Source organism: Thioclava sediminum, from assembly GCF_002020355.1.
Classification (GTDB): domain Bacteria; phylum Pseudomonadota; class Alphaproteobacteria; order Rhodobacterales; family Rhodobacteraceae; genus Thioclava; species Thioclava sediminum.
Genome location: NZ_MPZV01000003.1, coordinates 395574 through 508419 on the forward strand (window position 1 = coordinate 395574; position 112846 = coordinate 508419).

A 112846-nucleotide genomic window follows, 5' to 3' on the forward strand; every position below is an offset into this window, starting at 1 on the left:
CCGCTGCCGCGCTGGTTTCCGCGGTTTCATGCGCGCGAGACGAAGCGCACCGCGGCCCATATCCGCGCGCTGATCGAGCGGCTGACGACAGAGCGCGCCTCCCGGATCGCTGCCGGCACCGCGCCCGACGATCTGGCGACCAAGATCATGACCACCGCCGATCCCGAGACCGGCGAGACCTTCGACACCGCCGAGATGGTCGATCAGGTCGCGATCTTCTTTCTCGCGGGCCACGAGACCTCCGCCTCGGCGTTGGCATGGGCGCTCTATCTGCTGGCGACGCATCCCGAATGGCAGGATCGGCTGGCCGACGAAGCCGAGACCGCGCTGTCGGAAAACCTAGACTTTTCCGTGCTTTCCAAGCTGAAGCTAAACCGCGCGACCTTCCGCGAGGCGATGCGGCTTTACCCGCCCGTGCCGATGTTCGTGCGCGAGACGACCTGCCCTGAGACGTTCCGCAAGCGCGACGTCAAACCGGGCAGTCAGGTGGTGATCTCACCTTGGCACCTGCATCGCCACGAGCGGTTCTGGGACAATCCCGACGGGTTCGACCCGAGCCGCTGGGAGACCGAGAACGGCAAGGCCTGCCAGCGCCGCGCCTATATCCCGTTCTCCTCCGGCGCGCGGGTCTGCCCCGGCGCAGGCTTCGCGATGGCGGAAGGGCCGCTTGTGCTGGCAATGCTGCTACGGGCGTTTCGGTTCGAGGCTGTCGAGGGCCGCGAACCGGTCCCCGTCGCGCATCTGACGGTGCGCGGAAAGGACGGGATTTACCTCAGAATTTCCGTACGTTGAGGCACGAAGCTCAGTCGCGCACGACCAGATCGGCGGCGCGGCTCTCGCGCGTGATGGTGCGGCCATTGGGCAGGTCGTTTTCCTCGACGCGGCGGCGCGTCTCGGCCAGATCGCAGCCCTGATCGCGCCAGCGTTGGGTCAGCCGCTCGCGCAGCACCTCTTCTGGCAGGTCGATGCGGATCGTGAGATCGAAGAGCGGGTAGAGATCGCTCCAACCGGGCCGCGTCAGCAGCAGGTAATTGCCTTCGACGATCAGATATTTCGCCGATCCCGGCACGCTTGCGCCGCCCGGGACGGTGGCGTCCAGATCACGGTCGAAGGTCGGCACCGGCTCGTCCTGACGGCTCGATTTCAGTCGTGCGAGAAGCTGCGAAAACCCTTCTGTGTCAAAGGTTTCCGGCGCGCCCTTCACGTTACGCAGGCCGCGCGCGTCGAGCCAGTCGTTGTCGCGGTGAAAGCCGTCCATCGCGACGATGGCCGATTGCTCTCCGAGCGCCTCGGCCAGCTCATGCGCAAGATGCGACTTGCCCGCGCCGGGGCCGCCGACCAGCCCAATCAGCAGCCGCTCGCCCGGAAGCTGGCGGATATGGGAGGCTAGATCGGCGCGCGGCACCTGCAGCTCACTGTCCATGAAGGCCCCATGATCGCCCATCGGGCCATCGCTATCGCCGAGCCAATCGGGCATCACGACATCGCCTTGATGAACCGTCCCAGAGCTGCGGCCGGGTCGTCCTCGCGCCAGACCTCGTCTCCGAAGGCGAACCAGTCGGTGACGGGGGCGAATTTCGTGACCAATTCTTCGGTCAGCGCACCCTCGGCCACCACCGGCACTTCGATCACTTCCGACCACCATGCGAACAGCTCATGTTCGGCGGGTTCGGCGGTGCCGAGATTGGTCTCGCCGATCGGACCGAAGCAGACATAGTCGGCCCCAGCCTCGCCCGCGTTCATCCCCTCATGGCGGGAATTGCCACAGTAGCTTCCGACGATCGCATCGTCACCCAGCTCCTTGCGGCCGTAGCGGATCTGCTTCGCGCCATCGGTGAAATGCACCCCGTCGAGCCCGTGGCGTTCGACGAGGGCCACATGGGATTCGATGACCAGCGCCACGTCGCGGGCATGGGCCACTTCGCGCATCGCATCGGCGATCCGACCGATCTCGTATTCGTCGCGACTGGCCAGCGACAGGCGGATGCAGGCGATGTCATGCGCATCGAGCACCGAGGCCAGTTTCGGCGCGAATTCCTCGGCGTCGAAAGCGGGCGGCGTGATCAGGTAAATCTGCGGGCGGTCTTCGGCCATGGGCAGGCTCCTTTGCGGGTCTTGGCCGCCTATTAACGCAAGCGGCGCGGCCTTGCCAGTGCCAGCTTGCGCGACTAGGAGAGGCGCGAAAGGACCGCCCATGCCCAACACGCCCGAAATTCCCAATCCCGCCCAGCCCGCCTTCATCCTCGTGCGTCCGCAGATGGGCGAGAATATCGGGGCGGCAGCGCGCGCGATGCTGAACTTCTCGCTGCGCAAGATGCGGCTGGTGGAACCGCGCGACGGCTGGCCCAACCCCAAAGCGGTGGCGATGGCCTCGGGCGCGGCCGGTCAGGTGCTCGATTTCGCGGGTGTCTATGACAGCGTGGCCGAGGCGGTGGCCGATTGCGATTACGTCTTCGCGACCACCGCGCGGGGCCGCGAGCTGCCCAAACCGATCTACACGCCCGAGGCGGCGATGGAGGAGGCGCGCAAACGCATCGTTGCAGGTCAGAAGGTCGGTGTGCTGTTCGGGCCCGAGCGCACCGGGCTGGAAAATGACGACATCCTGCGCGCCAATGCGATCATCACCGTGCCGGTGAACCCGGAATTCTTCTCGCTCAACCTCGCGCAGGCGGTTCTGCTGTCGGCCTATGAATATTCGCGCCACACGCTCGACTCGGTGCCGGTCGATCCGGGGCTTGCGGGCCATGATCCGGCGAGCGCGGTCGAGGTCGAGAAGCTGGGCGATCACTTCGAGCAGCGGCTCGAGGAGGCAGGCTTCTTCCACCCGCCCGCGAAGGCGCCGATGATGAAGCGCAACCTGCGCAACATGTGGACACGTTTCGCGATGACGCGCTCGGAGGTGCAGACGCTGCACGGCGCTCTGCGACAAATTCTCCGCCCGCGCGACTGACGCTTGGTCAAAGACGCCGCTTGCGCCATCTTGAGAGCATGTGGCGCGTCATCCGGGTCTCAGTGTTGGCACTTCTGGCGGGTGGGCTTTTGGGTCTGCTCGCGCTGTTGTGGTTCTACCCGGTGCTGGCGGCGGGGCTGTGCCCGCGCTGTTTCGGGATGGACCGGGCCGCGCCGGGTATTTTCGTCGAACATGAGATGAGCCGCGCAGAGCGGCGCGTTCTGGTCGAGACGGTCGATGCGGCGCGCGACACCGTCGGCCAATTCTATCCGACGCGCGAAGCCCATACCCGTATTCTCGCCTGCACGAGCGATGCCTGCGACCGCCGCCTTGGCGGACGGGGTGCGGCGGCAGTGACCTATTCGCTCGGGGCTTGGGCCGTCGTGCGCGTGGCCCCGCGCGGACTGACCGAGACGATCCTCGCTCATGAGCTGACCCATACCGAGACCCATGCCCGGCTGGGCGTGTTGGGTCAGGTGCGCGGTCGGATGCCCGCGTGGTTCGACGAGGGGCTCTCGGTGCTGGTCTCGAACGATCCTCGCTATCTCGGGCCGGGCTCGGGCATCGAGCGCTGTCAGGCGCTGCCGCGCGCCGACCTGCCCAGCTCGCCTTTCGACTGGGCGCCGCAGGCCGGGCGCGACAACGGGCTTTACGCCGAGGCCGCCTGCGCGGTGCTGATCTGGGAGGCGCATCAGGGCGGGCCGGAGGCCATCCTTGCGCGGCTGGAAGACGGGCGCAGCTTTCCCTGAAACGCAGCCATGCGCGCGCCTTGCGCGGATTGCCCTTGACCTGAGGCCGTGTGCGCAGAAAAAGGGGCCATGGCACAGGCAAATCTTCATATCGACCTCGACGCAGTGGTCAGCAATTGGCGCGCTCTCGATGCGCAATCGGGCGCGGCGACGCGCACCGCGGCGGTGGTGAAAGCCGACAGCTACGGCTTGGGCGCTGAGCGCGTGGCCCCGGCTTTGTATCAGGCGGGTGCGCGGGACTTCTTCGTCGCGCTGGCCGAGGAAGGCGCAAGGCTGCGCCCGCATCTGGGCGAGGACGCGCGGATCTTTATCCTCGGCGGTCATATGGCGGGCGATGCGGGCTTCCTGCGCGACGCACGGCTGATCCCGATGCTGAACTCCGCCGAACAGGCGCAGCGGCATCTGCAAGCGATCCCCGACAGCCCCGTGGGCGTGCAGCTCGATACCGGGATGAACCGGCTCGGGATGGAGGCGGCCGAGTGGCAGGCCACCGCCCCGCAGCTGATGGAGCGCGGTATCGAGCTGGTGATGAGCCACCTCGCCTGTTCCGACGAGCCCGATCACGAGATGAACGCCAAGCAGCTGGCCGAGTTCAAACGGATGACCGACGGGATGGGGCTGAGCCGCTCGCTCGCGGCGACGGGCGGCATTCTGCTAGGCCCGGACTATCATTTCGACGTGACGCGGCCCGGCATTGGCCTCTACGGCGGGCGCCCCTTCGAGGCCGCGCGCCACGTGGCGACCCTGTCGCTGCCGGTGATCCAGACCCGCGTTGTCCAACCCGGCGAGACCGTGGGCTACGGCAACACCTGGACCGCCGAACGCGAGACGAAGATCGCGACGCTCTCGGCGGGCTATGCCGACGGTATCCACCGCGTGCTATCGAACATCACCGCGCTTTACGCAGGCGACACGCCCTGTCCGCTGCGGGGCCGCGTCTCGATGGACTTACTGACGGTGGATGTGACCGATCTCGATACGGTGCCCGAGACGCTCGATCTGCTTGGCGCGCATCAGGGCGTCGATACGCTGGCCGATCTGGCAGGCACGATCGGCTATGAGATCCTGACCTCGCTCGGTCCCCGCTACGCCCGGAATTACGCGGAGCCCACCGCATGAATGCAGCGGCGCTCAGCCGACCGCTGGCCGCGCTCGGGCGGGCCACGCTCGCGCTGATGGCGGCGACGGGGCGTCTGTCGCTCTTTGTCGGCGAGACGCTGAGCCACCTGCTCCGCCCGCCCTTCTACCTGCGGGAATTCTGGCTTGCATGCCTCAATATCGGCTGGCTGTCGCTGCCGGTCGTGGGAATGACCGCGCTGTTCACCGGGGCGGCGCTGGCGCTGCAGATCTACGCGGGCGGCGCGCGCTTCTCGGCCGAACAGGTCGTGCCCTCGATCACCGCAATCGGCATGGTGCGCGAGCTGGGCCCGGTTCTGGGCGGGTTGATGGTGGCGGCACGCGTCGCGTCGAGTATCGCCGCCGAGATCGGCACGATGAAAGTGACCGAGCAGATCGACGCGCTCACCACGCTCTCGACCAATCCGATGAAATATCTCACCGTGCCGCGCGTGCTGGCCGCGACGCTTTGCGTGCCGATGCTGGTCGGCGTGGGCGACGTGATCGGGATCATGGGCGGCTGGATGGTCGGCGTGAACCGCCTCGGCTTCAACTCGGCCACCTATCTCAAGAACACATGGGATTTCCTCGAGTTCTGGGACGTGGGATCGGGCCTCGTGAAGGGCGCGGCCTTCGGCTTCATCGTGGCGACGATGGGCTGCTATCACGGGATGAATTCGGGCCGCGGCGCGCAAGGCGTGGGCCGGGCCACGAAATCGGCGGTGGTCGCCGCCTCGGTCGCGATCCTCGCGGCGAATTACGTGCTGACGGAGGCCTTCTTCTCGGCATGATCACCCTCGACGCCATAACCCGGAGTTTCGGATCGAAACACGTCCTGCGCGGCGTCGATCTGGTGGTGCCGACGGGGCAATCCACCGTCATCATCGGCGGCTCGGGCACCGGCAAATCGGTGCTGCTGAAATGCATCCTCGGGCTGATCGAGCCCGATGGCGGCAAGATTACCCTCGACGGGATCGATGTCCACGAGGGCGAGCGCGACGCGTTCCTCGCCCGCTTCGGGATGCTGTTTCAGGGCGGCGCGCTGTTCGACAGCTTCTCGGTCTGGGAGAACGTGGCGTTCCGCCTGCTGCGCGGCGCGCTGAAACGACCCAAGGCGGAGGCGCGCGAGATCGCGGTGGAGAAGCTGCGCCGGGTGGGTCTGTCGCCCGATGTGGCGGACCTGTATCCGGCGGAACTGTCTGGCGGGATGCAGAAACGCGTGGGGCTTGCCCGCGCCATTGCCGCAGAGCCCGAGATCATCTTCTTCGACGAACCCACGACCGGGCTCGACCCGATCATGGCGGGCGTCATCAACGAGCTGATCCGCGAGATCGTGACCGAGATGGGCGCGACCGCGATGACGATCACCCATGACATGTCCTCGGTCCGGGCGATTGCCGACCGCGTTGCGATGCTTCATGCGGGCAAAATTCGCTGGGAAGGCCCGATCGCGGAAATGGACGAAACTTCAGACCCTTACGTCCAGCAATTCATCCACGGACGCGCCGAAGGGCCGATCGAAACGCTTCGTTAACACACAGGCTGCGGAACCAAGCGAATTTCCGCGCATTCTCCCCAAGTGCTTGATCCGCCAACGAGACTCAATCTCGGACCGGAACTGGCCGCTATCTTCAATATGGGAACCGCGGGGAGGTCACATCATGCAAACCGAACAGGTAGGAAGCGCCAATCTAGACCGTTTCAACGCGGCAATTGGCCAAACACTCACCGTCACTGTCGCAGTCACCGCACTCGCCGCCATCGGCGCGGTCGCAGCCGCCTCGCTCGGCTTGATGCCGTGGCTCAGCCTAGAGGCGCAATTCGGCGAAACCGCCCTGCCCGATTTCGGTGTCTGGCTGCAGGTGGGCGCGGCCTTGCTGGCGCTGATCCTGTTGCTCTATCTGCCCTCCTGTTCGCGCGTGTCCAAGCTCGAAGGCAGCCACCGCCGCTTTCATGTCGGCATGGATGACGTGGCCCGCGCCTATCGCAGCGCCCACGACTCCGACCGAGCGGGCGTCTTCGCGCTCTCGGGCGAATTCGACGCCGTTCGCGAGCGGATCACCCATCTGCGCCAGCATCCCGATCTGGGCGGGCTGGAGCCCGAACTTCTGGAACTGGCCGCACAGATGAGCCTGCAATCTCGCGATCTCGCTGAGGTCTATTCCGCCGAGAAAGTCAAACGCGCCCGCGCCTTCCTCGAACAGCGCCAGCAAGAGGCCGAGACCCTGAGCGATCAGATTTCTGTCGCCCGCCGGACCTGCTCGGAGCTGCGCGAATGGCTGACCGATGTCGAGACCGAAGAGCGCGAGGTCAGTGCCGAGTTCAGCCTGCTGGAGCGCGACCTGCGTGACATCCTGCCCCTGCTGGGCTACGAAATCGAAGACGGCCCGCAGCCCAATGTGGTGCCGATCGCGAAGAAAGAATCCAAGTCGTAACGGGGTCTGAGCGCCCCTAGGGGTGAGCGCCGGCCGATGCTGAAATACGCCAATCTGGCGCTCTTGCTTCTCTTCCCCCTCGCCTGGGCCGCGCCGCTTCTGCGCGCGGGGCTGTTGCCCTTCTTCGGGCTGGAGGAAATCTCGGTGCTCAGTGGGTTGCAGACGTTGTGGCGGACGGATGTGTTCCTCGCCCTGCTCGTCAGCTTCCTCGCCCTCTTTGCCCCCTATCTGAAGGTGATCGGCGTCGCGCTGATTCAGTTCGATCTCGCCTCCGCGCGCCTGCTGCCCGCGCTGAACGTCTTAGGTAAGCTGGCGATGGCCGATATCTTCCTGATCGCGATCTATATCGTGGTGGCGAAGGGCGTGGGCGTCGGGCGGCTCGAGACGGCTTGGGGGCTGTACCTGTTCACCGGATGCGTCGCCGCCTCTTTCGCGATCTCGCATCTGGAAATGAAAAAGGCGCCGCGAGGGTAATCCCCGGGCGCCTTTCGCGTCCTTTCAGCCGATCAATGGACCGAGACCGGGTCCAGATCGTTCTGCCGTGCGAGCGAGAAGGCCAGCTTGCGGTCCTTCACCAGCGCGAGCCGCTCGCCATCGCTGTCATGCACCGCATAGAGGTGTTCGACATCGTCCAGCTCGGCCCGGATTTCCTCGGGCAGATCGACGACCGCGACTTCGCGGACATAGACGATGGGATGCTCGGCATTATCGCCGAAATCATATTCCGTATTCATTGCGCGTTTCCTTTCCTGCCTGTTCATTTCCGCTCGATCGGGATGGTCTGCACGATCGTCTCGGGCGGGGCCCGGTTCAGATCGACATGTAGTAGACCGTTCTCGATCGTGGCGGCTGCGACCTCGACCCCTTCGGCGAGCACGAAGCTGCGCTGAAAGGCCCGTGCGGCGATCCCGCGATGTAGGAACAGGCGTTCGCTGTCCTCTTCGCTCTGACGGCCGCGGATCACGAGTGCCCGGTCTTCGAGCGTGATCGCGAGGTCTTCCTCGCGGAAGCCTGCCACTGCGAGCGTGATGCGGAACGCATCCTCGCCGCGTTGTTCGATATTATATGGCGGATAGGCATCCGATCCCTTGGCGGTGCGTTCCACCAGCCGTTCCAGCTGGTCGAAGCCCAGCAGGTAGGGATGTGCGCCAAAACTCAGTTTCGTCATTCGGCAAGCCCTTGATCAAGCGACGTTGCAAGTTCGGGCCCCGATCTTCGGCAGCCCACTGGTCAAATATGGGCGGCGTGGAAGCCCCCTGCAAGACCCCGCCGACCATTTACGCTGACGGCAAATTTTCTCCTAACCCGTTCGAAACCTGTTATATTGACCCTCCCACCTGACGGCCGAGGCCGAGTCGGGCGGATGATATTTTGCGCAACCAGAACCGGACGATACGGATATGAACGCCCATCTCGAGATGGATCATGAAGAAGTGCTGCGGGTAAAACTGGAAGTGCTGCGCCGCGAACACCGCGATCTGGACGAGGCGATCCTGGCGCTCACGCAGGCCGTACATTCCGATCAGCTGCGCCTTGTGCGGCTGAAAAAGCAAAAGCTGGCCCTGAAAGACGAGATCGCGCGGATCGAAGACCAGCTTACCCCCGACATCATCGCCTGAACCCACCTCCGACCAATCCGATCGGCGCCTGCGCGCCTCCGGGGCTTGCCGCGACGGCACAGATTCCTATAGTGCGCGCTCCATCTGAAAAGGGGGCGTCATGAGCGTGAAAGTGGGAATCATCATGGGCAGCCAGTCCGACTGGTCCACGATGAAAGAGGCGGCGGAAATTCTCGACGAACTCGGTGTGGAATACGAGGCGAAGATCGTCTCGGCCCATCGCACTCCCGACAGGCTCTGGTCCTATGGCAAGACGGCTGTGGAGCGTGGGCTGCACGTCATCATCGCAGGCGCTGGCGGCGCCGCGCACCTGCCGGGCATGATGGCATCAAAAACCCGCGTGCCGGTGATCGGCGTGCCGGTGCAAACCCGCGCACTCTCGGGCGTCGACAGCCTCTATTCCATCGTGCAGATGCCCAAGGGCTTCCCGGTCGCGACCATGGCGATCGGCGCGGCTGGGGCTGCCAATGCCGGTCTGATGGCGGCGGGGATCTTGGCCGTGGCGGATGCGGATCTGGCGAAGCGGCTCGACGACTGGCGCGAGAAGCTCTCGGCCTCGATCAAGGAGGAGCCGGAAGATGAGTGAGCCCCTGCCCTATGGATCGGTGATCGGCATCCTCGGCGGCGGTCAGTTGGGCCGGATGCTCTCGGTCGCGGCCTCGCGTCTGGGCTACAAGACCCATATCTTTGAGCCGGGCGCGAACCCGCCCGCGGGCGACGTGGCCCATGCGGTGACCACCGCGCCTTACGAGGACGAGGCCGCGCTGCGCGCCTTCGCCGAGGCCGTGGACGTCATCACCTATGAATTCGAGAACGTGCCGACCTCGGCGCTCGATCTTCTGGAAAGCCTCAAGCCGATCCGCCCGAACCGCAAGGCGCTGGCCGTCAGTCAGGACCGTCTGGTCGAGAAAGCCTTCCTAAACGATCTGGGCCTCGCCACCGCGCCTTTCGCCGCCGTGGACGATCTCGAGGACCTCAAGGAGGCGATCGCCGAGATCGGCTGCCCCGCTATCCTGAAGACCCGCCGTTTCGGCTATGACGGCAAGGGTCAGGTTGTGATCAACGCGCCCGAAGAGGCCGCCGCCGCGCTGGAGGATATGAAGGGCGCGCCCGCGATCCTCGAAGGCTTCGTGGAGTTCTTCAAGGAGATCTCCGTGATCGGCGCGCGCGCCGAGGATGGCGCGATCTCCTGCTACGATCCGGGCCAGAACAAGCATGAGGGCGGCATCCTGCGCACCACGCTGGTGCCCGCCGCGATCACCGACAACCAGCGCACCGATGCGGTTCTGCTAGCGGCCAAGATCCTGAACAAGCTCGATTATGTCGGCGTGATGGGGGTTGAGCTTTTCGTCACCCGCGACGCGCTGATCGTGAACGAGATCGCCCCGCGCGTGCATAATTCCGGCCACTGGACGCAGGCAGGCTGCGCAGTCGATCAGTTCGAGCAGCATATCCGCGCCGTGACCGGCTGGCCGCTGGGCGACGGCTCGCGCCATTGCGATGTCGAGATGGAGAACCTGATCGGCGACGACATGGACCGGGTGCCGGGGCTGGCGAAGCTCGCGCGGTATCAGGTGCATCTCTACGGCAAGGCCGAGGTGAAGCCGGGCCGCAAGATGGGCCATGTGAACCACATTCTGTAAGCGAAAAAGGCGCCCATCGCGGGCGCCTTTCTCTTATCTCTCGATCATTTCGCGGACCATGTGAAGCGCGTGCCCCACGGGTCGGCCACGCTGTCGCCATAGGCCTCGCGGAAGGCGGCGAGCGGTTCGGCGTCCGCTTTCAGCCCCACCTCGACCAGACCGGTCGCGGGCTGGTGACGCTCTTTGGCCCCGCGGCTATTCCAGACATTGGTGGCGAGGTGGTGGTGATAGCCGCCCCACCCGTGGAAATTCGCCCCTGGATAGCGGGCCATCACATCCGCGCCGAGCGTCTCGGCATAGAACGGCTCCGCCGGGTCGAGCGCGCCCACCTGAAGGTGAACGTGGCCGATCACCGTGCCTTTCGGCGCACCGCGCCACGGGCCACGGGCCGCTACCATCACGTCGCGCAGGTCGATCGGATCGGTCACCATCGCGATCATCCCGTCCTTGCGCGGCCAGTCCTCGCGGGCGCGGTCACGGTAGATCTCGATACCGTTGCCCTCGGGGTCGTGCAGGTAGACCGCCTCGCTGACGAGGTGATCGGACGCCCCGTCGAGCCGGATGCCGGTCTCTGCGGCGTGGTTCAGCCACGCGCCCAGATCGGCCCGCTCGGGCAGCAGGAAGGCGGTGTGAAACAGCCCCGCTTCCGACCGGCTCGATTTGCGCGCCGATGCGTCGGCCTTGAGGATCACGAGCACCTTGCCGTCGACGCCGTAGCGCGCCTCGGTTGCGTCGCCCGAGATCCGCTCCAGCCCGAGCACGCTCTCGTAGAACGCCCCCACCGCCGGGAGGTCATGGACCACGAGGGTCACATGGCCGATTTCGACATTTGCATCACTGGTAGCCATCGTCTCCTCCTGTCATTTCAGCTTGGTCGGGCGCAGCGCATAGAGGCCGTCACCCAGAGCCGCGAGCGCGAATTGCACGATGGCCCACATCACCGGGTATTCCCAGCCGCCGCCCTGGTTCGAGAAGCTGAAGCCGTTGCCCCAATGCGCCGTGAAGGCCGCGCCGAGCAGGATGAAGCCGAGCCCGAAGGACACGATCCGTGCATAGATGCCGGTGATCAAGGCGATACCGCCGAGGATTTCCGCCGCCATCGTGAGGATGCCAAGCCAGCCGGGCAAACCCAGCGATTCAAAGAAGCCCATCGTGCCGGCCGGGGTGAAGACGAAAAGCTTCGTCAGCCCGTGGACGAGGAACAGAGCGCCGGTCAGAAGGCGCAAAACGAAGATGCCGTAAGGGGCGAGTTTGGTGTCGATCATGGTCTATCTCCTGTAACCGCAAGCTCTGTGCGGTGTGTTCGCGTTACAGCGAGGAAATTAGCCATTCCGTTAGCGAATAAAATGGATATTATCAGGAATGACTTTTACCATTTTGTTCTGAATAGCGATGGATATCACCGAACAACTCCGCGCCTTTGTCGCGACCGCCCGCGCGGGCTCGTTCACCGCGGGGGCAGAGCAGCTGGGCATCTCCAATCGGCTCGCCTCGAAATACGTGGCCGAGCTGGAGGACCGCCTTGGCACGCGCCTTCTGCAACGCACGACGCGGCGGATCGGGCTGACGCCCGCGGGCGAGCGTCTGCTGGCCGAGGCGCCAAGCGTGCTCGACGGGCTCGACGATCTTCTGGGCGCGGTGTCGGAGCAATCGCGCGGATTTTCGGGCGTGCTGCGGATCTCCGCGCCGGTCACTTTCGGCGAGGTCTATCTGGCGGAGATGCTCGCGCGCTTCGCAGCCCCCCACCCCGATCTGGTGATCGACTTGACGCTCTCGGATGCCGCGACCGATCTGGCCGCCGAGGGGATCGACCTCGCCTTCCGGATCGGGCAGCTCCGCGATCAGGCGCTGCGGGCGCGCAAGCTGGGTGAGATCGGGATGCGCGTCGTGGCCTCTCCCGCCTATCTCGAACGTGCGGGCCGCGCGACCCAGATCGCCGATCTGGCCGATCACCGCTGTATCCACGACACCAATCACAGCGCGATCCCGCATTGGCGCTATCGCGAGGGCGGAGAGATCGCCGCCCTGCCCGTTCCCGCGCAGATCCGCGTCAATAGCGGGCGCGCCGCCTGCGAACTGGCGCTGGCGGGGCATGGCATCACCTATGGGCCGGACTTCGTGCTGGAGCCGGAGATCGTGGCGGGGCGGCTGGTCTCGCTGTTTCCGCCGGAGACGCTGCTGCGCATCCCGCTTCATGCGGTCTATCTCGACGGGCCGCGCCTGCCGCGCAAGCTGCGCGCGCTGATCGATTTCGCCTATGAGGATACGCGCGCTCTGCGGGGCTGAGCGCTCAGCCCTTGGCCACCGCCGTCACACCGCGCTTCGTCGCCGTATCTTCGCGCTGCGCCCCCTCGGCGCGCTGGTCCATCATATCCTCGACGAAAAGGCTCAGAAGCGCGCCGCGCCCGTTCACCCCCGCCTTGCGGTAGATCGCGGCGCTTTGCGCCTTGGCGGTGCCTTCGGACGTCTCGCGGAGCGCCGCGATTTCCGCCGTGCTCAGCCCCTTGATCGCAAAAAGCGCGACCTCGCGCTCTGCCGCCGTGAGGCCCCAGTCGGAGAAACGCTCTTCCAGGAGATCCTCAAAAGCCGAGGTCGCCCGGCGCAGACGCGCCTTCGCCCGTGCCCCCTCTCGCAGCGCACCTGCCAAGGCGAACGCGCCAAGCGCGAGCCCCAGAATGAGGCCGAGCGCCGCCCCGAGTTCGAGGATTTCGCGGTTCTGCCAGCTGATCGGCGCGGGATAGAGGCCGAAGACCGACAGCAGGATATCGGAGATGAAGAACAGCGCGCAGACCGCCTGAAACAGCAAGATCGCCCCGACAAGCACCGCACGGCGCAGCCGCGACGTCATTGCGCCGCTCCCGCCGACCGGTCCGAGGCGTCAATCATCGTCGCTTTCTCCGCCGCCATCGTCGCCGCCGCCGCTGTCGCCGCCGCCGCCACCGCTACTGTCGCTGTCGCTGCTGTCATGGCTTCCGCCATCGTCGCTGCCCGATGCGCTACTGCTATCGTCCGAGGAGTCGTCGGAGGAGTCGCTATCGGAGGTCGTCGTTGTGCGGTCGGAGGTGGAGGTCGCGGTATAGCTCCCCGAGGCGGTGCCGCCCAGAGGGCTATTGTTCAAGATCGGCGTGCGGCTGGAGCGGGACAGGTCGCGCAGAATCTCGCCGCTGCGCGGATCGAGGACGATTTCGCGCTCGACGCCCTTGCGGGTGCCGGTGATGCGCACGCGGCCCAGCAAGGTCCGGTGCACATCGATGTTCTGGTAGCCGTAGGATTTGAGCTGCCGGGTGACCGCTTCGCTCGCGGTTTCGGCCCGCGCGAGCCCTGGCACCACGGGCACGCTCAGCGCGCCGATCAACACGGCTATCGCCAGATCTCTGCGCAGTCTCATCGGCAAAACTCCCCCCGCGCGCGAACGCGGCATTTCAGAGGATTATGCCCGGCGCACATGGCACCGGGCAAGTCCGTTCGGATCAGTCGTCGTCGCCACCGTCGTCGCCGCCGCTGTCATGCGACCCGCCGCCGTCGGAGCCACTGTCGTGCGAACCGCCATCGTCAGAGCCGCTCTCATGCGAGCCGCCGTCATCCGAGCTGTGATCGGAATCGGACGTGGTGTGATCGTCGTCGTGGCTGTCATCCATGTGATCGTCGCTGCCCGAATGGCCGTCGCCGTGATCGTCCATATGGTCGTCGTCGCTGCCGTCGTAGAAATCTTCCGACTGCTGACGGACGCTGACGCCCTGCGTCATGTCATAGCCGGCGCGCGTCCGCGACATTTCCTGCTTCTGGATCTTGCCGGTGGCGCGGTCGTAGACCACTTCGATCTTGGTGCCGTTCGGGTTGTAACCCTCGGCCTTCACCTGGGTCGGGCCGACCTTGATCTCGACATTGGTGAAGCCATTGGCCTGCAGATCGGCAGCGATACCGTCCGTGGACACTTCAGCCTGTGCCATATGCGCCGAGACCGCGAGAGCCGCCAGCGCGGCGAGGGTGGATTTCATTTTCATCTTCTATCTCCTCCGGAACAATTGTCCGCCGCGGGCTGCGACGTCGGAGCAAAGGGTCGGCGGACAACGCCCGCCGGTCCATTGCCAATTGGGTTATGGAGGAGCAATAAACCTCAGGTTGTACGCCGTAAACCTGAGTTTATGCGTCCATGTCGAAGCCGAGATGCTTCGCGACCGCGAAAATGTCCTTATCACCGCGGCCACACATGTTCATCACGATGATATGGTCCTTGGGCAGGTCAGGCGCGATCTTCATCACATGGGCCAGAGCGTGCGAGGGCTCGAGCGCGGGGATGATCCCTTCGAGACGGCAGGAGAACTGGAACGCCTCCAGCGCCTCCTTGTCGGTTATGTTCACATATTCCGCGCGGCCGGTGTCGTGCAGCCAGCTATGCTCAGGCCCGATGCCCGGATAGTCGAGCCCGGCCGAGATCGAATGCCCTTCGAGGATCTGCCCGTCCTCGTCCTGCAGCAGATAGGTCCGGTTGCCATGCAGCACGCCCGGACGCCCGCCGGTGAGCGAGGCGCAATGTTCCATCTTCTCGTCGACGCCGTGACCGCCAGCCTCGACGCCGATGATGCGCACGGATTTGTCGTCGAGGAACGGATGGAACAGGCCCATCGCGTTCGAGCCCCCGCCGATCGCCGCGATCACGGTGTCGGGCAGACGGCCCTCGCCTTCCTGCTCTTCAAGCTGCCAGCGCACTTCCTTGCCGATGATCGACTGGAAATCGCGGACCATCGCCGGATACGGGTGCGGCCCGGCCACCGTGCCGATGCAATAGAACGTGTCGCGCACATTGGTCACCCAGTCGCGCAGCGCGTCGTTCATCGCATCCTTCAGCGTGCCGCGACCCGATTTGACCGGGACGACTTCGGCACCCAGCAGGCGCATCCGGAAGACGTTCGGCGCCTGACGCTCGACGTCCGTGGCGCCCATATAGACCACACATTTGAGGCCGAATTTCGCGCAGACAGTCGCGGTGGCCACGCCGTGCTGGCCAGCGCCGGTCTCGGCGATGATCCGGGTCTTGCCCATGCGCCGCGCCAGCAGGATCTGCCCCAGCACGTTGTTGATCTTATGCGCGCCGGTGTGGTTCAGCTCGTCGCGCTTGAGATATATCTTCGCGCCGCCCAGCTCTTCGGTGATGCGGGGCGCGAAATACAGAGGCGACGGACGGCCGACATAGTGCTTCCAGAGGTCGTCCATCTCCGCCCAGAAATCGGGATCGGTCTTGGCCTTCTCGTATTCTTCTTCGAGCGAGAGGATCAGCGGCATCAGCGTCTCGGACACGAAGCGGCCACCGAAAATGCCGAAGCGCCCGTTCTCGTCGGGCACATTCATGAAGGAATTGATCAGATCGTCAGCCATGGCACACCTCGCGCTATTCGTGAGGATCGGTCTAGCGTCAAAGCGGGGCGAGATAAATCCCCGCCCCGGCATCTGGCTAAAAATACTCGATTGCGCGGGGCCCCGCTACGCCCCGTCACTTCCCTGACGGGCTGCATGAACGAAAGCGCGGATTTTCTCGGGGTCTTTGACGCCCGGCGCGCTCTCCACGCCCGAGGAGACATCGACCTGCCGCGCGCCGGTCAGCAGGATCGCTTCGGCCACGTTCTCCGGCGTCAGCCCCCCGGCCAGCATCCACGGCTTTTCCCATGTACGCCCGGCGATCAGCCGCCAGTCGAAGGACAGCCCGTTGCCGCCCGGAAGCTCCGCCTCCTTCGGCGGCTTGGCATCGAGCAGGATTTGGTCGGCCACCGCCTCATACTCCGCGATCTTCGGAAGATCGGCGGCATCGGCCACGCCCACGGCTTTCATCACCGGCAGGCCGAACTTGGCGCGGATCTCCGTCACGCGTTCCGGGCTTTCCGAGCCGTGAAGCTGGAGCATGTCGAGCGGCACGGCATCCGTGATCTCGGTGAGCAGCTCATCCGAGGGGTTCACCACCAGACCGACCTTGGCGATGCCGGGTTCGACATCCTGCGCCAAAGTACGCGCCTCGGCGATCTCCAGATGGCGCGGGGATTTGGGAAAGAATACGAAGCCCACATAGCGCGCGCCCGCCTCGACGGCGGCGGCGATGTCCTCGGCCTTGCGCAGCCCGCAAATCTTCACGCGGGCGAGACCCTGCGCGTTGCGGTCTATGGCGACGGTCGGCATCTCAGCGCGAGGGCTGTTCGAGCAGCGCCAGCACGTCGTCCTTCGGGCCGGTCTTGTCGTGGCGCAGCGTCTGAACTTCAGCTTCGAGCTTGCGCGCCTTGCGGTCCGACTGGCGGGCATTGCGGCGCAGACGCGACTCGCGCGCCCATTCCCAGACGAAGCCGATCAGCAGACCCAGCAGAACGCCCGCGAGGATCACGAGGAACAACGGCACCTGAACCGCCCAGTCCCAGCCAAGGAAGCTGCCCGCCTCGAGCGGCAGCACCCGCAGCGTGACGATTTGACGATTGGCCAGCGCCAGCCCGATCAGGACCACGGCGAGCAGACCGAGAAACAGCAGCCGAAGCGCTCGAATCATTAGCTCTTATTCCTCTTTCCCGTTCAGCCGGTCGCGCAGCAGCTTACCGGTCTTGAAGAAGGGTACGTGTTTTTCCTCGACCTCAACCGCCTCGCCGGTGCGCGGGTTCCGACCGGTGCGCGCGTCGCGCTTCTTGACGGAAAAGGCCCCGAACCCACGAAGCTCGACGCGGTCGCCCGAGGCCAGCGCCTCGGTGATCTCGTCGAAGATCGTATTTACGATTTTTTCGACATCCCGCTGGTAGAGATGCGGATTCTCCTCGGCAATCTTGGTGATCAACTCAGAGCGGATCATCTTGTTATCTCCCCCCACGGGCTTGGCCGGGTGTCCCCCGGCTCTTACATGCGTCATTTCGTAATTATAGGACCAATCGTTGCAACGCGGAACAGCAAAGACCCGGAAAATCCACGTAAAATCGAGCCCCTAGCGGTCTGCCGCCGACGGAAGCGCCTTCGCAAACGCAGAAATTCAGCGCTTCGCCCGCCCAAGCGTCACCCGTTGCGCGAATCGTCGTCGCAGATCGCCAAGGCTTTGCGGAACGAAAAAGGCCCCGCCAATCGGCGGGGCCTTTCGTTGAGCCAAGCGGCTCGATCTCTTATTGGTCGCCCTTGAGCGCGGCACCCAAGATGTCGCCCAGCGACGCACCCGAGTCCGACGAACCGTACTGTTCCACGGCTTCTTTCTCTTCAGCGATCTCACGCGCCTTGATCGACACACCCAGCTTGCGGGTCTTGGAGTCGACGTTGGTCACGCGGACATCGACGTGATCGCCAACCTGGAAGCGCTCGGGGCGCTGGTCGGCACGATCGCGGGCGAGGTCCGAACGGCGGATGAACGACTTCATGCCGTTGTATTCCACCTCGACGCCACCGTCTTCGATCGCGGTCACGGTCACGGTCACGATCGAACCACGCTTCACGCCGTCAACGGCATCGGAGAACGTGTCGGCGTCGAGCGCCTTGATCGAGAGCGAGATACGCTCCTTGTCGGTGTCCACTTCGGTGACAGCGGCCTTGACCATGTCGCCTTTGCGGTAGTCCTGGATCGCATCCTCGCCACGCTGTTCCCAGCTGAGGTCCGAGAGGTGCACCATGCCGTCGATGTCGTTCTCGAGGCCAACGAACAGACCGAATTCGGTGATGTTCTTGACTTCGCCTTCGATGACGGTGCCGACCGGGTGGGTCTCTGCGAAGACTTCCCACGGGTTGCGCATGGTCTGCTTGAGGCCAAGCGAGACGCGGCGCTTCGCGGTGTCGATCTCGAGGACCATGACGTCGACTTCCTGGCTCGTCGAAACGATCTTGCCGGGGTGGACGTTCTTCTTGGTCCAGGACATCTCGGACACGTGCACGAGACCTTCGACACCCGGCTCCAGCTCGACGAACGCGCCGTAGTCGGTGATGTTGGTCACGCGGCCGGTGTGGACCGAACCCAGAGCGAACTTCGACTCGACCGAGTCCCACGGATCCGACTGCAGCTGCTTCATGCCGAGCGAGATGCGGTGGGTTTCCTTGTTGATCTTGACGACCTGGACCTTGACGGTCTCGCCGATCGACAGGATCTCGGACGGGTGGTTCACGCGGCGCCATGCCATGTCGGTGACGTGCAGCAGACCGTCGACGCCGCCCAGATCAACGAACGCACCGTATTCGGTGATGTTCTTGACCACACCATCAACGACCTGACCTTCGGAGAGGTTCGCGATGACTTCGGCGCGCTGTTCGGCGCGGCTCTCTTCGAGGATCGCACGACGCGAGACAACGATGTTGCCACGACGACGGTCCATCTTGAGGATTTGGAACGGCTGCTTGAGACCCATGAGCGGGCCAGCGTCGCGCACCGGGCGCACGTCCACTTGCGAGCCGGGCAGGAACGCGACAGCGCCGCCCAGATCGACGGTGAAGCCGCCTTTGACGCGACCGAAGATAGCGCCTTCGACGCGCTCTTCTTTGGCGTAAGCTGCTTCGAGACGATCCCATGCCTCTTCGCGGCGGGCTTTCTCACGCGAGATAACGGCTTCGCCGCGAGCGTTCTCGACACGGTCGAGATACACTTCGACTTCGTCGCCGACTTCGATCTGCGGAGCCTCGCCGGGGTTGGCGAATTCTTTGAGTTCGACGCGGCCTTCCATTTTGTAGCCGACATCGATGATGGCCTGGCCCGCCTCGATGGCGATGACCTTGCCTTTAACAACCGAACCTTCGTTCGGGGTGTCGATTTCGAGGCTCTCGTTCAGAAGGGCTTCGAATTCGTCCATGGTTGCATTTTGCGACATGCGTTCAGATTTTCCTTTTCATCTTCGGTTTTCTGGCCTTGCGGTTGGCTCCGCCGGTCTTTCGTTGGAATGTCTGTGCTGCAATAGCATACGGGTCGGGTGAGTCCCAACCTGTCTCAGACCGCGCCCATATAGGCGCGATCAGCCAGTATCGCAAGCATTTATTGCGTCATAGACAGGCTGCGCGGCCTCTCGCTCAGCCTCGGCTCGCGGTTGCGAGAGCGGCTTTAACGTCGCCCAGCATCCAGGCCGAAAGGGGCTCTGCGCTGGCGGGATAGGTCGCGATCACCGAGCCGTCGCGGCCCAGTAGCACCTTGTTGAAGTTCCAGCTCGGCTCGAACCCCTCGGTTTCGCGCATCCAGCGATAGAACGGATGCGCCTGCGGCCCCTTCACCTTGGCGAGCTGCGCCATCGGCAATTCGGCCCCGAAGGTCAGCGCGCAATAGCGCTTGGCCTCTTGCGCGGTTGAGAGTTCCTGCCGGAAATCGTTCGACGGCACGGTGAGGATCACCAGACCGTCGCGGCCATAGGTTTCGGACATCTCCTGCAGCTCGGTGAATTGCGGGGCGAAACCGCATTTCGAGGCGGTGTTGACCACGAGGACGACCTTGCCACGGAAATCGGCGAGCGAGACCGTCTCGCCCTCCACCAGATCGAAGGACAAATCCCCCGGCACCGGCATCGCGGACCGGGCTTTCACCGCGATCGGTTCGGGCGTCGCCGCCGGGCCGTCGGCGCGGGCCGGAACGGTCGCAAAGGACACGCAAGTCAGCATGCAGGCCAAAGTCAGGGACAAGCGCATCGGTCCACCCTCGAAATACATCCACCAACACCCAACGCGAGAGTCGGGAAAAAAGTTCACCACTTCGTGAAGATATATTTCACGCGTCCCTTTTTTTCAATCGCAAATGCGGTCGACGCGACGGTATTTCGGCTCCGGGAACTCCGGTATTTCCATTGGGTCACGGGGCTTTACGCCGGGTCGGACCGCCTCCGGCGCGGTGTTCACGCTGTCGAAATCGAGCGCGAGTCGCTGGCAAATTCCGAGGCTTTTCTGGCCGATATCGCCGAGATCGCGCAGATCGATCAGGTGCCCGCCCTTCCGCGCGTAGCCCGTGACCCCGAAATCGAGCGGCGGGTCGAGGCGTAGCCTTTCCGTCTCGGGGCCGAACAGCGCAGCGCCGCCCTCCCAGTCTTCCGCAGGCCCGAGCGCCACCTGCACCTCGAACCGTCCCGGCGGCACCAGCAGGCGAAAGAATTCACCGCCCTGCGCATAGGCGCCCATCACGTCCTGCCCGGTCTTGGCATCGCGCAGCACGATATAGAGATCGCGATCAGGGGCAGATTTGATCTGCAGCGGCAAGGTGCGCGGCAGGTCGGTCTCGCTCCACAGCAGACCCTGCGGGCGCCCCTCGGCTGTGGCCTGCGTTGCAAGAACCAGCGAGAGGAGAACCCAGCGCAGCATCCCCGCCCCCTAGTCCAGATCGCCCGCGCGGCGGGCCTCGATCTGATCGGCGGCGCGGGCGACCGCCTCTTCGATGCTCAGCTCGGAGGTATCGATCACCAGCGCATCCACCGCCGGACGCAACGGGCTGTCGGCGCGGCCCATGTCGCGGGCGTCGCGCTCGCGCACCTGTTCCAGCACTTCGGCCTCATCGCCGCCCAGTTCCAGCCAGCGCCGATGCGCGCGCACCTCCGGTGAGGCGGTCACGAACAGCTTCACCTCCGCCTGCGGGCAGATCACCGTGCCGATATCGCGCCCATCGAGCACCGCACCGCCCTCGCGCGCAGCGAAATCGCGCTGAAACGCCACCAGAGCCGCGCGCACTTCGGGGATCGCGGCGACTATCGAGGCCGCCTGCCCCGCTTCCATCGTGCGCAGATCGTTGCGCTCGAGATCCTCGGGGCACAGCGCCTTGGCCGCCGCGATGGGCTCCAGCCCCTCGGTCTCGGATTTCATGCCAACCGCGCGATAGAGCGCACCCGTATCGAGATGCGCCAGCCCGAACCGCTCGGCCACGGCCCGACTGATCGTCCCTTTGCCCGCAGCGGCGGGGCCATCGATGGCGACTGTGAATTTCATCGTTTCATCCGCAAATAAACTGCCCGCAGGATCAATAGCGCCAGGGCCGTCAGGCTCAAAGTGACTGCGACGCTCTTCAGAAGCGTCCATCTGCTCGCAAAGGCGATCATGTCATCCGTGACCGCGCCGGTCCGCAACAATGCGGCAACGGCATGATTTTCGAGATAGTCAAACACAGCACCAAGAGCCGCCAGGATCGACAACACCACGGCAAGCCAGCCCTTTGCAAGGGTACGGAAGGCGACAATCAGTGTCACCGCCTCCAGGACCGGAAAGACAAGATCGAGCCGCTGCTGAACCGAGAGGTAATACTGTCGCGCCGGAGCATCGAGCGCATCGAGGAGCGCCCGGGCCTGCGCAGCACTGTAGCCACCTGGACGCAAATCGAACGGCGCCAGACCGCCCGCCGCATCCCGAAGATGCGGCAAGGTAACGAGCGTCATCGCAAGATAGACCGCCCCCGTCAGGGACGCGAGCAGGACAAAGGCGACCTGCGCCCGGCTCACCGATCCGCCCGGACGATCTCCGCGCCAAGCCCGGCCATCAGGTCCTCGAAGATCGGGAAGGAGGTTGCAATGGGCGAGCCGTCATCGACCGAGACCGGCTGTTGCGCGGCCATGCCCAGCACCATGAAGCTCATCGCGATCCGGTGGTCGAGATGGGTCACGGCGGTGCCGCCGCCCGGCACGCCCTCGGGGCCGCAGCCATGCACGATCAGCGTGTCCTCGTCTTCCTCGATCTTGATGCCATTGGCCTCCAGCCCGCGTGCCATCGCGTCGATCCGGTCGCTTTCCTTCACGCGCAGTTCATGCACGCCGGGCATCCGGGTCACGCCTTCGGCAAAGGCTGCGACGACCGAGAGCACCGGATATTCGTCGATCTGCGCCGAGGCGCGCTCGGCGGGCACGTCGATCCCGTGCAGCTTGGAATAGCGCACGCGCAGATCGGCCACCGGCTCGCCGCCCTCTTCGCGCTCGTTCTCGAAGGTCAGATCGGCGCCCATCTCGCGCAGCGTGATGAAGATCCCGTTGCGGGTGGGGTTCTGGCTGACGCCCGGCACGACGATCTCGGAGCCCGGCACGATCAGCGCAGCACAGACCGGGAAAGCTGCCGAAGAGGGATCGCGCGGCACGGCGACCTCTTGGGCTTTGAGTTCCGGCTGGCCCTGCAACGTGATGACATGGCCCTGCTCGGTCACCTCGGTGGTGATCTCGGCGCCGAAGCCGCGCAGCATCCGCTCGGTATGATCGCGGGTCGGGGTCTTCTCGATCACGACGGTCTGGCCCGGCGCGTTCAGCCCCGCCAGCAGCACCGCCGATTTCACCTGCGCAGAGGCCATCGGCGTCGCGTAGCGCACAGGCGCGGGGCTCGGCGCGCCGAGGATGGTCATCGGCAGACGCCCGCCATGACGCCCGAAAGCCTGCGCCCCGAACAGCCGGATCGGATCAGTGACGCGGCCCATAGGGCGTTTGCGCAAGCTCCCGTCGCCAGTGAAGGTCGCCACGATCGGCGAGGTCGCCATCGCGCCCATGATCAGACGCACGCCGGTGCCGGAATTGCCGCAATCGATGACGTCTTCGGGCTCGGCGAAACCGCCCACGCCCACGCCATGCACCGACCAGCTGCCCGGACCGTGCTGCGTGACCTCGGCCCCGAAGGCGCGCATCGCCTTGGCCGTGTCGAGCACGTCTTCGCCTTCGAGCAGGCCGGTGATCTTCGTCTCGCCCACCGAGAGCGCGCCAAGGATCAGCGCGCGGTGGCTGATCGACTTGTCGCCGGGAACCTCCGCCGTGCCCTTCAGGGGCCCGCAAGCGCGCGAGGTCATTTTGATCGGAGTGCCGTGGCCGGACATAGTGCCTCCCTTATTTCAACGCGCCCCTGTTAGCGCGATCTGGCGGGAGGCGGAAGGGCTCAGATCCGCCGATAGGTCAGGTAATGCGGCTTGCGGCCTTCGCGCAGCGCTTTCTGTTCATAGCGCGTCGAGAGCCAGTCCTCCCACGGCGTATCCCAATCGCCCGAAACGGGCTGCGGATCGTCGAAATCGAAGGCGGCGGGCACGTCGAACAGAGGCTCGAATCCGGCCTGCGGGACTTCCTCGACGGTCTGGCGGACGTAATCGGGGATGTCGGTCGCCACGCGGAATTCCGATCCCGGTTTGAGCGCGCGGTGCAGCGGCTCGAGATGCTCCTGCGTCACGAAACGCCTGCGGTGGTGCTTCGATTTCGGCCACGGGTCGGGATAGAGGAGAAACGCCTTCGAGATCGAGCCCGCGGGCAGCACATCCATCAGGTCGCGCGCATCGCCGGGATGCACCGCGACGTTCGGGATTTTCTCGCGGCGCAGCTTGCCCAGCAGCATCGCGACGCCGTTCACGAAAGGCTCGCAGCCGATGAACTCCACCTCCGGATAGGTCTGCGCCATATGCGCCAGATGCTCGCCCCCGCCGAAGCCCACTTCGAGCCAGACCGGCTTGCCCTTGAACCGCGTCTCCATGTCGAGCGGCTCACGGTCGGGGTTCACGTCCCAACCAACGGGACCGGGCAGACGGCCCGGCAGGTCCTCGCGCAGGTATTCCTTCTGCGCCTTGTTCAGCGTCTTGCCGTGGCGGCGACCATAGAAGTTGCGCCAGGGCTGTTCGGGGGTGTCATTCTCGCTCATGGGAGGGGCCTCTAGCCGCGTCGCTCGAAAGGTTCAAGCCTTCTGAATGAGGAACAGTCCGAGGCACATGAAGCCGATCCCCGCCCCGCGCATCAAGGTGATGGGCCGCACGAGTGCCCCGAACAGGCCGAATTGGTCGATCGCGGCGGCCGAAATCATCTGTCCCAGCAGCACGAAGAACACCGCATTGCCGACCCCGAAGCGCGGCGCGATAAAGGTAATCGAGAGCACGTAGAAGGCGATCAGCACGCCAGCCAGAAACAGGTATTTCGGCTGATCGGGAATACGCGCGAAGCCCGAGGGCCCTGTCGTGACCGCGACGGCCAGCACCGCCCCCAAGAGCGCCACGGAGAACAGCACCACCGCCGCCACCGCGGGCGAGCCGATGCGGCTGCCAAGCTGGGCATTGAGCGCGGCGAGCACCGGAATGCCGATCCCGGCAGCAAGCATGATCGCGGCATAGCGCAGGGCGTCGGGCATGGTCTTTCTCCTCCGGTTTTCGGCGGAGAGTGGCGCGGAAGGTCTTGGCGTGCAAGGTGGATCGCAAAGCGCTAATTCTGTTCGTTTTTGCGCATATTCTGTAATTTTATCGGTATTCCAAATTTTTACGCACAATGTAGATCCTGTCGCCATCGCCTTCGGGCCCATCAGACGACGACACAAAGGATAGATTCCATGACGAAACTCACCGACCTCGCGGCCCCGCTCGGCCGCCTCCTCCTCGCCCAGATCTTCATCATCGCGGGCTTTCAAAAAATCACCGGCTATGCCGGGACCCAAGGCTACATGGAAGCGATGGGCGTGCCCGGCGCGCTTCTGCCGCTCGTGATCCTGACCGAACTGGGCGGCGGCATCGCATTGCTGCTCGGTTGGAAGACGCGGATCGTAGCCTTCCTGCTCGCGGGCTTCAGCCTCATCTCCGGCTTCCTGTTCCACTACGTCCCGAGCCTCGGCATGACTGGCATGGAAGCGCAGGGCCAGATGATCAACTTCATGAAGAACATCTCGATCGCGGGCGGCATGCTGATGATCGTGGCGCAGGGCGCGGGCAAATGGTCGCTCGATGCCCGTGAAAACACCCAGCACACCGGCCGGGTCACCGCGTAAGCGACAACGCCCGAGGCGACCAGCCAAGGGCAGCGTCCCATCTTTTCCTGAAAACGCGAAAGGCCCCGCCGATGCGGGGCCTTTTTCATTGCAAGATCAGCTCAGCCGCGGCCGCGATAGGGCGGCACGCCCTGATCGGGGATCCACATGTCCCCGGGCTTCGGCGCGCTTTGCCAGAAGACGTCGATCGGGATGCCGCCGCGCGGGTACCAATAGGCGCCGATGCGCAGCCATTCAGGCTCCAGCAGATCGCGCAGACGCTGGCCGATCATCACCGAGCAATCCTCGTGAAACGCCCCGTGATTGCGAAACGCGCCGAGGAACAGCTTCAGCGATTTGCTCTCCACCAGCCAGTCGCGCGGGACGTAATCGATCATGATATGCGCGAAATCGGGCTGGCCGGTGAGCGGGCAGAGCGAGGTGAATTCGGGGGCTGTGAACCGCACGAGATAGCGCTCGCCTTTGCGCGGTTGGGGCACGCGCTCCAGCACGGCCTCGTCGGGCGTTTGCGGCAGGTCGGTCGATTGGCCCAGCTGGGTCAGGCCGGAGGTGTCGGTGCTCATGGGATGGTCTTTCCGTCGAGAAGCGTTCGCGCGGCACTAAGGCCACGCAGGCCCCGACGTCAAATCAAACCTCGCTGCGCCGTTTCGAACGAATGGCCCGGGCGGCTAGCCCGGGCCGCGCCCGACCCTCCCCATGGGAGGGCGCTTTGGCGATGATAGCGCGGGCTCTAACTTCGTTCGGGGCTTCCGAGATAAAGCGCCAAGCCTCAAGCGGAGGAAAGCGCCCACCCAAGGGTCGGACGCGCCCCTCACGCAATAGAAAGCGGGCAGCGGTTTCCCCCTGCCCGTCGCACATTCCAGAAAAGCACGCCTTACACGGACTTCTTCAGCGCCTCGACCAAATCGGTCTTCTCCCACGAGAAGCCGCCATCGGCCTCCGGCGCGCGACCGAAATGGCCGTAAGCCGCGGTGCGTTCGTAGATCGGCTTGCACAGATCGAGCGTGTCGCGGATGCCTTTCGGCGTCAGGTCCATCACCTGCGCCACGGCCTTTTCGATCACCTCGTCGGGCACTTCGCCGGTGCCGAACGTGTCGACATAGATCGACAGCGGCTTCGCCACGCCGATCGCGTAGGACACCTGGATCACGCATTTGCGCGCCATGCCTGCGGCCACCACGTTCTTCGCCAGATAGCGCGCTGCATAGGCCGCCGAGCGGTCCACCTTGGTCGGGTCCTTGCCCGAGAACGCGCCGCCGCCATGCGGGGCCGAGCCGCCATAGGTGTCCACGATAATCTTGCGCCCGGTGAGACCCGCATCGCCATCCGGACCGCCGATCACGAAAGTGCCGGTCGGGTTCACCCACCATTCGGTTTCCGGCGTGATCCAGCCTTCGGGCAGGGTCTCGCGGATATAAGGTTCGACGATGGCGCGGATGTCATCCGAGGTCTGATGCTCATGCGCGTGCTGGGTGGAAAGCACGATCTGGCTCACGCCGACGGGGCGGCCATTCTCGTAGCGCACAGACAGCTGCGATTTCGCATCGGGGCGCAGCTCGGGCTCGGCGCCCGATTTACGCGCCTCGGCCAGACGGCGCAGGATCGCGTGCGAGTAGTGGATCGGTGCGGGCATCAATTCGGGCGTCTCATCCGAAGCGAAGCCGAACATGATCCCCTGATCGCCAGCCCCGTCCTTGTCGACGCCCTGCGAGATATGGGCCGATTGCGGGTGCAGGAAGTTCGCGACTTTCAGCGTCGCCCAGTGAAACTCGTCCTGCTCGTAGCCGATATCCTTGACGCATTCGCGCACGATCTTGTCGATGCCTTCGAGATATTCGGCGAGCTTGGTTTTGTCGGCCAGACCGACCTCGCCGCCGACCACGACCTGATTGGTCGTCGCGAAGGTCTCGCAGGCCACCCGCGCGTTGGGCTCTGCGGCCAGGAAAGTATCGAGAACGGCATCCGAAATCCGGTCACAGACCTTATCGGGATGCCCCTCCGAAACGGATTCGGAGGTGAAGACGTAATTCGCGCGTGCCATGAAGGGGTGCTCCGTTGTTGATATCCCCACCCCGTCAGGAAGCCGTTGGGGTGGTTCGGCCTTCTAGCTAGGAGCGCCTGCCGGTCGGGTCAATCGAAATACGCGCAAAGATTGAAAGAAGCGCTAACGCTGCAACAATCAGCGCGATGAACGGTGCGTCACCCAGCTTGGAATAGAGCGTCGGCGGCAGGCTCGGCGGCAATTCGACGTCCAGCTTGCCCATTTTGTCCAACCCGAGGCTCGCCGTGATCCGCCCCTTCGCGTCGATCATCGCAGTGACCCCGGTATTGGCGTCGCGCGCAAGCGGCAGGCCCTGCTCGATCGCGCGGAGCCGCGCCTGCGCGAAATGCTGATAGGGGCCGCTCAGCGTGCCGAACCACGCGTCGTTGGTGACCTGCAAGATCCAGTCGGGCCGCTGCGAGAAACCGCGCAGGTCCTGCGGGAAGATCGCCTCGTAGCAAATGAGCGGCGCGACATGGCCGAGCTTGCCCAAGTTCAGCAGCTTCTCCCCCGGCCCGGACGAATAGCCGTTGCCGACCTGTGCGGCGAAGGCGGTGATCCCGATTTTCGCCAGCGCATCGCCGAAGGGCATGTATTCGCCGAAGGGCACGAGGTGGGATTTGTCGTAAAGCGCCTCGATCCGGTCATCGGGCGTGATGACGGCCAGCGAATTGAAATAGCGGCTGCCTTCACTGCGCTGCACCCCCATCGCGAGCGGGATCCCACCCGCCGCCTCGGTCGACATCTCCAGCCCGCCCATCGGACGGTCGAGCAGGAAAGGCACCGCAGTTTCAGGCCAGACGATCAGGTCGGGTTTCGGCTGGCCGGGTGCAGGATCGGCTTTCGTCAGGTCCAGCAGCCGCTGGAAGAACTTCATCCGGTATTCCGGCAGCCATTTCAGGTTCTGCGGCGCGTTGGGCTGTACAAGCCGCAGGGTGATCGGCTCAGCCCTCGGCGCCACCGGCGCATTGAGCCGCGCTACCCCGCCAAGCCACAGCCCGACCAGCACGACCAGCGCCGCGCCCACGATCCCGAAGGCGGCAGGCATCTGCATCCCGCGCGTCATCGCGGGTGCGCTTGCGATCAGCATCGTGATCAGGCTCAGCCCCAGCGGGCCAATATAGGCCGCCGCCTGCGCGACGGGCGAGCCGATCCAGATATGGCCGACCAGCACCCACGGAAACCCGGTGAAGACGTAGGAGCGCAACACATCCGAGGCCGCCATGCCGAGCGCGATCCCGAGCGCACGCGAGCGCGGCCCCTGCCCCGCATAGGCCCCGAGCCCGTAGCCGATCGCCCAGAACGCGCCCATGCCCGCAGCCATCAGGACCAGCGCAAACGGCGCCATCCAGCCATAGACATCGGCCTCGACCATGAAAGGCTCGACGATCCAGAACATCGCGGCCAGCGCATAGCCGAAGCCGGTGGCGAACCCGATCCAGATCGTGGAGGCGCGCCAGCGTTCGGCCGATGCGAACCAGATCGAGGCCGCCAAAGCAGGCAACGCGATCCACCAAAGCCCCAAGGGCGCTTGCCCGGCGGCGAACAACACACCGAAAAGCGCTGCCAGAGCCAAGCTCTGCCAGCGCGGGCGCATTGGTGCGCGAAAGCCGTCTCGGATGGTCGCGATCATGGGCGCGTCATAGCCCGCTCACTCGGCGGGCGCCACTCCCGGCAGACGCACGCGCAGACGTTTGATCCGGCGCGGATCGGCATCGACCACCTCGTATTCGACGCCGTTCTCGGTCACCACGACCTCGCCCCGGGCGGGCACCCGGCCAAGCTGCATGAAGACCAGACCGCCCATCGAATCGATCTCGTCATCGGCCTCCTCGTCAGACAGCCGCATCCCGATCTGCGCTTCGAACTCGTTGACCGGCGCGCGGGCCTGCACGACCCATTGGCCGGGCTTTTCCTCGCGCCAATAGGCGTCGTCGGCCTCGTCGTGCTCGTCCTCGATCTCGCCGATCACCTGCTCGATCAGATCCTCGAGCGTGAGCAGACCGTCGACCCCGCCATATTCGTCGATCACCAGCGCCATATGGGTGCGCTGCACCTGCATCTTCTGCAGAAGCACACCGATCGGCATCGACGGCGGCACATAGAGAAGCGGACGGATCAGCTTGCGCAGCGAGAACCGGCCATTGCCCGATCCGAACCCGTATTCCAGCGCCAAGTCCTTAAGGTGAACGAGGCCCAGCGGCGTATCGAGCGTTTCCTTGAAGACCGGCAGGCGCGAATAGCCGTGCTGACGGAACTTCTCCACCAGCTCGTCGCGGGTGATGGAGACCGGAACGGCCTCGATCTCGACTTTGGGAATGGCAACATCGCCCACCCGCATCTTGCGCAGGTTCCCGAGCCCCAGCGGCGCTGGCGCGGGTTTGGGCGGCATTTCTACCTGTGGGGCCTCTTCTTCCATGGGGCGTTGCCCGAAAAAGCGGCTGAGCAACCCGCGCGAAGCGGGCTCCGAAGACTGACCGGGTTCTGCGTTTTCCGAACTACCGGTATTGGCGGAGGTAACTCCGTCGGCGACCTGTCCCATTGTTCCTTTCCGAAAGATGACGCGGAATGCGCCTAGTCTTACACATATGGGTTACGAATTCCTACGCTTTCAAGAAGCCGGATTTCGATTTGTTCCATTACTTGCGCATCTTCGTCGCGAATATGGTCATAACCCAGCAGATGCAGCACCGCGTGGATGAGCAAATGCAGCGTGTGATCTTCGACGGATTTGCCTTGTTCTTCAGCCTCTCGGGCGCAGGTTTCATAGGCAATGGCTAGGTCGCCAAGCTCGATTTCGCCGAAGACATCAGGCGTGGGCGGTTCGGGATGGGCACCGGGGTCTTCCGCGCCGCGCTCTTCGGCGGGCCAGCTGAGCACATTGGTCGGTTTCGCCTTGTCGCGATATTCGCCGTTCAGCTCGGCGATGCGGGCATCATCGCAGGCGAGAACCGATAGGCGGCAGAGCTCCGCCTCGATCCCGCGATCCTCCAGCACCAGCGTTGCCGCACGGGTGATCAGCTCTTCCAGCCCCACAGTCTCCCAGCGGGCGTCTTCGATCTCGAGGTCAATTTCCATTGGAATTCCCGCCCTCTGCGCCAAGCGTCAGGTCGCCCACTTGCTGCCCGGCCTTGTCATAGACCAGCACCTGGCCCGCATCGGTCACCACGACCGTATAGTTGCGCGCAAAGGTCACGGCTTCGGCCTGCGCGCCCTCCGGCAGCGTGATCGCGGCGGGCAGCTGCGGCAACGGATTGGGTTGCTGCAAGCGGATGACAAGCAGCGCCACGATCGCTACAAGCCCGACGATCATCACAGCCGCAAGCGTGGTCACCAATATCTTGAGAAAGCGAAGATCGGGTGGCAGCGTGGTGGCAGGCTCTTCGTCAGGCAGGTCGGACATGAATAAGGAAATCCTCAGCATCGAGATCGGACCCGGCATGGGTCCCCGCCTTGATAAGGCCTTGGCGGCGGCTGTGCCAGAGGAAGCGGCGCTCTCGCGCTCGCGTCTGGCGAAACTGATCGCGGAGGGCTCGGTCAGCCGCGAGGGTGTCGCCGTGACCGATCAGAAGACCAAGGTCGCCGAGGGCGAGGTCTATCAGATCGCGCTGGAGCCTCCGAAAGAAGTCGAGACGGTCGCGCAGGACATCCCCCTCGAAGTGCTGTGGGAGGACGACGACCTGATCGTCGTGAACAAGCCTGCGGGCATGGTCACTCACCCCGCGCCGGGCACGCCCGAAGGCACGCTCGTGAACGCGCTGCTGCACCATTTCGGTGGCAATCTTTCAGGGATCGGCGGCGAGGCGCGCCCCGGCATCGTCCACCGCATCGACAAGGACACGTCCGGGCTGCTGGTCGTCGCGAAATCGGACCGGGCGCATCACGGGCTGGCCGCGCAATTCGAGGCACATACGGTGCATCGCCATTACCGCGCGCTCTGCCACGGCGTGCCGCAGGCCTCTGATCCGCGTCTGCGCGGGCTTAACGGCGTCAGCTTCGAGCAAGGCGGCGTGCTGAAGATCGTCACCCAACTTGCGCGCCACAAGACCGACCGGCAGAAGCAAGCGGTGGTCGCCAATGGCGGCCGTCACGCCGTCACCCGCGCCCGCACGATCGAGGATTTCAACGGCACCGCGGCGCTGATCGATTGCTGGCTGGAGACCGGGCGCACCCATCAGATCCGCGTCCATATGGCCTATGCGGGCCACGGGCTGATCGGCGACCAGACCTATGGCGGCAAGCGCAAGATCTCGGAAAAAGCGGTGGGCGCTGCGGCTGCAGAGGCTGTGCGCGCCTTCCCGCGTCAGGCGCTCCATGCGGCGACGCTGGGCTTCATCCATCCGGTCACCGAGGAGGAGCTGTCCTTCGAGGCGCCCCTGCCCGAGGACATGACCGCGCTGATCGAGACCCTGCGCGCCGCCTCCGCGCCCCCAACTGGCGGCACGGGCCCGTGAACGTCTGGTGGGCCGAGCTTCTGACGCTGCTGATTCACTTCGGCTCTCAGGTGCTCGCGCTGTTGCGGGTGCTCACCCGGCCCGACAAACCGCCTGCGGTGCGCGCAAGCTGGACCGTGCTGATCCTCTCGGTGCCGTTTCTGGGCGTCATCCTCTACATCCTGATCGGCGAGACGCGGCTCAACCAGCGCATCGCGCGCAAGCTGCAGGCGACGGTGGACGCCCTGCCCGCCCCCGATCCGGTCGAGCCTGAAGACCTCGAGGCCGTCACGCCGGAATATCGCGCGGCCTTCGCACGTGCCGCCGCCATCAACGGCTATGCGCCCAGCACCGGCGATGCGATCACGTTCCTGCCCGACCCGTCCGACCAACTCGAACCGCTGATCGCCGATATCGACGCCGCCACCCAGAGCGTGCACCTCATCACCTATATCTGGCTGAGCGATCTGACCGGCATCGCCATGGCCGAGGCGCTGACCCGCGCGGCCACCCGTGGGGTAAAAGTCCGCGTCCTCGTCGACGGGCTGGGCGCGCGCGCCTTCATCAAGTCGCGGCACTGGAAGGCGATGAAAAAGGCTGGCGTGAAGACCGCCATCGCCTTTTCCTTCCGCTGGCCGCTTTTCAAGCTCGCGACGATGCGGATCGACCTGCGCAACCACCGCAAGCTCGCCGTGATCGACGGGCATGTGGCCTATGCCGGCTCGCGCAACATCGCCGACCCGGAATTCCGCATCAAGGCGCGCTTCGCCCCCTGGACGGACGTGATGCTGCGGATCGAAGGGCCGCTCGCCGCCCAGCATCAGCATATCTTCGCGACCGATTGGGTGACCCATAGCCACGAGGAAATCTCGGACCTCGTGCTCCCGACCCCCGCCGCGCCGACCGCGCGGCCCGGAACAGCGGTCGCCTTCGCCACGGGACCGATGCTGGATACGCGCGGGGTGCCGGATGTCTTCCTTGCGGTGATCGGGGCCGCGCGCGAGACGCTGACGCTCTCGACCCCCTATTTCGTGCCAGGCGAGGAGATCGCCTCGGCGCTGCGCGCCGCCAAACGCCGGGGCGTGCGGGTGCAGGTGATCGTGCCAAGGCGCAACGACTCGCGCTTTGTCGCCCATGCCGCGCGCAGCTTCTACCCGGTGCTGGCCGAGGCGGGCGTCGAGATCTGGGAGCATGGGCCGGGCCTGTTGCACGCCAAGACCCTGCTGGCCGATGGCCGCGTGGCGATCCTCGGCTCGGCCAATCTCGACCGTCGCAGCTTCGAGCTGAATTACGAGAACTGCGTGCTGATCGAGGATAACGAACTGGGGCTCGCACTTGGCGAACGCCAGCGCCACTGGATCGCGCAGGCCCGCCGGATCGGCCCTGAACGCATCGCTGAATGGCCCCTGCACTGGAAAATCATCAACAATCTGATGTCGGTCCTCGCCCCGATCTTGTGAGGCGTCAGATGTTTTTTTACACATGCGCGACGGAAATCCCGTTACGATACGTTGATCTTTCTATGCGACTGCGTCAGGGCGGCTTTCGGTGAACCAATCGCCACTGCCCTGCGTTTCTTGAAAGAACGGGGAGATATCCCCATATTGAGCAGCCGCCAAAAGGGAGACATGGGAGACGATGACGAGCTATACAAACCTTCCGGCCCCGAGTCCTGAGCAGGGGCTGAACCGCTATCTTCAGGAAATCCGGAAGTTCCCGCTTCTGGAGCCGGAACAAGAATACATGCTGGCCAAGCGTTGGGCCGATCATCAGGATACCGAGGCCGCGCACCAGATGGTGACCTCGCACCTGCGTCTCGCCGCGAAGATCGCGATGGGCTATCGCGGCTATGGCCTGCCGCAGGCCGAGGTGATCTCGGAGGCCAATGTCGGTCTGATGCAGGCCGTGAAGCGCTTCGATCCCGAGAAGGGGTTCCGCCTCGCGACCTACGCGATGTGGTGGATCCGCGCCGCGATTCAGGAATACATCCTGCGCTCGTGGAGCCTCGTGAAACTGGGCACCACCTCGGCGCAGAAGAAGCTGTTCTTCAACCTGCGCAAGGCGAAGTCCAAGATCGGCGCCTATGAAGACGGCGACATGCGCCCCGAGAACGTCAAGCAGATCGCGACCGATCTGAACGTGACCGAGGAAGAAGTGATCTCGATGAACCGGCGCATGTCGGGCTCGGACGCCTCGCTGAACGCGCAGATCGGCGCCGGTGACGAAGGCGGGGCCGCGCAGTGGCAGGATTGGCTCGAAGACGAGGATGCCGATCAGGCCGAGGCCTACGCCGAGACCGAAGAGATGGAAGCCCGCCGCGAGATGCTGATGGACGCGATGGACGTCCTCAACGATCGCGAGAAGGACATCCTGATGCAGCGCCGCCTGCGCGACGACCCGGTCACGCTGGAGGAGCTTTCGGGCGTCTATGACGTCTCGCGCGAGCGTATCCGCCAGATCGAGGTCCGCGCCTTCGAGAAGCTGCAAAAGCGCATGACCGAATTGGCACGCGAAAAAGGTATGAACGTGCCCGACTGACGCGCGATTTGTAACGAGTATCGAAGTATCTCGCCGTTCCCATCCGGGGGCGGCGATTTTCTTTGCGCCGCATCTCTTTGGACAGCGCCTGCAGCTATCGCCGCGCCCGCGTCATGTGCCGCAATTGGTAAAGGAAAACGACGAAGGCTACGAAGGCGAGCGCCAGCCAGACCGCACCGGATTGCGCATGATAGACCACGCCCTCCTCCGGGTCGAAGCAGCGCCCCATTTCGTTGAAGCAGCTCCGCCAGCGGAAATATTGCGCGTAATAGGCATAGCCGAAGGCAAGCGTCAGCCCGAGGCTGAAAAGCATCCCGATCGCGCGCATCTCTGGCAGCCCCCTCCGTTTCGACCCAGCCTAGCGATGCGCGACACCCGGTCAACGCGCCCCCGTTGCACCCGGTCCTGATTGCGCTACCATCGCCTCGCCAAAAGGAGGGTAGTCTATGGCCGTTTTGAACTGGGGCATTCTGGGAGCAGCGAAATTCGCGCGCGAGCACATGGGCCGGGCGATCCACGCGGCTGAGGGCGCGCGGCTGGCGGCGCTCGCGACGTCGAGCCCCGAAAGAGCCGATCCGTTCAAGGCCTTCGCGCCCGATCTTAAGGTCCATGACAGCTATGACGCGCTGCTCGCCGACCCCGAGATCGACGTGGTCTATATCCCGTTGCCCAACACGCTCCATGTCGAATGGACGAAGAAGGCGCTGGCGGCAGGCAAGCATGTGCTGACGGAGAAGCCGATCGCGATGAAGGCCGAGGAGATCAACGCGCTGATCGAAGCGCGCGACGCGGCCGGAAAATTCGCGACCGAGGCCTATATGATCGTGCATCACCCGCAATGGCAGCAGGTGCGCGACTGGCTCGACGCGGGCGCGATCGGCGAGCTGCGTCACGCCGATGTGGCCTTCACCTTCAACAACCCCGACCCCACCAATATCCGCAACAAGCCGGAGATGGGCGGCGGCTCGATCCCCGATATCGGCGTCTATGCCTATTCCTGCGTGCGCTTCGCAGCCCAGGCCGAACCGGGCGATCTGCGCGCCGTCATCCATCGCGAGAACGATGTCGACACCTTCGCGCAGGTCACCGGCGAGATGATTTCCGACAAGGGTCGTTTCACCTATGCCGCGATGACCTCGACCCGGCTGCACCCGCGTCAGGAAGCGGTGTTCCAAGGCTCCGAAGGTGTGATCCGCCTCACCTGCCCGTTCAACGCGAATGTTTTCGATCAGGCCGAGGTCACCCTGATCCGCAAAGGCAAACCCGACGAGGTTGTCCGCTATCCTGGCGTCAATCAATATGTGATTCAGGTGGAAGCCTTCGTGCGCCACGTCACCGAGGGCGCCCCCTATACGTGGACGCTCGAAGACGCGCGCGGCACGCAGGCAATGATCGACAAGGTGTTCGCCAGCGAACAGGGATGACGCGGTCGCGACTCGGGAACAAAGAACGCCTGGCGGTGTTCTGGATGAATGAAATCACATAGTTCCCAAAGTAACGATCAGAACCAGTCCGACGACGAGAGCGGGAAAGCCTCCAACGCCGTGCGCGAAAGGCATGAAGAGCGCTCGGTGATGCAGGCTTCGCGCCTCTCGGCGCGGCTGATCTACGCCGTGATCCGCCATGACGGCGATGAGGAGCTGAACCGCCCGCTGATCTCGCTCGTGTGGTCGGGTCTCGCCGCTGGCATCCTCATCAGCCTCTCGGTCATCGCGCAGGCAAGCTTGCATGCCCGTTTGCCCGACGAGGATTGGCGGATACTGGTCGAGTCGCTTGGCTATTCGGCCGGGTTCATGGTGGTGATCTTCGGGCGGATGCAGCTGTTTACCGAGAACACGATCACGACCGTGCTGCCCGTGGTGGCCGATCGCTCGCTGACCTGCCTGCTGAAGATGCTGCGGCTCTGGGCGATCGTGCTCGCGTCCAACGTGCTGGGCTGCGCGATCGCCTCGGGCTTCCTGAGCATCCCGCATGTGATCCCCGACGAGATGACCGACAGTCTGCTCGCGGTGGCGCGTCACGCGACCGATGGGGATATGGGGCAGAACTTCTACCGCGCGATGCCTGCGGGGATCATCATCGCCGCCGTGGTGTGGATCATGCCTGCAGCACAAGGCAGCTCTTTCCTCGTGATCCTCGCGATGACATGGCTGCTTGCCGCCTCGGGCTCGGCCCACGTCATCGCGGGCTCGGTCGAGGCGGGGCTGCTGGTCTGGGCCGGCCAGATGAGCCTTGCCGAGGCGTTCAGCCGGTTCTTCCTGCCGGTGCTGGCGGGCAATGTCGCGGGCGGCACGGCGGTCTTCACGCTGCTCACATGGGGGCAGGTGAAGAACGAGGTGACGGGCGAACAGGACGCGGCGGAAACCGCGTCCGACCGATAAGCGAGCGCCGCCGGGCGCCTCAGCGCAGCTTCGGCGGTTTGCTCGGGTCCATGCCGGGGGCGGAACCGGGGACGATCTCCTGCACCTCTTCCTCTTCCGGCTCCGGCACGTGCAGCACGAGGCCCTTCTCCAGCAAAAGCTGCGCGGCCTTCTCCTCGGGCTCGAGGAAGGTCACGTCCAGCTCGCCCGCATCCAGCCCGGAGAAGGTCAGCGCCTCGCCCATCGCCTTGGCGATCCCGGCGCGGAAATGCTCATGCGCGCCGATCACCGCGAGCACATGGCCCCGATGGCCGTCCTCATAGGTCACGCCGCCCAGCACCGCGGCCTGCGCGATGCCAGCGAGCTGATGCAGCTTCGCCTCGAACGCGGGCAGCAGCAGCGCGATCACCGCGGGAGACAGGCCCGGAGCGGTGAATTCCACCGGGCGGCCCTGCGCCTCGGACGGCGTATGCGCGAGCGTCTCGGTCAGCCAATCCAGCGCCTCGGGCGGCAGAAGCATCGCCGAATCCGCCACTGCGAGATTGACGCCGAGCCCGATATTCTCGCCCACCAGATGCTGCGCGATCACCCGGCCCGGCAGCGCGGCATAGGGCTGCGGGCCGTCGGCGAATTCGCCCAGACGATCCTCGGTGTCGAAGACGAGGACGAAATCGCCCTCTTCGGTGGAGAACACCTGCGGCTTGATGTTTTCGTCCTCGGGTTCTTCCTCGAGAAGCAGGAAAAGCTCGGCATCGGCGAGACGGTCGAACACGGCGAGGCGCTTGGCCTCGTTCTCGGGTTCGGCTTCCATCGCGGCATGGGCGCGGTCATAGGGGGTCATGTCAGCTCCTTCACCCGCGCGCGCAGGACCGGCAGCAGGTCGGCCTCGAACCACGGGTTTTTCTTCAGCCATCCCGTATTGCGCCAGGACGGATGAGGCAAGGGGAAGAGGCGCGGCGCGTGGTCTCGCCACCCCATCACGGCCTGCTTCACGTTGCGCGTGCCCAGATGCCAGCGCTGCGCGGCACCACCCACAAGAAGCGTCAGATCGACCGGGCCGATCTCGGCCATGACACGCTCGCGCCACGTCTCGGCGCAGATCAAAGGCGGCGGCAGATCCGAGCCCTTCGCGTCATAGCCCGGAAAGCAGAATGCCATCGGCGCGATCGCGATGCGGGTCGTGTCGTAGAAGGTCTCGCGGTCCACGCCCATCCAGTCGCGCAGCCGGTCCCCCGAGCGGTCATTGAACGGCACACCCGTCTCATGCACCCGAAGCCCCGGCGCCTGCCCCACGATCAGCACGCGCGCCCCCGCCCCGAACCACGCAACGGGTCGCGGAGAATGCCCCGTGGCCGTCGCGCGGAACCGCGCCGCGCAGATGCGACAGGCCCGGATCTCCTCTTGCACGGGTCGGGTCATAGTTTCCTCTCTGGTGTCAATGTGTTCCTCGTTGCATAACCCTCCTCCAAGTGAACATAATCCTGCCCAAATCCAAGGTTAGGTGGGTTCTCAGCCTGCGCCCCCCGTGATTTAGTGGCGAGACGCGTATAATTGGAGACCCGGACCGAGAGCTAATGATCGTATTCGAGAACGTCTCCAAATCCTTCTGGACCGGTAAGCAGCGCAAGGTGATCCTCGAACGCGCCAGCTTCCGTGTGGAATTGGGCCATAGCCTCGGCATTCTCGCGCCCAACGGCACCGGAAAAACTACGATCATCAACATGATGGCGGGACTGGAAAAGCCCGACGAGGGCGACATTCGCCGCTCGAGCCGCGTGTCCTTCCCGCTGGGCTTCATGGGCGGCGTCGTCTCGAAACACTCGGCGCGCGAAAACGCCCGGTTCATCGCGCGGCTCTACGGGCTCGATCCCGATTACGTCGAAGCCTTCTCGCGCTGGCTGACCGGCATCGCGGAATATTTCGACCAGCCCGTGGGCACTTACAGTTCGGGGATGCGCGCGCGGTTCACGTTTTCCCTGCTTCTGGCGCTGGAATTCGACATTTACCTGATCGACGAGGGGATGCCCTCGACCACCGATGTGGAGTTCAACCGCAAGGCAGGTTCGATCCTGCGCGACCGGCTTCGCGATTCCACCGTGGTCGTAGTCTCGCACCAGCCCGCCACGATCGAGAAATTCTGCAATCGCGCTGCGGTGCTGCGCGACGGCCAACTTTATCAGTTCGACACTCTGGAAGAAGCGAAGCGGTTGTATGACTACCAGTCCTAAGGCTCCGAAATTCCGTATCCGCCGCGATGGTCCGGTGATCACGGGGAGCGATGGCTCGCTGCAACTGGGCGCCATGCCGCTGCAATCGGGTGCGGGCTACGCCGCCTCCGAGCCTGCCACACCGCGCGCTTCCAACGCCTCCGCCGCCTCTGCTGCGCAAAGCGCGCCCTCCGCGGAGGCGCCGCAGCCGCAACGACAGCGCAAGCCGCACCCGCAACGCCAGCCGGACGATCCGTCCAACCTGTTCGAGCCGCAGGATGACGGGTTCGGCGATCAGAAATTCCCGACCGCAGGCCAGACCGACTCCGAGGTAATCGACGCGGGCCAGCGCACCCCCGAGGAAGAAATCGACGCGATCCGCGCCGAGGGGCTGACCGGCCGCCAGTTGCGCCTCGCGCGCCGTATGGCCCAGAAGCACGGCGTTCAGGCCAGTTCCGATTTCGAGGCCGTGCTGCTTCTGCGCCGCCGCGGGATCGACCCGTTCGACCGCTCGAATATCGTGGCGCTGGTGAAACCCGGCGAGGCGGAAGCGACCTCGCGGGCGCTGGCGCGCACCGATGGGCCGGGCGCCGATACCCGCGTGAACCTGCCGCAGACGATCAAGCAGGGTCAGGTCCCCTCCACCGAGGTAATGAACGCGGACCGCCGCGCCGCCGAGATTCTGCGCATCCAGCGCGACATCGCCAAACGCCGCCGCCGCAAGCTGATGCTGCTGGGCGCGCGGCTGGGCTTCTTCGTGGTGCTGCCGACGCTGATGGCCGCCTATTACTACTTCGCGATGGCCACGCCGATGTATGCGACGAAATCGGCCTTCGTGATCCAGAAAGCCGAAGGGATGGGCAATTCCGGGCTGGGCTCGCTGTTCTCGGGCACGCAGCTCGCCACCAATCAGGACTCGGTCACGGTGCAGTCCTATCTGCAATCGCGCGATGCGATGAAGCGGCTCGACCGCGATCAGGGGTTCAAGAAGATCTTCGAGGACCAGAGCATTGACCCGTTGCAGCGGCTGCCGGAAAACGCGACCGACGAGCAGGCCTACCGCCTCTATTCCAAGATGGTGCAGATCGGCTACGACCCCTCCGAGGGCATCGTGAAGATGGAAGTGGTCGCCCCCGATCCGGCGAAATCGCAGAAATTCTCCGAGTCGCTGATCTCCTATGCCGAACAGCAGGTGGACCAGTTGACTTCGCGGCTGCGCGACGACCAGATGAAGGGCGCGCGCGAAAGCTATGAGGATGCCGAGGCCAAGGTCTTCGCGGCGCAATCCAAGGTGCAGCAGCTGCAGGAAAAGGTCGGCGTGCTCGATCCCGTCAGCGAAAATTCGATGGTGATGGGTCAGGTCGCCAATCTGGAAAACCAGTTGCAGCAGAAGCGTCTCGAACTGGGGCAGCTGCTCGACAATCCGCGGCCCAATCAGGCGCGGGTCGCGGGCGTGCAGGGCGACATCAAGCGCATTCAGGCGCTTCTCGACACCACGCGCAGCCAGCTGACGACCGCACGGCAATCCACGGGGGGCGAGTCGCTCGCCGCCGTCACCGGCCAACTGCAGATCGCTCAGGGCGAGTTGCAGACCCGGCAGATGCTGCTGTCGGCGGCGGCCCAGCAGATGGAAACCGCCCGCATCGAGGCGAACAAGCAGGTGCGCTATCTGGAGATGGGCGTGCGCCCCGTCGCCCCGGACGAGCCCACCTATCCGCGCGCTTTCGAGAACACGCTGTTGGCTTTCCTGATCTTCTCGGGCATCTATCTGATGCTGTCGCTCACAGCTTCGGTCCTGCGCGAGCAGGTCTCGAGCTGACCCCTGAGCGGCCCGTCACGAGGCTGCGGAGAGAGATATGAAAGACGTGAAAATCGGCGGGCTGACCGTCTCGAACGACCGCCCGCTGACGGTGATCGCGGGGCCCTGCCAGCTGGAAAGCCGCGACCATGCGATGATGATCGCGAAGGAAATGGCCCGCGCCTGCGATCAGGCGGGCGCGCAATTCATCTTCAAGGCGAGCTACGACAAGGCCAACCGCACCAGCCTCAAGGGCAAGCGCGGCCTCGGAATCGACGCGGGTCTGAAGATCCTCGAAGAGGTGCGCGCCGAGATCGGCTGCCCGGTGCTGACCGACATCCACGATGCTGAACAGGCCCGCATCGCGGGCGCCGTGGTCGACGTGATCCAGATCCCGGCCTTCCTGTGTCGCCAGACCGATCTGCTGCTGGCCGCGGGCGAGACCGGCTGCGTCGTGAACATCAAGAAGGGCCAGTTCCTCGCGCCGTGGGACATGCCGAACGTGGCCGACAAGGTCGCCTCCACGGGCAACGAGAAGATCCTGCTGACTGAGCGCGGCACGTCGTTTGGCTACAACACGCTGGTCGCCGATATGCGCGGCCTGCCCGAGATGGCGAAGACCGGCTATCCGGTGATCATGGACGCGACCCATTCGGTGCAGCAGCCCGGTGGTCAGGGCGGCTCCTCGGGCGGTCAACGCGAATTCGCGCCGGTGATGGCGCGCGCTGCCGTCAGCCTCGGGATTGCGGGGGTGTTCATCGAAACCCACGAAGCGCCCGATACCGCGCCCTCGGACGGGCCGAACATGATCCCGCTGAACCAGATGCCGAAGCTGGTGCAGACTCTGATGGAGTTCGACCGGATCGCCAAGGACGACCCGATCCGGTTGTAATCGCGCATAAGAGAGGGCGCGCGAGAGATCCGCGCGCCCTGCCCTGTTCTTTGAGGTCGGATCAGGCGTCAGCCACGACCTCGGCGCGCTGCTTGCCCAGACCTTCGATCTCCAGTTCCACCACGTCGCCCGGACGCAGGAAGCGCGGCGTCTCCATCCCCATCGCGACGCCCGGCGGGGTGCCGGTCGAGATCACGTCGCCCGGATGCAGCGTCATGAACTGGCTGAGGTAGCTCACCAGCGTCTTCACCCCGAAGACCATCGTCTCGGTCGAGCCGTTCTGCATCACCTCGCCATTCACGCTCAGCTTCATCGCCAGCTTCTGCGGATCGGCCACGGAGTCGCGGGTCACCAGATACGGACCGAGCGGGCCGAAGCTGTCGCAGCTCTTGCCCTTGGTCCACTGGCCCGCGCGATCCTTCTGATAGCTGCGCTCGGAGACGTCATTGGCGAGCACGAACCCCGCGACGTAATCCATCGCATCCTCTTCCGAGACGTATTTCGCGGGCTTGCCGATCACGATGCCCAGCTCGACCTCCCAGTCGGTCTGCTCGGAGCCGCGCGGCAGCACGATCGGGTCGTTCGGGCCCTGGATCGCGGAAGTGGCCTTCATGAAGATCAGCGGCTCGGGCGGCACTTGCGCCCCGGATTCCGCGGCGTGATCGGCATAGTTCAGCCCGATGCAGATCATCTTGCCGATCCCGGCCACCGGCGCGCCCAGACGCGTGCCCTCGGGCACGACGGGCAGCTCCGACGCATCGAGCGAGCCGATTGCGGCCAGCCCGTCATCCGAGAGCACCGCGCCCCCGATATCGGCCACCTGCCCCGACAGGTCGCGGATCACGCCCTGATCGTCCATCAGCCCTGGTTTCTCGGCCCCGATCAGCCCATGACGCAGAAGTTTCATGTGATGTCCTCCTTCATTTTGGCGGCATCAAGCCCGTGCCGCGGCGAAGATGCAAGGGCGTCAGCGGACATGCAGGATGAAAATCCCGAGCAGGACCATGAGCGCGATCACCAGCGCGAAGAGCAGCAGATCGGGCCAGTTGGTGCCTTTTTCGTCCGGCGCTTCCTCGGCGTCGATCAGGGCGCGCAGCATGCGCATCCGCACGAAGGCGAGGATCACCACCACCCCGCCGCTCAGCACCATCGCGAGATCGGACCAGCCGGGAATGTCCGCCCGGGTCAGCTTGGCAGCGGTCAGCCCGACGCCGACGATCGCGATGGCCGTGCGCAGCCAGGCCAGAAAGGTCCGCTCATTCGCGGCGTGGTTCTTGAAATTCTTCTGCGCAGCCACTGCCGAACCTGCCTTTCCATCGCACCTGTCGCGGCGCGTCGCGGGCATGCTCGAGAGGCTACCCGCCGCGCCGTTCCTGCACCAGAATCGCGCTGAGGCCCCGCCCGGTTCCCCGCTCGGGTCCTCGGCTCCGAAATCGGTGTGCCGCCCGCCCTCCTTGGAACTTTGGCCCACGCTTCAACCCGTCTCACGGCAAACGTGAGGTGCGGATCACGCATTCGTTGCCCCGATCAGCACCGCGGGAGCACATTGAGAGCGCCCCAACGACGGCTTTGCGCGTGAAAAATAAGGCGCACCCGGACCCGTGCGCTTCCCGCGCAGGAAAGCATGCCGCAGGGTCCGTTCAACCAAATTCATCATCGCGTGAGGTGAGGTGGTCGCGCCCCCGTGACTGCACCATCCTTAGCGTTCGCGAACATAAGGCCCCGCGCCACATGGTCGTGATCGTCCCTGCGCGGGCGTCGGTGCGTCCGACATCTGCAAACATCTGCATGTTTGGAACTGATCACGCTGCCGTGCATTGCTCGTGAAAGAGACATGAAAACAAACCGACCAACCGGGCTAAAGGGAGAATGGAACAGTGACGAGCATCCACGCGTCGCACCGGCTCGGCCCGGGTCAAGTCTGACACCGGAGCCAGCCTATGCAAATCACCGAAACGCTCGGCCTGCTGCTCGCGCTCAGCTTCGTCATCTCGCTTCTGGCGTTGACGATCCTGATCTGGGCGATCGCGAACAAGCAGGTCCATACGCCAGACGCCGATGACGCGCGGACCATTTTCGAGCCCGGCGAGGGCGCGGATATCGACTATCCCGACAAACCCCACCATTTCGACACCGCCCGCAGCGGCATCGACGCGAACTCGTCCAGCGTCGTTATGTGGCTCATCGCGGCGGCGGTGTTCTGGCTGATCTACGGCTCGCTGCACGGGCTGGCCGCCTCCCTCGAACTCCACCTGCCCGATCTGATGTCGGGGACCGCGCAGATGACCTTCGGGCGGATGCGCACCGTTCACCTGAACTCGGTCGCCTATGGCTGGGCGAGCCAAGGCGGGCTTGCGGCGGTGTGCTGGATCATCCCGCGCATCTTCCGCACCAACCTGCGCATGACGGGCCTTCTGAAGGTCGGGATCGTGCTGTGGAATATCGGCCTCGCCGCGGGCGTTCTGGCCATCGCGAACGGCTGGACCGATGGTCTGGAATGGCTCGAGATTCCGTGGCAGATCGACATCATCCTCGCCGCCGGCGCGGCGTGCTTCGTGGCCCCGCTGATCGCGACCGCGAAGAACCGCAACGTCCATCACATCTATGTCTCGGGCTGGTACTTCCTCGCGGGCGTGCTGTGGTTCCCGGTGCTGTTCATCGTCGCCAACATCCCCGGCGTCCATCACGGCGTCGAGCAGGCCACGATGAACTGGTGGTATGCCCACAACGTGCTGGGCCTGTGGCTGACGCCGCTGGGCGTGGGCACGGCTTATTACTTCATCCCGAAAATCATCGGTAAACCGGTTTATTCCTACGCGCTGTCGCTGGTGGGCTTCTGGGCGCTGGCGCTGTTCTACAGCCAGGTCGGCATCCACCACCTGATCGGGGGCCCCGTCCCCACATGGCTCGTGACGCTCTCGGTCGTGCATTCGGTGATGATGTTCGTTCCCGTCATCGCGGTGGCGATCAACCAGCACGTCACGGTGGCGAGCAACCTCTGGGCGCTCAAGGAGTCGATGCCGCTGCGCTTCATCTCCTTCGGGGCGGTGATGTATACGCTGGCCTCGTTCCAGGGCTCGATCGAGGCGCTGCGCTCGGTCAACACGATCACCCACTTCACCCATTACACGGTGGCACACGCGCATTTGGGCGCCTATGCCTTCGTGTCGCTGGTGCTGATGGGCGCGATCTACCAGATCGTGCCGCGCGCAACGGGCAAATACTGGCCCTTCCCGCGCATGATCGCGTGGCATTTCTGGCTGAACGTGATCGGCTTTGCCGTCTACTTCTTCTCGCTGACCATCGGCGGCATCCTGCAGGGCCTCGCGCAGCTCGATGCGACCAAGCCCTTCGCCGACAGCGTGATCCTGCTCAAGCCCTATCTCGAAGGCCGCTCGCTCGGCGGCGGGCTGATGACGCTGGGCCACGTGCTGCTGGCGATCAACCTCATCGCGATCGGCTTCGCCAAGAAGACCCGTGAGACCGAAACCGAAAACATGGTGGCTGCAGAATGAACCGCTATCTTCCTCTCGCAATCACGGCGCTGGCGATCCTTGCGCTCGCGACCCTGTTCCTGGTGATCGCGCCGGGCATGCAGATCAGCGCGCAAGGCCCGTCGCAGGGGCTCAAACCCTACACCGAGGCCGAGGCTCGCGGACGTGCCGTCTATGTCTCGATGGGCTGCCTCTACTGCCACTCGCAGCAGCCGCGCTCGCTGGCGCAGGCCCCCGATGCCGAACGCGGCTGGGGCCGCGCCTCGGTCGCGGGCGATTATGCCTATGACGACCCCCACCAGCTGGGCACGATGCGCACCGGGCCGGACCTGATGGATATCGGCGACCGCCTGCCCTCGCAGGCCTGGCAGCTGACCCACCTCTACCAGCCCCGCGCCATCGCGAGCTGGTCGATCATGCCCGCCTATCCCTACCTCTTCGAGCATAAGGACAAGGCCGGGCCCGACGATGTGGTGGTCAAGCTGCCCGCGCAATACGCGCCGAAATCCGGTGTGATCGTGGCCAAGCAGGATGCGCTCGACCTCGTGACCTATCTGCAGGGCATGAAGCGCCAATACGCCCCGCCGAAGGACGGCCTGCGCGACAACGGCTACGCGCTGATCGCCGAAAAGCAACGCGACGCGACCGATGCCACCACGGCCTCGAACTGAGACCAGGGAGACAAGAATGACCGATAAGAAACCCGATCCCCGGCGTCCCGACGAAACCTTCGAGCCGTTCGAGGAAACCCGCCGCATCCCGTGGCCCGTCTATTCGATCGCGATCGCGCTCGCTATCTGGGGGGTGATCATGCTGGTCCAGACCAGCACCGCCGTCGAGGTTGCCGACAAGACGCAAAAAGAGGTGGCCAAGGAGGATAGCACCAAACTCGCTCAGGCCGCGGCCCCCGATCTGGACGCAGGCAAGACGCTGTTTGCCGACAATTGCGCCACCTGCCACGGCGATGCGGGCGAAGGCGTGGCCGGCGCCTTCCCTCCGCTGCACGGCTCGGATGTCGTGAAGCTGGGTGGCGCGAAAGCCGTGACCCATATCGTGATGCGCGGCATCGGCGGCAAGCTCAACGTCAATGGCGACGGCTATGAAGGCCAGATGCCCGCCTTCGGCTCGGTTCTCAGCGACACCGAGATTTCCGAAATCGCGTCCTATGTCGCGACCGGGCTCAACGACGACGCCAAGACGATCAGCGCCCCCGAGGTGGCCGATATCCGCAAGGTCGCAGGCGACAAGGACCCGTTCGATGGCGGAGCCGGGCTTGCCGGGTTGATCAACGACCTGCCCGCGCAGCCGAACTCCGAAGCGGCCGATCAGGGCGCCGATTCCGAGCGTGTCGCCCGGCTTGTGGGTCAGGGCACCGACACCGTCTGGGCCTGCGCAAGCTGCCACGGCGACAAGGGCGAAGGCATCGAGACCGTGCCGCGTCTGGCGGGCCTTCCGGCGCCCTATCTCGCCAAGCAGCTGCATGACTTCCAGAGAGGCACCCGGTTCAACGACTCGATGGCCTATGTCGCCAAGGGTCTCAGCGATCGCGAGATCGGCGAGCTGGCCAATTACTACGCGAGCATGAGCAGCCCTTCGGGCGCGAAACCTGCACTGCAGGGCGATCTCAAGCGCGGCGCGCAGCTCGCCAAACAGGGCGACTGGTCGATCGGCGTTCCGGCCTGCTTCACCTGTCACGGGCCCTCGGGCGTCGGCGTTGCGCCGAACTTCCCCGGGATCGCCGCGCAACAGCCCAGCTATGTCGCGCATCAGCTCGCGATGTGGGCGGGCGGTTCGCGCCATAACTCGCCGCTCGGCCTGATGGCGGGGATCGGCAAGGCCCTGAACGATTCCGATCGCCGCGCCGTGGCCGACTATCTCGCCTCGCTCGCCCCGATGCCTGCGATGGACAAAACCGAACTGGCCGCGATGGAGAGCAACATCCCGGTCCGTGAAGGAGTGGATCAATGAGTAACAAGCACCCGTCCGATATCCCTCCGCGCGGGGAGACCAAATCCTCCCGCGGGCAAACCGTGCTGCGGGCGATCCTCGCAGTGGGCGGCGGCCTCGTGCTGGTCGTGCTGGGCTCGCTCCTCGTCGATTTCGGCCTCGCCCCCAGCTGGCTGACCGGCGCCACCCGCGACCAGAGCGAAGCCGAGACCGCCGCAGCGCAAAGCGGCGGCGACGGCAAGCAGGCCGCGCTGTTCCAGCCGCCTGCGGAAAGCACCATCCCCGATGACGACTTCGGCAAATCGGTGCGCCGCGGCATGGCGATCTTCAACGACACGGGCACCAACGCGCATGATTTCGTGGGCAACGACCTGTCCTGTTCGAACTGCCACCTCGATGCGGGCCGTCAGGCCTATTCCGCGCCGATGTGGGCCGCCTACCCGGTCTATCCGAAATATCGCGGCAAGAACAAAATGGTGAACACCATGGAGGACCGCATCAAGGGCTGCTTCACCTATTCGATGAACGCGCAAGGCTCGCCCTCGGGTGGCCCGCCGCCCTATGGCTCGGATGTCTATCGCGACCTGCAGGCCTATTTCTTCTGGATGTCCAAGGGCCTGCCCACGGGCGAGAAGCCGGAAGGCGCAGGCTTCGGCAAGATCGACAAACCCGCGCAAGAGCCCTCGCGCCAGCGCGGCGAAGAGGTCTTCGCCCAAAACTGCGCGGTCTGCCACGGCGCCGACGGTCAGGGCCAGAAGGACATCAACGGCAAGGTCGTCTTCCCGCCGCTCTGGGGGCCGCACAGCTTCAACTGGGGGGCTGGCATGCACAAGGTCGACGCCGCCGCCGCCTTCATCAAGCACAACATGCCGCTGTCGGAGCCGAACAAGCTCAGCGTTCAGGAAGCCTGGGACGTAGCCGCCTTCGTAGACAGCCATCCGCGCCCGAACGACCCGCGCCAGATCGGCGACGTGACGGTGAAGGACGCCTTCGACAAATGGCACCACAAGCACCAGGGCTTCTACGGCAAGGAAGTCGATGGGGAGCTGATGGGTCCGGGCTACCCGTCCGGCGACCAGGCCTCCGTACCCGCGCAAAACGAAAACTCGGGCGGCTAAGCCTTTCCCTTAGACGACCCGAACGGGCCGGCGCAGCGATGCGCCGGCCCATTTTTTGCGCCTCTTTGAACCCTCCGCGCGCTTGCCTTTGGCGGCCTGCGCTGCAATATGTCTGATGGAACATATCGAAGGAGGCCCCATGTCCCTGCCCCGCATCCTCGCCCTTGCGCTGATCCCGGCGAGCCTCGCGCTGCCCGCCAGCGCCGAGGACGTCACGATCTTCGCCGCCGCCTCGATGAAGACCGCGCTCGATCAGGTGGCGAAAGGCTGGGAAGCCAAGACCGGCGATGTGGCGCATATCTCCTACGCGGGCTCGGGCGCGCTGGCCCGTCAGATCGCCGCCGGGGCGCCTGCGGACATCTACATCTCCGCCAATCCGGGCTGGATGGAGACGGTCGCGAAGACGGGACGCATCGAGACGCAGGAGGACCTGCTGGCCAACCACCTCGTCCTGATTGCCCATGACCCGAAGGCCGCGCCGGTGACGATCTCTGCGGATCTGGACATCAAAGCGCTCCTGCAGGGCGGCAAGCTCGCGATGTCGCTGGTGAACGCGGTGCCTGCAGGCCAATACGGCAAGGCGGCGCTCGAGCATTACGGGCTTTGGTCCAAGGTCGAACCCGATGTCGCGCAGGCCGACAACGTGCGCGCGACGCTGGCGATGGTGGCCCTTGGCGCAGCACCCTATGGCATCACCTACGCGACCGATGCCGTGGCCGAGCCGCGCGTGCATGTCGTGGCGACCTTCCCCGCGGACAGCCACCCGCCGATCCGCTACCCCGCAGCCCGCCTCACCGAGAGCGACGCGGCCAAAAGCTTCTATGCCGAGCTGAAATCCGATGAAGCCGCGAAAATCTTCCACGATCAAGGCTTCGAGACGCTGAAATGAGCTGGCTGTCGCCCTCCGACTGGCAAGCGGTTGTCCTGTCGCTGAAAGTGGCAGGCTGGGCGACGCTGTTGTCGCTGCCGCCGGGGCTGTTCGTGGCCTATGCGCTGGCGCGTTGGCGCTTCCCCGGGCGCAGCCTCGTCAACGGGCTGGTGCATCTGCCGCTGATCCTGCCGCCCGTCGTCACCGGCTATCTGCTGCTGATCGGCTTCGCGCCGAACGGGATAATCGGGGCGGCGCTGGCGAGGATCGGGATCACGGTCGCCTTCTCGTGGCGCGGCGCGGCGCTGGCCGCCGGGATCATGGCCTTCCCGCTGATGGTGCGAGCGATCCGGCTCGCGATCGAGGCGGTGGACCCGAAGCTGGAACAGGCGGCCTCCACCCTCGGGGCCTCACGCATCGCCAGTTTCGCAACGATCACCCTGCCCCTGATCCTGCCCGGCATCCTTGCCGGCAGCATCACCGCCTTCGCCAAGGCGATGGGCGAATTCGGCGCGACGATCACCTTCGTGTCGAACATCCCCGGCCAGACCCAGACCCTGCCGCTCGCGATCTATTCGCAATTGCAGGTGCCGGGCCGCGAGGCGGAGGCCGCGCGGCTGGTGGTGATCTCGGTCACGCTCGCGCTTGGCGCGCTGTTGGTGTCGGAGTGGCTGGCGCGACGGATCGCGGCGAGGATCGCGGGGCAGAGCTGATGTTGGAAATCTCGCTCAGCCATCGCCTGCCCGCGCTCGATCTGGACGTTGATTTCACCGCGCCCGAAGGCGTGACCGCACTGTTCGGCCCGTCCGGCGCGGGCAAGACGACAGTGGTGAACGCGGTCGCAGGGCTGCTGCGTCCCGACCGGGGGCGGATCGTGGTGAATGGCGAGGTGCTGCTCGACACCGAGGCCGGGATCTGCCTGCCGCCCCACAAACGCCGCATCGGCTATGTCTTTCAGGACGCCCGGCTGTTCCCGCATCTCAGCGTGAAGTCGAACCTGCTCTACGGGCAGCGTTTCAACTCATCCAAGACCGCGCCGGAGTTCGACCGCATTATCGAGATGCTCGGTCTCGGCGCGCTGTTGGACCGCCGACCGGCGGCACTTTCGGGCGGCGAGAAAAGCCGCGTCGCCTTGGGACGCGCGATCCTGTCGAACCCGCGGATGCTTCTGATGGACGAACCTCTGGCCGCGCTGGATGCGGCGCGGAAGGCGGAAATTCTTCCATATATCGAGCGGTTACGCGACGAAGTTAAACTTCCCATTCTCTATGTCAGCCACGCCCCCGCCGAGGTCGCGCGGCTTGCAACCTCCATCGCTCTGATCGAAACCGGACGCCTGCGCGGCTTCGGCCCCGCGCGCGAGATCCTGTCCGATCCGACGCTGGCCCCGGCGCTCGGCCAGCGCGAAGCGGGCGCGGTGATCTCGGGTCGGGTTCAGGAGCAGGAGGACGATGGGCTGACCCGGATCGAGACCGCGGGCGGGCCGGTGCTGCTGCCCTATCCGGCGGGCCAGCCCGGCCAATCGCTGCGGCTGCGCATCCATGCGGGCGACGTCACGCTGGCGGTTGGACGCCCCGAGGGGCTGTCCGCGCTCAACATCCTGCCCGTCACCGTCGCGGAGCTGCGCCCCGCGGGTCCACCAAGCGTCTATGCCCGCCTGAAGATGGGCGACGAGCATCTACTGGCCCGGCTCACCACCCGCTCGGTCGAAGCACTTGGCCTGACCGAGGGGATGGTGTGCCACGCGATCATCAAGGCGATGTCGGTGGCCTCCGAGGATGTGGGCTAGCGGGGCTTACCCCGCCAGCAGCGCCGCGTTGCCGCCCGCCGCGGTGGTGTCGACGCACAGATGCCGCTCGTGGAGGACATCGGCCTTCTGCACCGCGCCGGTGGTCAGCGTCAGGATCGGACCTTCGCGTTTCGCAAGCGCTTTCACAAGGGCGCGGGTATCGTGGCCCCACCAGATGGCACCGGCTATATCCTCAAGCGTCTCAAGCACTTCCGGGGCGATCTTGCCATCGGCCCCGACGGCCACGCCGCCCAGTTTCTCGACCGCCTTGATCTGCGCGACCTGCGCAGCCTCGCCCGGGCCGAGGCACAGGATCGGCCCGCGCGGATAGCGGCGCAGCGTGTTCGCCTCGCCCGTCGGCCCCGGCAGTTCGAGCGCTTCGAGCGGCTCGCTCGCCTCGGCCTTCGCCGCCGCTTTCGCGAGCTTCTTGCGCAGCGCATCGAGATCGGCCTTGTGGCCCCATTCGCCATTCTTCGACGCCGCCTCGGGCGCCATCGCGAAGCGCGTGAGATACAGCGGACCGCCCGCTTTCGGCCCCGTGCCCGACAAACCTTCACCGCCGAAGGGCTGCGAGCCCACGACCGCGCCGATCTGGTTGCGGTTGACGTAGAGGTTGCCGACATGCAGCGCGTCCGAGACCTCCTGCACGCGGTTGTCGATCCGGCTGTGCAGACCGGCGGTCAGCCCGTAGCCGGTGGCGTTGATCGCGGCGAAGACGGTCTCGATATCCTCGGCGCGATAGGTCGCGATATGCAGAACCGGGCCGAAGACCTCACGCTCCAGCGCCTCGATGCCGGAGACTTTCACCAGCGTCGGCGCGATGAAATGCCCTTTGGACGGCACGTCGAGCTTGTGCAGCACGCGGCCCTCTTTCTCGGCAGTCGCGATATAGGCGGCGATGTCTTCCTGCGCCTCGCCGTCGATCACCGGGCCGACATCGGTCGACAGATACCACGGATCGCCCAGCGACAGCTCGTCCATCGCGCCTTTGATCATCGAGATCAGCCCCTCGGCCACGTCTTCCTGCACATAGAGGCAGCGCAGCGCCGAGCAGCGTTGACCCGCCGACTGGAAGGCCGAAGCGATGATGTCGCGCGTGGCCTGTTCGGGCAGAGCGGTCGAGTCCACGATCATCGCGTTCAGACCACCGGTTTCCGCGATCAGCGGCGCGGTCGGATCGAGATTGTCGGCCATCGACCGGCGGATCATCTTCGCCGTCTCGGTCGAGCCGGTGAAGGCGATGCCCGCGATCTTCGGGTTGGACGACAGGGCTGCGCCCACCGTTTCGCCCTGACCGGGCAGCAGTTGCAGCACGTCGCGCGGCACGCCCGCCTCATGCATCAGGCGCACGGCGATGGCCGCGACGAGCGGCGTCTGCTCGGCCGGTTTCGCGATGACGCCATTGCCGGCAGCCAGCGCCGCCGAGATCTGGCCGGTGAAGATCGCCAGCGGGAAGTTCCACGGGCTGATCGCGGCGAAGATCCCGCGTGCGGTCGGGTCGCTCTCTTCGGCCTGCGCCGAATAGTAATGCAGGAAGTCGACCGCCTCGCGCAATTCACCCACGGAGTCGAGCTGGCTCTTGCCCGCCTCTTTCGCGAGCACCGCGAAGAAGGGCCCGAAGTTTTCTTCGTAAAGCTCCGCCACGCGACGCAGCACGGCGGCGCGCTCAGCGACCGGGGCAGTCCAAGGACGCGCAGCGTCGATGGCGGCCGCGACGCAGGCCTCGTCGGCCTCGGTGACCTTGGCCACCTCTTCACCCGTCGACGGATTGATGACGGCCACGGCCTGCCCCGTCGCCTCGCCCGCCACCAGCGGGCCCGCATCCGGGATTGCCACATTGCGGGCGGCATCGATGCGCACCAGCGTGCCCTCGTCGGTCAGATCGAAGCCCGTGGAATTCTCGCGGGACTCGGCGAAGACTTCCGAGGGGAGCTTGAGCATTGCCGAACGCTCGGCATTCGCAAGCTGCACGAACGGGTCTTCCGCGATGGTCTCGGGTGCCACGTCCTCATCGACGATCTGGTGCACGAAGGAGGAGTTCGCACCGTTCTCCAGCAGGCGACGCACCAGATAGGCCAGCAGGTCGCGATGCGCGCCGACGGGGGCGTAGATGCGGCAGCGGGTGCCTTCCTCGCGATGGACGATCTCGTGCAGACGCTCGCCCATGCCATGAAGGCGTTGGAACTCGTAGGGGCGGCCCTCGGCCATCTCGAGGATCGCCGCGACCGAATGGGCGTTATGGGTGGCGAATTGCGGATAGATGCGGTCGGTGTAGCTGAACAGCTTGCGCGCATTGGCAAGGTAGCTGACATCGGTCGCAGCCTTCGTGGTGAACAGCGGGAAGTCCGGCAGGCCTTCGACCTGCGCCAGCTTCATCTCGGTGTCCCAATAGGCGCCCTTCACCAGACGCACCATGATCTTGCGGTCGAGCTTCTCGGCCAAAGCGCCCAGCCAGTCGATCACGAGGCTCGCGCGTTTGCCGTAGGCCTGCACGACGACGCCGAACCCGTCCCAGCCGGCCAGCTCGGGGTCCGACAGAACTTCCTTGATGATCTTGAGCGAGATCACCAGACGGTCCTGCTCCTCGGCGTCGATATTGAGGCCCATGTTCCCGGCCTTGGCGGCCTTCGCGAGATCCTTGAGCACCGGCACGATCTCGGCCATGGCGCGCTCTTCCTTGGCGACCTCGTAGCGCGGATGCAGCGCCGAGAGCTTCACCGAGATGCCGGGGTTTTCGGCCACGGGGCGATCCTTGCAGACCTTGGCGATAGCGGCGATCGCGTCGGCGTAATCCTTCGCGTAGCGCTTGGCGTCGCGCGCGGTGCGAGCGGCCTCACCCAGCATGTCGTAGCTGTAGGTATAGCCGCAATCTTCGAGCTTCTTGGCGCGGCTCAGCGCGTCCTTGATCGTCTCGCCGAGAACGAACTGGCGGCCCATTTCCTTCATCGCGCGGCTGACGGCGGCGCGGATCACCGGCTCGCCCAGACGGCGCACGGCCCCGCGCAACACGCCGGCCATGCCGGGTTTTTCGTCTTCGAGCACGCGCCCCGTCAGCATCAGCGCCCAGGTCGAGGCGTTGACCATCGAGGACGAGGCCGTGCCCATGTGCTTGCCCCAGTCGGACGGTGCGATCTTGTCTTCGATCAGCGCGTCGATCGTTTCGGCATCGGGCACGCGCAGCATCGCTTCGGCCAGACACATCAGCGCCACGCCTTCTTGCGTGGACAGGCCATATTCCGCGAGGAAATGCTCCATCAGCGTCGGTTTGGCTTCGGTCCGGATGCGGCGCACGAGCTTTGCCGCGCGGGCAGAGATCTGCGTGCGATCACTCTCGCTCAGTTCGGCTTGGCCCTTCAGGCGCTCCAGAAGTGCGGCTTCATCGGCGAATTTCGCCTGCGTTGTGAACTGATCGAACGTGTCGCCCATGCGATCCTCCCTTAAATCTGATTGTCCGATATTATGCGATTTCCCCTAGGCGATTGGCTCAAAGATTTGCTAAGCGATGGTCTCTAAGACTTATTTTTGGAGACTCCGCAGCCCATGAGTGAAGAGATCGATGCGATCGACAGGCGAATCCTAAACGAGCTTATCGCCGATGCACGCCTCCCCGTGGCTGAGATAGCGCGCAGGGTCGGCTTGTCGAAGACGCCGGTGGCCGCGCGCATCCGCCAGATGGAGGAAACCGGGCTCATCAAGGGCTACCGCGCGATGATCTCGCCGATCAAGCTGGGGCTGACCCATGTCACCTATATCGAGCTGAAATTGAGCGATACGCGAGAGACCGCACTGAAAGCGTTCAACGCCGCAGTGCGTGCGATCCCCGAGGTCGAAGAGTGCTACATGATCGCCGGCGGTTTCGATTATCTGGTGAAGATCCGCGCCCGCGACATGGCCGATTACCGGCGGATCATGTCGGAGGAGCTGTCCACCCTGCCCCATGTCCATTCGTCCTCGAGCTATGTCGCGATGGAGACCGTGGTGGAGGCGAGCGCGCCGCCCTTGGAGTGAGGGCTAACCTCTCAACTGAACTTGGCACGGGGCGACCAGCCCCGGGCCGCGCCCGTCCGGCCTTCGCGATGCTCAGGCGTTCGCCGGGGCGTCCTTCCACTGGAAGGCCGCTTTCTCCCGGCTCACCCCTCCCCACGGGAGGGCGCATTGCCGATGTCAGCGCGGGCACACGCGTCATCCGGGCTTTCAAGATAAAGCACCCAGCCACCCGCCGATCAATGCGCCCGTCCAAAGCTCGGGCGCGTCCCTCACCGCATTGGGCGCAATAGAAAAAGGCGGCAGATATCCCTGCCGCCTCTCGATCCGATCAGGCCGAACTCACTCGCCCTGTTTCTTGATCCGCCCGTCGAGCTTGGGCGCAACCGTACCCTTGTTCTCGACATAGGTCATCACGTCATTGGCCATCAGATTACCGTTGCCCGCGTTCACGATGACCTTGCCGCCGCCAAGCGCGCCATACCCATCGCCGCCGCCCAGCATGTAATCGTTGGTCGCGACCTTGTAGACCTTGTCCTTGTCCAGCGGCTGACCGCCCACCTCGACCGAGACCACGCGCGACCCGGCCGGCGCGCTCGGATCATAGACCACGCTCATGCCCGAGATCTGCGGGAAGCGACCCGCGCCGTTCTCGACCTGGCTGAAGCCGTTCTCCAGCGCGCTCAGAAGCTGCGAGCCGGGGATCTCGGTCACCACCGTCTTGTTGCCAAAGGGCAGCTCGGTCAGCACGTCCTTGCGGGTGATCTTGTGGCCCGCGTCATAGGTCGTATCGCCCCGGATGCCGCCGCCATTGATCAGCGTGACGTCCGCCTTGGTCGCATCGCGCAGCGCATCGGCGATCAGATCGCCCATCGTGCTCTCCTGCGAGCGCACCACGTTGCGCCGCGAGTCCAGCTCGGTTTCCGACGTGCCGATCTGCTGGCCGAGATTGTCGTCGAGCTGCTGCTTGAAGCCATCGACCAGTTTCATCGATTCCGGGTCCGGCGTGACATTCGCGGTGTCGATCCAGCGGAAATTCGGGGTCCAGCTGATCTTGCGCTTGCCGTCCTTCTCGGAGATGTCGACGGTCAGATCGAGCGGCTGCAGATAGCGCGCGTCGATCGAGGTCTCCACGTAAGCGGTGATCCCGTCATAGAACATCGCGTTGAGGTGGTCGTCGCCCGACATGATGACGTCGAAATCCTGGCTCGCGATCAGCTTGCGGTCGTTCGACTGGTCGGTCTGCACGACGCCGATCACCAGATCCGCACCGTCCTCACGGGCCTTCTTGGCGGCCGCGATTGCCGTGTCGACGGTGGGCTGGAATTTCAGATCGCCCGAATTGGCGACCTCGGGCGTGGTGTCTTGGGCCACCGGCACCAGCGCGACCTTGAGCCCTGCGATCTCCTTCATCATCACGCCGCCAAGCCCCTGAATGGGCGAGCCGTCAGCTTGCGTGATGTTGATCGCGGCCCAAGGGTATTTCGAGCCTTCCATCTTCTTCTCGAAATTCTCGGGCCCGAAATCGAATTCATGGTTGCCCGGCACCGCGATGTCGAAGGGCACGATATTGGTCAGGTCGATCGTGTTCTGGCCTTCGTCGATCCCCGAAAGAAGCGAGGGCGAGAGCATGTCGCCATCGAAGACATAGAGCGTGTTGGGATTGTCCGCGCGCTCCTTCTTGGCGACCGCGTTGAGCCGCGCGAAACCGCCACGCTCGCCATCGCCGTCGAAATTGTAAATATCGCCGACCCCGAGGATCGTGAGCTTCACCGTCTCGGCCTGAATAGGCCCGGCGGCCAGAAGCCCGGTCGAGGCGGCGCCCAGCATGAGGGCAGCCAGACGGCGCTTGAAATCGGACATTTCGGTCTCCCTGCGGAATATACTTTTTTCATAGACCCCGAGCGGCCGCAGTTATCGGCGCGCCGAGGCGTGAGAGAAAGATTAGCCGCACTCTGCCACGGCGCAAACCGATAGTCAGATGACCTTGCGTTCTCGTGAATGACGACGCCTGTTTTCGCGTCACTTCGCGGGCGAAGGAAGATCGCGGAGGCGACCTGCTGCCCCCGTCAGATCGACGTGCCCGCCAAACGTGCGAACAGCGCATGCGCCGATGGCTCGTCGATCAGATCGACCGTGAACTGCGCGAAGGTCAGGCCGGTCTCGGGCGCGCTTGCGAACATGATGCGCACATCGTCGCCGGCTTCCGTGATCGTGTCGAGCTGGCCGCCGAACACGGTGGTGTAGTTCCCGGCGAACCCGGCCATCAGGTTCTCCAGTGCCTTGGCACAGGCCACGATCTCGTCCGACGATCCTTTCACGGGCCGCAGGATTCGGTCGCTCGGGCCGATCCGCCCGGCAAGCTGCAAACCTTCGGGCAGCTCGATGCCCAGCCTGAGCCGCGTCGTGGCCAAGAGCAGCGGGCTGTCCTGCTTGGTCTCCATCTCGGCTTCGGTGTCGGGCATGACGGGCCCGGTAACATTCGGCCCCGACTCGCGAGCGGGCTCGCGCTCGGCGTCACGGCCCGGCTTGGACGAACGCGTGACCCGTCGCGGCGAAACCTCGGGTGTGCGGTCGACGGGATGCGGGTCAGGCCGAAACTCGGGTTCGGCCCCGGGCGGCGCGACGGGCGCGCCGGAATTTGCCGGTTGCGAAGCCCGTTTACCCACGCTGCGCGAGCGGAACGGCAGCACTGCGCCCCCATGTTCGGAGAGCAGCGGCGAGGGCGCGTCATGGGTGCCGATCGCCAGATCCGCCTCGGTCTCGGGATCGAGCGTATCGAGCCCGGCCACCGCGCGCCCCGTCATCGCCCCAAGCGCCGCGATCAGCGCCGCACCACCGCTGCGCTGGAAGGCTTCATCCGAGGTCTCGGCCTCGCGCAGGAGATCGCGCGACCCGTACAGGAAGGCGACCCGCGAGAAATAGGCCGCCGACTCGCGCTGTACCCGGGCTTTCAGCTTCGCCCGGTCGGTATCGTTGCGCAGCTTGTCACCGCGCGAAATCGCAAGCAGGCAATCCGACGGGCGCGCGGGCCCGAGCCGCTCGATCATCGTCTTCTCGGTCAGCCGCCAGGCCTGCGAGGCGATCGTCACCCAGATCATCACGTCGCAGGTCGCGATCAGGCCGATCTGCTCTTCGTTCACGTCTTCGGGGCGGCTCAGCGGCACTTCGACGAATTCGAAGCCCTGCAAATGCGGCTGCGCGGAATAGACGTAAATCTCGGACGGCACCGCCCAGCCTTCTTCGACCTCCGCCGCGTCGATCTCGCGCCCCGTCGCGTCGCGCATCACCACGCCCGGCGTCGCGCGGTACCGCGCGACGACCGTCGGACGCTCGGTCCGGCCCAGATTGTCGCCGATGCTGCGCGCGCGCAAAATCGCGTTGAGTACGGTCGACTTGCCGGAATTGACCTCGCCGCAAATCGCCACCCGAAGGGGCGCGCGATGGGGATCGGGCGGCGCGTCCTCGCGGTTGAGCTCTTGCTTGAAAATCATTGCCCTTTCGCCCTCACGCTGCGCGCGTCGCGGGTTTGCGCCGCGGCATCATGGTGCTGCTGACGGCGCTCTCGATCGCCCCGAGATTGATCAGACGTCGTTCGAGAACTTCCAGCTTGCTCTGGATCCGGGACGCCAGGCGGCTTTGCATCTGCGGATCACGGGCCAGCCGTTCCAACTCGGCCCGCTCCTGCTTGAGCTGCAAGGTCCGCTCGCGCACGATCATCTCCATCATTCGCACCATCACCCGCAGCCGCGAGCCGCCTGCGCTGGCGCGTTCCACCAGCGCCTCGCCATAGGCTTGCAGGATCTTCTCCACCGCCGGGCGCAGCTCTTCCGCCGCCACGATCCGCAACCCGTCGAGGGTCTTGTCGATATTCACGGTCGGACCGCGCCAGAAGGCCCAGCCCCGCTCCAGCGCGAAGTTGATGCGCAGCGCGCGCCGGGTCAGTGTCAGCGTCGAGGTGAAGGTGTCATGCGGCATATCCGACAGGTCGATCTCTTCGCTGGGATCGTCGAACCGGTCCGCGACCGTGGTGCGGCAGGCATGGATCGCATTGTCGAGCAGCACGTCGATGGCCGCACGCGAGCGGGCGTAGCTTTTCGTCACCTCGCGTTCGAGCGCGATCTGCAGCGCGGTCGTGTCGGTCTCGAAGCTGCGCGGCGGACGGCCGTCGCGGATCCGGTTGGTGCGCAGGACATCCTCGAACCGGTCGCGCTGGCTCAGGACGAAATCCTCGATGCTCTTGTTGAGCCGGGTCTCCAGCGCCGACCAGCCGCGGTTGAGCACCGCCTCGATCTGATGCTCGGCGCTCTCGACATGGTTTTCGAGCGCGCCGCGCAGCGCTTCCGTCGCCGCGATCTCGCTGCTCATTTCCTCGATCGCAGCCTCCGCCACGTCCGAGCGGATGCTCTCGATCTGCATCTGCAGCGTGTCGCGTTCGCGGCGAGCGACGAATTGCATCCCCGACAGCTCCGCGCGCAGATCGCCGCGCAGCTGGGCGAGCTGCTGACGCCCCACCCCACCGTCGATCACGGCAGAGAGCACATGCTTGACCTCTTCGACGCCCGAGGCCAGCAGCAGCCGGTCGATCGGGTCTTCGGGCACGCGGCCAAAGCGCGAATACAGGTACTGCGCCAGCTCCATCGAATCCATCTCGGCGCGCGCCCAGGCGGCTTCCTCGTCGGAGCGCTGGGTCAGATCGGCGAGATAGGCGCTGCCCGCGACGATCTTGAAGTCGATTTCCGGGATCGCCGCGCGCAGACGGCGCGACACATCGGCGATCACGCGGGGTACTTCGACCGCGTAATCGTCCAGCTCGTCGATCCGGTTGAGGAAGATCAGCACATCCTTGTCGTCCTGCTTGGCGAGGATGCGGATCAGGGCGAGGTCGACATCGGTCAGCGGCTGATGCGCCGAGAGCACCATGATGAACACGTCCGAGCGGTCGAGCGAGCGACAGGTGAACTCGTCGCGCACGAGGAACGGGTCGTTCACGCCGGGCGTATCGGTGATGATCGTCGGCACCTGGAATTCGGGCAAGCGCATGTAGATATTGGCGCTTTTCGTGAGCGCCGCATAGCGGCCAAGCGCCTCGCGCTCCAGCCCGTCATCCGCCCCGGGCCCTGCGCAGACATAGCGTTGCAGCAGATCGGGGGCGAGGAAGTCGTAATCGTGATGCTGACCCAGCAGCATCTGGTAATGCTTGCCGAGACGTCTTTGCGCGCGGCGGCGCATCTGCTCGGACTGCTCGCGCAGGATGTCGGTGTCGAACCCCGGCAGCAGCTCTTCGGTCAGCTTGCGGATGCGGGTGCCGCCATTGATGATCTCGTCCCAATCTGCCTCCGAGAAGAACTCGAACCGCGCACCCGTCACCGGGTCTTCGGGCAGGTTGATGCGCATATTCGTCACGACCGAGGTCCACGGATTCACGTCCGAGGGCAGGAAGTCATGCTGATGCAGGAAGGCGTTGAGGAAGGTCGATTTGCCCGCCTTCACCTGCCCGATCACCGCCACGCGCGCGGCCCAGTCATGCAGCCGCAAGCGCAGATCGCGGATGCGCGGACGGGCGCTTCGTTCGACGGAGGCCTCGATCCGGTCGAGCGCGCCGTTGAGAAAGTCGAGTTCCTTACGCAGTTGCGGGGCAATCTTCATGGCTTGGTCCTCTTGCTCGCGTAGGCTGGCTCGGATTCGGTCGGGGTTTCGGCATCCAGCCGATCAAGCAGATGCTCGACATGGTCGAGGACATCCGCGGCATCCGTGAAGGCGTGGCCCGCCGTGAGTTCCTCCCACAGCGCGCGAGCCGAACCCGACGCCGGGGTGCGCTCCAGGGGCGGGTATTCGGGCAGCGGCGAGTCGAGGATCAACGGCTCGGCATCCGTCACCTCCGGCAGTTCCGCGCTTTCCGCCTTGACCAGACGCGCCGAGCGCAGACGGCGCGGCTTGACCGGCGTGCGCGGTTTCGGGAAGGCGATCACGTCGCGCTCGCCCACGAATTTCGCGACCGTCTCATTCGCGGCTCCCGAAGGCTTGTCGATCTGCCCGACCAGCCGCTCGATCTCGCGCGCGATCTGCGCCACGTCCGAAGGCTCGGTCAGCGCGGCCAGACGGATCGTCGGGAAGACCTCCCCCGCCTCGCGCTCGACCCGGCGCATCAGTCGCGCGCGGGTGCGTTCGTCGGGCAGACGGTCGCCATGGGTCACGACCAGCATCGGCTGCGCCAGAAGCGCCTCGGGCATCTCGTCCCAAACCGCCTTCTCGCTTTGCCGCCACGCCTGCGTCGCGTTGGTGCACCAGATCACCAGATCGGCATAGCGCAGCATCCGCTGCCAGCTTTCCATCGGCATGTTCGGGTCCGACGAACCGGGCGTGTCGATGATGTCGATCCGATCGAGGATCGGCGCGTTATGGGCGATCACGCAATAGCGCGCCTTCTCCAGATTGAGCTGCGCCAGATCGGCGAGCGGGCGCGCGACCTCTTCCTTGTCGATCCAAAGCTGCGCCCGGTCCCCGCCGCGCACCAGCCAGATCGGCGGCAGCGCGGTCGCGGTGACATGCGAGGGCAGCACTTTCTCGCCCAGCAACCCGTTGATGAGACTGGTCTTCCCGGCCGAAAACTCGCCCGCGACCAGAACCCGCAGCTTGCGCGGTTTCGGTGCGGCCTGCGGGGCTTGCGCTTTCGACAGGTTCGGCAAGTCGGGGCGTTCGCGTTTGCGCATCGAGTTCATGCCGAGAGCCTTTCCTTATCGTGACCGGACGCGCCCGACAGGCAGCGCTCGCGCACCGCCTTGCAGAACTGACCCTGATCGAAGGCGAAGCGCTCCACGATCTCGCGGCTGCGCGCGATGGCGGGGTCGAAATACTCGGTCATCAGATCCTCGATCAGAGGCGTGGTTTCCGCGATGATCACCTCGCGATAGCGCGCCTGCGCCGCCCCCTTGCGGTTGAAGCGCCAATAGCGCCGCCACCACGCGCCCTGCATATCCAGCGTGATCATCCGCGCCAGCACGGTCGGCGCGCGATGTTGCGGCTGTTCGGGGAAGCGGCTGACATCGGCCTCGCGGATCACGCCGAACTCGGCGGCGAGGAAGCTGTCGATCCCGTCGCTGACCATATCGAGCGCCGATTCCCCCTTGCGCCGCAGCCGCGCGCAATTCGACGCGAAAGCCGTCTTCATCGCCATGCGCAGCGCGGTCGGGTCGTGGGTCCATGCGCCGATCTCGCCATAAGTGTCGATATGCGATTGCAGCGCCTCCAGCGCCGAAGCCACGAATTGCTCCTGCGCCCGGTCGAGCCGCTCGCGCAGTTCGGCCCGCAGCCCCGCCGCCTCGTTATTGAAGGCAGAGACCGCCTCTTCCTCGATCTCGGCGAGGCGGAGCATCAATTTCGACTCGCTGAGAATGGTGGACGGATCGGCCACGCGCGCGACGCTATCGACGGTCTCGGCGCGCTCGATGATGCGCTCCAGTTCGTCCTGCACATCGCCCAGCACGGCCTGCCCCGGCCCGTCGACGATGCGGGTGACGACGGCCTGCATCAGCGCACCGATCCCGGAGGCTTCCATCGCGCGCTGGCGTAGCTCGGTCTCGCTGCTGGGCGTGGTGCCGGTCATCTTCTCCAGCGCGGCGCGGCTGGCGGGCGCCATCTCGTTCACATCGCCCATCGCGCAATTGGCCCAGTAGCCCGAGCCGAACAGGATCTCGATTTCCTCGCCCAACCCCATGCGCCCCAACGTCTTGCGGATCGAGTTGCGGATCGCGGTCTGCGCCCCGCGCGGGTCCTCCAGCTCGTCGATGCGGTTGACGAAGATCACCACTTCCCGCGCGTCAATCGCGCAGATGATACGCAGAAGTGCCAGATCCATCGTCGTCAGCGCCTGATGGGCCGAGAGCACGACGATACAGGCGCGGCTGTCGCCGATCGCGTTCAGCGTGATCTGCTCGCGCATCATGAACGTGTCGTTCACACCCGGCGTGTCGCGCAGGCACAGGCCCCGCGGCAGATGCGGCAGATCGAGATAGAGATCGGCGGATTTCGTCAGATCGGCATAGGTGCCCTCACTGGCGCCCTCGGCCAGATCGTCGGGATCGCCGTAGCAGATATATTGATCGAGCACCGCCTTATCGAGCGTCGGGAACGCGCGGCTGGTGCCCAGAAGGTCCTCGAATTGCTCGCCCAAGCGCGCCTCGGTCGCGTCGCGCATCGCGGTGACCTGTTTGCGCACGCTCTCGGCTTCGGTCTCGAAGCCTGCGCGGTTGGCCATCTCGCCCAGACGCCCGCCGGTCGCCACAAGCCGATCCCATTCGTGGCGATCGAAGAAGCGAAACAGCGCGCGCGTGTCCATCGGGCGGTGGCGCGCGTTCAGATGCAGCGCCGTGATGACCGAGGTCCACGGGTTCACATCCGAGGGCAGCATTCCCGGCTTGCCGATCAACGCATTGAGAAGGGTGCTTTTTCCCGCTTTGACCTGGCCGATGACGCTGACGGTCGGCTCGAACGCGTCGATCATCTCGAGAACGGTGTCGAGCTGGTCTTCGACGAATCCGAGATCGGCGTCCGAGACGTCTTTTACGGCCTGTTCAAGCTGGTCGAGCGTCTCCCAGTAAGAATTGAGCGCCTCGAAACCACGGCGATGCCAATCAAAGATGGAATTCGCTTCATACACGAGGGAGCTCTCCTTTTCCGCAGGGGCGATGCGGATTTTTGGGTGACACACGGTCCGGCACGCCCATGCCGACCGCGACCACCAATGTTACAGGGACGGCGCGCGCCCCCTTCTTGGCGACGCACCGGCTGGGTCGGTTCGTGCTTAAAGTTCTCTTGCCCAGTCATGTCCGAAATGCGGCAGAAATTATGGCAGACCGACCATAATTGCCGTTTTCGGTGCAGTTTGCCCTCCCGGTTGCGATGCGAAAATGCGTTTGTTCTCTTTGCTTTGCTGGGGATTCTGCAATTGCATGACGCAGGGGAAGTCTCGTTTCAGCCCTATTTCCTTGGCTCTTCACGAATTTGTGAGTGTTTCCGGCTGCGTTTATATCACGGGCGTTTTGATGGGATTGTTCACAACTCACGCGTGTAAGGCGCCCTGTCATCAAAGCTTCACTTGATCCGACTCTCTTATTTCGTAAAACCTCGAAATATGGATCAGATGACACCTCAGCGGCTCACCGTGCTGGGCCATGCGCAACGCCTAGCGATCTTCCGGCTCTTGATGCGCCGGTATCCCGACCGGCTGCCCGCCGGGGAGATCGGCGCGGCGCTGGAGCTGAAACCCTCGACGCTGTCGGCCTATCTCGCAGCGCTGAGCGAGGTCGGGCTGATCGGTCAGACGCGGGCGGGCACCTCGCTGCGCTACGGGATCGAGATGGAGACCGTGCGCAGCCTCTTCGACGCGCTGCTGATCGACTGCTGTCAGGGCCGCCCCGATATCTGCTCCCCTCTCGCGCAGCCCGATCCCAGCGGAGACTCTGCGATGACCCGATCTGCGGCGGGCCGGAAATTCAACGTGCTGTTCATCTGCACCGGTAATTCGGCGCGCTCCATCCTCGCCGAGACGATCCTGCGAGACCGCGCGGGTGACCGGTTCAACGCCTATTCCGCGGGAACCAAGCCCTCTTCCGAACTGAACCCTTTCGCGGTGCAGGTGCTGCGCGACAAGGGCCATGACGTGACGCCGCTGCGGGCGAAGACCATCTCGGAGTTTCAGGGCGAGGACGCGCCCCCGCTCGATTTCGTCTTCACCGTCTGCGATCTCGCCGCCAACGAGGAATGCCCGCCCTGGCCGGGCCAGCCGATCAGCGGTCACTGGGGGATGGCGGACCCGGTAAAGGCGACCGGCACCGAGGCCGAGCGCGCGCTGGCCTTCCAGCAGGCCTATGGCGCGCTTCACCGCCGGATCGAGGCCTTCGCCGCCCTGCCGCTGACAACGCTCGACCGCATCGCGCTGCAATCCGCCGTCGATGACATCGGCCGCAACTGAAGGAACGACCATGACCACCTACGCCCTCAATGGCCTCGGCCGCATCGGGAAACTCGCCTTGAAGCCGCTGCTGGAACGCGGCGCGAAGATCGCATGGATCAACGACGCGGTGGGCGATGCGGCGATGCAGGCGCATCTGCTGGAATTCGATAGCGTGCATGGCCGCTGGGACGCGGAGTTCGCGAGCGACGCGGAGAGCGTCACCATCGACGGCACCCGCCTGCCCTTCATCGGCACGCGCAAGATCGAAGACCTGCCGCTCGACGGGGTCGACGTGGTGATCGACTGCACCGGCGTGTTCAAATCCGAAGCCGCGCTCGCCCCCTATTTCGCCGCTGGCGTGCAGAAAGTCGTGGTCTCGGCCCCGGTGAAGGACGGCCCGACCGCGAATATCGTCTATGGCGTGAACAATGACGCCTACGATCCGACTGCGCATAGCATCGTGACGGCCGCCAGCTGCACCACGAACTGCCTCGCCCCGGTGGTTAAGGTGATCCACGAAAACCTGCGGATCAAGCACGGCGCGATCACCACGATCCATGACGTGACCAACACTCAGACCATCGTGGACCGCCCCGCGAAAGACCTGCGTCGCGCGCGCTCGGCGCTCAATTCGCTGATCCCGACGACGACCGGCTCGGCCACCGCGATCACGCTGATCTATCCCGAACTGAAGGGGCGGCTGAACGGCCATGCCGTGCGGGTGCCGCTGCTGAACGCCTCGCTCACCGATTGCGTCTTCGAGGTGGAGCGCGAAACGACCGCCGAAGAGGTCAACGCGCTGTTCAAATCCGCCTCGGAAGGTCCGCTGAAAGGCATCCTCGGCTACGAGACGCGCCCTCTCGTATCCTCGGATTACACCAACGACATCCGCTCCTCGATCATCGACGCGCCCTCGACGATGGTGGTGAACGGCACGCAGGTGAAGGTCTATGCGTGGTATGACAACGAGATGGGCTATGCCCACCGACTGGCCGATGTCGCGCTGATGGTGGGGGCGTCCCTGTGACCGACAACCCCGCCAGCCGCCCCGAGGGCTTCTCCGCCTATATCGCGGTGACGGCGGCCTATTGGTCCTTCATGCTCACCGATGGCGCGCTGCGGATGCTGGTGCTGCTGCATTTCCACACGCTCGGGTTTTCGCCGGTGCAGCTGGCTTACCTGTTCATCCTGTACGAAGTGGCGGGGATGGTCACGAACCTCTCGGCGGGCTGGATCGCGGCGCGGTTCGGGCTGGTCTCGACGCTTTATGCGGGGCTGTCGCTGCAGGTCGTGGCGCTGATCGCGCTGGCGCAACTGAACCCGTCCTGGGCGATCGGGGCCTCCGTCGCCTATGTGATGGTGGTGCAAGGCCTCAGCGGGGTCGCGAAAGACCTTGCGAAAATGTCGTCGAAATCGGCGGTGAAGCTGCTGGCGCCCACCGGCAAGGGCGGGCTTTTCAAATGGGTCGCGGTGCTGACCGGATCGAAGAATGCGGTGAAGGGCGTGGGTTTCCTGCTCGGCGCGGTGCTGCTGGCCGCGCTCGGCTTCGATTACGCGGTGGTCGCGATGGCGGTGGTGCTGGCGCTGATCCTCGCCGCGATCGTGGTGGCGATGCCGCCGGGCCTGCCGCGCGGGCGCAAGGGCGCGAAATTCTCGGAAGTCTTCTCGAAATCGGCCAATGTGAACTGGCTGTCGGCGGCGCGGGTCTTCCTGTTCGGCGCGCGCGACGTCTGGTTCGTCGTTGGTATCCCGATCTATTTCTACGCGGTCCTGTCGGACGGCACACATGCAGGCGACCGCGCGGCCTTCTTCCTCGTAGGCACCTTCATGGCGCTCTGGATCATCCTTTATGGCGCGGTGCAGGCCGCCGCCCCGCGCATCCTGAAGGCCCAATCCCGCCCCGAGGGCGCGCTGATCGGGGCCGCGCGGCACTGGGCGCTGGCGCTGCTCGCGGTGCCTGCGCTCCTCAGCGCCGCCGTGCTGATCGACCCGACGCCGTCGCTGTGGCTCAGCACCGTGCTGGTCGTGGGCCTGCTGGCCTTCGGCGCGATCTTCGCGGTGAATTCGTCGCTCCACTCCTATCTCATCCTCGCCTTCACGCAGGCCGAGCGGGTGACGATGGATGTGGGCTTCTACTACATGGCCAATGCGGGCGGGCGGCTGATCGGCACGCTGCTGTCGGGCCTGAGCTACCAGATGGGCGGGCTGGGTGCCGTGATGATCACCGCGACGGTGATGGTGGGTTTGAGCGCGCTGGCGGCGGGGCGGCTTGCGCCCGAGGCGCCCCTCACGAGCCCGTGAGCAGAGATGGACATTCCCGGCTCTGCGCGCTTTGGTAGCGCGCGGAGGAGAGCGGCCCCCGCGCCGCTTGCAAATTGGGAGGAAAGCCGGTGCTGTCACGCGGCAAGGATTACGCGGCCACGCGGGCTGCGTTTCGATGGGACATACCCGAGCGCTACAATATCGGCGTCGACACCTGCGACAAATGGGCCGCGCGCGAGCCTGACCGCGTCGCGCTGATCGAGGTCGACGACGATGGCTACGGCGCGGTGCGCGAGACCAGTTTCGGCGCGTTGCGCGCGGCGTCGAACCGCTTCGCCAATGTGCTGGCCGGGCTGGGCGTGGGCGGCGATGGTCGTGAGACCGGCGACCGGGTGGCGATCTTGCTGCCGCAACGCCGCGAGACCGCCATCGCCCATATCGCGGCCTTCAAGGCGGGCTGCGTCTCGCTGCCGCTGTTCACCCTATTCGGCCCCGAGGCCCTGCTGCACCGGCTGCGCGACAGCGGCGCGCGGGTGCTGGTGACGGACCCGGCGAGCTATGAGGTGATTGCCGCGATCCGCTCCGAATTGCCCGATCTGCAGACCGTCTTCGTCACCGACGACGGCGGGACCGGCGCGGAAGGCGTGGCCGATTTTAACGCGGCCCTCGCCGAGGCCTCGCCCGACTTCACCCCCGTCGATACCAGCGCCGAGACCCCCGGCGTGCTGATCTACACTTCAGGCACGACGGGCAATCCGAAGGGTGCGCTCCATGCCCACCGGGTGCTGTTGGGCCACCTGCCCGGCGTCGAGATGAGCCATGATTTCCTGCCGCAGGCGGGCGACCGGATCTGGACGCCCGCCGATTGGGCGTGGATCGGCGGGCTCTTGGATGTGCTGCTGCCCGCGCTGCATCACGGCGTGCCGGTCGTGGCCTGCCGTTTCCGCAAGTTCTCGGCGCAGGCGGCCGCCGATCTGATCCGGCGGCTGCGCGTGCGCAACGCCTTCCTGCCGCCGACCGCGCTGAAGATGATGAAGGCCGACCCCGAGAGCCTGACGTGGAGCCTCGACATGCGCTCGGTCACCTCGGGGGGTGAACCGCTCGGCGCGCAACTCCTCGACTGGGGGCGCAAGGCGCTTGGCGTCACGATCAACGAATTCTACGGCCAGACCGAATGCAACATGGTCGTGTCGTCCGCCGCGAGCCTCGATGCGCCCGAACCCGGCGCGATGGGCTGGCCGGTGCCGGGCCATGAGGTCGCGATCATCGACAGCCAGACAGGTCAGGTTCTGCCCGATGGCGAAGAAGGCGCGATTGCCGTGCGCGCGCCCGATCCGGTGATGTTTCTTGGCTATTTCAACCAACCCGAGGCGACCGAGGCGAAATTCGTGACCGGCCTCGAGGGGCGCTGGCTGCTGACCGGCGACAGGGGCATCACCGGCGACGGTGGGCGGCTGCGCTTCAAGGGGCGCGACGACGACATCATCTCGACCGGCGGCTACCGCGTGGGCCCCGCCGAGATCGAGGATTGCCTGATCTCGCATCCGGCGGTGCAGATGGCGGGCGTCGTGGGCCAGCCCGATCCGCTACGCGGCGAGATCGTCGCGGCTTTCGTCACGCTCTGCCCCGGCCATGCCGACACCGAGGCGCTGCGCGAAGACCTTGCCGCCCATGTCCGCGCGCGGCTTGCGAAATACGAATATCCCCGCGCGATCTACGTGATCGACGACATGCCCGTGACCACCACCGGCAAGATCATCCGCAACGCGCTACGCGCCCGCCTACCCAAGGAGCCCGCCCTATGAGCCCCGTCCTGTTCGAGACCCGCGGCAATATCGCGATCATCACCCTCAACCGCCCCGAGCGGCGCAACGCGATCAATGCCGAGGCCGGCCACGCCCTGGCCGAGGCGGTGGCCCGTCTGGAAGCGGATGACGCGCTGCAGATCGGCATCCTGCGCGGCGAAGGCGCAGTGTTCTGCGCAGGGATGGACCTCGCCGCCTTCACCGAAGGTAAGGTCGAGGAGTTACTATTTGCTGAAGGCGGTTTCGGCGGCCTGACGGAATCCCACCGCAGCAAGCCGATCATCGCCGCCTGCCACGGCGCCGCACTCGCAGGCGGGTTCGAACTGGCCTTGGGCTGCGACATGATCGTCGCCGAAGAGGGCTGCCGCTTCGGCCTGCCAGAGGTGCTGCGCGGTCTGGTGGCGGGCGCGGGCGGCGCGCTGCGGTTGGCGAGCCTCATCCCCCCGGCCCGGGCGCGCGAATTGCTCCTGACGGGGCGGCTGTTCGACACGGCGGAAGCGTGGGATCTGGGCCTGATCGCCCGGCGCGCCGAGGCCGGGCAAGCGTTTGACGCGGCGCTGGCGCTGGCCGAGGAGGTCGCGAAGAACGCGCCCTTGGCCCTGCGCGAGACCCTGCGCCTGTCGCGCGAGATCGAGCGCCGCGCGGTCGACCCGCTTTGGGAGGAGAATGCGCGGACCTTGAAAGCCGTGATGGCGAGCGAGGACGCAGCCGAAGGCGCGCGGGCTTTCCTGGAGAAGCGCGCGCCGGCGTGGTCGGGGAGATAAGGGACGCGCCCGAGCCTTGGGGTGAGCCGTGTCTCGGAAGGCTTCCAGTGGAAGGCTTCAGCGGCGAACGCGCCGCGCGTCGCGGCGCAGGGGGCGCTTGTGTTTGGCGAAGAGGGACGCGCCCGAGCCTTGGGTGGGCGCGTTGATGCGCTTGTGGCTTGGCGGTTTATCTCTCAAGCCCGCATGTCGGTGATGCTCGCGATGACAACGCCAACGCGCCCTCCCGGGGGAGGATCGGGCGCGGCCCGGGCTGGTCGCCCGGGCCAACGTATGGGCTGCAACCCCCGCACAAAACGAAAAGGCCCGAGGCGCATCGCCCCGGGCCCATTTCCTAACTCCAAGCGCCCCCCTAAGAAGCCGCCCTGCCCTCAGCTCTCCGCAGCCAAGAACGCCTTGCGGCGCTCGACCCGCTCGCGGATCTTCTCGACATCGGCGATCGGCGTCGCCGCCAGCAGGGTCTTGGTATATTCGTGCTGCGGATTGGCGAAGATCTGATCGCGCGAGGCGTATTCCACCACCTCGCCCGCATTCATCACCATCACCTCATCCGCGAAATAGCGCACGACCGAGAGATCGTGGCTCACGAAGATATAGGACAGGTCGAACTCGTCCTGCAGGTCTTTGAGCAGGTTCAGCACCTGCGCCTGCACCGACAGATCGAGCGCCGAGACCGGCTCGTCCAGCACGAGGATCTGCGGGTTCAGCATCAGTGCGCGCGCAATCGCGATCCGCTGGCGCTGATCGCCCGAGAACATGTGCGGGTAGCGGTTGTAGTGCTGCCGCTCCAACCCGACCTTCTCCAGCATCTCCTCGGCGCGCTTGCGGCGCTCCTTGGCGGGGATGTCGGTGTTGATGATCAGCGGCTCGGTCAGAACCTCGCCCACCTTCTGGCGCGGGTTGAGCGACGAATAGGGGTTCTGGAAAACGATCTGAACCTTGGCGCGCAGCGCGGAGGTCACCTTGGTTTCCTTGATGTCGATCTTCTCGCCCTGAATATACAGATCGCCCGAATTGGCCGGGTCGATCAGCGTCAGGATGCGCGCCAGCGTGGACTTGCCACAGCCGGATTCGCCGACGATGGCCAGCGTCTTGCCCTGCTCGAGCGAGAAGGAGATGCCGTGCAGCGCCCGGATCGTCTTCGCCCCGCGCAGGAACCCGCCCGAGACGATGTAGTCGCGCGTGATGTCGCGCCCTTCGAGGATCACACTCATTGCACGCCCTCCCAGCCATCGGCGACGGTCAGCAGACGGTCCCCGGTCGCGTTCTCCGGCAGCGCGGCCAGAAGCGCGCGGGTGTAGGGATGCTGCGGGTTCTCGAAGAGTGAGAGCACATCGGCCTCCTCCAGTTTGCGGCCCTTGAACTGGACCGAGACGCGGTCGGCGGTCTCGGCCACGACGCCCATGTCATGGGTAATCATGATCAGCCCCATGCCGTATTCTTCCTGCAGGCTCATCAGCAGATCGAGGATCTGCTTCTGGATCGTCACATCGAGCGCGGTGGTCGGCTCGTCGGCGATCAGCAGGCGCGGCTTGCAGGCGATGGCCATAGCGATCATCACGCGCTGGCACTGCCCGCCCGAAAGCTGGTGCGGATAGCTGTTCAGCCGCCGTTCGGGATCGGGGATGCCCACCTGTTCGAACAGCTCCAGCGCGCGTTTGCGGGCATGCTTGCCCTTCAGTCCGAGGTGACGCGTCAGCACTTCCTCGACCTGATAACCGCAGGTGAAGGAGGGGTTGAGCGAGGAGATCGGCTCCTGAAAGATCATCGAGATTTCTTTCCCGATGATCTGGCGACGTTCGCGGCCCGACATTTTCAGCATGTCGCGCCCGTCATAGGTGATCTCGTCGGCGGTGATCGTCGCGGTGGGCGGCAAAAGCCCCATCACCGCGAGCATCGAGACCGATTTGCCCGAGCCGGATTCGCCCACGATGGCGAGCACTTCGCGGCCCGAGACTTCGACATCGATCCCGTCCACGGCGCGGAACGCACCCTGGGCGGTGTCGAATTCGACGGTGAGATTGCGGATTTTCAGCAAGGACATTGGCTTAGCTCCGCTTCAGTTTCGGATCGAGCGCGTCGCGAAGGCCGTCGCCCATCAGGTTGATCGCCAGCACGGTCACGAGGATCGCGAGACCCGGGAAGGTCACGACCCACCACGCGCGCAGGATGAACTCGCGCGCTTCCGACAGCATCGTGCCCCATTCCGGGGTCGGCGGCTGCGCACCCATGCCGAGGAAGCCAAGGGCCGCCACGTCGAGGATCGCGTTCGAGAAGCTCAGCGTGCCCTGCACGATCAGCGGCGCGAGGCAGTTCGGCAGCACCGTGCGGAACATGAGGCGCATATGGCCCGCGCCCGCGACCTGTGCGGCCATGACGTAATCGCGGTTTTTCTCCGACAGCACGGCCGCGCGGGTCAGGCGCGCGAAATGCGGCTGATAGACGATGGCGATGGCGATCATCGCGTTGATCAGCCCCGGGCCGAGCACCGCCACGAAGACGAGTGCCAAGAGCAGCGACGGGAAGGCGAGGATGATATCCATCACCCGCATGATCACGGTATCGACCCAGCCGCCGAACCAACCGGCGAGCAGGCCGAGGATCACCCCCACGGAGAGCGCGAGCAGCACGACCATCACGCCGATGAACAGCGAGAAGCGCGCGCCGAACAGCAGACGCGAGAGGATATCGCGCCCGACCGCATCGGTGCCCATCAGGAAGGTGCCGTTGGCATCATGCGTCAGCGGCGTCGCCAGAAGCGCGTCGCGGAACTGCGTGTCGGGATCGAAGGGCGAGATCAGCGGTGCAGCAATCGCGGCCAGCGCGATCAGGGCGAACACCACCAGACCGATCACGGCCCCACGGTTTTCTTTGAAATAGAACCAGAACTCGGCGAATTGCGCGCGGCGCGTGCCGGCCGGAATATCGGTTTCGGTCACTTCGGACATGTCACTCACCTATGCCGGATACGCGGGTTAATCAGACCGTAGAGCAGGTCCACGATCAGGTTCACGAACATCACGATCAGCGCGATCATCAACAGCCCGCCCTGCACGGAGGGGTAGTCACGCCGCGAGATCGAATCGACCATCCATTTGCCGATGCCCGGCCAGGAGAAGATCGTCTCGGTCAGGATCGCGCCCGCCATCAGCATACCGACCTGCAGGCCGATCGTGGTGATCACCGGGATCATCGCATTGCGCAGCGCGTGGACGCCCACGACGCGGCGCGGCGGCATCCCCTTGGCGCGCGCGGTGCGCACGTAATCCTCGCCCAGCACTTCGAGCATCGCCGAACGGGTCTGGCGCGCGATCACCGCGAGCGGGATCGTCGCCAGCACGACTGCCGGCAGGATCAGGTGGCTCAGCGCCGAGGCCAGCGCGCCGGATTGCCCCGACATCAGCGCGTCCCAGATCATGAAGCCCGTCCCGTTGGGGAAGTAATACATCAGCGAGATGCGCCCCGAGACCGGCGTCCATTGCAGGATCCCCGAGAACAGGATGATCAGCAGCAGGCCCCACCAGAAGATCGGCATCGAATAGCCCACGAGCGCGGTGCCCATCGTCGCCTGATCGAACCACGAGCCGCGCTTGATCGCGGCCAGCACGCCGATCGGCACGCCGATCACGACGGCGAGGAACATCGCGCAGACGCCCAGCTCCAGCGTGGCCGGGAAGAGCGCGAAGAACTCACCCAGCACCGGCTTGTGGGTCACGAGGCTGTCGCCGAGATTGCCATGGGCGAGTTGCCAGATGAAATCGAGATATTGCTGCCAGAGCGGGCGGTCGAAGCCGAGCTGATGCGCCAGCTCGGCATGGCGTTCGGGGCTCAGCCCGCGCTCGCCTGCCATCAGCAGCACCGGGTCCCCGGGCAGCACCCGAACGAACCCGAAGGCCACGATCGTGATGCCGATCAGCGTGGGGATCAGCCAGAGGATCTTGCCGATTATGAAACGTAACATGTCACCGGTCCTGTTTGCGGTTCTCTTCGGAACCTGTGGGGAGCCCCTGCCCGCCGCACCCAGTTGCGCCAGCGGTCATCGGTCTCCGATGTTTGGCCCCTAAAAGTATTGCGAGGCGCCCGGTCTCCCGGACGCCCCAATCACGCGGGTATTCTCAGGATCACTCCGAGATGTCCACCCCGTAGAAGTCGTGACCGCCCAGCGGGCTCATCACGTAGCCGCTGACTTTGGTCGACATCGGCATGAACACGGTCGAGTGGGCGATGGTGTCCCACGGCGCCTGCTCTTTGAAGACTTCCTGAGCCTGCTCATAGAGCTTGGTACGCTCGGCCTGATCGCTCGATTGACGCGCCTTGGTGATCAGATCGTCGAATTTCTGATCGCACCAGAAGGCACGGTTCGCACCGCTTTCAGCCGCCGAGCAGCCCAGCAGAACCGCGAGGAAGTTGTCCGGGTCGCCATTGTCGCCGGTCCAGCCGAGGATCACCGCACCGTCACGGGTCGGATCTTTCGACTTCTTCAGATACTCGCCCCATTCGTAGGAGACGATGTTCGCGGTGACGCCGACCTTGGCGAGATCCGATTGCATCAGCTCCGCGGTGCGGCGTGCGTTCGGCATGTAGGGCCGCTGCACGGGCATCGCCCAGATGTTCATCTCGAGATCTTTCACGCCAGCCTCGTCGAGCATTTTCTTAGCCTGCTCAGGATCGTAGGCGTCGTCCTTGATGTCCTTGTTATAGGACCACATGGTCGGCGGGATCGGGTTCTTGGCAACCTGGCCAGCGCCCTGGAAGACCGCGTCGATGATCGCGTCCTTGTTGATCGCCATGTTCAGCGCCTTGCGGACTTCCGGCTTGTCGAACGGAGCCTGCGTGGTGTTGTAGGCGAGGTAAGCCACGTTCAGACCGGGCTGCTCGTCGACCTTGATGTTCGAGTCGTCCCTGAGCGCCTGAATGTCGGCCGGCGACGGGTACGGCATGATCTGGCATTCGCCCGCCTGCAGCTTCTGCATTCGCACCGCCGGATCGGGGGTGATCGCGAAGATCAGATCGTCGACCGGGGTCTTGCCCTTGAAGTAGTCCGGGTTCGCTTTGTAGCGGATCACGGCGTCCTTCTGGTAAGCCACGAAGGAGAACGGACCGGTGCCGACCGGCACGTTGTTGATGTCGGCCTTGCGGTCTTCGCCGGCGAGCTTGTCGGCATATTCCTTCGACATGATCGACGCGAAGTCCATCGCGAGGTCAGCAAGGAACGGCGCGTTCGGCTCGGACAGGGTGAACTTCACCGTGTAATCGTCGACTTTCTCGATCGATTTGATGATCGTCGGCATGTCCATGCCGGCATAGTATTCATAGGAAACGCCCGGCGCGTAAGCGTAATAGGGGTTGTCCTTGTTGCCCTGACGGTCGAACGAGAAAATCACGTCATCGGCGTTGAAATCACGGCTCGGGGTGAAGCCCTCGACCGAGTGGAATTTCACGCCCTTGCGCAGGTTGAACGTATAGGTCAGCCCGTCATCGGACACGTCCCAGCTTTCTGCGAGGCCCGGTTCGATCTCGGTCGTGCCCGGCTTGAATTCGACGAGCTGGTCGTAGACCGGCTTCGAGGAGGCATCGAACGTCGTGCCCGCGGTATAGGGCGCGGGGTCGAAGCCTTCCGGCGACGCTTCCGAGCAATAGACGAGCGTCTTGGCGCCGGCCCCGCCTGCGGTCATCATCACCGCGGCAGCCCCCGCCAAAAGCATCGAGCGAATGGTCATGGTCTGTCCTTCCTGTTGGTTGGTCTTTTCGTGAGTGCTGCCGCCCCCTCCGGTCGCGCGGGCGCGACATCGTGGGACGGTTCAAACACAAACTGGTGAGGAGTAAATCGTGCTTTGATCACGTGGTCAATGAATGCCGCGACGTCGCGGGTCACGAGCCAGTGAAGCTTTCGTGCGAATCCTTCGGCGCGCCGCACAGTCGCGCGCCGGGGTTGCGCAGGCTCAATCGAGCGGGATCACATCCACCGCCTGCGCGCTTTGCTGACCGCCCGCGCCGCGCATCGCCCCGCGCAAAGGCGGCACGTCGTCATAGTCGCGCCCGTAGCCGACGGTGATGTAATCCTCGCCCGCATATTGATTGTTGGTCGGGTCGAACTCGACCCAGCCGGTCTCGGCGCCCGCCCAGGCGCGCACCCAGGCATGCATTGCGTCCGCGCCTTCCAGACGCGGTTGGCCGGGCGGCGGATAGGTGCGCAGGAAGCCCGAGACATAGCCCGCCGGGATCCCTACCCCGCGCAGGCAGGAAATCATGATATGGCTGAAATCCTGACAGACCCCGTGGCGGTTCGCAAAAGCCTCGGCTGCGGGCGTGTTCACATCGGTCGCGCCCGCATCGAAGCGCATCTCACGATGCAACGCGCGGCCCACCGCCTCGATCGCGCCGCGCGCGGTCTGGCCTGGCTGCAACTGCGCCTGAGCGAACTCCGTCATCTCCTTCGTCGGCGCTGCACGGCGTGAGGCCGCGAGAAAATGATGCGGCGCATTCGGCGCGAGGCTGCGGAATTGGGCGATTTCCTGCGCCAACTCCTCGCGCGGCGAGGACAGGTCCAGCCCCGGCTCCGCGAGCCCACGGTCAATCTTGGCGTTAAGGGTCACGCCGATCTCCGCGATCGGCGCGTGCCAGACCGCCGAGGTCATCGTATTCCCGAAGAAATCGCGCGAGTCGTGGCGCTCATCGGGTGGCGGATCGAAGCTGAGCAGGCGCGACGTGACCGTCTGCATCCCCGCAATGTCCGACGGCAGCACCCGCAGCAGCGTCCGCGCATGATCGGAGGGAGCGTTATACCGGTAGCTCAGCTTTAACTTCACCTCGTAACGCATTCGCTTACCTCAGATATTTCTGCGACACGAGATCGGAGAGCCGGAACAGGTCCGACCGGATCTGCTGCAACATCTGGGGCGTGACCTCCTCGGGTTCGATCACCGAGAGCTGGGTGCGCAACGGCATCAGCGCGCGCAGCAGATCGCCCGGACGCCCGGCCACCTCGGCCTCGGGAAGCTCATCAAGAAGCCCCTTCAACCGATTGAGATGAAACAGAATTGCGCGCGGGTTGGCGGCGTCGAGCACCAGCAGGTCCAGCACCGTCTCCAGATTGGTGCGCACGCGGTAGCGGCGCTGGTGGGTGATGACGCTGTCGGCCACCTCCACCGCCAGATCGAGCGCGCCTTCCGGCGCATCCTCCGCGGTGAAACGGATGAGCAGCGCGGCAATCCCGTCGGCGCGTTCCAGCGCCCGCCCGATCGACAGGAAGCGCCAGCCCTCGAAGCGATACATGTTCTCGTGCACGAGACCGGAGAAGCCGGTGATCTTGCGCAGGAGCACCCCCATCGCGCGCGCCGTATCGTCGCCGGGGCGCGCGGTGCTCACCATCCCGCGGGCGGTTTTCGACAGGTCCTTCAGCGCCAGCCAGCCATCGGTCGAGAACCGGTCGCGCACTTTCGACGCGCAGGCCTGCGCCGCATCGAGCCGCTGCAAAAGTGCATCCGGCACGGGTTGCGAGATATCGAACCCGTGCGCGCCGAGGAACTGCGCCAGACGGGCCAACCGCTCGTCTTCCGGGCTGCCTGTCGCGGCGAGGCGTAGGTGATAGGCACGGATCACCCGGATCGAGTCTTCGCAGCGCTCGATATAGCGGCCGAGCCAATAGAGGTTGTCGGCGGCACGCGCAGGAAGCGTGCCGGGGATCTTGCGGCGGAAAGTGCCGGTCTGGCGCGGCGCCATGCTCGCCGAGGGCACCGGCTTGTCCGAGACGATCCAGACGTCGGCCACGGCGCCGCCCTGCTGCATCGACAGCGCAGTCGCATCGCCTTCCGGCCCGATCCGGGCATAGCCGCCCTTCATGAACTGCCAGCCCTGCGGCGTGCGCGCGGCGAAGACCCGCACCGTCATCGGACAGGGCCGGACCGAGCCGCCGCCCTGCCCGTCGTCATGCCATGCGGGCGTCGTGGACAGCGTCACCGCCTCCTGGCCCACCAGATGCCGCCCTTCGGCCTCCAGCCAATCCGCAATCGGCGCCTCCGCGCCGGAGCGGAACTGCCCGCCCAGCGCGGTCGCGGCATCCAGATCGAAGGGCAGGTTCACCGCCATCGCAGGGCCAATCATCATGGTCTCGGCATTGGCGCGGACATGGGCGCGCTCGGACGCGCCGCCGCACCACCATGTCGCGATATTGGGCATGGCGAGCGGCTGTCCCGTCAGCACCCGCGAAATCTTCGGCAGGAAGGCCATCAGCGCACGGGTCTCCAGTACGCCCGCGCCCAGCGCATTGACCATCGCGAGATTGCCTTCGCGCACCGCCTCCATCAGGCCGGGCGTGCCGATCTGGGTGTCAGGGTCCATCTCGAGCGGATCGACGAAGCCCGCATCCATCCGCCGCCAGAGCGCGCCCAAGGGTTGCGGCCCCTCGATCGTGCGCACCATCGCCTCGCCATTCTGCACCAGGAGATCCTCGCCTTCGAGAAGCGACAGGCCAAGGTAGCGCGCGATATAGGTATGCTCGTAATAGCTGTCATTGGCCGGGCCCGGCGTCAGGATCGCGGCGCGGCGCATATCGCCTTCGCCCCGCCCCGCCAGCGTCTCTAGCGCGGCGCGGAAGTCACCAAAGAATGTGGCGAGCTTATGGATATGGTCGCGCGGGAAGCTTTCGGGGAAGATGCGCCCCGTGGCCATACGGTTCTCCAGCGCGAAGCCCGCCCCCGAGGGCGCCTGCGTCCGATCCCCGAGCACGAACCACGACCCGTCCGGCGAGCGCCCGATCTCGAAGGCGAGGAAATGCAGGTAATTCCCCCCCTTGGGCTCCACCCCCACCATGGGGCGCATCCAATGCGCGTTGCCTGCGATCAGTTCGGGCGGCAGATGCCCGTTCGAGACGAGATTTCCCGGCCCGTAGAGATCGGCCATCACCGCCTCCAGCAGATCGGCGCGCTGTGCCAGCCCCTCGCAGATGCCCGACCACTCGCTTTCATGCAGCACGACGGGGATATGGCTCAGCGGCCATTCGCGCTCGGCCAGCACATCATTGGAATATTGCCGGTAATAGACGCCCGCATCGCGCAGGTATTGATTGGCACGTTCGAATCGCTGTGGAATCTCTCCCGGCTCGAGCTGCAGGAACTTCTCCACGAAGGGCCGCCAGACGCGCCGCATCGCACCGGAGCGTTCGAACAGCTCGTCGGCCACGCCCGGCACAGGCGCATAGCCCGCCAGAAGCGGGTGCTGTTCAAGCGGGCTCTCAGCGTCGGACGTATTGGGGCTTTGCATCGGGTCTCCGTTAGGCTCGGATCAACTCAGCCCGACAGGACGTCGCAGGTCAAGCGTCAGGGGGAACTCCGGATGGGGGGTCTCCGGTTCCGGGCGATAGGCCCCCGGTGTATGACCATGCCCCTCGAAGCGTGCCAATCGGCGGGCTTCCGCCTCGTTGCCGTTCACCGGGAAGGTATCGTAGTTGCGTCCCCCCGGATGGGCCACGTGATAGACACAGCCCCCGATCGCCCTGCCCGTCCAATCGTCATAGATGTCGAAGGTCAGCGGCGCATTGACCGGCAGCGTCGGATGCAGCGCCTCGGCAGGTTGCCACGCCTTGAAGCGTACCCCGGCGACCGAGACACCGCTTTCCTGCGTCCGAGCGAGCGGCACGGGACGCCGGTTGCACATCACCTTGTAGCGGTCCTGATGGAGCGAGGTCATCTTCACCTGCAAACGCTCGACCGAGCTGTCGGTATAGCGCACCGTACCGCCAATGGCCCCGGTCTCTCCCAACACATGCCACGGCTCCAACGCCTGACGGATCTCGAGATGCACGCCTTCCGCCTCGATCTGACCGCAGAAGGGGAAGCGGAACTCCGATTGCGCCTCGAACCATTGCGGATCGAGATCGAAACCGTGACGGCGCAGGTCGGCGAGAAGATCGGTGAAATCCTCCCACAGGTAATGCGGCAGCATGAAGCGGTCATGCAGCACCGTCCCCCAACGCACCGGACGCCCCTCTACCGGCGCATTCCAGCACCGCGCGATGATGGCGCGCAGCAGCAGTTGCTGAGCAAGCGACATGCGCGGGTCCGGCGGCATCTCGAAGCCGCGGAACTCGACGAGGCCGAGGCGCCCCGTGGGCCCATCGGGCGAATACATCTTGTCGATGCAGATCTCGGCGCGGTGGGTATTGCCGGTTACATCGGTCAGCATGTTGCGCAGCAGACGGTCCACCAGCCACGGCGGCGGCACATTGCCAGCCTCGGGCGGATGGATCTGGCTCAGCGCGATTTCCAACTCGTAGAGCGTATCGTGCCGCGCCTCGTCGATCCGGGGGGCTTGGCTTGTCGGGCCGATGAAGAGGCCCGAGAACAGGTAGGACAGCGACGGATGCCGCTGCCAGATCAGGATCAGCGATTTCAGCAGATCGGGACGCCGCAGGAAGGGGCTGTCGAGCAGCGTCTCTCCCCCGACAACCACGTGATTGCCGCCCCCCGTTCCGGTATGGCGCCCGTCGATCATGAACTTGTCGGCCCCCAGCCGCGACTGGCGGGCCTCTTCATAGATCGCCTCGGTGGTGGCGACGCAATCCTCCCAGCTATGGGCGGGATGGATATTCACCTCGATCACCCCGGGATCGGGCGCGACCCGGATCACGTTGAGGCGCGGATCATGCGGCGGAGCGTAGCCTTCGATATGGATCGGCAGCCCCATCGCCTTGGCGCTTTCCTCGGCGGCGGCGATCAGTTCGAGGTAATCCTCCAGATCTTCGGTCGGCGGCATGAAGACGCAAAGCCGCCCGTCGCGGGGTTCGACCGAGATCGCGGTGCGCACGACGCCGTCGATGGTATCGAGATCCTGCTCGACGATCCTCTGCCCCGGCTCGCCCGATTGCGCCTCGGAGACGGGCTGGCTGTGTTCCTCCGTGGGCTTGTCGACCAGCCCCTTCTCGGCGGCCTTCTCCATCTCTGCATGGAAGTCGGGCAAATCGCCTTTGGGCAGCGAGGTGTCGGTGACGTAGTGATACGGATATTGCGCGGGCGGCACATAGGGCAGCGCGCCCAACGGCAGACGGAACCCCGCGGGGCTGTCGCCGGGGATCAGGAACAGCTTGCCGCGCCGGGTCTTCCACTTCTCCGAGCGCCAGCGATGGCCGGGCTGCGCCTTGGCCTGCCAGCGCTGCACCGGCAGGATGTAACCCGTGGGCGTCTCCAGCCCGCGATTGAAGACGCGGGCGAAGCGCGCGCGATCCTCGGGGTTCTTCAGCTTGCTGTCATCGGGCGTGACATTCTCCGGCAGGTTGCCCTCTTTCAGCATCCATTCGGCCGGGTCTTCATAGGCGGGCTGGGCGTGATCGGGCTCGATCCCCAGATGCTCCGCGATCCCGCGCATCAGGGTGCCCGCCTCTTCCGGCCCCGCGCCGGTCTTGTCGCCCTCCTTGGCGATCAGATCCTCGTCGCGCCAGATAGGCTTGCCGTCGCGCCGCCAGTAGAGCGAGAAGGTCCAGCGCGGCAGGCTCTCACCCGGATACCATTTGCCTTGCCCGTAATGCAGAAAACCGCCCGGCGCGAAGCGATCCCGCAGCCGCCGGATCAGCTCATCGGCCAGCGCGCGCTTTTGCGGGCCGACGGCGGCGGTGTTCCACTCGTCGCTCTCGAAATCGTCGATGGAAACGAAGGTCGGCTCGCCCCCCATGGTCAGGCGCACATCGCCCGCCTTCAGGCTCTCATCCACCTTGCGCCCCAGCGCATTGAGCCGGTCCCAGGCCTCGTCGGAAAACGGCTTGGTGATGCGCGGATGTTCGGCCACCCGGTCCACCGTCATGTCGAAGGCGAAACTTACCTCCGGGCTGCCGACCGAGGAAAAGCCCCCCGAGATCGGCGCGGCATTGCGGAAATGCGGCGTGGCCGCCAGCGGGATATGGCTCTCGCCGGTCAGCAATCCGGACGTCGGGTCCAGACCGATCCAGCCCGCGCCGGGGATGAACACCTCGCACCACGCGTGCAGATCGGTGAAGTCGTGATCGGTGCCAGACGGCCCGTCGAGCGCCTCCAGATCGGGTTTCAGCTGGATCAGGTAGCCCGAGACGAACCGCGCCGCGAAGCCGAGATGGCGCAGCACCTGCACCAGCAGCCACGAGCTGTCCCGGCACGAGCCCGAGCGTTTCTGCAAGGTCTCCTCGGGCGTCTGCACGCCGGGGTCCATGCGGATCGTGTAATCCACCACCTTCGAGATATGCGCATTCAGCGCGACGAGGAAATTGACCGTCCCTTTGATCGTGTAGTCGATCTCGCCGATGAACTGCGCCAGCAGCGGGCCTTCCGGCTCGGGGGTGCGGTAGATCGACAGGTCGTCGCGCAGCTCCTCGGGGTAGTCGAAGGGCCATTCCTCGGCGAATTCCTCGGTGAAGAAGTCGAACGGGTTGTAGACGGTCATGTCCGCCGTCAGGTCCACCTCGATCTTCAGCTCGGTCACCGGCTCGGGGAAGACAAAGCGCGCGAGCCAGTTGCCATAGGGGTCCTGCTGGTGATTCACGAAATGCCCGCCGGGCGAGACCTTGAGCGAATGCGAGATCACGCGGGTGCGCGAATGCGGCGCAGGCCGCAGGCGAATGATCTGCGGGCCGAGCGTCACGGGGCGGTCATAGGTGTAATGGGTCAGGTGATAGATACTGGCATGGATCGCCATAAGTCTCGCTCCCGCAATAAGTCTTCGCGATTTCACGATGACGGAGGCGGCGCTCCGGTAAAAGCCGCAATTTCAAAAAATGCGCCCTGCCCCTGCCCATTGGTCAATCGAACGCCCAAAAAGCGGGCAGGCAGGCAGCGGCAAAATATTTCCGATCAATTCACTCAGGCATTGACGCATTCGTGAGCGACCGCTACCTCTTCGCTCACGAAAACGCGAATGGAGACTTCAATGACCCGGACCCTCGCCCTCGCCCTGATGGGCACGGCCCTCGCCACGCCGACGCTTGCGGATGTGAACATCTACTCCCACCGTCAGCCCGAACTGATCCAGCCCGTGCTCGACGCCTTCACCGAAGAGACCGGGATCGCGGTGAACATCGCCTATGTCGAGAAAGGCATGGTCGAGCGCCTGAAAGCCGAGGGCGACCGCTCCCCCGCCGATCTGGTGCTGACCGTCGACATCGCGCGGCTGAGCGAAGTGGTGAATGCGGACGTGACGCAGGCGGTCGAGGACCCGGCGCTGCAAGACGCGATCCCCGCCGAATTCCGCGATCCGCAGAACCACTGGTTCGGCCTGACCTCGCGCGCCCGCATCGTCTATGCCTCGAAAGAGCGCGTGGCCGATGGCGAGGTGACGACCTATGAAGACCTCGCCTCCGACAAATGGAAGGGCCGCATCTGCACCCGCTCCTTCACCTCGGATTACAACGTCGCGCTGACCTCGGCCTATCTCGCCCATCACGGCGAAGAGGCGACCAAGGAATGGCTCGAAGGGCTGAAGGCGAACCTCGCCAAGACGCCGGAAGGCAACGACCGCAGCCAGGTGAAATCGATCTGGGCGGGCGAATGCGACATCTCGCTGGGCAACACCTATTACATGGGCCAGATGCTCGCCGATCCCGAGCAGGCGCAATGGGCCAACTCCGTGCGCATCACCTTCCCGGTTTTCGAGGAAGGCGGCACCCATATGAACGTCTCGGGCATGGCGATGACCAAATCCGCGCCGAACCGCGACGACGCGCTCAAGCTGATGGAATTCCTCGTCTCGGATGAAGCGCAGGAAATCTACGCCCAGACCAACCACGAATTCCCGATCAAGCCGGGCGTTGCGCGGTCCGAACTGGTGCAAAGCTGGGGCGAGTTCACGCCCGACACGCTCGATCTCGCGAAGCTGGCCGAACTGCGCCCGACCGCGCTGAAGCTGATCGACGAGGTCGATCTCGACGGCTGATCGCGATTAGACCCGAAACCGAGAAAGCGGCGTCCAACGGGCGCCGCTTTTTTCATTCTCCGGAATTGGAGCGCAACCGCAGCGGTTACTGGGCCGCGATTTGCAGCGCCTCGTCGGGGCCGATGCGCACGCCGTCGATGGAGGCCATCTGCTCCAGATCCTGCTCGTAGCGGCGCTGCAGCGAGGCCCGGTCGAGCGGATCGAACTCGGCGATCGGCGTGCCTTGCGGCTGCTGGTGATGGAACCGCGCCAGACGGCGTTTCTGTTTCGGCCCGATCACGACGCCCGAATGGTGCAGGCGCTGCATCATCGCGATCACCGTATCGGCATGCGCGGTCTCGGCATCGGGCGCGGGATCGAGCGATGCGCCCGGCACCAGCGCGGCCATCGCCTCGCCGATCTTCGAGCCATGCGGCAACACGATGATTTCGCGCGGGTTGAGACCGGCTTTCAGATCGCGCACCACGTTCACCCAGCGGCGCGGACGCGCCATCAGGCGCGGCGTCAACTCTGCGAAGGGCTTGAGCGGACGGCGCGCGGCGAGATCACGCCAGAGCGCCGGGTAATAGTCTTCATAGCTCGGTGCGTAGAGCACCACGCGCCCGACCGAACCGCTCAGCGCCTCGCGGAACCGCTCGGCCCGTTCCTGAGCCCGGGCGAAAAGGTGATAGAGCCCCGCCGCCGCATCGCCGATCAATTGCGAATCGAGATGGACACGTCCGCCAGCCGCAGCCCCGATCACCGCCGGACCATAGCCTGCGCGAGCCAAAGCGTCCTGCCCACAGCCAAGCGTGCGTGCCATCTGGCCACTCATTCCACCCGAAGCGGGCGCTGCGATGAAGATGTGATGCTGGTTCATGTCTGGGTGTCCTTCCCTGCAGATAGTGGTCTAGAGACCGAATGTGGCCAAATGTGGCCGCCCGCAGGAAAGCTTCGCGGCGAACACACGCATAGGTAATGTCGATTTGGTGTGCCCGAGGGTCACCCCTCCCCATATCTGGACATCGCCGCGACACCACGCCAAGGTCGCGCCGGACCCGCGAAGGAGGCGAAAATGGCGCGCAAGATCATCATCGATACCGATCCCGGACAGGATGACGCAGTGGCGATCCTGCTGGCGCTGGCCAGCCCCGACCTCGAAGTTCTGGGCATCACCTGTGTCGCCGGGAACGTGCCGCTGCCGCTGACGTCCAAGAACGCGCGCGTGGTCTGCGAACTGGCCGGGCGGACGGATGTGCCGGTCTATGCGGGCTGCGACCGACCGCTCGCGCGCGACCTGGTCACGGCGGAATATGTCCATGGCAAGACCGGGCTCGACGGGATCGAACTGCCAGAGCCTCAGATGCCGCTCCAGGACCAGCACGCGGTCGACTTCCTGATCGAGACGCTGCGCGCCCATCCCGCCGGCAGCATCACGCTCTGCCCGCTGGGCCCGCTCACCAATATCGCGACCGCGCTCCAACGCGCCCCCGACATCGCCGAGAAGATCGCAGAGATCGTGCTGATGGGCGGCGCCTATTTCGAGGTGGGCAACACCACGCCCGCCGCCGAATTCAACATCCATGTCGACCCGCAGGCCGCCGAGATCGTGTTCAAATCCGGCGTGCCGCTGGTGGTGATGCCGCTCGACGTGACGCATAAGGCGCTCACCACCCGCGCCCGCGTCGAGGCGTTCCGCAATCTCGGCACGCGCGTCGGCCATGCGGTCGCCAGCTGGACCGATTTCTTCGAGCGCTTCGACATGGCGAAATACGGCTCCGAAGGCGCGCCGCTGCACGACCCCTGCGTGATCGCCTATCTGCTCAAGCCCGACCTGTTCACGGGGCGGCATATCAATGTCGAGATCGAGACGACGTCGGAGCTGACGATGGGCATGACCGTCGCCGACTGGTGGCGCGTGACCGACCGGGCGCCGAATGCGATGTTCATGGGCGATCTGGATGCGGACGGGTTCTACAAGCTCCTGACCGAGCGGATCGCGCGGCTGTAACGCGCAGGGGGCGCTGCCCCCTCTTGGCTGCGCCAATTCACCCCCGGGATATTTGGGCCAAGCCGAAAGAGGCAGCCTGCGCAAGAGAAAGGGGGCCGAAGCCCCCTTGCCCGGTTTACTTGTCTTCCACCGTCGCCTTGACGATGTAATCGGGGTCGTCGACCACGCCGTTGCGCGCGGCGTCGCCCTTCTTGATCTTGTCGACGACATCCATGCCGCTCACGACATGGCCCACGACGGTATATTGCCCGTCGAGATGGGGCGCGGGGGCGAACATGATGAAGAACTGCGAATTGGCCGAGTTCGGATCGGCCGAGCGGGCCATGCCCACGATGCCGCGCTGGAAGGAGATGTTCGAGAATTCCGCCGGAAGGTCGGGCAGATCGGAGCCGCCCATACCGGCCATCGACGTATCTCCGCCCTTCTTGCCGAATTGCACATCGCCCGTCTGGGCCATGAAGCCGTCGATCACGCGGTGGAAGACGACATCGTCGTATTTGCCTTCCTTGGCGAGCGTCATCAGGCGTTCGGCGGATTTCGGGGCCTTGTCGGTGAGCAGGTCGATCACGACCTTGCCCTCGGTCTGACCGCCGATCTGCAGGACGAGCTTCGGCCCGCCGGTGTCGGCCACGCCCGAGCTGTCTTGTGCGAAGGCAGCGGGGGCTGCGACGACGAGGCTTGCGGCGGCGGCGAGAACGGTACGGCGCAGAATATTACGCATCGGCGGCCACCTTCACCGAGATCATCCGGTCGGGGTTCGCCGGCGGCTCGCCGCGCGCAATCTTGTCGACATTGTCCATCCCTTCGATCACGCGGCCATAGACCGTGTATTGACCGTTGAGGAAATGGTTGTCCTTGAAGTTGATGAAGAACTGCGAGTTGGCCGAATTCGGGTTCTGCGAGCGCGCAGCCCCGAGCGTCCCGCGATCATGCGGCAGCTTCGAGAATTCCGCCGGAAGGTCGGGATATTGCGAGCCGCCCGTGCCCGCGCGGCCCGGATTGTAGTCCTTTTCCATATTCGCGTTCGCGACATCGCCGGTCTGGGCCATGAAGCCCTCGATCACGCGGTGGAAGGCCACGTTGTCATAGGCGCCGTCGCGGGCGAGTTGCTTCATGCGCTCGGCATGTTTCGGGGCGACGTCGCTGAGAAGCTCGATCACGACCGGCCCGTCCTTGAGCTCGATGATGATCGTGTTCTCGGGATCCTTGATATCGGCCATTGGGTCCTCCGTTGAAAATTTGGGCCGACCATAGGAGCGAGGCCCTTGCGCGGCAAGGACAAAGCGCCGCAGTTCGGTCAGCCGTGTTGACGCGACCCATCGCCGCAGGCATGAAGAACGCAAGCCGCGGGAGCGGGCCACATTCATGATGGTCCCCTGCGCAGATAGGGAGAGTGATTTCATGGCTTGGAAAACCCTCGACGAGGTCGATCTGGACGGCAAGGTCGTTCTGGTGCGCGTGGATATCAACGTGCCCGTGGAGAACGGAAAAGTGACCGATGCCACGCGGATCGAGAAGATCGTGCCAACCGTGCAGGACATCATGTCGAAGGGCGGCAAGCCGGTGCTGCTGGCGCATTTCGGTCGCCCCAAGGGTCAGGTCGTGCCCGAGATGAGCCTCGAGCCGCTGGTGCCCGCGCTGGAGAAGGCCTTCGGCTTCCCGGTGAAATTCGCCAAGGACTGCGTCGGCGGCCCCGCCAAGGAAGCCGTGGGCGCGCTGCAGAAAGGCGAGGTTCTGCTGCTGGAGAATACCCGTTTCCACGCCGGCGAAGAGAAGAACGATCCGATGCTGGCCGCCGAGATGGGCGCGCTTGGCGAGGTCTATGTCAACGACGCCTTCTCGGCCGCGCACCGTGCGCACGCCTCGACCGAAGGCATCGCGAAGATCCTGCCCGCAGCCGCCGGTCGCCTGATGGAAGCCGAGCTGAAGGCGCTCGAGGCGGCCCTTGGCGATCCCGAACGTCCGGTAACGGCGGTCGTGGGCGGCGCGAAGGTCTCGACCAAGCTCGACCTGCTGGGCAATCTGGTGGCCAAGGTCGATCACCTGATCATCGGCGGCGGCATGGCCAACACTTTCCTCGTGGCGCAGGGCATCGATGTCGGCAAATCGTTGGCCGAGCGCGACATGGCCGACACGGCGAAAGAGATCATGGAGAAGGCCAAGGATGCGGGCTGCAAGATCCACCTGCCCGTCGACGTGGTCGTGGCGCGCGAGTTCAAGGCGGGCGCCGAGAACGAGACCGTGGCCAATGACGCCTGCCCGGCGGATGCGATGATCCTCGATGCCGGTCCGAAATCCGTCGAGGAGATCACGAAGGTCTTCGAGAACTCGCGCACGCTGATCTGGAACGGCCCGCTCGGCGCGTTCGAGATCGCGCCCTTCGATGCGGCGACCAATGCGGCGGCGGCGAAAGCGGCCGAGTTGACCCGCGAGGAGAAGCTGATCTCGGTCGCAGGTGGCGGCGATACGGTCGCGGCGCTCAACAAGGCCGATGCGGCGAAGGACTTCTCCTATATCTCGACCGCGGGCGGTGCCTTCCTCGAGTGGATGGAAGGCAAGGTCCTGCCGGGCGTCGCGGCGCTCGACCAGCAAAGCTGAGCTTGGCGCCCTGTGACAGGGCGCAGAGACCGATCGGGCCGGGGCTGCGAGAGCGCCCCGGCCCTTTTCATTTGCGCGTCTTTTCGCGGCGCAGGACGGCGCGCAGCGGCGAGGTCACGCCAAAATTCACGCCATTTCGCGATGTTAGCGTCACCAGCGTTGCATCGCCCCGGCGCGGAAACTATCCCTTCTGGCAACACCATATCCCGCAGGAGGAATTTCCATGTCCAACGCCAAGCAGACCGAGCAGATGCGCGAGGGCAACGGCTTCATCGCAGCCCTCGACCAATCGGGCGGCTCCACCCCCAAGGCGCTGCGGCTCTACGGGATCGAGGAAGACGCCTATAACGGCGAAGAGGAAATGTTCGACCTGATCCACCAGATGCGCGCGCGGATCATCAAATCCCCCGCCTTCACCGGCGAGAAAGTGGTCGGCGCGATCCTGTTCGAACAGACGATGGATCGCGAAATCGACGGCACGCCCACCGCCACCTACCTTTGGGAAAAGCGCGGCGTGGTGCCCTTCCTGAAAATCGACAAGGGGCTGGAGGCCGAAGAGAACGGCGTGCAGCTTATGAAGCCGATCCCGAACCTCGACGATCTGCTGTCGCGCGCGGTCAAGGCGGGCATCTTCGGCACCAAGGAGCGTTCGGTGATCTCGGCGGCCAATGTCGGCGGCATCAAGGCGATCGTCGATCAGCAGTTCGAGCTGGGCATGCAGGTGCTGAGCCACGGGCTCGTGCCGATCCTCGAGCCGGAAGTGACGATCTCGATTGCTGACAAGGCTGAGGCAGAACAGATGCTGCTGGCCGAGATCCTGAGCCATCTCGACACGGTGCCCGAGGGCAAGCAGGTGATGCTGAAGCTCTCGCTGCCGACCGAGCCGAACCGCTACAAGCCGCTGGTCGATCACCCGAAGGTGCTGAAGGTCGTGGCGCTCTCGGGCGGCTATTCGCGCGACGAGGCGAATGAGAAGCTGGCCAAGAACACCGGCATGATCGCGTCGTTCTCGCGCGCGCTGACCGAGGGCCTCTCGGCCCAGCAGTCGGACGCGGCGTTCAACGCGATGCTGGAAGAGGCGATCACCTCGATCCACGCAGCCTCGGTGGCGGGGTAAGATCGGTTAACCGATCAGGGGGCTCTGCCCCCACTCCCTGCGGGAGCTCCCCCGGGATATTTGAACCAAGCCGAAGCGGGGCGTCGGGAGGCGGCCCGTTTTTTGCATCACACGCGACCTTGCGGCGTCGCGCCGGGACACGCTAAAGCTGAACACCCCAGACAGGAAAGGCGCAGGGTCCGTGCAACGACATGTCGTTCTGTTTCGTCGCATGGCGCGGCCGCTCGCGCAGCGTGGGTCGGCCTATATGCGGGCCGAGCAGCTGGTCGAATTGCTGAGACCCCATCTGGATCCGGGGATCACTCTGTCCGTACGTCCGTTCCATGCGCTCGTGATGCCGCCGATTGCGATGCGTGCCGTGGCGCGCAGCATTCCGCGCGGCGCGCTGTGTATCTTCGTGAAATCCGCGGCAAAGCATCTCACGCGCGCGCATCTGGCCCCGCTGCGCAAACGCGGGATCACCGTCGCGCAGGATGTGGTCGACATGAAGCTGCGCCATGTGCGGCCCGAATTGTTCGACCTGCTGATTGCGGCCTCGCTGCGCGGCCAACAGGCGCTGCGAGACCTTTGCGCAGACAAGGGCCTTTCCTGTCCGGTCGAGCTGCTGCATCACCATTTCGACCCACGCCTGCAAGCGCTGACGCTGCCCGAGCGATCGGAGTTCTCCTGCGGCTATATCGGGCGACCGGACAATGCGATGATCCCCGAGGCGATCCGCGCCGAGGTTGAGACGGTCGATATCTCGGTGGTCGAGGATTTCGAACGCGCCCTGCCTCGGATCGGGAGATTCGCGCTGCATTACGGGGTGCGCCCCGAGAGCCAGACCGCGCATGGCGTCAATCGCGGCTACAAACCGTTTACGAAGGGCTTCACCGCCGCAGCCTGCAAGGCGAATATCCTCGTCAATCGCGATGTCGACGATGCGGTGGAAATGCTCGGTGCGGATTATCCGTTTCTGACCGACCCGACGCCCGAGAGCATCACCGAGACGTTCCGGCTGGCACAGGACAGCTATGGCGGGCCGCTCTGGCGTGATGCGCTGGACCGGATGGAGGCGATGCGCGCGACGGTCGAACCGGCCGCCCTCGCGCGGCAGTTAACCGAGATTATTACCCGCGCCGCCCCGCTGGGCTGAGAGCGCGTCATAATACGCCACCGCCTTGCGATCCTCGACCGGCGCGCGTTCGATCTCGGCGACTTTAGCAAGCACGCGTTTGCGGTAGCCCTCGGCACCACCGAAATTGATCGGGCCGCGGGCGAGCTTGGTCTCCAGCTCGGCTTTCGACAGCAGATAGTAGTGGTTCAGCTGCAGCGGGCTGGAGGTGAAGAAACTCTCCTGCTTGCGCGCGCGGTTTGACACCACCTGCCCCGCCGCGTTGGCGGTGCGGTCGCCCATATCCACGGTCTCGAAACTATGCACGCCCACGGCGGAAACGCGGGTCGGATCGACGATGCATTTGAAGCGCAGAAGATCGCTGTCGCGGGCGTAGGGAACGGGCGCGCGGTCGGTGAAGGCGCGCGTCACCCAGCCGTCGGGGCGCGTCTCGTGGCCCGCATGGCCGAACATGTGCCAGGGCAGCGAGATGTTCGAGTGATCGCCATGCTGCGTGATCGCCTCCATCAGGCTCAGCCCGGGATCGGGGACGAGGAATTCATCGACATCGATAAAGGCCATGCGCTCGAAATCCGCGCCGAAGGTGGTGACCGCATGAGCATAGGCTCCGACCTGCTGCGAGATGCGGCGCTCCGTGGCCGGGTCGTAGCCGGCCATACGCCAGGGGGTCACGGTGACGGACGCCGCGAAGGGCGACGCGGCGATCTTGGCCAGCGTGTCGTCAGTGCAACCATTGTCATAGAGAAAGACGCGGCGCGCCCCGGCAACCGTGTGGAATTCCAGCCATTCGAGGATGTAGTCGCTCACGTTCTTCACGATGGCGACGAGGGCCAGCCCCTCGCGCCCTTCGGCTGCGGGCGGCGCGGTGATGCCGAAGAGTCGCATCTTCTTCGACCCGATCGCCTTGATGAACCCGGAGATACTCACATACGCGCCTTTCTTGCTGCGAAACCTGCCTAGCCAGATGCGCGCGCCGGGGCAAGTCCGCGCGCATGCGCGGCCACGCGTGCGAGGCAGACCGCTGAATGCGCAACCCGGTGCGCAACCCAGAGCGCAACGGCATGCGAAATCTTTGCAGAATTGATCATCCGGGGGATTCCAATGACGAATCACATGTGACATGATTCGAGGCACAGGGCCCGTCAGAGGCCGTGGCGCGGGTCTGGGGGACAGGCACGCGACCAGCGAAGAAGCGAGGCAGGACAATGGTGATGAGACGCCCCACGATCGGGCCTCTGATTTTCGTGACCGTAGCGGTGGTGCTGGGCGCCTATTTCGCCTTTGCCGCCGTGCAGGGGCGTTACGGCATTCTCAGCCGCGTGCAGATCGAAGCGGAGATCGACGCCAAGCGCGCCGAGCGCGATGCGCTGCGCGCCAAGGTCGACCGGATGGCCAACCTGACCCATCGCCTCTCCGACGATTACCTCGATCTGGACCTTCTCGACAGCCGGGCGCGCGAAGTGCTGGGCGCGATGCGCTCGGACGAGATCGTGATCCGCTGAGAGGATTATAGGCCTGCCCATTTTCGCGGCACAAACATCGCTCGAAAACCGCCTCACCGGCCCTAGTTGAAACGTGAGCGCCATTCCTGCCCTGCGATACCGCAGGGTCATTGCCTTCAGCCCGGCATTGCTGTAAGGAATGGTTTAACGCTAAACTATTCCGGCCAAGGGAGGTCTGACCAATGGCAGCACGGAAAGGCTCGGCGAGCGGCGCCAAAGCGGGCGCGAATGTCTCGGCCGAGGAACTCAAGCAATATTACCATGACATGCTGCTGATCCGGCGCTTCGAAGAGAAGGCAGGTCAGCTTTACGGCATGGGTCTGATCGGCGGCTTCTGCCACCTCTATATCGGGCAGGAAGCGGTGGTCGTCGGCCTCGAGGCTGCGGCGAAGGAAGGCGACAAGCGCGTCACCTCCTATCGCGACCACGGGCACATGCTCGCCTGCGGGATGGACCCGAAAGGCGTGATGGCCGAGCTCACGGGCCGCGATGGCGGCTATTCGAAGGGCAAAGGCGGCTCGATGCACATGTTCTCGAAAGAGAAGCATTTCTACGGCGGCCACGGCATCGTCGCAGCGCAAGTGCCGATCGGCGCGGGCCTCGCCTTCGCGGATAAATACAAGGGCAACGACAACGTCACCTTCACCTATTTCGGCGACGGCGCGGCGAACCAGGGTCAGGTCGCAGAGACCTACAACATGGCGCAGCTCTGGGACCTTCCGGTCGTCTTCGTGATCGAGAACAACCAATATGCGATGGGCACCAGCGTGAAGCGCGCGACCAAGTCGCCCGACTTCTACGAGCGCGGCATCGCCTATGGCATCGCGGGCGAAGAAGTCGACGGGATGGACGTGCTGGCGGTGAAGCAGGCCGGCGAGAAGGCCGTCGCGCACTGCCGCTCGGGCAAGGGCCCCTACATCCTCGAGATCAAGACCTATCGCTATCGCGGCCACTCGATGTCGGACCCGGCGAAATACCGGACCCGCGAAGAGGTGCAGAAGATGCGCGAAGAGCGCGACGCGATCGAGCATATCCGCCAGCTTCTGCTGACCGGCAAGCATGCGACCGAGGACGAGCTCAAGCAGGTCGACAAGGATATCAAGGCGATCGTCAACGGCGCCGCCGATTTCGCCAAGGAGAGCCCCGAGCCCTCCGCGGATGAACTTTACACCGACATCTATACCGATGTCGCGCCGCAGAACGCCTGAGGGGGGAAAGACAGATGGCAACCAAGATTCTGATGCCCGCGCTCTCGCCCACGATGGAAGAGGGCACGCTGGCGAAATGGCTCAAGAAAGAGGGCGACGAGATTTCGGCCGGTGACATCATCGCCGAGATCGAGACCGACAAGGCCACGATGGAATTCGAAGCGGTCGACGAAGGCACGCTGGGCAAGATCCTCGTCGCCGAAGGCACCTCCGGCGTGAAGGTCAACGACCCGATCGCGGTGATGCTGGAAGAAGGCGAAGACGCCTCCGCCGCCGAAGAGGCCGAAGCGCCGAGCACCGGGTCGGACGCCGCCGAAAGCGACGAGAGCGACGAACCCGCGAAGGCCCCCGCTCAGGCGAAATCCTCGGACGACGACATGCCCAAGCCCGACACCACGCCGGACTGGCCCGAAGGCACGCCGATGAAGACGCAGACCGTCCGCGAGGCGCTGCGTGATGCAATGGCCGAGGAAATGCGTTCCGACGACACCGTCTTCGTGATGGGTGAGGAAGTCGCCGAATACCAGGGCGCCTACAAGGTCACGCAAGGGCTCTTGGACGAGTTCGGCGACCGCCGCGTGATCGACACCCCGATCACCGAGCATGGTTTCGCCGGTCTCGGCGTCGGTGCGGCCTTCGGTGGCCTGCGCCCGATCGTCGAATTCATGACCTTCAACTTCGCCATGCAGGCGATGGACCAGATCATCAACTCGGCAGCGAAGACGCTCTACATGTCGGGCGGCCAGATGGGCGCACCGATGGTGTTCCGCGGCCCGAACGGCGCGGCAGCGCGCGTGGCGGCCCAGCACAGCCAGGATTACGGCGCATGGTATGCGAGCGTTCCGGGCCTGAAGGTCGTGCAGCCTTACTCGGCAGCCGATGCGAAAGGTCTGCTGAAATCGGCGATCCGCGATCCGAACCCGGTGATCTTCCTCGAAAACGAGATCCTTTACGGGCGTTCGTTCGAGGTGCCGGATCTAGAGGACTTCACCATCCCCTTCGGCAAGGCGAAAATCTGGCGCGAAGGGTCGGATGTCACCATCGTCAGCTGGGGCATCGGCATGAGCCACGCTCTGGAGGCCGCCGACAAGCTCGAGAAAGAGGGCATCGACGCCGAAGTGATCGACCTGCGCACCCTGCGCCCGGTAGATTACGACACGGTGCTCGCCTCGGTGCGCAAGACCAACCGCTGCGTGACCGTAGAGGAAGGCTTCCCCGTGGCAAGCTTCGGCAACCACCTGTCGGCCGTGATCATGGAGCGCGCCTTCGACTGGCTCGACGCCCCGGTGCTCAACTGCACCGGCAAGGACGTGCCCATGCCCTACGCGGCGAACCTCGAGAAACTGGCGCTCGTGACCTCGGACGAGGTCGTCGATGCGGTCAAAAAAGTCACCTACCGGTAAGGGGATAGCGCAATGGCAACCCAGATTTTGATGCCCGCCCTGTCGCCGACGATGGAGGAAGGCACGCTCGCGAAATGGCTCGTGAAAGAGGGTGACGAAGTCTCCTCTGGCGACATCATCGCGGAGATCGAAACCGACAAGGCCACGATGGAATTCGAGGCCGTGGATGAAGGCGTGATCGGCAAGATCCTCGTCTCGGAAGGCACCTCCGGCGTGAAGGTCAACGACCCGATCGCCGTGCTGGTGGAAGAGGGCGAGGATGCAAGCGCCGTGGACGAGGCCGAGAGCCCCGTTCCCGGCGAGGCGCAAGCCGAAGCCGCCGAGGATGCGAAAGAGAAGAAAGTGGCCGACAACGCGCCGGCGAAGCAAAGCGGATCAAAGTCGGCCCCGAGCGCCGCACCGAAGACGGAAAAAGCGCCCGCCGCCCCGCAGGATGCGGATGGCAAGCGCGTCTTCGCCTCGCCGCTCGCACGCCGCATCGCCGCCGACAAGGGCGTCGATCTGGCCGCACTCAAAGGCTCGGGCCCGAAAGGTCGTATCGTGAAGGCCGATGTCGAAGCCGCCGAAGGTGGCAAGGCAGCCTCGGCCAAGGCGGACGCACCGAAAGCGGAGGCCGCGGCCCCTGCCCCTGCGGCGGCATCCGTCTCCTCCTCGGCCATCGCGAAGATGTATGAGGGTCGCGAATACGAGGAGATCGAGCTTAACGGGATGCGCAAGACCATCGCCGCGCGTCTCACCGAGGCCAAGCAGACGATCCCGCATTTCTATCTGCGCCGTTCGGTCAAACTCGACGCGCTGATGAAATTCCGCTCGCAGCTCAACAAGCAGCTCGAGGGGCGCGGCGTGAAGCTGTCGGTCAACGACTTCATCATCAAGGCCTGCGCGCTGGCGCTGCAATCGGTGCCGGATGCGAATGCCGTCTGGGCCGGTGACAAGGTGTTCAAGCTGAAGCCCTCGGACGTGGCCGTCGCGGTCGCGATCGAAGGCGGGCTGTTCACCCCGGTGCTGAAGGATGCGGAGATGAAGTCGCTCTCGACGCTGTCCGCGGAGATGAAGGACCTCGCCACCCGTGCGCGCGACCGCAAGCTCGCGCCGCATGAATATCAGGGCGGCAGCTTCGCGATCTCCAATCTCGGCATGTTCGGGATCGAGAATTTCGACGCGGTCATCAACCCACCCCATGGCGCGATCCTCGCTGTCGGCGCGGGCATCAAGCAACCGGTCGTGAATGCCGAAGGCGAGATCGAAGTGGCGACCGTCATGTCGATGACGCTCTCGGTCGATCACCGCGTGATCGACGGCGCGCTCGGCGCGGAGCTGATGAAGGCGATCTGCGAGAACCTCGAGAACCCGATGCTGATGCTGGCCTGATCGGGCCGTACAGTCTGAAACGCAGGAAAGGGGGGCGCTGCCCCCCTTTTCGCGTTCGCGAATTCACCCCCCGGGATATTTCCACCAAGGGGAAGACCCATGCGCGAGGTCATTCGTGCGAACTGGAAACCGACGGCAAAACACAAAAAAAAAGCGGGGCCGAAGCCCCGCCTGTCTATTCCATGAGAGATGCGCTCACTTGCTGTGCAAAAGCTGATCCATCTCGCGCGCGGGACGGTCGCAGCCCGCCTCGCCGACGATCTTCGCGGGCACCCCGGCCACGGTCTTGCAGCACGGCACGTCTTCCAGCACCACCGAGCCCGCCGCGATCCGGCTGTAATCGCCGACATGGATATTGCCGAGCACCTTCGCACCCGCCCCGATCAGCACGCCATTGCCGATCTTCGGGTGACGCTCTTCGTCTTCCTTGCCGGTCCCGCCAAGCGTCACCGAATGCAGCATCGAGACATTGTCGCCCACGACAGCCGTTTCGCCGATCACGATCGAATGGGCATGGTCCATCATGATGCCGCGCCCGATCTTCGCGCCGGGATGGATGTCCACGCCGAACAGCTCGGAGGTCCGCATCTGCACGAAATAGGCCATGTCGCGGCGACCGTTCGTGAACAGCCAATGCGCGATCCGGTAGCTTTGCAGCGCCTGAAACCCCTTGAAGAACAACAGAGGCTGGATCAGCCGGTGGCAGGCTGGGTCGCGCTCGTGCACGGCCACCAGATCGGCCCGCGCCGCCTGCCCCAAAGCGGGATCGGCAGCGAAAGCTTCCTCGGCGATCTCACGCAGAAGCTGCTCGCTCATCTCCGCCGAGGCCAGTTTCATCGAGAAACGATAGGCCAGCGCCCGTTCGAGCGTCGGATGATGCAAGAGCCCGGCATGGATCAAGGACCCCAGAAGCGGCTCGTCACGCACCGCAGCCCGCGCCTCGTCGCAAATCTGCGTCCAGACCGGATCGACGGTTGCAACCTTGGCCATCTGCTTGTTCATCGGATTACTCCCTCTTCGCGCGCAAGAACTTAACACATAGGCTTTCCGGCGAATAGAGGAAGGGGCATTTCGTCATTTCGCTTAAGGGGCTGTCGCGTCAAGCGCCACGCGGCCATCCCCGCACAGACATAGCCCAGCGCCTGCAGATAGCGCGGATCGCCCGGCCCCGCCTTCGCCCGAGGCAGGCCCAACGCCATGCTCAGGACCGAGCCGTTCCCCCAGTGCGGATGCGCGCGGCGGAATCGCTTGCAATAGAGGTCCGCCGCGTGAACCCGATCGAGGAGTCGCAGAAGCTGGTCCGGACGCTGCTCATCGGGCCAAAGCATCACCACCCGCGCGAGCGCCATCAGATCGCCGTCCAGCACCGCGCGCATCTCACCCGGTCCAGGTCAGCCGTGCTGGCAGTCCCGGGCCGAAGACATCCGAGACCTGCGCCACCTCGAAGCTCGGCGCGCCGATCATCCCGTCTTCCGCACGTTCTGCCGCGCCATAGGTCCACTCCGGTGCGCTTACGACAACCTCGCGCCGGATCGCCTGCCCCTCAAACACCCGCACCCGATAGCGCTCCGACACCTCGCCCAAAGGCACGTCCAGCGCCTCCCAGTCGTCGCCCCCGATCCGCGTCCGCCGCACCCAACTCAGCCGCAGATCCCCGCCCAGCGACTGCGCGCACAAATGACAAGGCGACAAGGGCCGCAGCCCGATGCCCGCAAAGGCTTGAACCGTATGAATATGGGAGGGATCATCATAGCCACGACCGGCAGGCCCCACCCGGTAGTGACGCGCCTGATTTCGCGCCGAGGGCGACACCTCTATCTGGCGCGGCGTCCCGTCGAGCAGCACGACCACCGAGCCTTCCGGCCAAGCATCGGGCATGAGCGCATCGCTCCCCGCCTGCCCACGCAAGCGCAACGAGACGTCCCAGACGCCCGGCTCGACCGGCTCGGCGGTCCGGAACTGGAACACCTCCCAGCGATCCGACGAGCCATCCCCGATCGCCATCGCGTTGAGCCCCGCCAACACGCCCTCTTCGCTCGCGCTTTCCAGGGCCCCCGACAACATCTTCACGCGCAAGCTCGGCCCGCGATCCCAGAGCCCGCTCTGCGCACGCGACAAGATCGTTTGGATCACCCCAATCGCAGCTTGGGTTTCGACCTTGGCATTCAGCGCATAGCCCGCATCCTCCAGCGCCGAATACAGCGCGGCCGCTCCCGGCCAAGGGCTCGACGTGACTGCCAGATGCGGCGCGTAAGCGTCTTCCGCGCCTGTCAACAACGGCAAATCAAGGAATACTGGTGTGACCGGCACAGGCGGCGTGAAGCTCTCGATCCGCGCAACCTCGTCGGTCTCTTCCGAGGCCTCATAGATTCCCGGCTCGACCCGGACCGCCTCCACACGGATCGCCTCCGCACGCTCCATCCGGTCGATCCGGTAGCGCCGCGCGCCCTCCTCGGTCTGCAGCAGCACGACATCCCCCGGCCCTAGCCACCCCATCGACGGCGGAAGCGTGAACTGCGCCGTATCGCGCGCCACCCGCGCCTCCGAGAGCCAGCGGTTCACGACACGCATTCCCTCCGCCCGCGTCAGCGCCAGGGGCGCCTCGCTCGCAGAGGCGGGGCCGTTTTCCTCGTCGGGGAAAATCGCCTCCACGGCGCGGGCCTCGAAGCTACCATCGGCCTCGACATAGGCCAGTCGTACGCGCCCCGCGATCTCCGCCTCCGGCGCACGGCGCGTCTCAAGGCTCTGATCGTCGCCATCCAGCGCCAGCAGCGGAGGCGCCACCTCCGCATCGACCGACGCATCACGCATCCGGAACACCAACTCCCCGTCGCGCTCCACCGCATCGAAACCGTAGATCAGGCTCAGCGACTGCAGCGCACCGCGCGGTGTGATCCCCCCGGGCATCGCATATCCGCGCACCACCCCATGCAACGCGCTCACATCGAACACCTCGACCCCCGCGAGCGCACAAATCTCGCCTACGACATGCGCCAGAGGCTGTGCTGTCGCCCGCCCCGAGATCCAATGCCCCCGCGCGTAGTTCGCCGCGTCGTCCCATACCTCCGGCAGACCGGGAAATTGCGGATAGGGTCGGACATCCCACGCCCAGACATGGGCGCGCGCCATATCCACCATCGGACCGCCGTAATATTCCGAAATCGGATTGTTGGCCGCTTCCCCCCAATACTCGGTCATCGCTCGCAGATATTGCATCTGGATGTAATCATCGCGCCGCCCATCCGAGTAATGCGGCAGCGCGCTTTCCGAGCTTTTCGGGTCGAGGAACTTGTTGGGCTCGTTGGTGCCCTTGTCGATGGCCGCACAACCCATTTCATCGACCCAGGCCGCATCGAATTGCGGCCCCCGCAGCGCCTCGGGCTCATGAGCCGAGAAGGCCTGCGCCGTCGCCCCGTTCGGCCAGACGAGCCGCCGTCTTCCCGCCTCCCAGTCGGGCCTGCGGTCGGGCGGAGAGCAGGCGAGTATCCCGCTCTCCCCCATCACCATCACATCGCGCACCTGATCGAAGGTCTCGCCGACCAGCGCCACGCGCCGCGCCTTTCCGGGGTCGAGCGGGCGTGCGCCTTCCACCTGCGCACGCACCCACTCGGCCCCGGCCCGCGTCTTGCCCGCGCCGCGTCCGCCCATGATCACCCAGGATTTCCAGTCCCCTTCGGGCGGAAGCTGATGATCCAACGCCCAGAACTCGAAGATCCAAGGCAGCGCGAGCAATGCATTGTCGTCGAGCCCATCCAGAAACGCCTCGACGCTCTCAGGCGTCGCGGAGGCGAGCCAGGCGGCGCCCGATTTCAGCTCTGGCGGCATCGAAGTCGAGCGCGCCATCGCGTCCGGCGGCGACACCTGCCAGCTGTCTGCGGAGTTTCTCGACACGCGATCGTTCCTCCATCACCAAATGAAAAGCGGTGCGGAGGTCCTTGACCGCCTGCACCGCCGCTTTCGCCTCGGATATGTCACCACGCCGCACCCCCTGCAGCGCCTGCGCCAGCTCCTCGGCCACGTCCCGATAGAGCGCTTCGGTCTGATCCAGAAGATCGACCGGCACCCCCGCCTCGTTCATCTTGTTGTCTTGCATCACTTACGAACCCACCCGTTCCAAGTTGGTCCGTTCGAGAGACATGAAAAAACGCCGTCGGGTTTCCCCGCGGCGCTTGCCCACTTCTCCTAGCATGCCAAATCTCTACCCGAGAGCGTTCGCAAAGTCAAGCTCTAAATTCTGGGTTGTGCACTCCAGTCAAAAAAGAACCCCGGCGAAAACCGGGGTTCTTTCTGAGTTATCAGTTGCTTGACGCATCTTCCTGACGCTGTTTCTCGATCTCGCGCCACTTCGCTACGTTCTTGTTATGCTCCTCGATCGTGCTCGAGAACGCATGCCCGCCGGAGCCGTCGGCCACGAAGAACAGGTAGTCGGTCGAATCGGGATGCATCGCCGCCTCGATGGCCGCCTTGCCCGGATTCGCGATCGGTCCGGGCGGCAGCCCGTCGATGACATAGGTGTTGTAGGGCGTGGCTTTGCGCAGCTCGGACTGGCGTAGACCGCGGCCCAGCACCCCCTTGCCCTCGGTCACGCCGTAGATCACCGTCGGGTCGGTCTGCAGCCGCATCCCCTTCTCGAGACGGTTGATGAAGACGCTCGCCACTTCCGGACGCTCTTCAGGCACACCGGTTTCCTTCTCGACGATCGACGCCATGGTCAGCGCCTGCTGCGGATCGTCATAGGGCAGCCCCTCGGCGCGTCCGTCCCAGGCGTCGGCGAGGATTTTCGACTGGCGATCTGCCATCAGACCGATCAGCGCTTGCCGGTCGGCCCCGCGCGTCACCTCGTAGCTGTCAGGTGCGAGCGTGCCTTCGCCCGGCACCCCGTCGATCTTGCCCGACAGGAAGCTCGCCTCCTGCAGCCCCTGCACGATCTGCCAGCTGGTCACACCGTCGACCACCGTCACGCGGGTGCGGACATCGGCACGGTCGGCCTTGTCCTCGAACCCTTCGGGCGGCTTCTCGCTCTCGGGATTGTACTCCGCGACCTTCTGGTAATCGCCCGTGGTCGGGTCCAGCTCGCGCAGCAGCACTTCGTTGCCGTTCACCCCGATCCGGAACACCAGTTCCGACCCACAGGTCGACGGACCACCCGCGGTGATCTGCCCGACGATGGACTGCATCGAGGCGTTCGGCTCGATCAGGTAGGAGCCGAATTTCAGCTTGTCGGCCTTTTCCTCGTACTGCGCGCCCGTGCGGAACAGATAGGAGGACGAGATCGCCCCCTTGTCTTTCAGAGTAGACGACACGCCCTGCAGGCTTTCGCCCGGCGCGACGCGCAGGCACATCGCCTCGGCCAGCGGGCCGGGCTCGACATATTGGTTCTTCGCCCAGGCGACCAACCCGCCAAGCGCGACGAGAATAACGATCAGCAGCGTCAGGAAATTCGAGACGATGTTACGCCACATCAGCTATCCACCTTGCCCATCACGAGGCTCGCATTGGTGCCACCGAAGCCGAAGCTGTTGGACAGCGCGACGTCGATCTTGCGCTTGACCGCAGCCTTCGGCGCGAGGTCGATCACGGCCTCTTCCGGCGGATTTTCCAGATTCAGCGTCGGCGGTGCGATCTGGTCGCGGATCGCGAGGATCGAGAAGATCGCCTCCACAGCGCCCGCAGCCCCCAGAAGGTGGCCGACCGAGGACTTGGTCGAGCTCATCGTGGCCTTGCTTGCCGCGTCGCCCAGCAGGCGCTGCACCGCGCCCAGTTCGATCACGTCGGCCATGGTCGAAGTGCCATGCGCGTTGATGTAATCTACCTGATCGGGGTTCAGATCGGCCCGCTCCAGCGCCGCTTTCATCGCGCGGAAGCCACCGTCGCCATCCTCGGACGGCGCGGTGATGTGATAGGCGTCGCCCGACAGGCCATAGCCCAGCACTTCGGCATAGATCTTCGCGCCGCGCGCCTTGGCGTGCTCGTATTCCTCCAGCACGACGCAGCCCGCGCCCTCGCCCATCACGAACCCGTCGCGATCGGCATCCCACGGACGGCTCGCAGCTTCCGGCTCGTTGCCGCGCTTCGTGGACAGCGCCTTGCACGCGTTGAAGCCCGCGATGCCGATCTCCGAGATCGGGCTTTCCGCGCCGCCCGCGACCATCACATCGGCGTCGCCCAGCATGATCAGACGCGCCGCATCGCCAATGGCATGCGCGCCGGTCGAGCAGGCGGTGACGACCGCATGGTTCGGGCCCTTGAAGCCGAAGCGGATCGAGACCTGCCCCGAGACGAGGTTGATCAGCGCCCCCGGAATGAAGAACGGGCTGACGCGGCGAACGCCCTTTTCCTTGATCAGAACGGCCGTATCCGCGATCGAGCTGAGGCCGCCGATCCCCGAGCCGATCATCACACCGGTGCGCAGACGGCTTTCCTCGTCCTGCGGCTCCCAGCCGGAATCCTTCACCGCCTGCGTCGCCGCGGTCATCCCGTAGAGGATGAAATCGTCGACCTTGCGCTGCTCTTTCGGCTCCATCCAGTCATCGGCATTGAACGTGCCGTCGGACCCGTCGCCCAGCGGAATCTCGCAGGCGTATTTCGTGGTCACATTGGACGCATCGAAGCGCGAGATCGCGCCCGCCCCCGATTGTCCCGCGATAAGCCGCGACCAGGTCTCCTCGACGCCGCAAGCCAGCGGCGTGACCATTCCCAGACCCGTGACTACTACCCGACGCATGCCCGACCTCTTTCTCAGCCAAATATCTTGGCAGACCTGATACACGGGGGCGCGCAAAGGCGCAATCATAACCCATTGCGACAGGCGGGTTACCGTTCAGGACGGACGGCGCGTGAGGGGGCTAGCATTGCGGGGCGCGAACCGGTTCAGTCTGCCGTGCCGGGAGCGTCGGCACAGCCGTAGGCGCCCGCCCCGCGCTCAGAGGCGGCAGCGTCAGCGCGGTGCAGCGCATCTGAGCGGTGGGCGGCGCCAGCAACACCCGGTCGCGCCCGCCATTCTTCGCCGCGTAGAGCGCCCCGTCTGCGCGCGCATAGAGGCTCCGCAGCTCCTCGCCGCGCTCCCATTCGGCCACCCCGATCGAGACAGTGACCTGCAGCGCCGCGCCGTACTGATCCTCGAAACGCAGCCCCGCCACACAGGCGCGCAACCGCTCCGCCACTTCGAGCGCCTCGACCAGCCCCGCCCCCGGCAGGATCACCGCAAATTCCTCGCCGCCGACCCGCGCCATCGTATCCTCCAGCCGCAGCTGCGCCCGCATCGCCCGCGCCGTGCGGCGCAGAACGCGATCGCCCAGAGAATGCCCGCCCAGATCGTTGATCTGCTTGAAATGGTCGAGGTCGACCATCAACGCCGTGAAAGGCACCTGCTCGCGCATACCTTGCGCGAAATACTGCGCGAAACGCCGTCCGAGCATCTCCCGGTTGAACAGTCCCGTCAGCCCGTCGCGCATCGCCCGGTTCACCAGTTCCCGCTCGGCCTTGCGCCGCGCATGATCCACCCGCTCCAGTGACACGGCCATCAGGATGATCAGCCCGATATTCACCCCCACGATGGTCGCGACCAGCAACAGCAGCTCCGCGCGCACCTGACTCCCCTGATCGCTGAGCAGGTAGAACGTGCCCAGCAGGAAGGGCGCGACGACCCCCAGAAGCATCTGCGCCCGCGCCTGCCGCCCCGAGGCATGCTCGTTGAGCAGCACCCGCATCACCCCACGATCGCTGCGGCAGATGAGCCCCGCATAGGCGAGACACATGATCGCCAGTGCCGCCCCGATCGACACCCCCTCCGCCAGCCGACTGGTCGCGATACTGTGCGACAGCAGGTACATCAAAGCCCCGCCGAACACCGTCAGATAGGCAATCGTTCCAAACAGATAAGCGCCCGCCTCCAGCGCGAAGAACCCCGCCGCGGTGATCGCCAAGAGCGCGGCCGCGCCTCCCCCGATCGCCCCCGCTCCGCTCAGGTCATAGACCTCCGCAACGTTCGAGAACAGGCACAGCAACAGCGTTCCCGCCGCCAGCCCGCGCGCCACATTCGGCGCCTCGCGCCGGAACGCGATCGCCCCCGCCATCGCCAGAATGGCCAGCGCCGTCCAGCCGCCCATCGCGTTCCACGACGTGATCGCGCGAACGACCATATCCTCGCCCGACAGCGCGGTGGCTACCTGCGCCAGCAGAGCCACCCCCGCAAGCGCGGCGGCGAAAACCAAAAGAGGACGGATCAGAACCCGAGCCCGGCGAAACACAGACATAACGTGACCTCAACTGCGCGGGCAGAAGGGCATTTTACATAAGCACCCGCGACCTCTCCAAGGGACGCCTAATTCGTTAACGAAGGGTTAACAGCCACGCGGACGCGATTGCACTTTCGGTCAGGTCTTCGCGAATTGCACAGATTTTTCATCCGGATAGCGCATCAAAACGTCATGCCGCGGCGGCCCGTGTCCCAGCGTGGAGTGGATCAACGCCACCTGCTCGGGCGCGAAAGCGGGCAGCTTCACAGCGCCTTCCGCCGCCATGAGTCGCCCCAGCCGCAGCAAATCCCCCGGGGATGCGCGCTTGCCGAACCGCGCCAGGGTGACATGCGGACGAAACCGTCGCCGCGGCAGGTCGATGTCTGCCAGACGCGCGGCGCCCATCACCGCACGATGCCAGCGATCGAGGTTCGGATCGGAATGCACGCCCAGCACCAGCGCCTCCGGTCGTACGGCACTGCCGAAAATCTCCAGCCCCGCCAGCACCACTTCCGGCCCGGGCACCCAGTCGATGGCCCGCAGCCCCTCGTCCAGCGCCTCGAGCTGGCCTGCGTCGATCTCGTCGAGAAAGGCCAGCGTCAGATGCAGGTTCTCGGGCTGCACGATCCGGCCCGCACCCAGAGCCTGCTGCAACCGCTCGATGGCCTCGACATGCGCCTCGGGCAGCTCGATCGCGACGAAACTACGCATCTTCCCTCCCCCGAACGCACGCGCGCTTCGCGCAAAAGAAAAGCGGCGCTCCGGTTCCCCGAAGCGCCGCCCTTAACTCTCTCTCAGCGTCAGCCGTAAAAGGCTTACTGCGCTTCCGAGATGAATTTCACCGCATCGCCGACGGTCTGAATGTTCTCGGCGGCGTCATCGGGGATCTCGATGCCGAACTCTTCTTCGAAGGCCATGACCAGCTCGACCGTGTCGAGGCTGTCCGCACCGAGGTCGTCGATGAACGAGGCGCTCTCAGTGACCTTGTCCTCTTCCACGCCGAGATGCTCCACGACGATCTTCTTCACGCGATCAGCGATGTCGCTCATGTCAATTCCTCAAAGTTTATAGGGCCTAGCCCGTTCATGCTTGCTCGAATACGAGCGTCTCAACCCGCGCGCCCCGGGTCAACCCGAAGACCGCAATTCAGAGCCGTGGCTTTTACGCCCGGCCCGTCTGCAGCGCTCTTAGCGATTGCCGTGGCCCATGGCAAGACGTTTCTCTATCCTATCAAAGGCCTTCGTGCCCTAGGGTCACAAAGACGTCAGGCCATCGTCCCGCCGCCGTTGACGTGCAGCACCGCACCGGTGACGTAGCCCGCCTCGGGACTTGCGATGTAGCGCACCGCAGCCGCGATTTCTTCCGGCGTGCCCATGCGCCCGGCCGGGATACCCGACAGGATCGCGTCCTTCTGAGCCTCGGTGAGCTTTTCCGTCATCGGCGTCTCGATGAAGCCCGGCGCCACGCAGTTCACCGTCACGCCGCGCGTCGCGACTTCCTGCGCGAGCGATTTCGACGCACCAACGAGACCCGCCTTGGCGGCCGCATAGTTCACCTGACCGGGATTGCCGGTCTGCCCGACAACGGAGGTGATGTTGATGATCCGGCCCCAACGCGCTTTCATCATCGGGCGGAGAACCGCACGCATCAGGCGGAACGCCGCCGTCAGGTTCACGTCGATCACCGATTGCCAATCCTCGTCCGACATCCGCATCGTCAGCTGGTCCCGCGTGATGCCGGCATTGTTCACGAGGATATCCAAGCCGCCCATCGCCTCGATCGCCGCTTTCGGCAGCGCCTCGACCGATTCCGGATCGCTCAGATTCGCCGGGCAGACATAGGCGCCCTCGCCCAGCTCGGCGGCCAGTGCCTCGAGCGGCTCGACCCGCGTGCCCGACAGTGCCACCGACGCGCCGCCCGCATGGAGGGCCCGCGCGATCTCGGCGCCGATCCCGCCAGAAGCCCCGGTGACAAGCGCGCGTTTGCCTTTCAGATCGAACATCATGCTACCTCTTATCTAAGTTGGCGCTCTCTTAGCAGCGAAAGCGCCGTTAGGGAACTCTAAGTGCCACACGCCATGGTTGCGCGCATCAAAGCGACAGGCGCATCGCGATCACAACCGTATGAAAAGGCCGACTAGTTCGACTTGGAACCGGTCGGCCTGCGCTTCCTCTTGACGAAAATATCCCAGGGGGTCCGGGGGAGGATCCCCCGGCGTAGCCCTCAGCCCTTCAGCGCGGCGATATCCTCCGGCGTGCCGACCGCGCGACAGGTCACCTCTTTCGCGATCCGGCGGATCATGCCCGAAAGCGCCTTGCCCGCGCCGATCTCCCAGATCTCGTCGACGCCCTGACCGGCCATCCACGCCACGCTCTCGCGCCAGCGCACCGAGCCCGTGACCTGTTCGACCAGCAGTTCGCGGATCAGGGCCGGGTCGCTCACCGCCTCGGCGCGAACATTGGCGACCAGCGGCACGACCGGCGCCTTGATCTCGACGCCTGCCAGAGCCGCATCCATCGCATCCGCGGCGGGCTGCATCAGCGCGCAGTGGAACGGTGCGGAGACCGGCAGCATCACGGCCCGCTTCGCGCCCGCTTCCTTGGCAAGCACCGTGGCGCGTTCGACCGCCGCCTTGTCGCCCGAGATCACGACCTGGCTCGGATCGTTATCGTTCGCCGCCTGACACACCTCGCCCTGCGCCGCCTCGCCTGCGACTTTCGACGCCGCCTCGAAATCGAGCCCGAGGATCGCGGCCATCGCGCCCACGCCCACCGGCACAGCCGATTGCATCGCATCGCCGCGCACGCGCAGCAGGCGCGCGGTGTCGGCCAGGCTCAGCGACCCCGCCGCACAAAGCGCCGAATATTCGCCGAGCGAGTGGCCCGCGACATAGGCCGCGTCCGTCACCGCATAGCCTTCGGCCTCCAACGCGCGCAAAGCCGCGATCGAGGTCGCCATCAGCGCGGGCTGGGCATTGGCGGTCAGCGTCAGCTCGTCCTGCTCGCCTTCCCAGATGAGCGTGCTCAGCTTTTGCCCGAGCGCGTCATCGACCTCTTCGAACACCGCTTTCGACGCGGGATAGGCGTCGGCCAATGCCTTGCCCATGCCGATGACCTGTGCGCCCTGACCGGGGAATACGAATGCGCGGCTCATGCCTGATCCTCCTGATTGATCTTTGGTTTCCCTTAGCGAGAAGGGCGCGGCGGGGCAAGTTCGCTGCCCCTCTCCCCCCTCAAGCCTTACCGATGATCCGCGCCGGGTTACCCGCGACCGTAGCGCCCGCAGGCACGTCGCGCGTCACGACAGCCCCCGCACCGATCAACGCGCCATCGCCCACCGTGATACCCGGCAGGATGATCGCGCCGCCGCCGATCCAGACATCTTCGCCGATCCGCACGGGCCGTCCGAATTCCAGCCCCGTCCTGCGCGCCTCCGGATCGCGCGGATGATCGGCGGTCAGGATCTGCACCTTCGGCCCGATCTGCGTCCGATCGCCGATCGTGACCGCAACCACATCGAGAATGACACAGTCGTAATTCAGGAAAACCCCGGCCCCCAGCCGGATATTGCTGCCGTAATCGCAATGAAATGGTGGGCGGATACGCGCGCCCTGCCCCACGTCCGCGAACAGCTCCGTCAGCAGCGCGTGGCAGTCCTCGGCACTATGCGCGACGGTAGCGTTGAACCGATCCATCCACGCAGCAGCCCGTGCCACATCGGCTTCGATCTCCGGGCCCTCGGCGCGATACAATTCGCCCGCCAGCATCTTATCCTTCTCAGAGCGCATGATCCCTCCCCGCCATCTCGCCGGACGATCCTGCCCCAGCCGCGCGCAAAGAAAAAGGGGCGCTAGATGCGCCCCTTCTGCTCAGTCCAGTTCGAGATGCGCGACCCCGTCGGAGCGCCGCCCGATCGAACGCCCATCCGCACCGATGGTCGCGCGCACGCGCCGCCGCATCGAGGAAAAGACGGGGCTTTCAACCACATCGACCGGCTCGTCCAGCGCGATCTCGATGTCGTAATGGGTCGCGCCCTTGCGGCGCAGCGCATGGACGCGCCCGCTCACCGGATGGCCCAGATAGCGCCCGCGCACCGCGTCACCCAAGGCATAGCCCTTCGCTTGCGCTGCCGGTTCGGCACGTCGCAGCGCCGCCACCATCGTGTTCCAATCCGCATGACCCGCCGCCTGCGCGGTCAGCTCATAGGCTTTCGACAGCGCAACGGGATTGCCCGCGCGCGCCATCGCCTCGCTCAACCGGCGCGCCTGCGCCTTCACGTCTTTCACTGTGTTCACAGTCATTGTCTCGTCTCCACGGGGATGATCCACCGCTTCGGGGCCCGCATTGCCGAAGAGCCCCCGAAAGAATGGAGAGCGATCGTGAACCGGATTTCACCAAGGGTCACACCCCGCGGGCGGCAGGCATCCGGCAGCCAAGGCCCGACAGATGGGCGGCGCAGGTGCGTCTGTCAAGTGGCGGGGCCTTACCCCGCGTCGGGCGATGCGAAAGCGCCATATCTCAGGCCCCAAAGCGAAAGGGGCGCCCAAACGGACGCCCCTTCCCATCACTGTCCCTCTCCCGTTTAGCAGGAGTAGTAGTACTTGTATTCCACCGGGTGGGGGGTGTGCTCGAACGCGTACACTTCTTCCCACTTCAGTGCGATGTAGCCCTCGATCTGGTCCTTGGTGAACACGTCACCGGCCAGCAGGAACTCGTGATCGGCTTCCAGCGTCTCGAGCGCTTCACGCAGCGAGGCGCAAACGGTCGGGATCGAGGCCAGTTCTTCCGGCGGCAGATCGTAGAGGTCCTTGTCCGAGGACGGGCCCGGATCGATCTTGTTCTTGATGCCGTCGAGACCAGCCATCAGCAGAGCCGAGAAGCACAGGTAGGGGTTCGCCGACGGATCGGGGAAACGGGCTTCGACGCGCTTTGCCTTGGGGGATTCAGCCCACGGAATACGGACACAACCCGAGCGGTTGCGAGCCGAATACGCGCGCAGAACCGGAGCTTCAAAGCCCGGGATCAGACGCTTGTAGGAGTTGGTCGACGGGTTGGTGAAGGCGTTGAGCGACTTCGCGTGCTTCAGGATACCGCCGATGAAGTACAGCGCTTCCTGCGACAGGTCGGCGTATTTGTCGCCTGCGAAGAGCGGCTTGCCGTCCTTCCAGATCGACATGTTCACGTGCATGCCGGTGCCGTTGTCGCCCGCGATCGGCTTCGGCATGAAGGTCGCCGATTTGCCATAGGCGTGCGCCACGTTGTGGATCACGTATTTGTACTTCTGGATGTCGTCGGCCTGCTTGGTCAGCGTCCCGAAGATCAGGCCCAGCTCGTGCTGGCACGAGGCCACTTCGTGGTGGTGCTTGTCGACCTTCATGCCCATGCGCTTCATGGTCGAGAGCATTTCCGAACGCAGGTCCTGCGCGTCATCCACCGGGTTGACCGGGAAGTAGCCGCCCTTGACGCCCGGACGATGGCCCATGTTGCCCATCTCGTAATCGGTGTCGGTGTTCCAGGCCGCGTCGAGCGCGTCGACCTCGTAGGAGACCTTGTTCATCGAGACCGAGAACTTCACGTCGTCGAAGAGGAAGAATTCCGCTTCCGGACCGAAGAAGGCCGAGTCACCGATGCCCGAGGCGACGAGATAGGCTTCGGCCTTCTCGGCGGTGCCGCGCGGGTCGCGGGCATAGGGTTCGCCGGTGTCGGGCTCGACCACGGTGCAGTGCACGCACATGGTTTTCTCGGCGTAGAAGGGGTCAATATAGACCGAGGACGCGTCCGGGATCAGTTTCATGTCGGACTGATCGATCGACTTCCAGCCCGCGATCGAGGAGCCGTCGAACATGAAGCCTTCTTCGAAGAAATCTTCGTCGACCTCGGTATGCATCAGCGTCACGTGCTGCAGCTTGCCGCGCGGATCGGTGAAGCGAACGTCGACGTATTCGACGTCTTCGTCCTTCATCAGTTTGAGAGCGTCCTTGATGCTCATGTCACATTACCCTTTCGTTGAGCTTGGGTTATCCCCGGACCCGCAACGAGGCCCGGCGGGAATGGCGGAAGTTACAGCGCGTCGTCGCCCGACTCGCCGGTGCGGATACGGATCGCCTGCTCCATCGGAGAGACGAAGATCTTGCCGTCGCCGATCTTCTCGGTGCGCGCGGCATTCGTGATCGCTTCGATGGCGGCGTCGACGAGGTCGTCGGGCAGCACCATCTCGATCTTCACCTTGGGCAGGAAATCCACGACATATTCGGCGCCGCGATAAAGCTCGGTATGGCCCTTCTGGCGCCCGAACCCTTTCACCTCGATCACCGAAAGGCCCTGAATACCAACTTCCTGAAGTGCTTCTTTCACTTCATCGAGTTTGAAGGGCTTGATGATCGCCTCCACCTTTTTCATGCCGCCGACTCCTCCGTCAGGTCTTCGTTCCGACCCCCTCAGACCACTTTCCCAAAGCCCCCGCAATCGGCTAGGCTGGACGGGAGCGGAATGGGGATCGGAATTCCGAAAGCCGCGCCCGCAATTCGTGCAAGTAGCACAAAAAAGCAGCAGTTTGAAAACAATTCCTTTGAAGACCCGAGGACCATGCCCGAAATCCTGACCGCGAGCCAAATGCGCCAATGCGAACGCGCCGAGATCGAGAGCGGCGCGGTGACGGGCCTTGAATTGATGGAGCGCGCCGGGGAAAGCGTCGTCACGGCAGTCTTCTCGCGCTGGCCCGATCCGGGGCCGTCGCAGGCGGTGGTGCTGTGCGGTCCGGGCAATAATGGCGGCGACGGCTATGTGATCGCGCGGCTTCTGGCCGAGCGCGGCTGGATCATCGCCTGCTACGCCTATGGCGACCCGACCCGCCTGCCCCCCGATGCAAAGGCCAATCACGACCGCTGGGCGCAGATCGGCGCGGTTATGCCGTGGGACGATGCCGCGATCGAGGACCGGATCGACGATATGGAGGGCGGGCTGGTGATCGACGCTTTGTTCGGCACCGGCCTGACGCGTCCGATGCCCGACGACACCGCGAAGACATGGCGCGGGATTTATCCGCGGCGGTTTTCCAATCCCTCGGGACCGCGCCCGCGCTTTGTCGCGGTCGATATTCCCAGCGGCATTTCCTCGGATAGCGGGCGCAATCTCGGCGGCGCTTTCCCGGCCGATCTGACGGTCAGCTTCCACCGCGCGAAATGCGGCCATTACCTCGATCCCTCGGACGGGCCCGACCGGCCCGGCGGCGGCGCGTCGATGCGCGGCGACCTCGTCGTGACCGATATCGGCCTGCCGCAGGATGCGACCCCTGGCGCCACATGGCTGATCGATCGCCCGTCGAATTTCCTGATGAAGCAGGCGGGCCACAAATACAGCCACGGTCATGCGCTGGTGCTCTCGGGTGGTGCCGGCAAAGGCGGGGCGGCGCGGATGGCGGCGCGGGCGGCGCTCAGGATCGGCGCGGGGCTGGTGACGCTCGCCTGCCCGCCCAAGGCGCTGGCCGAGAACGCAGCCCATCTCGACGCGATTATGCTGAACGCCCTGCCCGACGCCTATTCCTTGCGCGGGATGCTGGGCGACGACCGTCTCAACGCGCTCTGCCTCGGCCCCGGTCTGGGCATGGCGCGCGCGCAGGAGATGGTGCCGGCCGCGCTTTGGGGCAAACGCGCGACGGTGCTCGATGCCGATGCGCTCAGCGCCTTTGCCGACGATCCGAGCGGGCTCTTCGGCCAGCTTCACGAGTCTTGCGTGCTGACCCCGCATCCGGGCGAATTCAAACGGCTGTTCCCCGATCTGGCCGAGAAACTGTCAGGCGACGATCCAAGCTACTCCAAGCTGGACGCCACCCGCGAAGCCGCTGCGCGCGCAGGCTGCACGGTGCTGCTCAAAGGCGCCGACACCGCGATTGCGGACCCAGACGGGCACGTCGCGCTGCACTCAGCGACGCAGGACCGCGCGGCGCCGTGGCTTGCGACCGCAGGCGCGGGCGATGTGCTGGCCGGGCTTATCACGGGGCTGCTTGCGCGCGGGTTCAAACCCTTCGACGCCGCGACCTCCGCAGCTTGGCTCCATGTGGAGGCCGCGCGCAGCTTCGGCCCCGGCCTGATTGCCGAGGACCTGCCCGAAGCGGTCCCGCAGGTGCTGCGCGCGTTGATGGCGCAGGGCTGACGCCACCCGCGCGCGGCTGCCCGCGCAGCTTTTTCGACCCGCCTCGCGCAAAATTGACATCAATCAATGATACCCCTCACCGCGTCGTGAAAATGAACCCGGGGATACGCAACTTTGGGGTATTGGCGTGGGACTTTCTTCTTCGGGCGCGCGGTCGGAAATGCGGCGCGCCTTTTCCGGGAGCCGGGGGCTGATCGGCTCGGCTGTTCTGTTCAGCTTTTTCACCAATCTTCTGCTTCTGACCGGGCCGCTTTTCATGCTGCAGGTCTATGACCGGGTGATCGGCTCGCGCTCGGAAGAGACGCTGGTCGCGCTGTTCGGCCTCGTGGTGTTCCTCTACCTGTTCTACACCATTCTGGAATTCGTCCGCGCCCGCGTGATGGCGCGGGTCGGGGCACGGCTTCACGCCAATCTCTCCGACCGCGTCTTCCGCGCCTCGCTGGAGCGCGCAGCGTTGGGACGCACCGACAAGGGCGCGAGCGCGCTGCAGGACCTCGATGCGGTGAAAACCGTCTTCGCCTCGCCGGTGCTGCTGTCGCTCTTGGACATCCCGTGGACGCCGGTTTTCGCAGCCGCGATCTTCATCTTCCACCCGCTTCTGGGCTGGCTGGCGCTGGCGGGCGGTGCGCTTTTGGTCGTGACCTCGCTGCTCAACCACTGGCTCACCCAGACCCGCCTGACCGAGGCGCAGGGCACCTCTTTCGCGGGCAACCAGATCGCGCGGCAGGTCGAGGACGGGGCCGATTACCTCTGGGCGCAGGGCATGGGAGAGACCATGCGCGCGCGCTGGCAGGACACCCAGACCGAAGGTCAGCGCAAGATGCTGCGCGCGGCCGACTGGACCGGCGCGTTC

Annotated in this window: 110 protein-coding genes and 1 riboswitch (2 of these 111 only partly in view); of the genes, 45 read left to right on the plus strand and 65 right to left on the minus strand. The window is 65.1% G+C overall.

The genetic code is table 11. From position 1 onward, the window contains the following. A protein-coding gene (locus BMI91_RS14150; RefSeq protein ID WP_078605516.1) for a cytochrome P450 crosses the window boundary here: on the plus strand, positions 1-792 show its 3' portion. The gene continues 582 nt to the left of window position 1, outside the view; the window shows 792 of its 1374 coding nt (coding positions 583-1374); its start codon lies beyond the left edge, outside the window; its stop codon occupies positions 790-792. 10 nt (positions 793-802) lie between these two features. Here the strand turns inward: BMI91_RS14150 and BMI91_RS14155 are convergent, their stop codons facing one another. After that, positions 803-1477 (minus strand): nucleoside/nucleotide kinase family protein, encoded by a 675-nt coding sequence (locus BMI91_RS14155; RefSeq protein WP_078605517.1) that lies wholly within the window; start codon positions 1475-1477, stop codon positions 803-805. Next, the gene (locus BMI91_RS14160; RefSeq protein ID WP_078520808.1) at positions 1477-2094 is read right to left on the minus strand and encodes a thiamine phosphate synthase; all 618 of its coding nucleotides are present in this window, start codon (positions 2092-2094) and stop codon (positions 1477-1479) included. The genes BMI91_RS14155 and BMI91_RS14160 overlap by 1 nt, the downstream gene beginning before the upstream one ends. 100 nt (positions 2095-2194) lie before the next feature. On the opposite strand from BMI91_RS14160, the gene BMI91_RS14165 reads away from it, so the two are divergent. The 7 genes from BMI91_RS14165 to BMI91_RS14195 all read left to right on the plus strand — a co-directional run bounded on the left by BMI91_RS14165 (position 2195) and on the right by BMI91_RS14195 (position 7724). Then, entirely contained in the window at positions 2195-2950 is a 756-nt protein-coding gene (locus tag BMI91_RS14165; RefSeq protein WP_078605519.1) for an RNA methyltransferase, read from the plus strand. 38 nt (positions 2951-2988) lie between these two features. Continuing rightward, positions 2989-3699, plus strand: coding sequence for a hypothetical protein (locus tag BMI91_RS14170; RefSeq protein WP_078605521.1), 711 nt, complete (start codon positions 2989-2991; stop codon positions 3697-3699). 69 nt (positions 3700-3768) lie between these two features. Continuing rightward, complete coding sequence (gene alr, locus BMI91_RS14175; RefSeq protein WP_078605522.1) at positions 3769-4818, plus strand: alanine racemase; 1050 nt, start codon at positions 3769-3771, stop codon at positions 4816-4818. Further along, positions 4815-5606, plus strand: coding sequence for an MlaE family ABC transporter permease (locus BMI91_RS14180; protein WP_078520812.1), 792 nt, complete (start codon positions 4815-4817; stop codon positions 5604-5606). Before alr ends, BMI91_RS14180 begins: the two co-directional genes overlap by 4 nt. Then, on the plus strand, positions 5603-6349 hold the full coding sequence (locus BMI91_RS14185) for an ABC transporter ATP-binding protein (RefSeq protein ID WP_078570991.1): 747 nt from the start codon (positions 5603-5605) through the stop codon (positions 6347-6349). The genes BMI91_RS14180 and BMI91_RS14185 overlap by 4 nt, the downstream gene beginning before the upstream one ends. Before the next feature lie 127 nt (positions 6350-6476). Beyond that, positions 6477-7250: a DNA repair protein gene (locus BMI91_RS14190; protein ID WP_244176646.1), complete on the plus strand. Its 774-nt coding sequence runs from the start codon at positions 6477-6479 to the stop codon at positions 7248-7250. Positions 7251-7286: 36 nt separating this feature from the next. Further along, complete coding sequence (locus BMI91_RS14195; protein WP_078605523.1) at positions 7287-7724, plus strand: paraquat-inducible protein A; 438 nt, start codon at positions 7287-7289, stop codon at positions 7722-7724. A gap of 32 nt (positions 7725-7756) precedes the next feature. Here the strand turns inward: BMI91_RS14195 and BMI91_RS14200 are convergent, their stop codons facing one another. Both BMI91_RS14200 and BMI91_RS14205 read right to left on the minus strand, forming a co-directional pair. After that, positions 7757-7984 carry a DUF1150 family protein gene (locus BMI91_RS14200; RefSeq protein WP_078570989.1) on the minus strand — a complete coding sequence of 76 codons (228 nt, stop codon included), beginning with the start codon at positions 7982-7984 and terminating at the stop codon, positions 7757-7759. Between the two features lie 23 nt (positions 7985-8007). Further along, on the minus strand, positions 8008-8418 hold the full coding sequence (locus BMI91_RS14205) for an Hsp20 family protein (protein ID WP_078540722.1): 411 nt from the start codon (positions 8416-8418) through the stop codon (positions 8008-8010). 232 nt (positions 8419-8650) lie between these two features. Here BMI91_RS14205 and BMI91_RS14210 point away from each other — a divergent pair, with 232 nt between their 5' ends. From BMI91_RS14210 to BMI91_RS14220, 3 genes are all read left to right on the plus strand, one after another. After that, entirely contained in the window at positions 8651-8869 is a 219-nt protein-coding gene (locus BMI91_RS14210) for a YdcH family protein (protein WP_078520817.1), read from the plus strand. Between the two features lie 100 nt (positions 8870-8969). Next, positions 8970-9455, plus strand: a complete 486-nt coding sequence (gene purE / locus BMI91_RS14215; RefSeq protein ID WP_078605525.1) for a 5-(carboxyamino)imidazole ribonucleotide mutase — start codon at positions 8970-8972, stop codon at positions 9453-9455. Continuing rightward, positions 9448-10512 (plus strand): 5-(carboxyamino)imidazole ribonucleotide synthase, encoded by a 1065-nt coding sequence (locus tag BMI91_RS14220; RefSeq protein ID WP_078605527.1) that lies wholly within the window; start codon positions 9448-9450, stop codon positions 10510-10512. Before purE ends, BMI91_RS14220 begins: the two co-directional genes overlap by 8 nt. 44 nt (positions 10513-10556) lie before the next feature. Here BMI91_RS14220 and BMI91_RS14225 read toward each other — a convergent pair whose 3' ends face one another. Then, positions 10557-11360: a VOC family protein gene (locus tag BMI91_RS14225; RefSeq protein ID WP_078605529.1), complete on the minus strand. Its 804-nt coding sequence runs from the start codon at positions 11358-11360 to the stop codon at positions 10557-10559. Positions 11361-11372: 12 nt separating this feature from the next. Then, positions 11373-11777 carry a DoxX family protein gene (locus BMI91_RS14230; protein ID WP_078605531.1) on the minus strand — a complete coding sequence of 135 codons (405 nt, stop codon included), beginning with the start codon at positions 11775-11777 and terminating at the stop codon, positions 11373-11375. Between the two features lie 127 nt (positions 11778-11904). Between BMI91_RS14230 and BMI91_RS14235 the strand changes: the two genes are divergently transcribed. Continuing rightward, complete coding sequence (locus BMI91_RS14235; RefSeq protein WP_078605533.1) at positions 11905-12798, plus strand: LysR family transcriptional regulator; 894 nt, start codon at positions 11905-11907, stop codon at positions 12796-12798. A gap of 4 nt (positions 12799-12802) precedes the next feature. Here the strand turns inward: BMI91_RS14235 and BMI91_RS14240 are convergent, their stop codons facing one another. The 15 genes from BMI91_RS14240 to BMI91_RS14310 form a co-directional block, all read right to left on the minus strand. Continuing rightward, positions 12803-13360: a helix-turn-helix transcriptional regulator gene (locus tag BMI91_RS14240; RefSeq protein WP_146684103.1), complete on the minus strand. Its 558-nt coding sequence runs from the start codon at positions 13358-13360 to the stop codon at positions 12803-12805. A gap of 30 nt (positions 13361-13390) precedes the next feature. Further along, complete coding sequence (locus BMI91_RS14245; protein WP_078520824.1) at positions 13391-13900, minus strand: hypothetical protein; 510 nt, start codon at positions 13898-13900, stop codon at positions 13391-13393. A gap of 82 nt (positions 13901-13982) precedes the next feature. Continuing rightward, complete coding sequence (locus tag BMI91_RS14250) at positions 13983-14516, minus strand: PepSY domain-containing protein (RefSeq protein WP_078605536.1); 534 nt, start codon at positions 14514-14516, stop codon at positions 13983-13985. A 139-nt stretch (positions 14517-14655) separates the two neighbouring features. Further along, on the minus strand, positions 14656-15888 hold the full coding sequence (gene trpB, locus BMI91_RS14255; protein WP_078520826.1) for a tryptophan synthase subunit beta: 1233 nt from the start codon (positions 15886-15888) through the stop codon (positions 14656-14658). A 105-nt stretch (positions 15889-15993) separates the two neighbouring features. After that, positions 15994-16680, minus strand: coding sequence for a phosphoribosylanthranilate isomerase (locus tag BMI91_RS14260; RefSeq protein ID WP_078605538.1), 687 nt, complete (start codon positions 16678-16680; stop codon positions 15994-15996). A gap of 1 nt (position 16681) precedes the next feature. Continuing rightward, positions 16682-17038 carry a lipopolysaccharide assembly protein LapA domain-containing protein gene (locus BMI91_RS14265; protein WP_152844360.1) on the minus strand — a complete coding sequence of 119 codons (357 nt, stop codon included), beginning with the start codon at positions 17036-17038 and terminating at the stop codon, positions 16682-16684. Between the two features lie 6 nt (positions 17039-17044). Beyond that, positions 17045-17332, minus strand: coding sequence for an integration host factor subunit beta (ihfB, locus tag BMI91_RS14270; RefSeq protein ID WP_075774953.1), 288 nt, complete (start codon positions 17330-17332; stop codon positions 17045-17047). Positions 17333-17633: 301 nt separating this feature from the next. Beyond that, positions 17634-19313, minus strand: coding sequence for a 30S ribosomal protein S1 (gene rpsA / locus BMI91_RS14275; RefSeq protein WP_078520828.1), 1680 nt, complete (start codon positions 19311-19313; stop codon positions 17634-17636). 196 nt (positions 19314-19509) lie between these two features. Further along, on the minus strand, positions 19510-20115 hold the full coding sequence (locus BMI91_RS14280; protein ID WP_158522167.1) for a glutathione peroxidase: 606 nt from the start codon (positions 20113-20115) through the stop codon (positions 19510-19512). 96 nt (positions 20116-20211) lie between these two features. Further along, entirely contained in the window at positions 20212-20778 is a 567-nt protein-coding gene (locus BMI91_RS14285; protein WP_078605541.1) for a hypothetical protein, read from the minus strand. Between the two features lie 9 nt (positions 20779-20787). Next, complete coding sequence (locus BMI91_RS14290) at positions 20788-21396, minus strand: (d)CMP kinase (protein ID WP_078605542.1); 609 nt, start codon at positions 21394-21396, stop codon at positions 20788-20790. Further along, the gene (locus BMI91_RS14295) at positions 21393-21902 is read right to left on the minus strand and encodes a hypothetical protein (RefSeq protein WP_078605544.1); all 510 of its coding nucleotides are present in this window, start codon (positions 21900-21902) and stop codon (positions 21393-21395) included. The genes BMI91_RS14290 and BMI91_RS14295 overlap by 4 nt, the downstream gene beginning before the upstream one ends. Continuing rightward, a complete protein-coding gene (aroA, locus tag BMI91_RS14300) occupies positions 21899-23248 on the minus strand; it encodes a 3-phosphoshikimate 1-carboxyvinyltransferase (protein ID WP_078570977.1) in 1350 nt (449 codons plus the stop codon). The genes BMI91_RS14295 and aroA overlap by 4 nt, the downstream gene beginning before the upstream one ends. Before the next feature lie 59 nt (positions 23249-23307). Next, positions 23308-24054 (minus strand): tRNA (guanine(46)-N(7))-methyltransferase TrmB, encoded by a 747-nt coding sequence (gene trmB / locus BMI91_RS14305; protein ID WP_078605546.1) that lies wholly within the window; start codon positions 24052-24054, stop codon positions 23308-23310. 33 nt (positions 24055-24087) lie between these two features. Beyond that, entirely contained in the window at positions 24088-24534 is a 447-nt protein-coding gene (locus BMI91_RS14310) for a DMT family transporter (protein WP_078570975.1), read from the minus strand. Positions 24535-24729: 195 nt separating this feature from the next. On the opposite strand from BMI91_RS14310, the gene BMI91_RS14315 reads away from it, so the two are divergent. Next, entirely contained in the window at positions 24730-25161 is a 432-nt protein-coding gene (locus BMI91_RS14315) for a DoxX family protein (protein WP_078605547.1), read from the plus strand. A 101-nt stretch (positions 25162-25262) separates the two neighbouring features. Here the strand turns inward: BMI91_RS14315 and queF are convergent, their stop codons facing one another. From queF to BMI91_RS14345, 6 genes are all read right to left on the minus strand, one after another. Further along, complete coding sequence (gene queF / locus BMI91_RS14320; RefSeq protein ID WP_078605549.1) at positions 25263-25724, minus strand: preQ(1) synthase; 462 nt, start codon at positions 25722-25724, stop codon at positions 25263-25265. 311 nt (positions 25725-26035) lie between these two features. Continuing rightward, entirely contained in the window at positions 26036-27202 is a 1167-nt protein-coding gene (metK, locus tag BMI91_RS14325; protein ID WP_078550123.1) for a methionine adenosyltransferase, read from the minus strand. Between the two features lie 7 nt (positions 27203-27209). Then, a riboswitch (SAM-SAH riboswitch) is annotated at positions 27210-27259 on the minus strand. Positions 27260-27269: 10 nt separating this feature from the next. Continuing rightward, positions 27270-28835 (minus strand): apolipoprotein N-acyltransferase, encoded by a 1566-nt coding sequence (lnt, locus tag BMI91_RS14330; protein WP_078605551.1) that lies wholly within the window; start codon positions 28833-28835, stop codon positions 27270-27272. A gap of 18 nt (positions 28836-28853) precedes the next feature. After that, complete coding sequence (locus BMI91_RS14335) at positions 28854-29744, minus strand: hemolysin family protein (protein WP_075774962.1); 891 nt, start codon at positions 29742-29744, stop codon at positions 28854-28856. A gap of 38 nt (positions 29745-29782) precedes the next feature. Next, positions 29783-30280, minus strand: coding sequence for an rRNA maturation RNase YbeY (ybeY, locus tag BMI91_RS14340; RefSeq protein WP_078605553.1), 498 nt, complete (start codon positions 30278-30280; stop codon positions 29783-29785). Continuing rightward, the gene (locus BMI91_RS14345; protein WP_078605555.1) at positions 30270-30605 is read right to left on the minus strand and encodes a DUF6476 family protein; all 336 of its coding nucleotides are present in this window, start codon (positions 30603-30605) and stop codon (positions 30270-30272) included. The genes ybeY and BMI91_RS14345 overlap by 11 nt, the downstream gene beginning before the upstream one ends. On the opposite strand from BMI91_RS14345, the gene BMI91_RS14350 reads away from it, so the two are divergent. From BMI91_RS14350 to rpoH, 3 genes are all read left to right on the plus strand, one after another. Beyond that, complete coding sequence (locus tag BMI91_RS14350; protein ID WP_078605558.1) at positions 30604-31656, plus strand: RluA family pseudouridine synthase; 1053 nt, start codon at positions 30604-30606, stop codon at positions 31654-31656. The two genes, BMI91_RS14345 and BMI91_RS14350, sit on opposite strands and share 2 nt — an antisense overlap. Continuing rightward, positions 31653-33095: a cardiolipin synthase gene (cls, locus tag BMI91_RS14355; protein WP_078605559.1), complete on the plus strand. Its 1443-nt coding sequence runs from the start codon at positions 31653-31655 to the stop codon at positions 33093-33095. Before BMI91_RS14350 ends, cls begins: the two co-directional genes overlap by 4 nt. Before the next feature lie 178 nt (positions 33096-33273). Further along, positions 33274-34173, plus strand: coding sequence for an RNA polymerase sigma factor RpoH (gene rpoH / locus BMI91_RS14360; protein ID WP_078520844.1), 900 nt, complete (start codon positions 33274-33276; stop codon positions 34171-34173). 94 nt (positions 34174-34267) lie between these two features. Here rpoH and BMI91_RS14365 read toward each other — a convergent pair whose 3' ends face one another. After that, a complete protein-coding gene (locus BMI91_RS14365; RefSeq protein ID WP_158522168.1) occupies positions 34268-34486 on the minus strand; it encodes a hypothetical protein in 219 nt (72 codons plus the stop codon). 133 nt (positions 34487-34619) lie between these two features. On the opposite strand from BMI91_RS14365, the gene BMI91_RS14370 reads away from it, so the two are divergent. After that, entirely contained in the window at positions 34620-35597 is a 978-nt protein-coding gene (locus BMI91_RS14370; protein ID WP_078605563.1) for a Gfo/Idh/MocA family protein, read from the plus strand. Between the two features lie 48 nt (positions 35598-35645). Beyond that, positions 35646-36554: a formate/nitrite transporter family protein gene (locus BMI91_RS14375; protein WP_078605565.1), complete on the plus strand. Its 909-nt coding sequence runs from the start codon at positions 35646-35648 to the stop codon at positions 36552-36554. 19 nt (positions 36555-36573) lie between these two features. Here BMI91_RS14375 and BMI91_RS14380 read toward each other — a convergent pair whose 3' ends face one another. Beyond that, on the minus strand, positions 36574-37374 hold the full coding sequence (locus BMI91_RS14380) for an SseB family protein (RefSeq protein ID WP_078605567.1): 801 nt from the start codon (positions 37372-37374) through the stop codon (positions 36574-36576). Continuing rightward, entirely contained in the window at positions 37371-37952 is a 582-nt protein-coding gene (locus BMI91_RS14385; protein WP_078605569.1) for a uracil-DNA glycosylase family protein, read from the minus strand. The genes BMI91_RS14380 and BMI91_RS14385 overlap by 4 nt, the downstream gene beginning before the upstream one ends. Positions 37953-38107: 155 nt before the next feature. On the opposite strand from BMI91_RS14385, the gene BMI91_RS14390 reads away from it, so the two are divergent. From BMI91_RS14390 to kdsA, 3 genes are read left to right on the plus strand one after another with little or no spacing between them, the layout of a single operon-like run. Next, positions 38108-38761 carry an ABC transporter ATP-binding protein gene (locus tag BMI91_RS14390; protein WP_078550106.1) on the plus strand — a complete coding sequence of 218 codons (654 nt, stop codon included), beginning with the start codon at positions 38108-38110 and terminating at the stop codon, positions 38759-38761. Further along, positions 38745-40559, plus strand: coding sequence for a KpsE/RkpR family capsule polysaccharide export protein (locus BMI91_RS14395; RefSeq protein WP_078605570.1), 1815 nt, complete (start codon positions 38745-38747; stop codon positions 40557-40559). Before BMI91_RS14390 ends, BMI91_RS14395 begins: the two co-directional genes overlap by 17 nt. A gap of 37 nt (positions 40560-40596) precedes the next feature. Further along, a complete protein-coding gene (kdsA, locus tag BMI91_RS14400; protein ID WP_078570962.1) occupies positions 40597-41430 on the plus strand; it encodes a 3-deoxy-8-phosphooctulonate synthase in 834 nt (277 codons plus the stop codon). A gap of 61 nt (positions 41431-41491) precedes the next feature. On the opposite strand, the gene BMI91_RS14405 is transcribed toward kdsA, so the two are convergent. Next, positions 41492-42337 carry a fumarylacetoacetate hydrolase family protein gene (locus BMI91_RS14405; RefSeq protein WP_078601301.1) on the minus strand — a complete coding sequence of 282 codons (846 nt, stop codon included), beginning with the start codon at positions 42335-42337 and terminating at the stop codon, positions 41492-41494. 60 nt (positions 42338-42397) lie between these two features. Further along, positions 42398-42775, minus strand: a complete 378-nt coding sequence (locus tag BMI91_RS14410) for a YidH family protein (RefSeq protein ID WP_078605572.1) — start codon at positions 42773-42775, stop codon at positions 42398-42400. 595 nt (positions 42776-43370) lie between these two features. Between BMI91_RS14410 and BMI91_RS14415 the strand changes: the two genes are divergently transcribed. The 7 genes from BMI91_RS14415 to modC all read left to right on the plus strand — a co-directional run bounded on the left by BMI91_RS14415 (position 43371) and on the right by modC (position 50646). Then, positions 43371-44945, plus strand: coding sequence for a cbb3-type cytochrome c oxidase subunit I (locus BMI91_RS14415; RefSeq protein ID WP_244176647.1), 1575 nt, complete (start codon positions 43371-43373; stop codon positions 44943-44945). Further along, complete coding sequence (locus tag BMI91_RS14420) at positions 44942-45595, plus strand: cbb3-type cytochrome c oxidase subunit II (RefSeq protein WP_078540647.1); 654 nt, start codon at positions 44942-44944, stop codon at positions 45593-45595. The genes BMI91_RS14415 and BMI91_RS14420 overlap by 4 nt, the downstream gene beginning before the upstream one ends. A gap of 16 nt (positions 45596-45611) precedes the next feature. Further along, complete coding sequence (locus BMI91_RS14425) at positions 45612-46892, plus strand: c-type cytochrome (protein ID WP_158522169.1); 1281 nt, start codon at positions 45612-45614, stop codon at positions 46890-46892. Further along, positions 46889-47989: a c-type cytochrome gene (locus BMI91_RS14430; protein ID WP_078605575.1), complete on the plus strand. Its 1101-nt coding sequence runs from the start codon at positions 46889-46891 to the stop codon at positions 47987-47989. Before BMI91_RS14425 ends, BMI91_RS14430 begins: the two co-directional genes overlap by 4 nt. Positions 47990-48128: 139 nt before the next feature. Further along, entirely contained in the window at positions 48129-48878 is a 750-nt protein-coding gene (gene modA, locus BMI91_RS14435; protein ID WP_078605577.1) for a molybdate ABC transporter substrate-binding protein, read from the plus strand. After that, positions 48875-49570 carry a molybdate ABC transporter permease subunit gene (gene modB / locus BMI91_RS14440; RefSeq protein WP_078605578.1) on the plus strand — a complete coding sequence of 232 codons (696 nt, stop codon included), beginning with the start codon at positions 48875-48877 and terminating at the stop codon, positions 49568-49570. Before modA ends, modB begins: the two co-directional genes overlap by 4 nt. Further along, the gene (gene modC / locus BMI91_RS14445) at positions 49567-50646 is read left to right on the plus strand and encodes a molybdenum ABC transporter ATP-binding protein (RefSeq protein ID WP_078605779.1); all 1080 of its coding nucleotides are present in this window, start codon (positions 49567-49569) and stop codon (positions 50644-50646) included. The genes modB and modC overlap by 4 nt, the downstream gene beginning before the upstream one ends. Before the next feature lie 6 nt (positions 50647-50652). Here the strand turns inward: modC and putA are convergent, their stop codons facing one another. Beyond that, entirely contained in the window at positions 50653-54072 is a 3420-nt protein-coding gene (gene putA / locus BMI91_RS14450; RefSeq protein ID WP_078605580.1) for a bifunctional proline dehydrogenase/L-glutamate gamma-semialdehyde dehydrogenase PutA, read from the minus strand. Positions 54073-54186: 114 nt separating this feature from the next. On the opposite strand from putA, the gene BMI91_RS14455 reads away from it, so the two are divergent. Further along, positions 54187-54654 carry an Lrp/AsnC family transcriptional regulator gene (locus BMI91_RS14455; protein ID WP_075774978.1) on the plus strand — a complete coding sequence of 156 codons (468 nt, stop codon included), beginning with the start codon at positions 54187-54189 and terminating at the stop codon, positions 54652-54654. A gap of 318 nt (positions 54655-54972) precedes the next feature. On the opposite strand, the gene BMI91_RS14460 is transcribed toward BMI91_RS14455, so the two are convergent. The 5 genes from BMI91_RS14460 to BMI91_RS14480 all read right to left on the minus strand — a co-directional run bounded on the left by BMI91_RS14460 (position 54973) and on the right by BMI91_RS14480 (position 63289). Further along, positions 54973-56493 carry a bifunctional metallophosphatase/5'-nucleotidase gene (locus tag BMI91_RS14460; RefSeq protein ID WP_078605581.1) on the minus strand — a complete coding sequence of 507 codons (1521 nt, stop codon included), beginning with the start codon at positions 56491-56493 and terminating at the stop codon, positions 54973-54975. Between the two features lie 206 nt (positions 56494-56699). Continuing rightward, positions 56700-58124, minus strand: coding sequence for a GTPase (locus tag BMI91_RS14465; protein ID WP_078605583.1), 1425 nt, complete (start codon positions 58122-58124; stop codon positions 56700-56702). A gap of 13 nt (positions 58125-58137) precedes the next feature. Beyond that, the gene (locus tag BMI91_RS14470) at positions 58138-60279 is read right to left on the minus strand and encodes a dynamin family protein (RefSeq protein WP_078605584.1); all 2142 of its coding nucleotides are present in this window, start codon (positions 60277-60279) and stop codon (positions 58138-58140) included. Next, on the minus strand, positions 60276-61352 hold the full coding sequence (locus BMI91_RS14475; protein ID WP_078605586.1) for a dynamin family protein: 1077 nt from the start codon (positions 61350-61352) through the stop codon (positions 60276-60278). The genes BMI91_RS14470 and BMI91_RS14475 overlap by 4 nt, the downstream gene beginning before the upstream one ends. After that, positions 61349-63289: a dynamin family protein gene (locus tag BMI91_RS14480; protein WP_078605587.1), complete on the minus strand. Its 1941-nt coding sequence runs from the start codon at positions 63287-63289 to the stop codon at positions 61349-61351. Before BMI91_RS14480 ends, BMI91_RS14475 begins: the two co-directional genes overlap by 4 nt. 474 nt (positions 63290-63763) lie before the next feature. Between BMI91_RS14480 and BMI91_RS14485 the strand changes: the two genes are divergently transcribed. The 5 genes from BMI91_RS14485 (at position 63764) to BMI91_RS14505 (ending at position 69416) form a co-directional block, all read left to right on the plus strand. Further along, positions 63764-64603, plus strand: a complete 840-nt coding sequence (locus tag BMI91_RS14485; protein ID WP_078605589.1) for an arsenate reductase/protein-tyrosine-phosphatase family protein — start codon at positions 63764-63766, stop codon at positions 64601-64603. Between the two features lie 10 nt (positions 64604-64613). Continuing rightward, positions 64614-65612, plus strand: a complete 999-nt coding sequence (locus BMI91_RS14490) for an ArsJ-associated glyceraldehyde-3-phosphate dehydrogenase (protein WP_078605591.1) — start codon at positions 64614-64616, stop codon at positions 65610-65612. Further along, positions 65609-66886, plus strand: a complete 1278-nt coding sequence (gene arsJ, locus BMI91_RS14495; protein ID WP_078605593.1) for an organoarsenical effux MFS transporter ArsJ — start codon at positions 65609-65611, stop codon at positions 66884-66886. The genes BMI91_RS14490 and arsJ overlap by 4 nt, the downstream gene beginning before the upstream one ends. Before the next feature lie 89 nt (positions 66887-66975). After that, a complete protein-coding gene (locus BMI91_RS14500; protein WP_078605594.1) occupies positions 66976-68652 on the plus strand; it encodes an AMP-binding protein in 1677 nt (558 codons plus the stop codon). Next, entirely contained in the window at positions 68649-69416 is a 768-nt protein-coding gene (locus BMI91_RS14505; RefSeq protein WP_078605596.1) for a crotonase/enoyl-CoA hydratase family protein, read from the plus strand. The genes BMI91_RS14500 and BMI91_RS14505 overlap by 4 nt, the downstream gene beginning before the upstream one ends. A 368-nt stretch (positions 69417-69784) precedes the next feature. On the opposite strand, the gene BMI91_RS14510 is transcribed toward BMI91_RS14505, so the two are convergent. The 8 genes from BMI91_RS14510 to BMI91_RS14545 form a co-directional block, all read right to left on the minus strand. Beyond that, positions 69785-70627 (minus strand): dipeptide ABC transporter ATP-binding protein, encoded by an 843-nt coding sequence (locus BMI91_RS14510; RefSeq protein ID WP_078605598.1) that lies wholly within the window; start codon positions 70625-70627, stop codon positions 69785-69787. Continuing rightward, positions 70624-71457, minus strand: a complete 834-nt coding sequence (locus BMI91_RS14515) for an ABC transporter ATP-binding protein (protein ID WP_078520872.1) — start codon at positions 71455-71457, stop codon at positions 70624-70626. Before BMI91_RS14515 ends, BMI91_RS14510 begins: the two co-directional genes overlap by 4 nt. 4 nt (positions 71458-71461) lie before the next feature. Further along, the gene (locus BMI91_RS14520; protein WP_078520873.1) at positions 71462-72361 is read right to left on the minus strand and encodes an ABC transporter permease subunit; all 900 of its coding nucleotides are present in this window, start codon (positions 72359-72361) and stop codon (positions 71462-71464) included. Between the two features lie 5 nt (positions 72362-72366). Beyond that, entirely contained in the window at positions 72367-73374 is a 1008-nt protein-coding gene (locus tag BMI91_RS14525) for an ABC transporter permease subunit (RefSeq protein ID WP_078605600.1), read from the minus strand. A 160-nt stretch (positions 73375-73534) separates the two neighbouring features. Then, complete coding sequence (locus BMI91_RS14530) at positions 73535-75133, minus strand: ABC transporter substrate-binding protein (RefSeq protein WP_078605602.1); 1599 nt, start codon at positions 75131-75133, stop codon at positions 73535-73537. A 222-nt stretch (positions 75134-75355) separates the two neighbouring features. Next, complete coding sequence (locus BMI91_RS14535; RefSeq protein WP_078520876.1) at positions 75356-76234, minus strand: transglutaminase family protein; 879 nt, start codon at positions 76232-76234, stop codon at positions 75356-75358. Positions 76235-76238: 4 nt separating this feature from the next. After that, entirely contained in the window at positions 76239-78674 is a 2436-nt protein-coding gene (locus tag BMI91_RS14540; protein WP_078605604.1) for a circularly permuted type 2 ATP-grasp protein, read from the minus strand. A gap of 21 nt (positions 78675-78695) precedes the next feature. Continuing rightward, the gene (locus BMI91_RS14545) at positions 78696-82070 is read right to left on the minus strand and encodes a transglutaminase family protein (RefSeq protein ID WP_078605606.1); all 3375 of its coding nucleotides are present in this window, start codon (positions 82068-82070) and stop codon (positions 78696-78698) included. A gap of 231 nt (positions 82071-82301) precedes the next feature. On the opposite strand from BMI91_RS14545, the gene BMI91_RS14550 reads away from it, so the two are divergent. Next, entirely contained in the window at positions 82302-83303 is a 1002-nt protein-coding gene (locus BMI91_RS14550; RefSeq protein ID WP_244176648.1) for a Fe(3+) ABC transporter substrate-binding protein, read from the plus strand. Positions 83304-83388: 85 nt separating this feature from the next. On the opposite strand, the gene BMI91_RS14555 is transcribed toward BMI91_RS14550, so the two are convergent. Then, a complete protein-coding gene (locus BMI91_RS14555; RefSeq protein ID WP_078605610.1) occupies positions 83389-84162 on the minus strand; it encodes a hypothetical protein in 774 nt (257 codons plus the stop codon). Positions 84163-84357: 195 nt separating this feature from the next. Here BMI91_RS14555 and BMI91_RS14560 point away from each other — a divergent pair, with 195 nt between their 5' ends. Beyond that, on the plus strand, positions 84358-85293 hold the full coding sequence (locus tag BMI91_RS14560; RefSeq protein WP_078605612.1) for a nucleoside hydrolase: 936 nt from the start codon (positions 84358-84360) through the stop codon (positions 85291-85293). 115 nt (positions 85294-85408) lie between these two features. On the opposite strand, the gene BMI91_RS14565 is transcribed toward BMI91_RS14560, so the two are convergent. Together BMI91_RS14565 and BMI91_RS14570 are read right to left on the minus strand one after the other, a co-directional pair. Beyond that, a complete protein-coding gene (locus BMI91_RS14565) occupies positions 85409-86014 on the minus strand; it encodes a peptidylprolyl isomerase (RefSeq protein ID WP_078540620.1) in 606 nt (201 codons plus the stop codon). Then, on the minus strand, positions 86007-86513 hold the full coding sequence (locus BMI91_RS14570) for a peptidylprolyl isomerase (protein WP_078605613.1): 507 nt from the start codon (positions 86511-86513) through the stop codon (positions 86007-86009). The genes BMI91_RS14565 and BMI91_RS14570 overlap by 8 nt, the downstream gene beginning before the upstream one ends. A gap of 181 nt (positions 86514-86694) precedes the next feature. Here BMI91_RS14570 and BMI91_RS14575 point away from each other — a divergent pair, with 181 nt between their 5' ends. The 3 genes from BMI91_RS14575 (at position 86695) to BMI91_RS14585 (ending at position 90143) form a co-directional block, all read left to right on the plus strand. Continuing rightward, on the plus strand, positions 86695-87891 hold the full coding sequence (locus BMI91_RS14575) for a phosphoglycerate kinase (protein ID WP_078605615.1): 1197 nt from the start codon (positions 86695-86697) through the stop codon (positions 87889-87891). Between the two features lie 223 nt (positions 87892-88114). Then, complete coding sequence (locus BMI91_RS14580; protein ID WP_078605617.1) at positions 88115-89008, plus strand: fructose bisphosphate aldolase; 894 nt, start codon at positions 88115-88117, stop codon at positions 89006-89008. A 211-nt stretch (positions 89009-89219) separates the two neighbouring features. Next, complete coding sequence (locus BMI91_RS14585) at positions 89220-90143, plus strand: hypothetical protein (RefSeq protein ID WP_078605620.1); 924 nt, start codon at positions 89220-89222, stop codon at positions 90141-90143. On the opposite strand, the gene BMI91_RS14590 is transcribed toward BMI91_RS14585, so the two are convergent. Continuing rightward, positions 90105-91049 carry a glycosyltransferase family 92 protein gene (locus BMI91_RS14590; RefSeq protein WP_158522170.1) on the minus strand — a complete coding sequence of 315 codons (945 nt, stop codon included), beginning with the start codon at positions 91047-91049 and terminating at the stop codon, positions 90105-90107. The genes BMI91_RS14585 and BMI91_RS14590 overlap by 39 nt on opposite strands. A 278-nt stretch (positions 91050-91327) precedes the next feature. On the opposite strand from BMI91_RS14590, the gene BMI91_RS14595 reads away from it, so the two are divergent. The 4 genes from BMI91_RS14595 to BMI91_RS14610 all read left to right on the plus strand — a co-directional run bounded on the left by BMI91_RS14595 (position 91328) and on the right by BMI91_RS14610 (position 95606). Next, positions 91328-91624, plus strand: a complete 297-nt coding sequence (locus BMI91_RS14595; protein ID WP_152844401.1) for an FtsB family cell division protein — start codon at positions 91328-91330, stop codon at positions 91622-91624. 182 nt (positions 91625-91806) lie between these two features. Then, positions 91807-92832: a pyruvate dehydrogenase (acetyl-transferring) E1 component subunit alpha gene (pdhA, locus tag BMI91_RS14600; RefSeq protein ID WP_078520888.1), complete on the plus strand. Its 1026-nt coding sequence runs from the start codon at positions 91807-91809 to the stop codon at positions 92830-92832. A gap of 14 nt (positions 92833-92846) precedes the next feature. Next, a complete protein-coding gene (locus BMI91_RS14605; RefSeq protein WP_078605623.1) occupies positions 92847-94235 on the plus strand; it encodes a pyruvate dehydrogenase complex E1 component subunit beta in 1389 nt (462 codons plus the stop codon). Between the two features lie 12 nt (positions 94236-94247). Beyond that, positions 94248-95606, plus strand: a complete 1359-nt coding sequence (locus BMI91_RS14610; protein ID WP_078605626.1) for a pyruvate dehydrogenase complex dihydrolipoamide acetyltransferase — start codon at positions 94248-94250, stop codon at positions 95604-95606. Between the two features lie 195 nt (positions 95607-95801). On the opposite strand, the gene cysE is transcribed toward BMI91_RS14610, so the two are convergent. From cysE to BMI91_RS14685, 15 genes are all read right to left on the minus strand, one after another. After that, positions 95802-96608: a serine O-acetyltransferase gene (gene cysE, locus BMI91_RS14615; protein WP_078520891.1), complete on the minus strand. Its 807-nt coding sequence runs from the start codon at positions 96606-96608 to the stop codon at positions 95802-95804. 29 nt (positions 96609-96637) lie between these two features. After that, positions 96638-96982: a DUF7742 family protein gene (locus BMI91_RS14620; RefSeq protein WP_078605628.1), complete on the minus strand. Its 345-nt coding sequence runs from the start codon at positions 96980-96982 to the stop codon at positions 96638-96640. Position 96983: 1 nt separating this feature from the next. Next, on the minus strand, positions 96984-99431 hold the full coding sequence (locus tag BMI91_RS14625; RefSeq protein ID WP_158522171.1) for a phage tail protein: 2448 nt from the start codon (positions 99429-99431) through the stop codon (positions 96984-96986). Continuing rightward, positions 99379-99699 carry a hypothetical protein gene (locus BMI91_RS14630; protein ID WP_244176649.1) on the minus strand — a complete coding sequence of 107 codons (321 nt, stop codon included), beginning with the start codon at positions 99697-99699 and terminating at the stop codon, positions 99379-99381. Before BMI91_RS14630 ends, BMI91_RS14625 begins: the two co-directional genes overlap by 53 nt. Before the next feature lie 202 nt (positions 99700-99901). Beyond that, positions 99902-101068 (minus strand): endolytic transglycosylase MltG, encoded by a 1167-nt coding sequence (gene mltG, locus BMI91_RS14635; RefSeq protein WP_078605632.1) that lies wholly within the window; start codon positions 101066-101068, stop codon positions 99902-99904. After that, positions 101068-102330 (minus strand): beta-ketoacyl-ACP synthase II, encoded by a 1263-nt coding sequence (gene fabF / locus BMI91_RS14640; RefSeq protein ID WP_078520896.1) that lies wholly within the window; start codon positions 102328-102330, stop codon positions 101068-101070. Before fabF ends, mltG begins: the two co-directional genes overlap by 1 nt. 121 nt (positions 102331-102451) lie before the next feature. After that, the gene (locus tag BMI91_RS14645; protein WP_078605634.1) at positions 102452-103861 is read right to left on the minus strand and encodes a GGDEF domain-containing protein; all 1410 of its coding nucleotides are present in this window, start codon (positions 103859-103861) and stop codon (positions 102452-102454) included. A 120-nt stretch (positions 103862-103981) separates the two neighbouring features. Next, positions 103982-104554, minus strand: a complete 573-nt coding sequence (gene thpR / locus BMI91_RS14650) for an RNA 2',3'-cyclic phosphodiesterase (protein ID WP_078605636.1) — start codon at positions 104552-104554, stop codon at positions 103982-103984. 104 nt (positions 104555-104658) lie between these two features. Then, a complete protein-coding gene (locus tag BMI91_RS14655) occupies positions 104659-104892 on the minus strand; it encodes an acyl carrier protein (RefSeq protein WP_075775036.1) in 234 nt (77 codons plus the stop codon). A 215-nt stretch (positions 104893-105107) separates the two neighbouring features. Continuing rightward, complete coding sequence (gene fabG, locus BMI91_RS14660; protein ID WP_078521048.1) at positions 105108-105845, minus strand: 3-oxoacyl-[acyl-carrier-protein] reductase; 738 nt, start codon at positions 105843-105845, stop codon at positions 105108-105110. Positions 105846-106066: 221 nt separating this feature from the next. Beyond that, positions 106067-106996: an ACP S-malonyltransferase gene (gene fabD / locus BMI91_RS14665; RefSeq protein ID WP_078605638.1), complete on the minus strand. Its 930-nt coding sequence runs from the start codon at positions 106994-106996 to the stop codon at positions 106067-106069. 79 nt (positions 106997-107075) lie between these two features. Next, positions 107076-107630 (minus strand): sugar O-acetyltransferase, encoded by a 555-nt coding sequence (locus BMI91_RS14670; RefSeq protein WP_078605640.1) that lies wholly within the window; start codon positions 107628-107630, stop codon positions 107076-107078. 81 nt (positions 107631-107711) lie between these two features. Continuing rightward, positions 107712-108143, minus strand: a complete 432-nt coding sequence (locus BMI91_RS14675; RefSeq protein WP_078550019.1) for a glyoxalase superfamily protein — start codon at positions 108141-108143, stop codon at positions 107712-107714. A 281-nt stretch (positions 108144-108424) separates the two neighbouring features. Next, positions 108425-109831, minus strand: coding sequence for a type I glutamate--ammonia ligase (glnA, locus tag BMI91_RS14680; protein ID WP_078520902.1), 1407 nt, complete (start codon positions 109829-109831; stop codon positions 108425-108427). A 71-nt stretch (positions 109832-109902) separates the two neighbouring features. Next, a complete protein-coding gene (locus BMI91_RS14685; RefSeq protein ID WP_075775041.1) occupies positions 109903-110241 on the minus strand; it encodes a P-II family nitrogen regulator in 339 nt (112 codons plus the stop codon). 186 nt (positions 110242-110427) lie between these two features. Between BMI91_RS14685 and BMI91_RS14690 the strand changes: the two genes are divergently transcribed. Both BMI91_RS14690 and BMI91_RS14695 read left to right on the plus strand, forming a co-directional pair. Continuing rightward, positions 110428-111993: an NAD(P)H-hydrate dehydratase gene (locus BMI91_RS14690; protein ID WP_078605643.1), complete on the plus strand. Its 1566-nt coding sequence runs from the start codon at positions 110428-110430 to the stop codon at positions 111991-111993. Positions 111994-112120: 127 nt separating this feature from the next. After that, positions 112121-112846 carry the 5' portion of a type I secretion system permease/ATPase gene (locus BMI91_RS14695; protein WP_244176650.1) on the plus strand. Its footprint extends 1005 nt past the window's final position, so the window shows 726 of its 1731 coding nt (coding positions 1-726); its start codon is at positions 112121-112123; its stop codon lies off the right edge, out of view.

Excerpts from the sequence above, each read along its gene's own strand:
- BMI91_RS14470 (WP_078605584.1), bottom strand. The coding sequence starts at position 60,279 with ATGAAGATTGCCCCGCAACTGCGTAAGGAACTCGACTTTCTCAACGGC.
- BMI91_RS14535 (WP_078520876.1), bottom strand. The coding sequence starts at position 76,234 with ATGCGTTACGAGGTGAAGTTAAAGCTGAGCTACCGGTATAACGCTCCC.
- fabG (WP_078521048.1), bottom strand. The coding sequence starts at position 105,845 with ATGTTCGATCTGAAAGGCAAACGCGCGCTTGTCACCGGGGCTTCTGGC.
- kdsA (WP_078570962.1), top strand. The coding sequence starts at position 40,597 with ATGAAAGACGTGAAAATCGGCGGGCTGACCGTCTCGAACGACCGCCCG.
- fabF (WP_078520896.1), bottom strand. The coding sequence starts at position 102,330 with ATGCGTCGGGTAGTAGTCACGGGTCTGGGAATGGTCACGCCGCTGGCT.
- BMI91_RS14530 (WP_078605602.1), bottom strand. The coding sequence starts at position 75,133 with ATGACCATTCGCTCGATGCTTTTGGCGGGGGCTGCCGCGGTGATGATG.
- BMI91_RS14290 (WP_078605542.1), bottom strand. The coding sequence starts at position 21,396 with ATGAAATTCACAGTCGCCATCGATGGCCCCGCCGCTGCGGGCAAAGGG.
- mltG (WP_078605632.1), bottom strand. The coding sequence starts at position 101,068 with ATGTGGCGTAACATCGTCTCGAATTTCCTGACGCTGCTGATCGTTATT.
- BMI91_RS14250 (WP_078605536.1), bottom strand. The coding sequence starts at position 14,516 with ATGAAAATGAAATCCACCCTCGCCGCGCTGGCGGCTCTCGCGGTCTCG.
- cysE (WP_078520891.1), bottom strand. The coding sequence starts at position 96,608 with ATGAACAAGCAGATGGCCAAGGTTGCAACCGTCGATCCGGTCTGGACG.
- BMI91_RS14555 (WP_078605610.1), bottom strand. The coding sequence starts at position 84,162 with ATGAACCAGCATCACATCTTCATCGCAGCGCCCGCTTCGGGTGGAATG.
- BMI91_RS14260 (WP_078605538.1), bottom strand. The coding sequence starts at position 16,680 with ATGCCGACCGTCGCCATAGACCGCAACGCGCAGGGTCTCGCCCGCGTG.
- putA (WP_078605580.1), bottom strand. The coding sequence starts at position 54,072 with ATGGGCGACACGTTCGATCAGTTCACAACGCAGGCGAAATTCGCCGAT.
- BMI91_RS14345 (WP_078605555.1), bottom strand. The coding sequence starts at position 30,605 with ATGTCCGACCTGCCTGACGAAGAGCCTGCCACCACGCTGCCACCCGAT.
- modA (WP_078605577.1), top strand. The coding sequence starts at position 48,129 with ATGTCCCTGCCCCGCATCCTCGCCCTTGCGCTGATCCCGGCGAGCCTC.
- BMI91_RS14625 (WP_158522171.1), bottom strand. The coding sequence starts at position 99,431 with ATGCCGCCAGAGCTGAAATCGGGCGCCGCCTGGCTCGCCTCCGCGACG.
- BMI91_RS14245 (WP_078520824.1), bottom strand. The coding sequence starts at position 13,900 with ATGAGACTGCGCAGAGATCTGGCGATAGCCGTGTTGATCGGCGCGCTG.
- BMI91_RS14265 (WP_152844360.1), bottom strand. The coding sequence starts at position 17,038 with ATGATTCGAGCGCTTCGGCTGCTGTTTCTCGGTCTGCTCGCCGTGGTC.
- BMI91_RS14550 (WP_244176648.1), top strand. The coding sequence starts at position 82,302 with ATGACCCGGACCCTCGCCCTCGCCCTGATGGGCACGGCCCTCGCCACG.
- BMI91_RS14525 (WP_078605600.1), bottom strand. The coding sequence starts at position 73,374 with ATGTTACGTTTCATAATCGGCAAGATCCTCTGGCTGATCCCCACGCTG.
- lnt (WP_078605551.1), bottom strand. The coding sequence starts at position 28,835 with ATGATCGCGACCATCCGAGACGGCTTTCGCGCACCAATGCGCCCGCGC.
- BMI91_RS14580 (WP_078605617.1), top strand. The coding sequence starts at position 88,115 with ATGTCCAACGCCAAGCAGACCGAGCAGATGCGCGAGGGCAACGGCTTC.
- BMI91_RS14485 (WP_078605589.1), top strand. The coding sequence starts at position 63,764 with ATGGATCAGATGACACCTCAGCGGCTCACCGTGCTGGGCCATGCGCAA.
- ihfB (WP_075774953.1), bottom strand. The coding sequence starts at position 17,332 with ATGATCCGCTCTGAGTTGATCACCAAGATTGCCGAGGAGAATCCGCAT.
- BMI91_RS14575 (WP_078605615.1), top strand. The coding sequence starts at position 86,695 with ATGGCTTGGAAAACCCTCGACGAGGTCGATCTGGACGGCAAGGTCGTT.
- BMI91_RS14160 (WP_078520808.1), bottom strand. The coding sequence starts at position 2,094 with ATGGCCGAAGACCGCCCGCAGATTTACCTGATCACGCCGCCCGCTTTC.
- BMI91_RS14200 (WP_078570989.1), bottom strand. The coding sequence starts at position 7,984 with ATGAATACGGAATATGATTTCGGCGATAATGCCGAGCATCCCATCGTC.
- BMI91_RS14155 (WP_078605517.1), bottom strand. The coding sequence starts at position 1,477 with ATGCCCGATTGGCTCGGCGATAGCGATGGCCCGATGGGCGATCATGGG.
- BMI91_RS14505 (WP_078605596.1), top strand. The coding sequence starts at position 68,649 with ATGAGCCCCGTCCTGTTCGAGACCCGCGGCAATATCGCGATCATCACC.
- BMI91_RS14310 (WP_078570975.1), bottom strand. The coding sequence starts at position 24,534 with ATGCCCGACGCCCTGCGCTATGCCGCGATCATGCTTGCTGCCGGGATC.
- BMI91_RS14670 (WP_078605640.1), bottom strand. The coding sequence starts at position 107,630 with ATGCGCTCTGAGAAGGATAAGATGCTGGCGGGCGAATTGTATCGCGCC.
- modB (WP_078605578.1), top strand. The coding sequence starts at position 48,875 with ATGAGCTGGCTGTCGCCCTCCGACTGGCAAGCGGTTGTCCTGTCGCTG.
- fabD (WP_078605638.1), bottom strand. The coding sequence starts at position 106,996 with ATGAGCCGCGCATTCGTATTCCCCGGTCAGGGCGCACAGGTCATCGGC.
- BMI91_RS14620 (WP_078605628.1), bottom strand. The coding sequence starts at position 96,982 with ATGCGCGCGGTGCTGGACGGCGATCTGATGGCGCTCGCGCGGGTGGTG.
- BMI91_RS14545 (WP_078605606.1), bottom strand. The coding sequence starts at position 82,070 with ATGGCGATCCATGCCAGTATCTATCACCTGACCCATTACACCTATGAC.
- BMI91_RS14185 (WP_078570991.1), top strand. The coding sequence starts at position 5,603 with ATGATCACCCTCGACGCCATAACCCGGAGTTTCGGATCGAAACACGTC.
- BMI91_RS14430 (WP_078605575.1), top strand. The coding sequence starts at position 46,889 with ATGAGTAACAAGCACCCGTCCGATATCCCTCCGCGCGGGGAGACCAAA.
- BMI91_RS14410 (WP_078605572.1), bottom strand. The coding sequence starts at position 42,775 with ATGCCCGCGACGCGCCGCGACAGGTGCGATGGAAAGGCAGGTTCGGCA.
- BMI91_RS14655 (WP_075775036.1), bottom strand. The coding sequence starts at position 104,892 with ATGAGCGACATCGCTGATCGCGTGAAGAAGATCGTCGTGGAGCATCTC.
- BMI91_RS14225 (WP_078605529.1), bottom strand. The coding sequence starts at position 11,360 with ATGGCTACCAGTGATGCAAATGTCGAAATCGGCCATGTGACCCTCGTG.
- rpsA (WP_078520828.1), bottom strand. The coding sequence starts at position 19,313 with ATGTCGCAAAATGCAACCATGGACGAATTCGAAGCCCTTCTGAACGAG.
- pdhA (WP_078520888.1), top strand. The coding sequence starts at position 91,807 with ATGGCAGCACGGAAAGGCTCGGCGAGCGGCGCCAAAGCGGGCGCGAAT.
- BMI91_RS14395 (WP_078605570.1), top strand. The coding sequence starts at position 38,745 with ATGACTACCAGTCCTAAGGCTCCGAAATTCCGTATCCGCCGCGATGGT.
- BMI91_RS14375 (WP_078605565.1), top strand. The coding sequence starts at position 35,646 with ATGAAATCACATAGTTCCCAAAGTAACGATCAGAACCAGTCCGACGAC.
- alr (WP_078605522.1), top strand. The coding sequence starts at position 3,769 with ATGGCACAGGCAAATCTTCATATCGACCTCGACGCAGTGGTCAGCAAT.
- BMI91_RS14220 (WP_078605527.1), top strand. The coding sequence starts at position 9,448 with ATGAGTGAGCCCCTGCCCTATGGATCGGTGATCGGCATCCTCGGCGGC.
- BMI91_RS14675 (WP_078550019.1), bottom strand. The coding sequence starts at position 108,143 with ATGACTGTGAACACAGTGAAAGACGTGAAGGCGCAGGCGCGCCGGTTG.
- BMI91_RS14230 (WP_078605531.1), bottom strand. The coding sequence starts at position 11,777 with ATGATCGACACCAAACTCGCCCCTTACGGCATCTTCGTTTTGCGCCTT.
- BMI91_RS14370 (WP_078605563.1), top strand. The coding sequence starts at position 34,620 with ATGGCCGTTTTGAACTGGGGCATTCTGGGAGCAGCGAAATTCGCGCGC.
- purE (WP_078605525.1), top strand. The coding sequence starts at position 8,970 with ATGAGCGTGAAAGTGGGAATCATCATGGGCAGCCAGTCCGACTGGTCC.
- ybeY (WP_078605553.1), bottom strand. The coding sequence starts at position 30,280 with ATGGAAATTGACCTCGAGATCGAAGACGCCCGCTGGGAGACTGTGGGG.
- BMI91_RS14285 (WP_078605541.1), bottom strand. The coding sequence starts at position 20,778 with ATGCTGCGCTGGGTTCTCCTCTCGCTGGTTCTTGCAACGCAGGCCACA.
- BMI91_RS14165 (WP_078605519.1), top strand. The coding sequence starts at position 2,195 with ATGCCCAACACGCCCGAAATTCCCAATCCCGCCCAGCCCGCCTTCATC.
- BMI91_RS14210 (WP_078520817.1), top strand. The coding sequence starts at position 8,651 with ATGAACGCCCATCTCGAGATGGATCATGAAGAAGTGCTGCGGGTAAAA.
- BMI91_RS14385 (WP_078605569.1), bottom strand. The coding sequence starts at position 37,952 with ATGACCCGACCCGTGCAAGAGGAGATCCGGGCCTGTCGCATCTGCGCG.
- BMI91_RS14490 (WP_078605591.1), top strand. The coding sequence starts at position 64,614 with ATGACCACCTACGCCCTCAATGGCCTCGGCCGCATCGGGAAACTCGCC.
- BMI91_RS14195 (WP_078605523.1), top strand. The coding sequence starts at position 7,287 with ATGCTGAAATACGCCAATCTGGCGCTCTTGCTTCTCTTCCCCCTCGCC.
- BMI91_RS14170 (WP_078605521.1), top strand. The coding sequence starts at position 2,989 with ATGTGGCGCGTCATCCGGGTCTCAGTGTTGGCACTTCTGGCGGGTGGG.
- BMI91_RS14630 (WP_244176649.1), bottom strand. The coding sequence starts at position 99,699 with ATGCAAGACAACAAGATGAACGAGGCGGGGGTGCCGGTCGATCTTCTG.
- BMI91_RS14425 (WP_158522169.1), top strand. The coding sequence starts at position 45,612 with ATGACCGATAAGAAACCCGATCCCCGGCGTCCCGACGAAACCTTCGAG.
- trpB (WP_078520826.1), bottom strand. The coding sequence starts at position 15,888 with ATGGCTGACGATCTGATCAATTCCTTCATGAATGTGCCCGACGAGAAC.
- BMI91_RS14415 (WP_244176647.1), top strand. The coding sequence starts at position 43,371 with ATGCAAATCACCGAAACGCTCGGCCTGCTGCTCGCGCTCAGCTTCGTC.
- BMI91_RS14315 (WP_078605547.1), top strand. The coding sequence starts at position 24,730 with ATGACGAAACTCACCGACCTCGCGGCCCCGCTCGGCCGCCTCCTCCTC.
- BMI91_RS14455 (WP_075774978.1), top strand. The coding sequence starts at position 54,187 with ATGAGTGAAGAGATCGATGCGATCGACAGGCGAATCCTAAACGAGCTT.
- metK (WP_078550123.1), bottom strand. The coding sequence starts at position 27,202 with ATGGCACGCGCGAATTACGTCTTCACCTCCGAATCCGTTTCGGAGGGG.
- BMI91_RS14570 (WP_078605613.1), bottom strand. The coding sequence starts at position 86,513 with ATGGCCGATATCAAGGATCCCGAGAACACGATCATCATCGAGCTCAAG.
- rpoH (WP_078520844.1), top strand. The coding sequence starts at position 33,274 with ATGACGAGCTATACAAACCTTCCGGCCCCGAGTCCTGAGCAGGGGCTG.
- BMI91_RS14585 (WP_078605620.1), top strand. The coding sequence starts at position 89,220 with ATGGCGCGGCCGCTCGCGCAGCGTGGGTCGGCCTATATGCGGGCCGAG.
- BMI91_RS14690 (WP_078605643.1), top strand. The coding sequence starts at position 110,428 with ATGCCCGAAATCCTGACCGCGAGCCAAATGCGCCAATGCGAACGCGCC.
- BMI91_RS14465 (WP_078605583.1), bottom strand. The coding sequence starts at position 58,124 with ATGATTTTCAAGCAAGAGCTCAACCGCGAGGACGCGCCGCCCGATCCC.
- BMI91_RS14560 (WP_078605612.1), top strand. The coding sequence starts at position 84,358 with ATGGCGCGCAAGATCATCATCGATACCGATCCCGGACAGGATGACGCA.
- BMI91_RS14595 (WP_152844401.1), top strand. The coding sequence starts at position 91,328 with ATGGTGATGAGACGCCCCACGATCGGGCCTCTGATTTTCGTGACCGTA.
- BMI91_RS14235 (WP_078605533.1), top strand. The coding sequence starts at position 11,905 with ATGGATATCACCGAACAACTCCGCGCCTTTGTCGCGACCGCCCGCGCG.
- BMI91_RS14565 (WP_078540620.1), bottom strand. The coding sequence starts at position 86,014 with ATGCGTAATATTCTGCGCCGTACCGTTCTCGCCGCCGCCGCAAGCCTC.
- BMI91_RS14510 (WP_078605598.1), bottom strand. The coding sequence starts at position 70,627 with ATGAGTGTGATCCTCGAAGGGCGCGACATCACGCGCGACTACATCGTC.
- aroA (WP_078570977.1), bottom strand. The coding sequence starts at position 23,248 with ATGTCCGGCCACGGCACTCCGATCAAAATGACCTCGCGCGCTTGCGGG.
- BMI91_RS14520 (WP_078520873.1), bottom strand. The coding sequence starts at position 72,361 with ATGTCCGAAGTGACCGAAACCGATATTCCGGCCGGCACGCGCCGCGCG.
- BMI91_RS14460 (WP_078605581.1), bottom strand. The coding sequence starts at position 56,493 with ATGTCCGATTTCAAGCGCCGTCTGGCTGCCCTCATGCTGGGCGCCGCC.
- BMI91_RS14380 (WP_078605567.1), bottom strand. The coding sequence starts at position 37,374 with ATGACCCCCTATGACCGCGCCCATGCCGCGATGGAAGCCGAACCCGAG.
- BMI91_RS14515 (WP_078520872.1), bottom strand. The coding sequence starts at position 71,457 with ATGTCCTTGCTGAAAATCCGCAATCTCACCGTCGAATTCGACACCGCC.
- BMI91_RS14605 (WP_078605623.1), top strand. The coding sequence starts at position 92,847 with ATGGCAACCAAGATTCTGATGCCCGCGCTCTCGCCCACGATGGAAGAG.
- BMI91_RS14335 (WP_075774962.1), bottom strand. The coding sequence starts at position 29,744 with ATGGGACAGGTCGCCGACGGAGTTACCTCCGCCAATACCGGTAGTTCG.
- glnA (WP_078520902.1), bottom strand. The coding sequence starts at position 109,831 with ATGAGCATCAAGGACGCTCTCAAACTGATGAAGGACGAAGACGTCGAA.
- BMI91_RS14190 (WP_244176646.1), top strand. The coding sequence starts at position 6,477 with ATGCAAACCGAACAGGTAGGAAGCGCCAATCTAGACCGTTTCAACGCG.
- BMI91_RS14645 (WP_078605634.1), bottom strand. The coding sequence starts at position 103,861 with ATGTCTGTGTTTCGCCGGGCTCGGGTTCTGATCCGTCCTCTTTTGGTT.
- BMI91_RS14180 (WP_078520812.1), top strand. The coding sequence starts at position 4,815 with ATGAATGCAGCGGCGCTCAGCCGACCGCTGGCCGCGCTCGGGCGGGCC.
- BMI91_RS14610 (WP_078605626.1), top strand. The coding sequence starts at position 94,248 with ATGGCAACCCAGATTTTGATGCCCGCCCTGTCGCCGACGATGGAGGAA.
- BMI91_RS14280 (WP_158522167.1), bottom strand. The coding sequence starts at position 20,115 with ATGCGCTTGTCCCTGACTTTGGCCTGCATGCTGACTTGCGTGTCCTTT.
- BMI91_RS14685 (WP_075775041.1), bottom strand. The coding sequence starts at position 110,241 with ATGAAAAAGGTGGAGGCGATCATCAAGCCCTTCAAACTCGATGAAGTG.
- queF (WP_078605549.1), bottom strand. The coding sequence starts at position 25,724 with ATGAGCACCGACACCTCCGGCCTGACCCAGCTGGGCCAATCGACCGAC.
- BMI91_RS14540 (WP_078605604.1), bottom strand. The coding sequence starts at position 78,674 with ATGCAAAGCCCCAATACGTCCGACGCTGAGAGCCCGCTTGAACAGCAC.
- BMI91_RS14240 (WP_146684103.1), bottom strand. The coding sequence starts at position 13,360 with ATGACGTCGCGGCTGCGCCGTGCGGTGCTTGTCGGGGCGATCTTGCTG.
- BMI91_RS14420 (WP_078540647.1), top strand. The coding sequence starts at position 44,942 with ATGAACCGCTATCTTCCTCTCGCAATCACGGCGCTGGCGATCCTTGCG.
- trmB (WP_078605546.1), bottom strand. The coding sequence starts at position 24,054 with ATGAGCGAGAATGACACCCCCGAACAGCCCTGGCGCAACTTCTATGGT.
- BMI91_RS14405 (WP_078601301.1), bottom strand. The coding sequence starts at position 42,337 with ATGAAACTTCTGCGTCATGGGCTGATCGGGGCCGAGAAACCAGGGCTG.
- thpR (WP_078605636.1), bottom strand. The coding sequence starts at position 104,554 with ATGCGTAGTTTCGTCGCGATCGAGCTGCCCGAGGCGCATGTCGAGGCC.
- BMI91_RS14365 (WP_158522168.1), bottom strand. The coding sequence starts at position 34,486 with ATGCTTTTCAGCCTCGGGCTGACGCTTGCCTTCGGCTATGCCTATTAC.
- BMI91_RS14350 (WP_078605558.1), top strand. The coding sequence starts at position 30,604 with ATGAATAAGGAAATCCTCAGCATCGAGATCGGACCCGGCATGGGTCCC.
- BMI91_RS14475 (WP_078605586.1), bottom strand. The coding sequence starts at position 61,352 with ATGAACTCGATGCGCAAACGCGAACGCCCCGACTTGCCGAACCTGTCG.
- BMI91_RS14390 (WP_078550106.1), top strand. The coding sequence starts at position 38,108 with ATGATCGTATTCGAGAACGTCTCCAAATCCTTCTGGACCGGTAAGCAG.
- BMI91_RS14205 (WP_078540722.1), bottom strand. The coding sequence starts at position 8,418 with ATGACGAAACTGAGTTTTGGCGCACATCCCTACCTGCTGGGCTTCGAC.